This is a genomic window from Streptacidiphilus jeojiensis, from assembly GCF_042510965.1.
GTDB lineage: Bacteria > Actinomycetota > Actinomycetes > Streptomycetales > Streptomycetaceae > Streptacidiphilus > Streptacidiphilus jeojiensis.
In genome coordinates, this window is sequence record NZ_JBEUKS010000005.1 from 168,224 (window position 1) to 280,673 (window position 112,450).

105 protein-coding genes, 1 tRNA gene and 1 pseudogene (2 of these 107 cut by a window edge) are annotated in these 112,450 nt (G+C 70.2%); 66 read left to right on the plus strand and 41 right to left on the minus strand.

The features are described from left to right. Together ABUW04_RS15725 and ABUW04_RS15730 are read left to right on the plus strand one after the other, a co-directional pair. Positions 1-763: the 3' portion of an SWIM zinc finger family protein gene (locus ABUW04_RS15725; RefSeq protein WP_380565266.1), read on the plus strand. The gene continues 593 nt to the left of window position 1, outside the view; only the last 763 of its 1,356 coding nucleotides appear in the window; its start codon lies off the left edge, out of view; its stop codon occupies positions 761-763. A gap of 217 nt (positions 764-980) precedes the next feature. Next, positions 981-2,228, plus strand: coding sequence for an HNH endonuclease signature motif containing protein (locus tag ABUW04_RS15730; RefSeq protein ID WP_380565268.1), 1,248 nt, complete (start codon positions 981-983; stop codon positions 2,226-2,228). Between the two features lie 22 nt (positions 2,229-2,250). Here ABUW04_RS15730 and ABUW04_RS15735 read toward each other — a convergent pair whose 3' ends face one another. The 3 genes from ABUW04_RS15735 to ABUW04_RS15745 form a co-directional block, all read right to left on the minus strand. After that, positions 2,251-3,846 carry a glycosyl hydrolase family 28 protein gene (locus ABUW04_RS15735; protein ID WP_380565270.1) on the minus strand — a complete coding sequence of 532 codons (1,596 nt, stop codon included), beginning with the start codon at positions 3,844-3,846 and terminating at the stop codon, positions 2,251-2,253. 176 nt (positions 3,847-4,022) lie between these two features. Further along, positions 4,023-5,147: a HesA/MoeB/ThiF family protein gene (locus tag ABUW04_RS15740; protein ID WP_380565272.1), complete on the minus strand. Its 1,125-nt coding sequence runs from the start codon at positions 5,145-5,147 to the stop codon at positions 4,023-4,025. Positions 5,148-5,208: 61 nt separating this feature from the next. Beyond that, entirely contained in the window at positions 5,209-5,409 is a 201-nt protein-coding gene (locus tag ABUW04_RS15745) for a hypothetical protein (protein ID WP_380565274.1), read from the minus strand. A 201-nt stretch (positions 5,410-5,610) separates the two neighbouring features. On the opposite strand from ABUW04_RS15745, the gene ABUW04_RS15750 reads away from it, so the two are divergent. Continuing rightward, positions 5,611-6,198, plus strand: coding sequence for a DUF6879 family protein (locus tag ABUW04_RS15750; RefSeq protein ID WP_380565276.1), 588 nt, complete (start codon positions 5,611-5,613; stop codon positions 6,196-6,198). A gap of 48 nt (positions 6,199-6,246) precedes the next feature. On the opposite strand, the gene ABUW04_RS15755 is transcribed toward ABUW04_RS15750, so the two are convergent. Continuing rightward, positions 6,247-7,941, minus strand: a complete 1,695-nt coding sequence (locus ABUW04_RS15755) for a CehA/McbA family metallohydrolase (protein ID WP_380565278.1) — start codon at positions 7,939-7,941, stop codon at positions 6,247-6,249. A 184-nt stretch (positions 7,942-8,125) separates the two neighbouring features. On the opposite strand from ABUW04_RS15755, the gene ABUW04_RS15760 reads away from it, so the two are divergent. From ABUW04_RS15760 to ABUW04_RS15785, 6 genes are all read left to right on the plus strand, one after another. Next, complete coding sequence (locus tag ABUW04_RS15760) at positions 8,126-9,661, plus strand: potassium transporter Kup (protein ID WP_380565280.1); 1,536 nt, start codon at positions 8,126-8,128, stop codon at positions 9,659-9,661. Positions 9,662-9,664: 3 nt separating this feature from the next. Beyond that, positions 9,665-10,033 carry a KUP/HAK/KT family potassium transporter gene (locus ABUW04_RS15765; RefSeq protein WP_380565282.1) on the plus strand — a complete coding sequence of 123 codons (369 nt, stop codon included), beginning with the start codon at positions 9,665-9,667 and terminating at the stop codon, positions 10,031-10,033. A 68-nt stretch (positions 10,034-10,101) separates the two neighbouring features. After that, positions 10,102-10,785, plus strand: a complete 684-nt coding sequence (locus tag ABUW04_RS15770; RefSeq protein ID WP_380565284.1) for a TetR/AcrR family transcriptional regulator — start codon at positions 10,102-10,104, stop codon at positions 10,783-10,785. 244 nt (positions 10,786-11,029) lie between these two features. Then, positions 11,030-11,371: an ArsR/SmtB family transcription factor gene (locus tag ABUW04_RS15775; RefSeq protein ID WP_030259292.1), complete on the plus strand. Its 342-nt coding sequence runs from the start codon at positions 11,030-11,032 to the stop codon at positions 11,369-11,371. Between the two features lie 3 nt (positions 11,372-11,374). Then, complete coding sequence (locus ABUW04_RS15780) at positions 11,375-11,893, plus strand: SRPBCC family protein (RefSeq protein WP_030259290.1); 519 nt, start codon at positions 11,375-11,377, stop codon at positions 11,891-11,893. After that, positions 11,893-12,528: a dihydrofolate reductase family protein gene (locus ABUW04_RS15785; protein WP_380565286.1), complete on the plus strand. Its 636-nt coding sequence runs from the start codon at positions 11,893-11,895 to the stop codon at positions 12,526-12,528. The genes ABUW04_RS15780 and ABUW04_RS15785 overlap by 1 nt, the downstream gene beginning before the upstream one ends. Positions 12,529-12,847: 319 nt before the next feature. Here the strand turns inward: ABUW04_RS15785 and ABUW04_RS15790 are convergent, their stop codons facing one another. After that, the gene (locus ABUW04_RS15790) at positions 12,848-13,636 is read right to left on the minus strand and encodes a CBS domain-containing protein (protein WP_380565288.1); all 789 of its coding nucleotides are present in this window, start codon (positions 13,634-13,636) and stop codon (positions 12,848-12,850) included. 188 nt (positions 13,637-13,824) lie between these two features. On the opposite strand from ABUW04_RS15790, the gene ABUW04_RS15795 reads away from it, so the two are divergent. Beyond that, on the plus strand, positions 13,825-15,087 hold the full coding sequence (locus ABUW04_RS15795; protein ID WP_380565289.1) for an ISAs1 family transposase: 1,263 nt from the start codon (positions 13,825-13,827) through the stop codon (positions 15,085-15,087). 319 nt (positions 15,088-15,406) lie between these two features. Here ABUW04_RS15795 and ABUW04_RS15800 read toward each other — a convergent pair whose 3' ends face one another. Next, positions 15,407-15,589: a hypothetical protein gene (locus ABUW04_RS15800; RefSeq protein ID WP_380565291.1), complete on the minus strand. Its 183-nt coding sequence runs from the start codon at positions 15,587-15,589 to the stop codon at positions 15,407-15,409. A 106-nt stretch (positions 15,590-15,695) separates the two neighbouring features. On the opposite strand from ABUW04_RS15800, the gene ABUW04_RS15805 reads away from it, so the two are divergent. The 3 genes from ABUW04_RS15805 to ABUW04_RS15815 all read left to right on the plus strand — a co-directional run bounded on the left by ABUW04_RS15805 (position 15,696) and on the right by ABUW04_RS15815 (position 18,038). Beyond that, positions 15,696-16,547 (plus strand): formylglycine-generating enzyme family protein, encoded by an 852-nt coding sequence (locus ABUW04_RS15805; RefSeq protein WP_380565293.1) that lies wholly within the window; start codon positions 15,696-15,698, stop codon positions 16,545-16,547. A gap of 88 nt (positions 16,548-16,635) precedes the next feature. After that, a complete protein-coding gene (locus ABUW04_RS15810; RefSeq protein ID WP_380565295.1) occupies positions 16,636-17,085 on the plus strand; it encodes a pyridoxamine 5'-phosphate oxidase family protein in 450 nt (149 codons plus the stop codon). 14 nt (positions 17,086-17,099) lie between these two features. Next, positions 17,100-18,038 carry an L-histidine N(alpha)-methyltransferase gene (locus ABUW04_RS15815; RefSeq protein WP_380565297.1) on the plus strand — a complete coding sequence of 313 codons (939 nt, stop codon included), beginning with the start codon at positions 17,100-17,102 and terminating at the stop codon, positions 18,036-18,038. Between the two features lie 81 nt (positions 18,039-18,119). Here ABUW04_RS15815 and ABUW04_RS15820 read toward each other — a convergent pair whose 3' ends face one another. Genes ABUW04_RS15820 through ABUW04_RS15830 form a run of 3 tightly spaced genes read right to left on the minus strand, consistent with a single transcriptional unit; the run spans position 18,120 to position 23,747 of the window. Next, positions 18,120-19,478 carry a lipase/acyltransferase domain-containing protein gene (locus tag ABUW04_RS15820; RefSeq protein WP_380565299.1) on the minus strand — a complete coding sequence of 453 codons (1,359 nt, stop codon included), beginning with the start codon at positions 19,476-19,478 and terminating at the stop codon, positions 18,120-18,122. Positions 19,479-19,522: 44 nt separating this feature from the next. Further along, positions 19,523-21,742 carry a WD40 repeat domain-containing protein gene (locus ABUW04_RS15825; RefSeq protein WP_380565301.1) on the minus strand — a complete coding sequence of 740 codons (2,220 nt, stop codon included), beginning with the start codon at positions 21,740-21,742 and terminating at the stop codon, positions 19,523-19,525. Next, positions 21,726-23,747 (minus strand): hypothetical protein, encoded by a 2,022-nt coding sequence (locus ABUW04_RS15830; RefSeq protein ID WP_380565303.1) that lies wholly within the window; start codon positions 23,745-23,747, stop codon positions 21,726-21,728. Before ABUW04_RS15830 ends, ABUW04_RS15825 begins: the two co-directional genes overlap by 17 nt. Before the next feature lie 78 nt (positions 23,748-23,825). Between ABUW04_RS15830 and ABUW04_RS15835 the strand changes: the two genes are divergently transcribed. Further along, positions 23,826-24,074 carry an acyl carrier protein gene (locus tag ABUW04_RS15835; protein ID WP_380565305.1) on the plus strand — a complete coding sequence of 83 codons (249 nt, stop codon included), beginning with the start codon at positions 23,826-23,828 and terminating at the stop codon, positions 24,072-24,074. A gap of 202 nt (positions 24,075-24,276) precedes the next feature. After that, positions 24,277-25,161, plus strand: a complete 885-nt coding sequence (locus tag ABUW04_RS15840) for an ISAs1 family transposase (protein ID WP_380565307.1) — start codon at positions 24,277-24,279, stop codon at positions 25,159-25,161. 221 nt (positions 25,162-25,382) lie between these two features. On the opposite strand, the gene ABUW04_RS15845 is transcribed toward ABUW04_RS15840, so the two are convergent. From ABUW04_RS15845 to ABUW04_RS15855, 3 genes are all read right to left on the minus strand, one after another. Next, positions 25,383-25,922, minus strand: a complete 540-nt coding sequence (locus ABUW04_RS15845; protein ID WP_380565309.1) for a winged helix-turn-helix domain-containing protein — start codon at positions 25,920-25,922, stop codon at positions 25,383-25,385. 46 nt (positions 25,923-25,968) lie between these two features. Further along, positions 25,969-26,196, minus strand: a complete 228-nt coding sequence (locus tag ABUW04_RS15850; RefSeq protein WP_380565311.1) for a hypothetical protein — start codon at positions 26,194-26,196, stop codon at positions 25,969-25,971. A gap of 80 nt (positions 26,197-26,276) precedes the next feature. Then, positions 26,277-26,359, minus strand: a tRNA-Leu gene (locus ABUW04_RS15855). A 318-nt stretch (positions 26,360-26,677) separates the two neighbouring features. Between ABUW04_RS15855 and ABUW04_RS15860 the strand changes: the two genes are divergently transcribed. Continuing rightward, positions 26,678-27,211 carry an ATP-binding protein gene (locus ABUW04_RS15860; RefSeq protein ID WP_380565313.1) on the plus strand — a complete coding sequence of 178 codons (534 nt, stop codon included), beginning with the start codon at positions 26,678-26,680 and terminating at the stop codon, positions 27,209-27,211. A gap of 44 nt (positions 27,212-27,255) precedes the next feature. On the opposite strand, the gene ABUW04_RS15865 is transcribed toward ABUW04_RS15860, so the two are convergent. Beyond that, on the minus strand, positions 27,256-28,422 hold the full coding sequence (locus ABUW04_RS15865; protein WP_380565314.1) for an MBL fold metallo-hydrolase: 1,167 nt from the start codon (positions 28,420-28,422) through the stop codon (positions 27,256-27,258). Between the two features lie 143 nt (positions 28,423-28,565). After that, on the minus strand, positions 28,566-29,984 hold the full coding sequence (locus ABUW04_RS15870) for a M20/M25/M40 family metallo-hydrolase (RefSeq protein ID WP_380565316.1): 1,419 nt from the start codon (positions 29,982-29,984) through the stop codon (positions 28,566-28,568). A gap of 76 nt (positions 29,985-30,060) precedes the next feature. Here ABUW04_RS15870 and ABUW04_RS15875 point away from each other — a divergent pair, with 76 nt between their 5' ends. Next, positions 30,061-31,713, plus strand: coding sequence for an ABC-F family ATP-binding cassette domain-containing protein (locus tag ABUW04_RS15875; RefSeq protein ID WP_380565318.1), 1,653 nt, complete (start codon positions 30,061-30,063; stop codon positions 31,711-31,713). Between the two features lie 39 nt (positions 31,714-31,752). On the opposite strand, the gene ABUW04_RS15880 is transcribed toward ABUW04_RS15875, so the two are convergent. Continuing rightward, entirely contained in the window at positions 31,753-32,463 is a 711-nt protein-coding gene (locus ABUW04_RS15880) for a winged helix-turn-helix domain-containing protein (protein ID WP_380565319.1), read from the minus strand. A gap of 488 nt (positions 32,464-32,951) precedes the next feature. Between ABUW04_RS15880 and ABUW04_RS15885 the strand changes: the two genes are divergently transcribed. Beyond that, entirely contained in the window at positions 32,952-34,580 is a 1,629-nt protein-coding gene (locus ABUW04_RS15885; RefSeq protein ID WP_051726671.1) for an MFS transporter, read from the plus strand. Between the two features lie 27 nt (positions 34,581-34,607). On the opposite strand, the gene ABUW04_RS15890 is transcribed toward ABUW04_RS15885, so the two are convergent. From ABUW04_RS15890 to ABUW04_RS15905, 4 genes are all read right to left on the minus strand, one after another. Then, positions 34,608-34,883, minus strand: a complete 276-nt coding sequence (locus ABUW04_RS15890) for an isoamylase early set domain-containing protein (RefSeq protein ID WP_332262576.1) — start codon at positions 34,881-34,883, stop codon at positions 34,608-34,610. A 243-nt stretch (positions 34,884-35,126) separates the two neighbouring features. Then, the gene (locus ABUW04_RS15895) at positions 35,127-35,528 is read right to left on the minus strand and encodes a RidA family protein (RefSeq protein WP_380565321.1); all 402 of its coding nucleotides are present in this window, start codon (positions 35,526-35,528) and stop codon (positions 35,127-35,129) included. Continuing rightward, positions 35,525-36,319, minus strand: a complete 795-nt coding sequence (locus ABUW04_RS15900) for an SDR family NAD(P)-dependent oxidoreductase (RefSeq protein WP_380565323.1) — start codon at positions 36,317-36,319, stop codon at positions 35,525-35,527. The genes ABUW04_RS15895 and ABUW04_RS15900 overlap by 4 nt, the downstream gene beginning before the upstream one ends. Beyond that, positions 36,316-37,572: an acyl-CoA dehydrogenase family protein gene (locus ABUW04_RS15905; protein ID WP_380565324.1), complete on the minus strand. Its 1,257-nt coding sequence runs from the start codon at positions 37,570-37,572 to the stop codon at positions 36,316-36,318. The genes ABUW04_RS15900 and ABUW04_RS15905 overlap by 4 nt, the downstream gene beginning before the upstream one ends. A gap of 204 nt (positions 37,573-37,776) precedes the next feature. Here ABUW04_RS15905 and ABUW04_RS15910 point away from each other — a divergent pair, with 204 nt between their 5' ends. Both ABUW04_RS15910 and ABUW04_RS15915 read left to right on the plus strand, forming a co-directional pair. After that, positions 37,777-39,396, plus strand: coding sequence for an AMP-binding protein (locus tag ABUW04_RS15910; RefSeq protein WP_380565326.1), 1,620 nt, complete (start codon positions 37,777-37,779; stop codon positions 39,394-39,396). 4 nt (positions 39,397-39,400) lie between these two features. Then, positions 39,401-40,273, plus strand: coding sequence for a PaaX family transcriptional regulator (locus ABUW04_RS15915; protein ID WP_380565328.1), 873 nt, complete (start codon positions 39,401-39,403; stop codon positions 40,271-40,273). 87 nt (positions 40,274-40,360) lie between these two features. On the opposite strand, the gene ABUW04_RS15920 is transcribed toward ABUW04_RS15915, so the two are convergent. Continuing rightward, positions 40,361-42,682, minus strand: coding sequence for a bifunctional salicylyl-CoA 5-hydroxylase/oxidoreductase (locus ABUW04_RS15920; RefSeq protein WP_380565330.1), 2,322 nt, complete (start codon positions 42,680-42,682; stop codon positions 40,361-40,363). Positions 42,683-42,770: 88 nt separating this feature from the next. Beyond that, on the minus strand, positions 42,771-43,598 hold the full coding sequence (locus ABUW04_RS15925; protein WP_380565332.1) for an enoyl-CoA hydratase family protein: 828 nt from the start codon (positions 43,596-43,598) through the stop codon (positions 42,771-42,773). 108 nt (positions 43,599-43,706) lie between these two features. On the opposite strand from ABUW04_RS15925, the gene ABUW04_RS15930 reads away from it, so the two are divergent. The 5 genes from ABUW04_RS15930 to ABUW04_RS15950 all read left to right on the plus strand — a co-directional run bounded on the left by ABUW04_RS15930 (position 43,707) and on the right by ABUW04_RS15950 (position 47,982). Next, positions 43,707-44,516 (plus strand): thioesterase family protein, encoded by an 810-nt coding sequence (locus ABUW04_RS15930; RefSeq protein ID WP_380565334.1) that lies wholly within the window; start codon positions 43,707-43,709, stop codon positions 44,514-44,516. Between the two features lie 156 nt (positions 44,517-44,672). Further along, positions 44,673-45,524 (plus strand): LAETG motif-containing sortase-dependent surface protein, encoded by an 852-nt coding sequence (locus ABUW04_RS15935; RefSeq protein ID WP_380565336.1) that lies wholly within the window; start codon positions 44,673-44,675, stop codon positions 45,522-45,524. 33 nt (positions 45,525-45,557) lie between these two features. Further along, positions 45,558-46,064, plus strand: coding sequence for a GNAT family N-acetyltransferase (locus ABUW04_RS15940; protein ID WP_380565642.1), 507 nt, complete (start codon positions 45,558-45,560; stop codon positions 46,062-46,064). Further along, positions 46,061-47,182 (plus strand): aminoglycoside phosphotransferase, encoded by a 1,122-nt coding sequence (locus ABUW04_RS15945; protein WP_380565338.1) that lies wholly within the window; start codon positions 46,061-46,063, stop codon positions 47,180-47,182. The genes ABUW04_RS15940 and ABUW04_RS15945 overlap by 4 nt, the downstream gene beginning before the upstream one ends. Next, positions 47,179-47,982, plus strand: coding sequence for an exodeoxyribonuclease III (locus ABUW04_RS15950; RefSeq protein WP_380565340.1), 804 nt, complete (start codon positions 47,179-47,181; stop codon positions 47,980-47,982). The genes ABUW04_RS15945 and ABUW04_RS15950 overlap by 4 nt, the downstream gene beginning before the upstream one ends. 96 nt (positions 47,983-48,078) lie before the next feature. Here the strand turns inward: ABUW04_RS15950 and ABUW04_RS15955 are convergent. Beyond that, positions 48,079-48,414: pseudogene (locus tag ABUW04_RS15955) on the minus strand (IS256 family transposase); the annotation flags it as partial. A gap of 584 nt (positions 48,415-48,998) precedes the next feature. On the opposite strand from ABUW04_RS15955, the gene ABUW04_RS15960 reads away from it, so the two are divergent. The 3 genes from ABUW04_RS15960 to ABUW04_RS15970 are packed head-to-tail and all read left to right on the plus strand — an operon-like array spanning position 48,999 to position 56,400. Continuing rightward, a complete protein-coding gene (locus tag ABUW04_RS15960; RefSeq protein WP_380565342.1) occupies positions 48,999-54,260 on the plus strand; it encodes a type I polyketide synthase in 5,262 nt (1,753 codons plus the stop codon). Further along, entirely contained in the window at positions 54,257-55,087 is an 831-nt protein-coding gene (locus ABUW04_RS15965; RefSeq protein ID WP_380565344.1) for a hypothetical protein, read from the plus strand. The genes ABUW04_RS15960 and ABUW04_RS15965 overlap by 4 nt, the downstream gene beginning before the upstream one ends. Continuing rightward, positions 55,084-56,400, plus strand: a complete 1,317-nt coding sequence (locus ABUW04_RS15970; RefSeq protein WP_380565346.1) for an FAD-dependent oxidoreductase — start codon at positions 55,084-55,086, stop codon at positions 56,398-56,400. Before ABUW04_RS15965 ends, ABUW04_RS15970 begins: the two co-directional genes overlap by 4 nt. 344 nt (positions 56,401-56,744) lie before the next feature. Here the strand turns inward: ABUW04_RS15970 and ABUW04_RS15975 are convergent, their stop codons facing one another. Both ABUW04_RS15975 and ABUW04_RS15980 read right to left on the minus strand, forming a co-directional pair. After that, positions 56,745-58,250 carry a UbiD family decarboxylase gene (locus tag ABUW04_RS15975; protein WP_380565348.1) on the minus strand — a complete coding sequence of 502 codons (1,506 nt, stop codon included), beginning with the start codon at positions 58,248-58,250 and terminating at the stop codon, positions 56,745-56,747. 616 nt (positions 58,251-58,866) lie between these two features. Beyond that, complete coding sequence (locus ABUW04_RS15980; protein WP_380565350.1) at positions 58,867-59,373, minus strand: radical SAM protein; 507 nt, start codon at positions 59,371-59,373, stop codon at positions 58,867-58,869. A gap of 771 nt (positions 59,374-60,144) precedes the next feature. Here ABUW04_RS15980 and istA point away from each other — a divergent pair. From istA to ABUW04_RS16000, 4 genes are all read left to right on the plus strand, one after another. Next, the gene (istA, locus tag ABUW04_RS15985) at positions 60,145-61,395 is read left to right on the plus strand and encodes an IS21 family transposase (RefSeq protein WP_030266919.1); all 1,251 of its coding nucleotides are present in this window, start codon (positions 60,145-60,147) and stop codon (positions 61,393-61,395) included. Continuing rightward, on the plus strand, positions 61,395-62,189 hold the full coding sequence (gene istB / locus ABUW04_RS15990; protein ID WP_380565352.1) for an IS21-like element helper ATPase IstB: 795 nt from the start codon (positions 61,395-61,397) through the stop codon (positions 62,187-62,189). The genes istA and istB overlap by 1 nt, the downstream gene beginning before the upstream one ends. A gap of 151 nt (positions 62,190-62,340) precedes the next feature. Beyond that, positions 62,341-63,570, plus strand: a complete 1,230-nt coding sequence (locus ABUW04_RS15995) for a helix-turn-helix domain-containing protein (protein WP_380565354.1) — start codon at positions 62,341-62,343, stop codon at positions 63,568-63,570. A 10-nt stretch (positions 63,571-63,580) separates the two neighbouring features. Further along, the gene (locus ABUW04_RS16000; RefSeq protein WP_380565355.1) at positions 63,581-63,928 is read left to right on the plus strand and encodes a hypothetical protein; all 348 of its coding nucleotides are present in this window, start codon (positions 63,581-63,583) and stop codon (positions 63,926-63,928) included. A gap of 541 nt (positions 63,929-64,469) precedes the next feature. Here the strand turns inward: ABUW04_RS16000 and ABUW04_RS16005 are convergent. Next, a complete protein-coding gene (locus ABUW04_RS16005; RefSeq protein ID WP_380565643.1) occupies positions 64,470-64,961 on the minus strand; it encodes a YfbM family protein in 492 nt (163 codons plus the stop codon). 322 nt (positions 64,962-65,283) lie between these two features. On the opposite strand from ABUW04_RS16005, the gene ABUW04_RS16010 reads away from it, so the two are divergent. Both ABUW04_RS16010 and ABUW04_RS16015 read left to right on the plus strand, forming a co-directional pair. Beyond that, the gene (locus tag ABUW04_RS16010; RefSeq protein ID WP_380565357.1) at positions 65,284-66,159 is read left to right on the plus strand and encodes an SIMPL domain-containing protein; all 876 of its coding nucleotides are present in this window, start codon (positions 65,284-65,286) and stop codon (positions 66,157-66,159) included. 211 nt (positions 66,160-66,370) lie between these two features. Beyond that, positions 66,371-67,621 carry a DUF4041 domain-containing protein gene (locus ABUW04_RS16015; RefSeq protein WP_380565359.1) on the plus strand — a complete coding sequence of 417 codons (1,251 nt, stop codon included), beginning with the start codon at positions 66,371-66,373 and terminating at the stop codon, positions 67,619-67,621. A gap of 242 nt (positions 67,622-67,863) precedes the next feature. Here ABUW04_RS16015 and ABUW04_RS16020 read toward each other — a convergent pair whose 3' ends face one another. Next, a complete protein-coding gene (locus ABUW04_RS16020) occupies positions 67,864-68,313 on the minus strand; it encodes a hypothetical protein (protein WP_380565360.1) in 450 nt (149 codons plus the stop codon). A 211-nt stretch (positions 68,314-68,524) separates the two neighbouring features. Further along, positions 68,525-69,973, minus strand: a complete 1,449-nt coding sequence (locus tag ABUW04_RS16025; protein ID WP_380565362.1) for an ATP-binding SpoIIE family protein phosphatase — start codon at positions 69,971-69,973, stop codon at positions 68,525-68,527. Between the two features lie 210 nt (positions 69,974-70,183). Here ABUW04_RS16025 and ABUW04_RS16030 point away from each other — a divergent pair, with 210 nt between their 5' ends. Then, positions 70,184-71,941, plus strand: a complete 1,758-nt coding sequence (locus ABUW04_RS16030; protein ID WP_380565364.1) for an ATP-binding SpoIIE family protein phosphatase — start codon at positions 70,184-70,186, stop codon at positions 71,939-71,941. Between the two features lie 29 nt (positions 71,942-71,970). Here the strand turns inward: ABUW04_RS16030 and ABUW04_RS16035 are convergent, their stop codons facing one another. Further along, positions 71,971-72,858: an alpha/beta hydrolase family protein gene (locus tag ABUW04_RS16035; RefSeq protein WP_380565365.1), complete on the minus strand. Its 888-nt coding sequence runs from the start codon at positions 72,856-72,858 to the stop codon at positions 71,971-71,973. A gap of 90 nt (positions 72,859-72,948) precedes the next feature. Here ABUW04_RS16035 and ABUW04_RS16040 point away from each other — a divergent pair, with 90 nt between their 5' ends. Then, positions 72,949-73,605: a TetR/AcrR family transcriptional regulator gene (locus ABUW04_RS16040; protein WP_380565367.1), complete on the plus strand. Its 657-nt coding sequence runs from the start codon at positions 72,949-72,951 to the stop codon at positions 73,603-73,605. A 118-nt stretch (positions 73,606-73,723) separates the two neighbouring features. Beyond that, entirely contained in the window at positions 73,724-73,861 is a 138-nt protein-coding gene (locus tag ABUW04_RS16045; RefSeq protein ID WP_380565369.1) for a hypothetical protein, read from the plus strand. A 297-nt stretch (positions 73,862-74,158) separates the two neighbouring features. Here the strand turns inward: ABUW04_RS16045 and ABUW04_RS16050 are convergent, their stop codons facing one another. Beyond that, the gene (locus tag ABUW04_RS16050) at positions 74,159-74,716 is read right to left on the minus strand and encodes a GNAT family N-acetyltransferase (RefSeq protein ID WP_380565371.1); all 558 of its coding nucleotides are present in this window, start codon (positions 74,714-74,716) and stop codon (positions 74,159-74,161) included. 12 nt (positions 74,717-74,728) lie between these two features. Then, positions 74,729-75,502: a GntR family transcriptional regulator gene (locus ABUW04_RS16055; RefSeq protein WP_380565372.1), complete on the minus strand. Its 774-nt coding sequence runs from the start codon at positions 75,500-75,502 to the stop codon at positions 74,729-74,731. 616 nt (positions 75,503-76,118) lie between these two features. On the opposite strand from ABUW04_RS16055, the gene ABUW04_RS16060 reads away from it, so the two are divergent. Together ABUW04_RS16060 and ABUW04_RS16065 are read left to right on the plus strand one after the other, a co-directional pair. Next, positions 76,119-76,364 carry a DUF7848 domain-containing protein gene (locus tag ABUW04_RS16060; protein ID WP_380565374.1) on the plus strand — a complete coding sequence of 82 codons (246 nt, stop codon included), beginning with the start codon at positions 76,119-76,121 and terminating at the stop codon, positions 76,362-76,364. Between the two features lie 962 nt (positions 76,365-77,326). After that, positions 77,327-77,641, plus strand: a complete 315-nt coding sequence (locus ABUW04_RS16065; protein WP_380565376.1) for a hypothetical protein — start codon at positions 77,327-77,329, stop codon at positions 77,639-77,641. 356 nt (positions 77,642-77,997) lie between these two features. Here the strand turns inward: ABUW04_RS16065 and ABUW04_RS16070 are convergent, their stop codons facing one another. Then, positions 77,998-78,780, minus strand: a complete 783-nt coding sequence (locus ABUW04_RS16070) for a GntR family transcriptional regulator (protein ID WP_380565378.1) — start codon at positions 78,778-78,780, stop codon at positions 77,998-78,000. Between the two features lie 230 nt (positions 78,781-79,010). Here ABUW04_RS16070 and ABUW04_RS16075 point away from each other — a divergent pair, with 230 nt between their 5' ends. The 7 genes from ABUW04_RS16075 to ABUW04_RS16105 all read left to right on the plus strand — a co-directional run bounded on the left by ABUW04_RS16075 (position 79,011) and on the right by ABUW04_RS16105 (position 83,727). After that, a complete protein-coding gene (locus tag ABUW04_RS16075) occupies positions 79,011-79,403 on the plus strand; it encodes a hypothetical protein (RefSeq protein WP_380565380.1) in 393 nt (130 codons plus the stop codon). Next, complete coding sequence (locus ABUW04_RS16080) at positions 79,400-79,636, plus strand: hypothetical protein (RefSeq protein WP_380565381.1); 237 nt, start codon at positions 79,400-79,402, stop codon at positions 79,634-79,636. Before ABUW04_RS16075 ends, ABUW04_RS16080 begins: the two co-directional genes overlap by 4 nt. Beyond that, complete coding sequence (locus tag ABUW04_RS16085) at positions 79,633-80,181, plus strand: RDD family protein (RefSeq protein ID WP_380565383.1); 549 nt, start codon at positions 79,633-79,635, stop codon at positions 80,179-80,181. The genes ABUW04_RS16080 and ABUW04_RS16085 overlap by 4 nt, the downstream gene beginning before the upstream one ends. Beyond that, entirely contained in the window at positions 80,178-81,581 is a 1,404-nt protein-coding gene (locus tag ABUW04_RS16090; RefSeq protein WP_380565385.1) for an FtsK/SpoIIIE domain-containing protein, read from the plus strand. The genes ABUW04_RS16085 and ABUW04_RS16090 overlap by 4 nt, the downstream gene beginning before the upstream one ends. Beyond that, positions 81,578-81,757, plus strand: coding sequence for a hypothetical protein (locus ABUW04_RS16095; RefSeq protein WP_380565387.1), 180 nt, complete (start codon positions 81,578-81,580; stop codon positions 81,755-81,757). The genes ABUW04_RS16090 and ABUW04_RS16095 overlap by 4 nt, the downstream gene beginning before the upstream one ends. A 133-nt stretch (positions 81,758-81,890) precedes the next feature. Then, a complete protein-coding gene (locus ABUW04_RS16100; RefSeq protein ID WP_380565389.1) occupies positions 81,891-83,315 on the plus strand; it encodes a replication initiator in 1,425 nt (474 codons plus the stop codon). Beyond that, a complete protein-coding gene (locus tag ABUW04_RS16105) occupies positions 83,305-83,727 on the plus strand; it encodes a hypothetical protein (RefSeq protein WP_380565390.1) in 423 nt (140 codons plus the stop codon). Before ABUW04_RS16100 ends, ABUW04_RS16105 begins: the two co-directional genes overlap by 11 nt. Positions 83,728-83,795: 68 nt before the next feature. Here the strand turns inward: ABUW04_RS16105 and ABUW04_RS16110 are convergent, their stop codons facing one another. Further along, on the minus strand, positions 83,796-85,316 hold the full coding sequence (locus ABUW04_RS16110; RefSeq protein ID WP_380565392.1) for a recombinase family protein: 1,521 nt from the start codon (positions 85,314-85,316) through the stop codon (positions 83,796-83,798). Here ABUW04_RS16110 and ABUW04_RS16115 point away from each other — a divergent pair. Next, complete coding sequence (locus tag ABUW04_RS16115) at positions 85,315-86,094, plus strand: SAM-dependent methyltransferase (RefSeq protein ID WP_380565394.1); 780 nt, start codon at positions 85,315-85,317, stop codon at positions 86,092-86,094. The genes ABUW04_RS16110 and ABUW04_RS16115 overlap by 2 nt on opposite strands. Further along, entirely contained in the window at positions 86,091-86,219 is a 129-nt protein-coding gene (locus ABUW04_RS16120; RefSeq protein WP_380565396.1) for a hypothetical protein, read from the plus strand. Before ABUW04_RS16115 ends, ABUW04_RS16120 begins: the two co-directional genes overlap by 4 nt. A 4-nt stretch (positions 86,220-86,223) precedes the next feature. Here ABUW04_RS16120 and ABUW04_RS16125 read toward each other — a convergent pair whose 3' ends face one another. Continuing rightward, the gene (locus tag ABUW04_RS16125; RefSeq protein ID WP_380565397.1) at positions 86,224-86,862 is read right to left on the minus strand and encodes an HD domain-containing protein; all 639 of its coding nucleotides are present in this window, start codon (positions 86,860-86,862) and stop codon (positions 86,224-86,226) included. Between the two features lie 120 nt (positions 86,863-86,982). Between ABUW04_RS16125 and ABUW04_RS16130 the strand changes: the two genes are divergently transcribed. The 5 genes from ABUW04_RS16130 (at position 86,983) to ABUW04_RS16150 (ending at position 90,723) form a co-directional block, all read left to right on the plus strand. Next, the gene (locus ABUW04_RS16130; RefSeq protein ID WP_380565399.1) at positions 86,983-87,942 is read left to right on the plus strand and encodes a GlxA family transcriptional regulator; all 960 of its coding nucleotides are present in this window, start codon (positions 86,983-86,985) and stop codon (positions 87,940-87,942) included. A 141-nt stretch (positions 87,943-88,083) separates the two neighbouring features. Further along, positions 88,084-88,980: a S1 family peptidase gene (locus ABUW04_RS16135; protein ID WP_380565400.1), complete on the plus strand. Its 897-nt coding sequence runs from the start codon at positions 88,084-88,086 to the stop codon at positions 88,978-88,980. Positions 88,981-89,001: 21 nt separating this feature from the next. Then, positions 89,002-90,003 (plus strand): alpha/beta hydrolase, encoded by a 1,002-nt coding sequence (locus tag ABUW04_RS16140; protein WP_380565402.1) that lies wholly within the window; start codon positions 89,002-89,004, stop codon positions 90,001-90,003. 22 nt (positions 90,004-90,025) lie between these two features. After that, on the plus strand, positions 90,026-90,280 hold the full coding sequence (locus ABUW04_RS16145; protein WP_030249347.1) for a type II toxin-antitoxin system Phd/YefM family antitoxin: 255 nt from the start codon (positions 90,026-90,028) through the stop codon (positions 90,278-90,280). Beyond that, positions 90,277-90,723: a PIN domain-containing protein gene (locus tag ABUW04_RS16150; RefSeq protein WP_380565404.1), complete on the plus strand. Its 447-nt coding sequence runs from the start codon at positions 90,277-90,279 to the stop codon at positions 90,721-90,723. The genes ABUW04_RS16145 and ABUW04_RS16150 overlap by 4 nt, the downstream gene beginning before the upstream one ends. A 57-nt stretch (positions 90,724-90,780) precedes the next feature. On the opposite strand, the gene ABUW04_RS16155 is transcribed toward ABUW04_RS16150, so the two are convergent. The 4 genes from ABUW04_RS16155 to ABUW04_RS16170 all read right to left on the minus strand — a co-directional run bounded on the left by ABUW04_RS16155 (position 90,781) and on the right by ABUW04_RS16170 (position 95,640). Continuing rightward, a complete protein-coding gene (locus tag ABUW04_RS16155) occupies positions 90,781-92,367 on the minus strand; it encodes an MFS transporter (protein WP_380565405.1) in 1,587 nt (528 codons plus the stop codon). A 188-nt stretch (positions 92,368-92,555) separates the two neighbouring features. Beyond that, positions 92,556-93,953: an FAD-binding oxidoreductase gene (locus ABUW04_RS16160; protein WP_380565407.1), complete on the minus strand. Its 1,398-nt coding sequence runs from the start codon at positions 93,951-93,953 to the stop codon at positions 92,556-92,558. Between the two features lie 68 nt (positions 93,954-94,021). Beyond that, positions 94,022-94,558 (minus strand): DoxX family protein, encoded by a 537-nt coding sequence (locus tag ABUW04_RS16165; RefSeq protein ID WP_380565409.1) that lies wholly within the window; start codon positions 94,556-94,558, stop codon positions 94,022-94,024. Then, positions 94,558-95,640, minus strand: a complete 1,083-nt coding sequence (locus ABUW04_RS16170; RefSeq protein WP_380565410.1) for an LLM class flavin-dependent oxidoreductase — start codon at positions 95,638-95,640, stop codon at positions 94,558-94,560. Before ABUW04_RS16170 ends, ABUW04_RS16165 begins: the two co-directional genes overlap by 1 nt. A 229-nt stretch (positions 95,641-95,869) precedes the next feature. Between ABUW04_RS16170 and ABUW04_RS16175 the strand changes: the two genes are divergently transcribed. The 5 genes from ABUW04_RS16175 (at position 95,870) to ABUW04_RS16195 (ending at position 99,809) form a co-directional block, all read left to right on the plus strand. Further along, positions 95,870-96,199, plus strand: a complete 330-nt coding sequence (locus tag ABUW04_RS16175) for an antibiotic biosynthesis monooxygenase family protein (RefSeq protein WP_380565411.1) — start codon at positions 95,870-95,872, stop codon at positions 96,197-96,199. Next, on the plus strand, positions 96,192-96,965 hold the full coding sequence (locus ABUW04_RS16180) for a cupin domain-containing protein (protein WP_380565412.1): 774 nt from the start codon (positions 96,192-96,194) through the stop codon (positions 96,963-96,965). The genes ABUW04_RS16175 and ABUW04_RS16180 overlap by 8 nt, the downstream gene beginning before the upstream one ends. Before the next feature lie 73 nt (positions 96,966-97,038). Beyond that, positions 97,039-97,572 (plus strand): ester cyclase, encoded by a 534-nt coding sequence (locus ABUW04_RS16185; protein ID WP_380565413.1) that lies wholly within the window; start codon positions 97,039-97,041, stop codon positions 97,570-97,572. A 1-nt stretch (position 97,573) separates the two neighbouring features. Then, positions 97,574-98,737, plus strand: a complete 1,164-nt coding sequence (locus ABUW04_RS16190; protein WP_380565414.1) for an alkene reductase — start codon at positions 97,574-97,576, stop codon at positions 98,735-98,737. A 100-nt stretch (positions 98,738-98,837) separates the two neighbouring features. Beyond that, on the plus strand, positions 98,838-99,809 hold the full coding sequence (locus ABUW04_RS16195) for a LacI family DNA-binding transcriptional regulator (protein WP_380565415.1): 972 nt from the start codon (positions 98,838-98,840) through the stop codon (positions 99,807-99,809). Between the two features lie 22 nt (positions 99,810-99,831). On the opposite strand, the gene ABUW04_RS16200 is transcribed toward ABUW04_RS16195, so the two are convergent. Beyond that, positions 99,832-100,941 carry a LacI family DNA-binding transcriptional regulator gene (locus tag ABUW04_RS16200; protein WP_380565416.1) on the minus strand — a complete coding sequence of 370 codons (1,110 nt, stop codon included), beginning with the start codon at positions 100,939-100,941 and terminating at the stop codon, positions 99,832-99,834. 233 nt (positions 100,942-101,174) lie between these two features. On the opposite strand from ABUW04_RS16200, the gene ABUW04_RS16205 reads away from it, so the two are divergent. The 6 genes from ABUW04_RS16205 to ABUW04_RS16230 all read left to right on the plus strand — a co-directional run bounded on the left by ABUW04_RS16205 (position 101,175) and on the right by ABUW04_RS16230 (position 108,185). Next, entirely contained in the window at positions 101,175-102,125 is a 951-nt protein-coding gene (locus ABUW04_RS16205; protein WP_380565418.1) for an NAD(P)-dependent oxidoreductase, read from the plus strand. Continuing rightward, the gene (locus ABUW04_RS16210) at positions 102,122-103,384 is read left to right on the plus strand and encodes a M24 family metallopeptidase (protein WP_380565419.1); all 1,263 of its coding nucleotides are present in this window, start codon (positions 102,122-102,124) and stop codon (positions 103,382-103,384) included. Before ABUW04_RS16205 ends, ABUW04_RS16210 begins: the two co-directional genes overlap by 4 nt. 19 nt (positions 103,385-103,403) lie before the next feature. Beyond that, on the plus strand, positions 103,404-104,459 hold the full coding sequence (locus tag ABUW04_RS16215; protein WP_380565420.1) for a thiamine pyrophosphate-dependent dehydrogenase E1 component subunit alpha: 1,056 nt from the start codon (positions 103,404-103,406) through the stop codon (positions 104,457-104,459). Continuing rightward, positions 104,447-105,424 carry an alpha-ketoacid dehydrogenase subunit beta gene (locus tag ABUW04_RS16220; protein ID WP_030249301.1) on the plus strand — a complete coding sequence of 326 codons (978 nt, stop codon included), beginning with the start codon at positions 104,447-104,449 and terminating at the stop codon, positions 105,422-105,424. Before ABUW04_RS16215 ends, ABUW04_RS16220 begins: the two co-directional genes overlap by 13 nt. A gap of 62 nt (positions 105,425-105,486) precedes the next feature. Continuing rightward, positions 105,487-106,923, plus strand: a complete 1,437-nt coding sequence (locus ABUW04_RS16225) for an NAD-dependent succinate-semialdehyde dehydrogenase (RefSeq protein WP_380565644.1) — start codon at positions 105,487-105,489, stop codon at positions 106,921-106,923. A gap of 38 nt (positions 106,924-106,961) precedes the next feature. After that, positions 106,962-108,185, plus strand: coding sequence for a dihydrolipoamide acetyltransferase family protein (locus ABUW04_RS16230; RefSeq protein ID WP_380565422.1), 1,224 nt, complete (start codon positions 106,962-106,964; stop codon positions 108,183-108,185). On the opposite strand, the gene ABUW04_RS16235 is transcribed toward ABUW04_RS16230, so the two are convergent. Continuing rightward, a complete protein-coding gene (locus ABUW04_RS16235; RefSeq protein ID WP_380565424.1) occupies positions 108,116-108,640 on the minus strand; it encodes a DUF6069 family protein in 525 nt (174 codons plus the stop codon). The genes ABUW04_RS16230 and ABUW04_RS16235 overlap by 70 nt on opposite strands. A 315-nt stretch (positions 108,641-108,955) precedes the next feature. Here ABUW04_RS16235 and ABUW04_RS16240 point away from each other — a divergent pair, with 315 nt between their 5' ends. Both ABUW04_RS16240 and ABUW04_RS16245 read left to right on the plus strand, forming a co-directional pair. Next, positions 108,956-109,696, plus strand: a complete 741-nt coding sequence (locus tag ABUW04_RS16240) for an acetate uptake transporter (RefSeq protein ID WP_051724829.1) — start codon at positions 108,956-108,958, stop codon at positions 109,694-109,696. 79 nt (positions 109,697-109,775) lie between these two features. Continuing rightward, positions 109,776-111,566 (plus strand): CocE/NonD family hydrolase, encoded by a 1,791-nt coding sequence (locus tag ABUW04_RS16245; protein WP_380565426.1) that lies wholly within the window; start codon positions 109,776-109,778, stop codon positions 111,564-111,566. A gap of 43 nt (positions 111,567-111,609) precedes the next feature. On the opposite strand, the gene ABUW04_RS16250 is transcribed toward ABUW04_RS16245, so the two are convergent. Continuing rightward, positions 111,610-112,308 (minus strand): TetR/AcrR family transcriptional regulator, encoded by a 699-nt coding sequence (locus ABUW04_RS16250; protein WP_380565428.1) that lies wholly within the window; start codon positions 112,306-112,308, stop codon positions 111,610-111,612. A 67-nt stretch (positions 112,309-112,375) separates the two neighbouring features. Beyond that, positions 112,376-112,450: the 3' end of a hypothetical protein gene (locus tag ABUW04_RS16255; RefSeq protein WP_380565430.1), read on the minus strand. It continues 303 nt past the right edge of the window; the window shows 75 of its 378 coding nt (coding positions 304-378); its start codon lies off the right edge, out of view; its stop codon occupies positions 112,376-112,378.

The window sequence follows — 112,450 nt, forward strand, 5'->3', positions numbered from 1 at the left end:
ACGCGCGGCTGCCGAGGCCGTCGCCAACAGCAGCACCGGGGCCGCTGGGGCCACCCCGATCGCTCCACCGCCCCAGGCCGCCGACCTGGCCAAGGCCGCCTTCGCCGCCCGCGCCGGCCTGCCGGCCCTCCCCGCCCCGCAGGCCCCACCTGCACGGGCTGCCCGAGGGCCCGTCCTGGTCGGCTCCGCGGTTCCGGAACCCGGCGTGGACCCGGCCGCCCTGGAGCTCCTCGCCGCCGACGCCGCCCTGCGCGCCCACCAGTTGCTCATCGCAGCCCTCAGCGCACAGCACGCCGGGACGCCCCCGCCGACCCCGCTCACCCCCTGGCAGGACGCCGTCCGCCTCGCCGCCGCCCACCCCACCCTGAAGGTCTTCGCCCGGATCAGCTCCACCTGCGGACGTACCCCGACCGAACTCGCCGCCGCCATCCGCGCCTGGCGCCATGGCGGCCCGGTCTCCCTGGACGTACTCGAAACCCCGTGGACCCCACCACCCGGCCGCCTGGAACGCGACCGCCAGGCTCTGCTCGCCGACTGGGCCGACGGCACCCCGCCCCGGTTGCGCACCTGGCGCAACCGCTGGACCGTAGAGTCCGCGGGAACCGCAGCTGGCAGCAACGCCCAACTACGCCTCGGCCAGGACGGCCTGTGGTACCCCTACACCAGGGACCACAACACCTGGTGGCCCAGCGGCCCCCCGGACCCCGACCCGGCCGTCGTCCTTGCAACGCTTCTGCAGGGGACGGCGGACGGCGCGCCGTAGCGTGCATCCGCGACGGGCGGTTGGGACGCTGCGGCAACGGCGTGGCCGGGGACGGACTTGTCTCGGTTTTGGGGACAGGTCCGGGGCCGCCCACCGGGTGACCGATGGGGGCGCGCGACAGGCCGTGTGCAACTATTCGTGCAGGTCAGATGCCTATGTGGGCGATGTGACGGAGTAGAATCGAGGGTGTAGGGAGGACCTGGAGGGGGTGGTTTTCATGGGGTCGGACGTGCTGGCGGCGCAGGCTGCGCGGGTGGTGCCGGGGGCAGCGAGTGTGGCATTGGTCGCCGAGTTGGTTCCGGATGAGCTGTCGGCCGCTGGGCGGATCGACGCGCTGGTGGCGGTGCAGCGGGCGCGGTGCTGGCTGGAAGCCGTGCAGATCCGGATGCTGGCGGGACTGAAGGAGCAGCCGTTGGCCTGCATTCCCGGGCGGCCGGATGAGTTGGGCGACTTCCTGGAGACGCAGGAGCAGGTGGCGTGTGCCCTGCGGATCTCCCCGCCGTCGGCCGGAGGCCGACTGACTGAGGCTCAGGTGCTGTCCCGGCGCTTCCCCGCCGCGCTGGATCTGCTGGCTGCCGGTCAGGTGCAGATCATGCACCTCAAGGCGCTCCTGGAGCACACCACGGTGCTGGAGGACACGACCGCCGCACGGGTCGAGGAGGCCGTGCTGCCCAAGCTGCCCGAGCAGACCGTGGGTGCCGCCCGAAAGGCCATCGCCCGCGCGGTTCTCAAGTTCGACCCGGCCGGGGCCGAGGAACGCCACGCCCGCGCGGCCGAGGACCGGCGCACCACAGTGCAGGCACATCCTGACGGCATGGCCTGGTACGGCGCCCTGCTGACGGCCGGGAATGCCGCGCTGGTCGACGCCGCCGTCACCGCCCACGCCCTGCCCGAGGACGGGCGCACTCTGCCCCAACGTTGCGCGGACGCACTGGTGGAACTTGTCTCCGGAACGGGGACAAGTTCCACCAGCACCCCCACCGTGATCGTCACCGTCCCCTATGACACCCTGATCGGCGCCGACGACGCCCCCGCCGACCTGCACGGCCACGGCCCGATCACCCCCGCCCAGGCCCGCGCCCTGGCCTCACGTCCGGGCAGCATCTGGCGGCGGCTGCTCACCGATCCGTCCACCGGACGGGTCGTCAAGACCGATCCCACGTCGTATCGGCCGACCGCCGAAGTCACCCGGCATGTCGTGGCCCGTGACCCGCACTGCCGGTTCCCCGGCTGCGCCCGCTCCTCACGCCGTTGCGATCTTGACCACGTCCGGCCCTTCGATCACCGCAACCCGCCGGCCGGGGGTCCGACCGTGCCGGAGAACCTGATCCCGCTGTGCCGTCGGCACCACCTGACCAAGCACCGCGCGGGGTGGCAGATCCGCTACGACGACCGCAGTGGATGCGTCAACTGGACGGCGCCCACTGGACACACTTACACCGACGAGCCGGTCCCGGCGGTATAGCAGGGCGCATGGGACAGCGTGACTACGGCGTGACGGTGACGGGTCCGTTGTCCGAGACGTCGGTGAGATTCATCTGGTTGAGGGTGGTTGCCGCAGTGGTGCTGCCGGGCATCACGATGTTGCTCAGGGTGACCCCGGTGATGGGGGCGCCGGGCTGGCCGTTGATCCGGGCGGCGGTGGTACCGGCGTTGCGGACCTTCACATTGGAGACGGTGACCCCCGTGACGGGTCCGACACCGCTGGTGCCGGTCATCATGGCCAGCCAGGTGCGGTTGCCGTCATTGGTGTAGCTGAGCCGCTCGATGTCGATGTCGTCGAACCGGATGTCGGTCGCGCTCGCGGTTCCGTACTTGTGGTGGATGCCGATGCCGACCGCGGCGTCGTAGACGACGACGTGCTCGAAGGTCACGTGGTCCTGCGGCTGGTCGACGCCCTGGCCCACCTTCACGCCGTAGCAGTAGGTCCAGGAGACCAGGTCGTCGAAGGTGACGTTCCCGAGCGGGCGAGCATCGCCGGGGACGGTGTCGTCGATGTCGGTGGCGTCGTCCCAGGTCTTGGTGCTGAACGGATCGTCGAGGCCGATGCCGATCGCGTGGGTGACGGTGACGGCCGTGGACTCGGTGACGTCGATGCCGTCGTTCTCACCCATGTCGAACCTGTTGAAGATCTTGATGTTACGGAACGTCATCTCCGAGGAGCGCAGCGGGAAGACCGCCCAACTGCTGGATTCGCGGAAGGTGATGCCGTCGACCGAGAACCCGCTGGTGTAGACCGGGACCAGGAGGTTGACGCCGAGGTTCCCGGGCGCGAGCGCGGCCTGGCCGTTCCCGTCGATGATCCCCCGGCCGTAGACGGAGATGTTCGTCGACGAGTACCGGGTGGAGATGAACCAGGTGAGGTCCCGGGACTGTGAGTCCTTGTGTCCGTTCACCACGTAGTGGTCGCGTTCCCCGGTGTAGCGGAGCACCGCGCCCGGCGCCAGGTAGAACGCGAGGTTGCTGCGCAGGTAGAGATTGCCGAGGGTGTAGACGCCGGCCGGCACGTACACCGTGCCCTGCCTGCCGTTGGCGCTTCCCCATGCGGCGGCGTCGTTCAGGGCGGTCTGGAAGCCGGTGGTGGTGTAGGCGCCGGTGTTCGGCAGGGCCGAGTAGGGCGCGCTCTGGACGTTGAAGATCCCGGTTCCGGAGGACGCCGGACGATTGGTCTCGACCGGGTCGGCCGCGATGACCAGGTTGGGACGACCGTCGACCTTGACGATCAGATACCCGTTGTTCTGCACCGTGAAGGTCAGGGTCGGGCCGCTGACCGACCCGGCGATGTTCAGCTTCTCCGGACTGATGCTGTACGAGCCGATGTTCGTCTTGTTGACCTTGGTGACCGCCATGGTGGCGGTGCCCGTACCCAGGGCGAACTGCGCGATGTCATAGCCGGTGTACTTGGTGACGGGTACGGATGTCCCGTTCACGGTGAGCGTGTAGTCCGTCGAGGCCGGGTAGATCGACGCGACCGGATACACATCCACAGGTGCCGACACCGCCTGGGCGGGATGCGTCGCCCCCAGGAGCGCGGCGACGATCAGCAGCAGGCCGGTCAGCCCGAGCGCGAGAGGGCGCGGCATCCGTCGAACGGTTCCATGACGGGGTCTCAGACAGGCAGCTCGGGACATGAGGCATCGCCTTCCATGGGGCTGCGGCCGGGAGTCCGTGACACGCGGGTGCGTCGCACCTTCGGTGATACGCGTCCCAGGGTTGGCCTGCACCGGTCAAGAAGTCAATGGTCTAGACCGATCTTTCGTCAGTCCCGGCCGCACCGGACGCAGTCCGGACGGCGCCGGATCGTCCGTTCGCTGAACGAGACCGGGCCGTAGTTGAGTTCGACCCACCGGTCGCTCAGTGCTGTGCCCATTCCGATGACGAAGCGGATGGCCTCCCAGGCCATGAGGTTCCCGATCACCCCCGACTGCGCGCCGAGGACTCCGCCGTACCGGCTCTTGCGAAGGAACGGCTCGGTTCGATCGCGACCGTGGTCTGCGGCGACGGTCGCCAGCAGGCAGTGCCAACAGGCCGTCACGCCCGGGACGACCAGCAGGCCCAGGATCCCTACGTGGTAGGAGTAGCTGCCCCCGATGATGTGCGGGGTGTCCGGCCAGCAGGCCTCGGTCGTGATCTCGGCCATGACGGTCACACTGGGCTGATCGGCGCAGCCGATCACCAGGTCGGACCTCTTCACCAGGTCGGCGAGGTCGGATGCCTGCTCGATCCGGCGCCGCTCGGGCAGCAGGCGGGCCTGCGGATTGACGCCGGCCAGGCGTCCCGCCAGGACGTCCGCCTTGCTCTTCCCCAGGTCCTCTTGCGAGTACATCAACTGACGGTTGAGGTTGCTCTCCTCGATGACGTCGTCGTCGCAGAGGATGAGCGTGCCCACGCCCGCCGCGGCCAGCGACGAGGCCACGACGCTCCCCAGCCCGCCGACCCCGCAGACGAGTACGGTCGCTGCTGCGAGCCTTTCCTGCGCGGCCAATCCCTCGTCGTAGTCGACCAGTTCCGCATCGCAGAACTCCTGGAAGAGCCTTATCTGACGGTCGTAGCGGGCAATCTGAGCATCTGCCAGTTCGTGACTTCGCCTCTCCCCGCCGGGGACTGCCGTCTTGCTCAGCAGTCGCTCCTCGCGGAGCGTGAGCAGCGCGCCGCAGACCTCCCCGGCCAGTTCCACCGATTCGCCGCACAGGGATTCAACCAGGTTCGCCACCGTGTGTTCGCCGTCGAGCAGCGGAATCATGCGGAGCACGCTCTGGGTGGCCGCGAACCGTTTGACACGACGGTCGGATGTGGAGATGAACAGGAGTTCCGACCCCTCCCGCTCGACCACCAGGCCGGCTCGGAGCCGTGGCCGCCACTGGAGCAGATCCGTCTCATCCACTGCGAGAACTCCTGTCCCTCTCCCCGTTCTGCCGCATCCCCGGTCGGAGCCGGAGTCCTTCTCAGCTGTTGGAGTCCCCACTGCACGCTGCAGCGCCGGTGACCAGCGCCTCATCGCTGATCTTGACGAGCGATGCCTTGGCCATCCCGGACGGGCAGAACACGCGGGGCGAGGCCGTTGCGGCGGAGGCCGAGGTCGCTCCTGCCGACAGGATGGCCGCCGCCGCTGCCAACGCGCTTGCGGCCTTGACCGAACGTTCCATGTGCATTTCTCCCTCTGTCGTCAACGGCCAGGACCGTGCTCGCCCGACGGATGCTTCGTTCACACTATTGACCTGTCCTTGTCAATCATCGTCACCGTCGACACAATGTCAACTCCCCCACTAAAAAGGAAACAGACGAATCCTCACCGGAGGGCGGCCCTCGGTATGCGGGAAATGTTCGAGCAGAGCCAGGGGATGAAGTTGGACATTCCCACGTACTTTGCTGAATTCGACGAGGCATTCTGGCGCATCGGCAGTGCGGGGTTCTGGAAACTCGAATGCCGTCAGGTCTACCAGGAAACCGGATCCGCGAGCTGGGAGGCCTTCTGCCGGGGGGACTGGACCGCCGCCCTCCGTCTGCTCGATGAGCAGCAGCCGGAGTTGGAGGCGTACTTCGACCGGATCTCCGCGAGCGGCTTCCGTCATCACCGGGTCCGGGTCGTCGAGGAGCCGGTGACGCCGTACCTGCAGTGGGAGATGCACCTGCTCCAGGCCAAGGACCGGTACGGCGAAGGCGTGTCCGTGCTCACCACCGACCGACTCGCAGCCCTCGGTGTCACGCTGCCGCTGCCCGATGTGGTCGTGTTAGGAAGGGAGGTGGCGTACCAGGTCCACTACACGGACCAGGGGCAGCTCCACGGCGCCACCCGCCACACCGCCCGCGCGGCCGTGGACGGCGCCCGCGCCTTCATCCAGCGGCTGCACGGCAGTGGCGAACCCCTGGCGTCCTACTTCCCCCGAGCGATCGCCGGCCTCCGCCCCCCGAACCAGCCGCAGCCGGGTGCCTGAGCTCCCGTCTCCCGTCGTACGGGTGCGCCATCGCGGTGCGCCCCGCGCTCAGCCCAGGATGATCGGGTTGCTGAGGGCCGCCATCCGGCCGTCGGCGTACCGGACCTCGACGCGGACGAAGGCCGACTCCTCCTCGCTGGTCCGCCACTCGACGGTGCCCGCACCCGACTCGGCCAGCGACGCCTGGTGCGCTCGTCCCTTCTCGGTGTGGAAGCTGACGGCGCCGGAGGGCACCCCCTGGACCTCCGCACGCACCACGGCCGGCTCGTCGCCGGTGTCCAACCGGTCGCCGATGCCCGCGCTCCGACCGCCGGCCGATGCCGTGAACGAGAGCTCGACCGCGGCCGAGGCGGCGATCCAGCTCCGGCCCGCGCCGATGCCGGCCAGGACGGCTTCGCTGCTCAGTTCCTCCGCCAGCACGACGGTGTGCGGAATGCCGATCTGGCCCTCCAGATGGGTGTCGCTGTTGCCCACCGCCGGCCGCCACCGCCCCTGGTGGATGTCGGCGGCCAGGCTGCGGCCCCACTCGGCCAGGGCCGCCTCGTTGTCCGCCTGCCAGGGGACGTCCGACGTCCACGGCCCGTTCCACACCTCGACCGCGTCGAAGCCCTGGAACGGGTACATGAACGTGCCCGAGTCGTAGGGCGCGTGCGGGTGGGCCGCCACGCACAGTCCGCCGACGCGGTGCACCTCGTCCAGGTGCCGGTCGACCGCGTCGTCCCGGACTCCGTACCGCCAGTCGACCACGAGCCCCGGCGGGAGTCCCAGGGCGAGCCAGTGGCCGGTCCGGGTGGTGACCTCCTCCCCCAGGATCACCAGCGGGTCGGAGCCGGCGTGCTTCCCCCAGACAGCGTGCGCGTCGGCGGTGTTGTGCTCGGTGGTCGCGAGGAAGTCGAGACCTGCCGCCCGGGCTCCGGCGATCAGTTGATCAGGCGTCAGTTCACCGTCGGAGTGCACCGAGTGCACATGGCAGTCGCCCCGGTACCAGCTGCGGGCCGACTCCCCCACGGGGGCGAACTCGCCGAGCGGGTCGGTCACCGCCTGGCGCCAGCGGTCGCGATGGCCGGCGGCCTGCAGCCGGAAGTAGACCGTCTCGCGGCGCTCGTCCTCGGCCGCGCCGAAGTGGCCGCCGATGTTGTGCGCCAGCAGGTAGTGCGCGAGCAGCAGGCTGCCTGCCGGGGCGGTCACCTGGACCGGACGGCCGAGTTCGACCGGCGGGTAGGGGACGGCGCTGGACAGCGCGTCGGCGCCGTGTTCGCGGAGCCAGGCCCCGGTACGGAGATGGGTGCCGGGCCATACCCACAGGTTCCCGCGGTCCTGGTCCCGCTGGTCGGTGAGCAGCACCCCGGCCAGGACGGTGAAAGTGCCGGGGCGGCCGTCGGGTTCGGTGGGGGTCAGCCCGTCGATGTGCGGGCCGCCGGGGCTGTGCGGATGGGGCGGCAGGGTGAGCGCGATCTGCCCGAACGCGGGCCGCTTCGGCGTGAGCCCGGGCCGCAGCAACTCCCGGACCAGGTCAGGGACCCGGCTGGCGGCGTAGAGCTCGTGCAGCGGATGACCCGTCGACGGGAACCGCGGCCACAGGAAGTACGGGCCGCTGTGTCCTTCCGAGGGGGGATCCTCGCTGACGGCGGTGCGGACCACGGCGCGCCAGCGCGCCAGTTCCGGCTCTGACAGGACGCCGGGGATGACGGTGAAGCCGTCCTCGGCGAACGCCGCCGCCGCGGATTCCATGAGCGTCGTCATGCCCCCGAGTACAGCGACGGACCGCGGCATCGCGCAACTGCATTTGAGTACCGCCGGTTCGAACGACTCGAACGACTCGAACAGGTCGGCGTGCTGCTGCGGACCATCCCCCGGGATGATCGGTATCGTCCGCAGTACCTGGTCAGCCTGAGAACACCTGAGCACACCCCAACGGAGGAGCCCCATGACCGATCGCCGGCACGGAACGGCGGGTCTGGCGCTGATGATCGGCGCCCTCGGGGTGGTCTTCGGCGACATCGGGACCAGTCCTATCTACACCCTGCAGACCGTTTTCGATCCCAATGACCCGCACCCCGTGCCGGTCTCCGCCGAAAACGTCTACGGGGTGGTCTCGCTGGTGTTCTGGTCGGTGGTGATCATCGTCCTGGTCACCTACGTCCTGCTGGCGATGCGAGCCGACAACGACGGCGAGGGCGGGATCATGGCGCTGATCACGCTGCTGCGACGGTCCGCGTCCTCCCGGGGGCGGCGGACCACCGCCGTCCTCGCGGCGCTGGGCATCTTCGGCGCGTCGCTCTTCTTCGGCGACAGCATGATCACTCCGGCGATCTCGGTGCTGTCCGCGATGGAGGGGCTCAAGGTCGTCCAACCGTCACTGGAGGACGTCGTCGTGCCCGGCACCGCGGCCATCATCGTGGTGCTCTTCCTGGTGCAGCGGCGCGGCTCGGGGGCGGTGGGCCGGATGTTCGGGCCGGTGATGATCGCCTGGTTCACCGTCATCGGCGCCTGCGGCGTGAGCGGGATCGTCGACCACCCGCAGATCCTGCGGGCGCTGTGGCCCAGCTACGCCCTGGGTTTCCTGGTCGGCCACTTCGGCACCGCGTTCTTCGCGCTGGCCGCGGTCGTGCTCGCGGTCACCGGGGCCGAGGCGCTCTACGCCGACATGGGCCACTTCGGCCGCAGGTCCATCACCCGCGCCTGGCTCTTCCTGGTCTTCCCGGCCTGCGTGCTGAGCTACCTCGGCCAGGGCGCCCTGATCCTCGCCGACCCGCGCAACATCAGCAGTCCGTTCTTCCTGCTCGCCCCGGGCTGGGGCCGGCTGCCGCTGGTGATCCTCGCCACCGCGGCCACGGTGATCGCCTCCCAGGCGGTGATCACCGGCGCCTACTCGGTCGCCTCCCAGGCCGCCCAGCTCGGCTACCTCCCCAGGCTCCGCATCGACCACACCTCCGAGTCCACCGTGGGCCAGATCTACGTGCCCTGGATCAACTGGCTGCTGATGGTCTCCGTGCTCACCCTGGTCTTCGCCTTCCGCAGCTCCGCCGCGCTGGCCTTCGCCTTCGGCATGGCCGTCACCGGCACCATCACCATCACCACCCTGCTGTTCTTCTACATCGCCCGCTCCCGCTGGCACACCCCGGTCTGGCTGATCGCCGTCGGCGCGACCCTGCTGCTCACGGTGGACCTGCTGTTCGTGGCGGCCAACGTGACCAAGCTGGTGCACGGCGCATGGCTGCCGCTGCTCATCGGTTTCACCGCGTTCACCGTCATGACCACCTGGCAGCGCGGACGGCAGATCGTCACCGCGGAGCGGGAGCAGCACGAGGGCCCGCTGCGGCAGTTCGTCGACCAGCTGCACTTCCGGGAGATCCACGCGGCCCGGGTACCGGGCACCGCGGTGTTCCTGAACCGGGACACCCGGACCACGCCGCTGGCCATGCGGGCCAATGTCGAGCACAACCACGTGCGCCACGAGTAGGTGGTGATCCTCTCCATCGAGACCGAGACCGTGCCCCGCGTCCCGGACGGGCAGCGGGTCACCGTGGACAACCTCGGCTACGTCGAGGACGGCATCATCCATGTGACCGCCCGCTTCGGCTACATGGAGACCCCGGACGTGCCCGCGGCCCTGGCTCTGCTCGACCCCTCCGACACCGAAGGACGGCTGCAACTCGACGAGGCGTCCTACTTCCTGTCGAAGATCGAGCTCCAGCGCGGAAAGGCCCCCACCATGGCCCCGTGGCGCAAGCGCCTGTTCATCGCCACCTCCCACATCACCGCCGACGCCGCCGAGTACTTCGGCCTCCCCCGCGACCGCACCGTCATCATGGGCTCCCAGATCGAGGTGTGAAGGGAAGCGGGAGAACCCGGACCGAGCGGCAGCGCGGGCGCAACGAACATGTTCGCTATGATCTGGGTGTGACTCCTCGAACCCCTGCCCCCCGCAGCCGCCGTGAGCGGCCGGCCAAGCCCGCCCTGACCTACGAGGGCATCGTCGCCACCGCGGTGGCCCTGATGCGGACCGAGGGGCTCCAGCGCGTCACCATGCGGCGGCTGGCCCAGGAGCTCGACACCGGTCCCGCCTCGCTGTACGTGTACGTGGCCAACACCGCCGAACTGCACGCGGCGATCCTGGAGGAGTTGCTGGGCGCGGTGGAACTGGGCGCGGTGGGGGCGGACGGCGACTGGCGCGAGCGGCTCGCGGAAGTGCTGGGCTCCTACACCGCGGTCCTGTTCGAACACCCCAGCCTCGCCCATTCCGCCCTGGTCACGCGTCCCTCGGGCCCCAACTACCTGGCCCTGGTCGAGGCGATCCTGGCGCTCCTGCACGAGGGGCAGGTTCCCGACGGGCAGGCGGCCTGGGGCGTGGACGTGCTGCTGCAGGTGGCCACCGCCACCGCGGCCGAGCAGTCGGCCCGCCGCCAGGACGACTCCGCCCGCGACCAGGACGACGCGCTGGTGACCGCGCTGCGCGAAGCCACCGCACCGACCTATCCGCGCATCGCGGCGCTGGGCACGGACCTGGTCTCCGGCACCCCCGAGCAGCGCATCGCCTGGATCTTCCGCGCGGTCATCAACGGCGCGAAGGAGACGCCGCGGTAGCCACGCCGGGCCTCCGTGCCGGTCAGCGTCCTTCGACGCGCGCCATGGCGAACTTGTTCCTAACGAACACGTTCGTTACCCTTGAGGTGTCCCAGCCACCGAAAGGAGTCCGCCATGTCATCCGCCACCGCACCCGCGTGCAAGCCCCCTACCGCCAAGCAGGACACCCCGAAGGAGACCGCCCCCACCGCCTCCTGAGGGCCCGACAGCTTGACGCATACCGATAAGGGAATATGATGGTGCCATGGCACGAGCAGCGACGACGTCGGACGTCTTCAACGCGATCGCCGAGCCGCAGCGCCGGGAGATCCTGCTACTGCTGCGGGCCGGCGAGCGACCGGTGACCGAGCTGGCCCGGGAGCTGGGGATGACCCAGCCCGGGGCCTCCAAACACCTGCGGGTGCTCCGTGAGGTCGGGCTGGTGCGGGACCGCAGGGCGGGCAAGCAGCGCCTGTACGGCCTCGACGCCCGCGGGCTGCGACCGGTGCACGAGTGGACCGGCGGGTTCGAGCAGTTCTGGAACGAGAGCTTCGACCGGCTGGACGCGTACCTGCAGGGCCTCGATCGGACAGGACAGGAGGAGTAGCCGATGAGCGCGACGGAACCAGGAGCGCCGGCGCGATCCGGGACGACGGACGACCGCGAGATCGTGATCTCCCGGGTCATCAGCGCCCCGCAGGACTTGGTGTTCGAGGCGTTCACCGAGGTGCGGCACCTGTCGCGATGGTGGGGGCCGGAGGGGTTCAGCACCACCACGCGGGCGTTCGAGTTCCGCGTGGGCGGGGTGTGGGACTTCGTGATGCACGGACCGGACGGGACGGACTACCAGGAGTGGATCTCCTGGACCGAGATCACCCCGTCAGAACGGATCGCGCTGCGGCACGGTGAGTTCCGCGACGACCCGAACGCCTTCGAGTCGGTCCTCACCTTCGCGCCCGAGGGCGCGGCGACCGCGGCGACCCGGATCGAGATGCGCACCCTGTTCCCCACCCGGGAACTGCGCGACGAGGCGGTCGAGAAGTACCACGCGGTCGAGGGCGGCCGACAGACCCTGGACAACCTGGCTGCCTACGTCACCGAGATCGCACACAAGGGAGTTGAGGACTGATGGCCGGCAAGGTGTTCTTCAGCGTGTCGATGTCGCTGGACGGGTTCGTCGCGCCCGAGCAGCGCGAGGACGACCCGGATCTGCAGCGCTGGACGGCGCAGTGGATGGAACTGCAGCAGTGGCTCTTCGCGCTGCGGTTCTTCCGGGAGAACCTCAAGTTCGCTGAGGGCGGCGAGGAGGGGCGCGCCAACGACATCGCCCGGGAGACCTTCGAGCGCACCGGCGCGAGCGTGATGGGCAAGCGCATGTTCGACCTCGGCGAGGAGTCGTGGCCGCCGGAGGCGCCGTTCCACACGCCGGTCTTCGTGGTCACGCACGAGAAGCGCGACCCCTGGGAGCGGCCGGGCGGAACCACCTTCCACTTCGTCAACGACGGCATCGAGACCGCGCTCGACCTGGCCCGCGAGGCCGCCGGCGACCGGGACGTCCGCATCGCGGGCGGCGGCGCGACGATCCTGGAGTACCTCAACGCCGGCCTGGTCGACGAGTTCTCGGTCGCGCTCGCCCCCGTGCTGTTCGGCGCCGGAGTCCGCCTGTTCGAGGGCGTGGACGCGGACCGCGTGGCCCTGGAGCGGCTCAGCGCGGAACCGACGCAGCGGGTGACCCACCTGACCTACGCAGTACGGAAGCGGTAACCGCCACCACCTCGGCACACCGGCCCGCCCACGACGAGATGTGGCCCCCAGTCACGACCGGGGGCCACATCTCGTCAATGCTCAAGAAATTGTTTCTCTGTGGGTCGTTCACGAGATTCGCTTACCGGGAGCAATGAAGCCAGTTGATCAAGCGCTTCCCGTCCACCTCAAGATCACTCCCCGGATACATGCCCGTGCATGTATCCCAAGGGGAGGCCCGCACAGGGCGGCCAGAGCGCAGACTGGCGGCTCTAACCATGAAGACGCTACGCCGGGAGTTCTGGCAGTCCGGTCTGTGGCCGCACTGATCGGAGCCGTGTCACGCCTGAGGCTGCACCTTCTTCAGCATCTGTAGGGTGGTATTGATCTCCGCGACTGCGCTGGCGCGATCGTCGTCAAGCTCATGGAAGTGCATGGTGCTGTTCCGAATCAGCCTGACCCGATCCAGTCGGTTGGCGAAGGCATCCTGGGGGAATCGCCAGCCTGTCGCGTCCCACACGTCAGGGCGCCGCAGTAGTTGGACGTAGTCAGAGAAGTTCATGCCCTTGTTGCCAAACTTGCTGATCTTGGCCGGATCGCCAGGCAGCCCGAACTCCCCGTGTACCTCCTTGATCCGTCGTAGCGCAGTGGCCAGGGCTCGGCGCAGCCGGTGCTCCAGTTCCTGCAACAGGGCGTAGGGACGCAGCTCCTGTTTGAGGCGATGGGCCAGGTCATGCCCCGTGACGATGCCAGACAACGTTCCGTCGGGGTTGACCACGAATACGCAGCCGTGCCTGGCCACATCGGCAAGGCAGTCAATCAGTGGATCGTCGGTCTGGACGGACCGCACCTTCAGCACGGCTGCATCCTGTACCAGCGCATTCAGTGGGCGGTTCGTTGCACCGATCTCCTGCCAGCTCACCGAACCGCGGAGGTTGCCATCCTCGTCCAGGACAGGGAGGTGATCGAACGAATGCTCCGACATGATCTCGACGGCCAGGGTGATGGGGTCAGAGAGCCGTACGGATTTGAGGCTACTGCGGGCTGAGGGCAGTCGGCCGACGGTGATCGCTACTGGAGCCAGGCCCGACGCCTGTTCGTCCTGTTCGTCGCCCGCGGCGGCTTCCACTACTAGAATCTCGATGGCTTCCAGCCCCGGATCATCGGGGTCGACAGACTCCAGCTCCAGGGTCGCCGTCTCCTAGCCGAGTGTCTGCCGCTCCTCCTTAGGGGCCAGACCGATGGGGAGCACGCGGATCATGTGGTCGACTGTCGGTACCCAGTCTGGTCAAGCCGCTCACTCTGACGGGTGTCGCGGTGCTTCTGCTGGTGGACCGGTTGCGGGTGCTGCCTGATCCCCGGCGCCGGCGCGGTGTGCGTCACCCGTTCGCGGCGGTGCTGCTGGTCGCGGCCTCGGCGGTGGTGGCCGGGGCCCGGTCGTACGCGGCGATCGGTCAGTGGTCCACCAGTGCCCCGCAGCACACGCTGGCCCGGCTCGGAGCCCGGGCCGTCGGCGCGCTGAGCGTACGCGTCCCACCGAGCGCCGCCACCATCCGACGGATCCTGGGCCGCGTCTGCCCGGGCGGCCTGGCCGACCTAACCGGTGCCGATCCCGCAGGCACGCAGCCGGTGGCCGTGGACGACAAGGCCGCCCGCGGCTCGCGTCACGACCAGACCCCGGCCGCCCACCTCCTGGCCGCGATGACCGACCAGGGCCGCACCGTGACCCAGCTGCGGGTGGCCGACAAGACCAACGAGATCACCTGCTTCGCCGCCCTGCTGGAGCCCTACGACCTGACCGGGGTCACCGTCACCGCCGATGCCCTGCACACACAGCGCGCCCACGCGCGCTTCCTGGTCCAGGAGAAGAACGCGCACTATTTGCTGGTCGTCAAAGCCAACCAGCCCGGTCTGCACCGACAGGTGGGGTCACTGCCGTGGCAGGACGTCACCGCACGCCGCTACGACCGCGAGAGCGGCCACGGACGCAAGGAGACCCGCGCAACCAGGGTCCTCACAATCACCGACCTCGGACTCGACTTCCCCCACGCCGTCCAGGCCGTTCGGATCCTGCGCCACCGCACCGACCTCAAGACCGGCGCCTGCACCCGCCAGACCGTCTACGCGATCACCGACCTCACCTCGCAGCAGGCCCCGCCCCAGCGCCTGGGCCAGCTAGCCAGGTCGCCAGGTCGCCAGGTCGCAGTGGACCATCGAGAACCGGCTGCACTTCGTCCGCGACACCACCTTCCGCGAGGACGCCTCGAAGATCCGCACCGGCCACGGACCCGACAACATGGCCACCCTGCGGAACCTCGCGATCAACACCTTCCGCGACGCCGGACACAGCAACATCACCGCCGGCCTGCGGCACGCTTCCGACGAACCCTTCACACGCCCACTCGACCTCCTGGGCATCGCCTGACCAGCGACGCTCACAAGATCAAGAGACTTTGCAACGCCCCTGGACGGGAGGTTGGCCGAAAATGGGTACACACAACGGAAGAATCCACCCTATGCTGCTCTTCCGGCAAAGCTCATAGCACCGGACAAGGGGGAGCACGTGGTCACGGAAAATGACGAACAGACCGCCGAAGCTGAGCCGAAGAGCCCTCCGGATGATGATGGTCCAGATCCCTTCCTGAAAACCCGGGACCAGGAACAGCAGATCTGCAAGTGGTAGCACTTTGACTGAGAGGGCGATCAACTGGGCCGCAGGGCAGGAAGTCGTCCACTCTCTGCAGAAGTCGTTGGACGAATCTGACCCCGCTTGCATGAGAAGGCTCCTGCATGAAGCCCAGCATCATGCCGAGTGGCCTGTCCGAGCTGCTTGCATTCGAATGCTCGCAGATCACTTCCGCGCAGACGCCAATGCCGTCCGAGTGATCGTTGCCGGTACTCACGACCCTGTCGACTGGGTTGCATTCACAAGCATCGGCTTGATCGGCAGGTACAGAATCAGCCTGGGTGCCCGGGATTTGATCCGAATATCCGGATGGCCGAGCAATTTCACCAGGGCCGGATGCCTGCGGAAGCCGGTCGGATGCGGTGCCGCATTTACAAAGAGGGCACTGCTCGCCATTTTCGGATCAAATGACCCGGAAAGGCTCCGCCAGCTTGAGGATGAGTTCTTTGCACGCTCGTCCGGGCAAGTCCGGGCCAGGGAAGGAACCCGCAGGCACCAGGACGTGGTCCTGGTGCCTGCGGGTTCCTTCCGAGCAGGCTCCGTCGGCTCCAGCGACTGCTCCTTCGGGATGGACGACACCGACAATCCTCCCCGTGAACTTGAGACTTCTTCTTTTCTCATCGATCGGACCGCAGTAACGAACCAGCGGTACCAGGAATTTCTGGCCGAGGTGACGGGCACCACCGAATTCGATCACCCCGATGCCCCACCGGGTAGGGACCACCTTCCGGCACACCGCCACGACCCGCGGTTCAACAGTCCGGAGCTGCCTGTCGTGGGCGTCGACTGGTACGACGCCTGGGCGTTCACACGCTGGGCCGGTGGCGACCTGCCGAGCGAGGAGCAGTGGGAAAAAGCAGCGAGGGGAACGGACGGCCGCACCCACCCCTGGGGCAATGACTTCGGACCCGCACTCGCCCACTATGTGGAAAGCGCTTTTGGTCGAAAGGTGGAAAATCTGGCCGAGTTGGAGGACGTTCTGGTGACCGTTGAACCGGAGGCGTTCCAGCCGGGCAGGAGCCGGCGCTTCCCGCCCGTGCCTCTGATTCCCGCCGATGCCCTCCCGGCCGGAGCCAGCCCGTACGGCGCTCTCCAGATGTCGGGGAACGTCTGGGAGATGACCCGGACAAATTTCTTCAGCCGAGAGGACATGGACCCCTTCTTCAAGGGGCGCTCGCCAGTAGAGTTCATGAACAGAAAAGATGCCTTCTATGTCATCCGCGGCGGAGCATGGACGTCACCGCCGGTGTGCCTGTCTACCTTCTACCGCGGACGCGACCTTCTCACGGATCGGCACAACGAAGTCGGTTTCCGGTGTGTCTACCCGACGGGAGGAAGTCGCGCACCGGGCTAGGCAAATGACGGAAGGAGTCCCCGCCCATGAGCTAATGTGCGCTAGGGTTTCGGGGCACACAATACATGCAGCGAGAAGGAGAGCGACCGTGGTGGAACAGCCTCGCCCACTGGTGGAGCGCAAGAGGGATGCCCTGGAGCATCTTGCCTCGGACAAGGATCTCTGGATCGCCTCGGCGGACGGCGAGGGGGATCCTACGCTGGTACCGGTGTCATTCTGGTGGGACGGGGAGAGCATCTTCATCGCCACGGTCAGAACCAATCCGACAGGTCTCAATATCGCCCGGAATGGACGGGTTCGCGTCGCACTCGGCCACCCGCGTGATGTCGTCCTGATTGAAGCTGCCGCCACTCTCCTTGAGAGCAGCCAGCTCCCGCCAAATTATGGTGAAGCGTATGCAGAAAAGTGTGGATGGGATCCGCGCGAATCTCCGGGTTACCGATTCTTCCGAATCGACCCCGAGCGCATCGAATCCTGGCGGGAACTGAATGAGCATGCGGATCGCGAAATTTTCCGGGACGGCGGCTGGGTCGTCTAGGTGGGTCTCGAAGGGTGACGGCTGTGGATGCTTCGGGGTACGAACTGGACGCAGTGCGGCGCGAAGTCCTCATGCGGTTCGTCCGAGATCGATACATTCCGATGCGATTCCTGTACGCAGGACCGGCTGTCGACCGGCACCTCGAGTTCGCGGAAAGTTACTCTGAGGACTACCAGGACGGTCGGTCCGAGCAGGAGCTGTCCACCCTCCTGGAGGTTCTCGGGCACGATGGGGTACCCCAGCAACTGTGCGACATCGGCCCGAGCAATGGGGTGCACTCAGCCCAGTTCGTCACGGGTCTCAGTTGCCTGGGCCTGAGCTGTCGGCGCTATCTCGGGCTCGACTTCAGCAGCCGCATGCTCGACGCAGCCCGTATCCGACTGGCCCCCGACCTTCCGGAAGACAGCCGTTTCGCCCAGTGGGACTTCGAGGCCGCTCCTACGGGAGCGATCTCTTCCTGGCGTCGCCCCGATGGTGCCGTCATGCTGTGCCTGCTGGGCGGAACTCTGGGCAACACGGAAGACCCGGCCCGGACGCTGCGTCATCTCCGTGCCAGTTGCAGTCCCGGAGACGCTCTGGTCCTGGGGGTCTTCGCGCCGCCTCCCCCAGGAGAGGACGTTGTCGGGCCGTACGCTACGGCTGTCATGCGCGACACCATGACGATCCCGCTGCGCGCGGCGGGGTTGTTGGACCAACAACTCGAACTCCGTGTCGAGCTAATCGACAATGCGGTCATCGGCACGGCACGGATACGCAGCGACCTCTCCCTGGGGTCAGACTCAGACACCGGAGCGGTGCACTTCGCCGCGGGTGACGAGATCCGTTGCTTCCTCTCCCGCCGGTTCACGCCCCTTGATGTACAGGGGCTGCTGCGGGCTGCGGGGTGGCGCCCTCTGGGCAAGTCCGCCAAGCGCGCCGGCTCCTACATAGTCCAGCTTGCTCAGCGCATCTAGGCACAGCCGTCGAACTACTCAGTGCTGCGGTCCGCCGACCCTCCATGCCTGCCGCCGTCCAATCCGGCCCGCCCGATCGATTCAGTCCGCCGCTGCGCAGAGAACGATGTCCGACACCGGATCCACTGGCGTCGCCGCAGTGAGTGCTGTCCTCACGGTCCAGCGGAACAGTCCGGCAGGAAGATTGCGCACGACGGCCCTGTACACGCCCTGCCCGGTCGCTCGCAGCGCGACCTCGGTAACCGGTGGGGCTCCTGTGTCCTCCGGATCCCACACGGTCAAGGTCAGTACCAGGCTGTCGGAGCCTTCCACGGATGTGGCCTCTACCAGCCAGTCCGCGTGCACGTCGACATAGGCAGGGGCAGTCACGCTCACTGCGTCCACCGCTGCCTGCGGCCGCCGGGTCTGCGCGGAGAGGATTCCTCTCAACTGCACGATGGTTTCGCCCTGCTGCTGCAGAGCGGCGTGCTTCCCGGCAAGGTAGATGCCGTTGGCGTCATCGGCCCATTCGGGGGGGGTTGCGGAGCAGCGCGGGACTGTGCCGTCGCCACCGTGCTCGAACCCAGTGGACGACTGTGCCCGGACCTCTCCCCTGTCGTCGACCAACGCCCATAGGTCGGTCGCATGCCAATGGCTCAGCAGCGCATGGTAGGCAGGCCTGTCGTCCCCATTCGCGGCCACAGCTTCGCGCATCTTCCTGTGGAACTCCTGGCTCCGCTCAAGAGCGCTCCGTGGAAGGCCCGGCATGCTTGGGACGCCATCCTGTCCGGATAGGTTTTCCAAGTGGCTGACGGAAGCCCCGACGCAGTCGTAGGTGGGAAGCAGTTCAGCCACTGAGGGCAGCGAACGGGCCAGCTCACCCAGCGCGATTTTGACCGGTCCGATGCGGGTGAAGCCGTTCGCCAGCACAGTGAGTGCCTTCACCGATCCCTGGAAGGGCGTGCCGATAGTCACCAGTCGACGGGTGTCACGCCGCTCGTCCAAGCATTCCGCGAAGAAGCGTGCCACCAATCCGCCCATGGAGTGGCCGATAAGCACCACCTTGGCGTCTGGGACTACCGTGCGCCGTACGGCGAGGAGTGCCCAGACGAAATTCCGCAGCATGAGCGCCGAGTACTCGTTGGACTGCCTCCAGTCGTACGGGAATTCGTGGATGGCCCCGGGGTCGCCGGGGAAGCGGTCGCGCAACTGCTGTACCAGCCTGTCGTAGCCGTCCATCGCCACCAGGCCGGGAAGGATGCCCAACGTCTTGAGCGGCCCGTCGGTTCGAACCCCGTCGTCGTAGCCCGCAGCCGGGTCCTGGAAAACTGCGCCGGGAAGTGACAGGTCCTGGGTGAGACGGTCGCCCAGGTGGTGGACGCTCCTGAACACCTGCCGGTAGCCCCATACCTGCCGCTTGCCCCGGACCAGTGTGGTTCCGAGGATTCCGGGGACGATCACTGCGACGTCACCGTGGGCGATCCGGGCCCTGTGGGCTCCGGGGCTCACAGTTGGTACTCCGCCAGGTCCACTGCGCAGACCCCCAGGTGTGTCGCCGCCACCATGACCGTGCCTTGGATCGCCGTGTCGTAGCAGCCGGACAAGGGCACCTGGAGATGTCTTCCGGTGCTCAGATCCCAGATCCGCACCATGTCGTCCTCGCCGGCAGTGACCGCAATCGGACGATCCCCGATCCTTGCCGCAGAGACTGTTAGGATCGGGCAGACATGGCCCTTCAGCACCCCGCGTTCGGTGCCGGTTGCCAGGTCCCAGATCCGAAGGGTTCCGTCGTCAGCCGCGCTGACCACCGTCGACTCGCCCGGGACGACGGCGACCTCGCGAACCCAGCCGGTATGCCCCTCCAGCACCTGCACCTGGGTGCCGTCGGTCAGGTCCCAGATCCGCACGGTGCAGTCCGTGCCGCCGGACACCGCGATCGGCCGACCGCCGAGCTCAGTGCCCGCCACGGTGCGCAGACCTCCCACGTGTCCTCGCAGTACGTGCACCTGGCTGCCATCGGTCAGGTCCCAGACCCGGATGGTTGCATCGTTTCCCGCGGTCAGCGCCATGGGCAAGCCGTCCAGCACCACCGCATCGACGTCCAGCACGGAGCTCTCGTTGCCCCGCAGCCGTGCGGTCTGAGTATTCGTCGTCAAGTCCCAAACCCGAACGTCGCCGTAGGCCCCCGCGCTGACCACGACCGGTCGACCGGCCACTGTGGTGGTTTCCACACGGCCCACCCAGCCGGTGTGTCCCTTGAGTACGCCACGCGGGCGTCCTTCCTCAAGGTCCCACACCCGCACGGTCCGATCGGTCGCCCCCGAGACGGCGACCGGGCGCCCGTCCACGACAGCGGTGGTGACTGACAGCACACGATCGGTGTGCAGCGTGTCGTCCACCGTATGGTGGACGGCACCGGACAGGTCCCAGATCCGAACCGTGGCATCGCCGCCCGCGGTGACAGCCACCGACCATTCGTCCACCGTGGTGGCCTCAACACCGTAGAGCCCGGTGAGGTGACCATGCAGCACCTGCTGCTGAGATCCCTCAACGACATCCCAGACACGGGCCACGCGGTCGGCGCCGGCCGATACCGCCAGAACACCGCCCTGCACGAGGGAGATCGAACGGCCCCAGTTGTCGTGTTCTCCCAACACCTTGGCAGGAGTCCGGGCCTGAAGGTCCCACACGCGCACGCTGTGGTCGTCGCCAGTGCTCACGGCGACGGTTCCTTCGCCGACCGGTCCCGCCCTGACAGCCTGTACCCATCCGGTATGCCCTTCGAGGGTGCGGGTCAGGGATCCGGTCACGAGATCCCACACCCGCAGCACACGATCCGCGCCGCCGCTGACCGCAAGAGGTCGGCCTGCCACCTCGACCGTCGCAATCGCCCGGATACTGCCGGTATGACCACTCAGTACGCGTACTGGGGATCCGTCGGACAGGTCCCAGATCCGGACGGTACGGTCCGCGCCGCCGCTGACCACCAGTGCACGGCCCTCGGCCGAACCGACGGCGACCGAGCCCACCCATCTGTCGTGGCCCTCCAAGACCCGGAGCGATCGCCCGCTGGCCAGGTCCCAGATGCGTAAGGTGGCGTCGTCACTGGCGCTGACTGCGACAGGGCGTCCGTTCAGCACGGTGGTCGCCACTGACCGCACGGTTGCCGTATGGCCTTCCAGGACGCGCAAGGTGGCCCCCACAGTGAGGTCCCAGATCCGAATCGTATGGTCCTCGCCACCCGTGACAGCGACGGGCCCTGTCTCCAGAGCGGCCGTCGCCACGCATCGAACCGAACCCTCGTGGCCCTCCAGCACCCGGTGGTACGGGGTGGTCAGGAAGCGTGCCCACCTGGGCCACCAGCGCGCGTCTCCGGGTCTGCTGATGTCGACCGGCTCATTTTCCTGAGCAGCCGTCAGGGCCAGTACGGCGCCGCGGTCTTGCGGGGCGAGGCCCCGCATCAAGTGTGCACAGCGGAGGTACAGACGCGCCAGGTCGGGCAACTGGTGATCGAGACCTGTCCCCAGCGCGGCCGAGAGGATCTCCGGGTCTGCGGCCATGAGGTAGGCGGAGTCCCCGACCAGTGCCGCCAGTCCACCGGCGGCACTGGCATGCGCTGCCAGGTAGCGTGCGGTGTAGGGATTCACCCGGCCCCAGCCGTCCACCTCCGCCAAGGCGCGTAGCCGCTCAACGATCAGAGCTTCGATGTCAGGCTCTTCTGGCACGAGCCGCCTCCCGTCTTAGGAAATCGCCGATCGACTGGTGGTAGAGGCGGAAGACAGCCTGGCCGTCCTCTGTTCCCTCGATCAGGTAGGCACCCGCCTCCCGGATGACTCGTGAGACGTCAGCAGCGCTGTAGGCGCGGTCTGGTGCGCTACTTGCCAGCGCGCTGGCGAGCTCGGGCCAGATCTGTCTGCGCGGCAGGCCCTTGCCCCGTGCGAACGCCAACGGCCTGAGTACTTCGGTGACCAGCATGGTGTCGTTGAACCGTCGAAGATCATCGACAAAGATCTGGTGCAGCCCTGCCTCCCCCGCCGCTTCGGGCAGCCGGTGCTGCCATCCCGCCTCGTCCACGACCTCCTCATGAAGTCTCTCCAGAGCCCGCACCGCGAAACGGGCGTACAGGAAGACTCGGCCCGCTTGACGCGCCACCGTCCGCGCCGCCGCGCGCCTGCGTGTCCCGGTAGGCCACAGGGACGTGCCTCCGCTGGCCGTACCCGCCGCCAGCCGTGCCTCAACGTACCGCTCGATGTCGTCGGGCGCCCCTTCGTCGACGTCCAGGTCGATGATGTGAAAGGCACCCTGGCGCGGACGCAGGGACTCGATCAGAGGCCCGGGATCGGGGACACCGGTACCCGGCGCCTCGTCAGTTGCGGGTGCCCGGGTCCATCCGTCGCGGTCCCTCCTGGTGCCGATGACGACGCGACAGCCGGGGAGGCTGGCAATGGCCCGCAGGACGTCGCGGGCGATGAACACCTCCTCACCGTCTTCGGCCTCGTCCAGGGCGTCGGCCAGGACGGTGACCGCGCGTTCGCTGTCATGAAGAGCCATGACCAGGTCCCTCGGCGGACTGGAGGAGACCGTCAGATCCACACCCAGTTGATCGGCGATGCTGCGGGCGACGTCGCCGACGCGCAAGTTCTTGATATGCACCACCGCATCGAACGTGCTGACGGGGGGCAGTCTACCGCCGTCCCCGTCCAGCAGGCCCAGCACCCGGCAGGCGGCCTGCGAGCGGGTATCGCAGAGCACGGCCATCCGACCGAGAAGTGCTGACTTTCCGGTGCCCGGCGCGCCGGTCACGACGATGACACCCTGGTCGTGCTCGGCAAGCCACTGTGTGACGTCCAGCGACGGGGCCTCGCGGCCGGTGAAGAACCACCCGACGTCACCGGCGTCCGTGCTGGCCGCCTTGCGAAGAAAGTGCTCACGGTCGGCATCGGAGAGCCTGCTGAGCAGGGCGTCCATTTCGACGGCACGGTCAGCCGCGCCCGCCCGATACCGCGGATTCGGAACGATCTTGAGTCCGTCCCGCCCTGCCACGTAGGCGCACTGATCGTCGCCGAGGCGTAATCGCAGCTCCTCTCGTAGCTCGAACAAAGTCACGAATTCATCGCCGTCCTTCCAATGGCTGCCCGACGAGCCGCTACGCAGTGACTCCAGCATGGCCCCGACAAAAAGGCCGCTGTAGGACTTCTGATGGTGAAGGGAGGGGACCAGCACCGCCAGGTCCATTACCGGCCCACCTTGCGAAGCAGCAGCCCGATCCACCGCCGTCTGGATCTCATGCGCCGCGAAGCCCGAGTAACAGGTGTCCAGCAGGATCAGTCCGGCGGTCGCCCCACTCGCCATCACCGCCTGCACCAGTTCTTCGGCACCTATGGCCTTGCTGCCGAAGTATGGCCCCACCTCTGGACTGGTCGCCGTCAGCACGAAGTGCCTGCCGTTGTGGAGTCGCCCGTGTCCCGCCAAGTAGATGATCGTCCCCGCAGAAGCGCGCGACCGCCGAGCGGAATCCGCCCAGGCTTCCAGGGCCTCGACAATGTCACGCGCCGAACGCGACGACAGGTCCAGTCCACCGTCATAAGCAGTGAACCCCCAACTGGTGAAGAACTCCAGCATGCTGGCAGCATCACCCATCGATGCGGGAAGCAGGGGGTGGGGACTGCCCAGATAGTCGATCCCCACCGAAATGATCGAACCGCGCGCAAGTGTCGTCACGACAGCCAAGCATGGCACCATATGGCACTCGGGCGAGGTCAACCACCCGCACCCGACAGGAATCCAGGACGACGGAGGAACAACCGCATGGCCCTGAGCGAACGCGAGATCCTCGAAGGTCTGGCCGAGATCGTCAACGAGGAGACCGGCATTCCCACCCACGCGGTACGCCTCGGCCAGCGGTTCGCCGAAGACCTCGCGATCGACGGATCGCAAATGGCCGCGATCATCCAGCACATAGGCGACAAGTTCCGGGTCACCGTGCCCGCGGACGGTGCGGAGACCTTCAAGAAGATCGGCGACACCGTCGCCTACATCCAAGCGGCTCAAGGCTAGGTACGGCAGGCCGCGCCCTTCGCAAGCACCTGATCTCAACCCAGAAGCGGGCACGCCCCAGGAGCGTTTCAAAGTCCCGATGATCATGCGGGTCTGCAGGTCATAGTGCTGCAGGGTGTCGAGGGTGACCCGTCACGAAAGCAACGAAACTCCGGTTGAACGGGGTGACCTTCCCAAGTCGCTCTGCCCCGCCGGAGTTTTGATGTGTCGTCAGTCTGCCACCGTCTGTCTGGTCAAGCCGCTCACTCTGACGGGTGTCGCGGTGCTTCTGCTGGTGGACCGGTTGCGGGTGCTGCCTGATCCCCGGCGCCGGCGCGGTGTGCGTCACCCGTTCGCGGCGGTGCTGCTGGTCGCGGCCTCGGCGGTGGTGGCCGGGGCCCGGTCGTACGCGGCGATCGGTCAGTGGTCCACCAGTGCCCCGCAGCACACGCTGGCCCGGCTCGGAGCCCGGGCCGTCGGCGCGCTGAGCGTACGCGTCCCACCGAGCGCCGCCACCATCCGACGGATCCTGGGCCGCGTCTGCCCGGGCGGCCTGGCCGACCTAACCGGTGCCGATCCCGCAGGCACGCAGCCGGTGGCCGTGGACGACAAGGCCGCCCGCGGCTCGCGTCACGACCAGACCCCGGCCGCCCACCTCCTGGCCGCGATGACCGACCAGGGCCGCACCGTGACCCAGCTGCGGGTGGCCGACAAGACCAACGAGATCACCTGCTTCGCCGCCCTGCTGGAGCCCTACGACCTGACCGGGGTCACCGTCACCGCCGATGCCCTGCACACACAGCGCGCCCACGCGCGCTTCCTGGTCCAGGAGAAGAACGCGCACTATTTGCTGGTCGTCAAAGCCAACCAGCCCGGTCTGCACCGACAGGTGGGGTCACTGCCGTGGCAGGACGTCACCGCACGCCGCTACGACCGCGAGAGCGGCCACGGACGCAAGGAGACCCGCGCAACCAGGGTCCTCACAATCACCGACCTCGGACTCGACTTCCCCCACGCCGTCCAGGCCGTTCGGATCCTGCGCCACCGCACCGACCTCAAGACCGTGCAGGCCGACGTTGTCCCAGATCAGCACGATCGGTCCGCGTAATTGGGTATGGGCGGCGGAGAGCAGGTCGCGCAGGTCTTTGAAGGAGAAGCCCTTGCGGCCGTCGGCGCGTCGGTCACCGGTATGACGGTAGATCAGACGCGGTCGTTCACCTGGCTTGTAGCAGCACAGGGCGGCAGCGGACAGGTGGCGCCTGCTGCCGCCGTTGACCTGGACAACTGGGGTGACGCCGCGGCGCGACCAGGTACGGGCGGTGTGCGGCGTCATCGAGAACCCGGCCTCGTCGGCGAAGACGGTCCAGGCCCCGAGCGCCGCCGCGGTTGTTCCACGGCCGGCCACGTCTCCTTCACCCACGTGGCGACCGCCTCGTCGTCGCGCTGAGTCGCCCGCCGGGCCGGGACCTGCGGCGACCAGCCGTGGCGATGCAGCAGCAGGCATACCCCGGGCTCGGTGAAGGTCTTGTGGAACATCCGCCCGATCAGGGTCTGGATCCTCGCCAGGGTCCACCGCTCGTCCGTCCACCCGTGCGCCTTCGCTCCCAGCGACAGTGCCGCCTCCAGCTTCACGAACAGCTCGTCGCTGAGCTTGGGCAGCGAAGCCGGTCCCTTGGAAGCCAGTCCGGCATCACCCTGGTCGGCCCACTCGCGGCGCCAGCGCTGCACCGAACGCACGTGGACCCGCAGTTCTTTCGCCACCTCGGCGTTGTCGCGGCCCGCCGCGAACATCTCGCCCGCCTCCAGACGGATCTGCTCGCGAAACGCCCGACGCTCAGCGGTCAGCCCGCCACCCTGCGCATACCTCATGACCGTGGTGTACCGCGACGATCACGACCTGTCAGCACACCCGACATCACGCATTAAGACTCAGTAGGGCGGTGATGATTTCGGCGTGAGGCGGATCGGCCGGAGCGGTGTCTTGGAACTCCTCGCGGGTGAAGGTCACCGGATGCTGCCCGCTCAGGTGCAGGGTGACGAGGGTGGGGGCAGGTAGGGAGCCGAACGCGGCGGGGACCACGGTGAGCGTCCTGAAGTCCGAGCGGTCCGTGGGTGCGGCTGATGCGGTCGCAGTGATGGTCATGTGGCCGTTGTCGGCCGAGACGGTGATGTCACTGAGCCCGGCCAGTCCGGCTACCAGGGCGAGGGTCTGGTAGCTCTCTGTGTCCGAGGGGGGACTTGAACCCCCACGCCCCGAAGGGCACTAGCACCTCAAGCTAGCGCGTCTGCCATTCCGCCACCCGGACCGGATGGTCAGCGCGCCGTTGCCGTCGCGGTGACAGGGGAAACAATACCAAGAAAACAGGGTGCTTCTGACCGCCGTACTGCCCGGGCCGGGCGGCTCGGAGGCGGGGTGAGCGGCGGGTCGTGAGGCGGGCTCTGCGACGGGCAGCGGTGCGGCCGGTGGCGTCGGGATGTGACGTGAAGAGACAGCGATTCGGTCGGAGCCAATCATGCCAGGGCGATAAAACGACAGTTTCCCCATAGAGCCCGACGCGGTCCGCTCCCAGGCTGTCTCATATCGGATGAGCCGATCGGCCAGCGCAGAGGATGGCGGCACAGAGATGCATGTCCGAGGAGACGTCCCTCCCGACCCCGGAATCGGCGATCCCGGCCTGGCCGGTTTCGGCGGCTCCGGCTCCGGCCCCGGATCGGCGCCCGACATCCTCGGGGTGCAGGGTGTCTGGCGGTTCGCCGCCCCCGCCGTGGACGTCTCCGTTCCGCAGGCCAGGCACGCCGTCCGGGACCTGCTGACGGCGCAGGGGCTGGGGGACCCGCTGCACGACGAGCTGCTGCAGGGGATCCTGCTGATCATCTCCGAGCTGGTCACCAACGCCGTCAAGCACGCCGCGCTGCTCTCACCGCAGATCGTGGTGGAGGTCGTGATCGGCTCCGGATGGGTGCGGCTGTCGGTCGAGGACAGCCACCCCTACCGGCCCAAGGCGCTGCAGAACGACTTCGGCCGCACCGGCGGTCGCGGGCTGCTGCTGGTGAAGGCGATCACCACGGAGGCCGGCGGGGTCTGCGACGTGGAGCGGACCGCGGACGGGGGCAAGGTGGTCTGGGCCTCCCTGCCACTGCCCGCCGGCCGGCCCTAGCCGACTGCCGCCCCGTCCGACTGCGGCCCCGTCCGGCTGCCGCCCTAGGCCACCGTCCGCCACCAGTGGTCCAGCTTCGGCGGCCGGGCCACCTCGACCCGCTCGCCGGGCATCGGCACCGCCACCCGCACCCCCCGCTCGTCGGCATCCGCGCAGAGCCGCTCCACCGGCTCCGACCATGGGTGCAGTCCGAGTACGAAGGTGCACCAGTGCACCGGCACCAGCAGCCCTGACCCGGCGTCACCGCTGCCGCGGTTGACGTCCAGATGGGTGCTGACGCCCTCCTCCGGGGTCATGTGCACCGAGCGCCAGTGGTCGCTGTAGGCGCCGATCTGAACCAGCGATACATCGAACGGGCCGTACTTCTCACCGGTCTCGGCGAAGCCCTCGAAGTACCCGGTGTCGCCGCTGTAGAAGGCGCGCTGCTCGGCGCCGATGAAGGCCCAGGAGCTCCACAGCGTGCCGTCGTTGGAGAAACCGCGGCCGGAGAAGTGCTGGGCCGAGGTGGAGACCACCCGGACGCCGCCGAGGTCCACCTCCTCCTCCCAGTCCAGCTCGTCGAAGCGCTCGGGCCCGACGCCCCAGCGCTCCAGGTGCGCACCCACCCCGAGCGGCACCACGAAGCGCAGCTCGGGCAGGGTACGGGCGAGCTCGCGGACGCTGCGCATGTCCAGGTGGTCGTAGTGGTCGTGGGAGATCACCACCGCGTCCACCCGGGGCAGGTCGCCCAGTGCGACCGGCGGTTCGTGCATCCGGCGCGGTCCCACCGACGGAGAAGGGGAGCAGCGCTCGCTCCACACCGGGTCGAGCAGGATCCGCTTGCCCTCGATCTCCAGCAGTGCGGTGGAGTGCCCGAGCCAGCTGACGGCCAGCTGCCCGTCCGACTCCCCCCGCGGGATGTCGTCATGGACCAGCGGGATCGGACCGGACGGGCGCCTGGTGTCCCGCTCCTCGCCGAAGAACATCTCCTTGAAGATCTTCCGACCCTCGGCGGCGTCCGGGCCGCCGGACAGCTCCGCCTCGTGGACGTTGTGGAAGACCCCGTCCCGATAGCGCGGTGACAGGCGCATCCGGTCCCCGCGCGCGCCCTTGGTCGGATCACCGCCGAAGGCGGCCGGCATGTCGCGCGCGGCCCAGGCGAGCGCCCCGACCGCACCGAGTGCGACCGCTCCCAGCGCGGCACCCGCCGTTCGCTTCCGCGTCCGCCCCATGAATCTGCCGCCTCTCCTGCGTCCTGCGCGTGCTTCCTGCGCGGCGGCCGGCACCCGGCCCCGCTGTCGGGCAAACGGTCGCGCGGTAGCGAAGGTTCCGGCCTGCCGACCGGGCCGCTTCCGCCGCTCCCACCCCGCCCTACTCAGGAGGTAGTGCTCAGGAAGTCGTCCAGCACCGCTGCCCCGAAGACCAGGGCGTCGGCCGGCACCCGCTCGTCGACGCCGTGGAACAGTCCCTGGAAGTCGAAGCCCGGCGGCAGCCGCAGCGGCGAGAAGCCGTAGGCCTGCACACCCAGCTCGGAGAACTGCTTGGCGTCGGTGCCGCCGGTCATCGAGAAGGGGACGACGTCCGCGCCCGGGTCGTGGGCCCGCAGGGCAGCCGCCATGGCCGCGAAGACCGGGACGTCGACCGGCGCGGTGAGCGCGGGCGACTGCTGCCGGTAGCTCCACTCGACGTCGGGGCCGGTGAGCTCGTCCAGCGCGGCCTCGAACTCGGCGGCCAGGCCCGGTCCCGGCAGGGTGCGCCCGTCGACCTCGCCCTCGGCCAGGCCGGGGATGACATTGGTCTTGTAGCCGGCCCGCAGCACGGTGGGATTGGCGCTGTTGCGCAGCGTGCCGGCCACCAGCCGCGCCGCGGCGGGGTCGAGCCGGGCCACGTAGGCGTCCACGTCGAACCCCGGGTCGTCCAGCTCCCGCTCGGTCAGCGGTACGCCGGTGGCCGCGCCGAGGGCCAGCAGCGAGGCGCGCACGGTCGGGGTGATCCGGGCCGGCCAGCGGTACGAGCCGATCCGGGCCATGGCGGCGGAGAGCCTGGTCACGGCGTTGGCCGGGTTGGGCTTGGAGCCGTGCCCGGCGGTTCCGCGTGCGGTGAGCCGCAGCCAGCCGGTGCCACGCTCCCCCGCCGCGACCGGGTAGAACCGCTGCCCGGCCGCGGTGTGCACGGTGTAGCCGCCGGACTCGCCGATCGCCTCGGTGCAGCCCTCGAACAGGTCGGCATGCTGCTTGACCAGCCAGTCCGCGCCCGCCTCGGCGCTGTCCTCCTCGTCGGCGGTGAAGCAGAGCACCACGTCCCGGCGCGGGCCGCGTCCCTCGCGCCCCCAGGCGCGGGCGACCGCGAGCATCATCGCGTCCATCCCCTTCATGTCCAGGGCGCCGCGGCCCCAGACCACGCCGTCGCGGATCTCGCCGCTGAACGGGGGGACGGTCCAGTCGGCCGCCTCGGCCGGAACGACGTCCAGGTGGCCGTGGACCAGCAGCGCGGGCAGACCGGGCTCGCTGCCGCGGATCCGGGTGACCACGTTGGCCCGTCCCGGCGCGGACTCCAGCACCACCGGCGACAGCCCGGCCTCGGCCAGCCGCTCGGCGGCGTATTCGGCGGCCGGGCGCTCGCGGCAGTCGCCGCCGCCCCGGTTGGTGGTGTCGATGCGGATCAGCTCGGAGGTGAAGCGCACCGCCTCCTCGCCGCGCAGGACCGAGTTCGTCGAGGCCGAGGTCGCAGCGGCCGAGGCGCTGCCTGCGCCGGTGGACGCCGCGCCGGTTCCGGTGGATGTCGTCGTCTCCATGCCCAGATCATGCCGTACCCGGTCAGATTCGATCACAGTCGTTCAGCGCGCGTCGCCCCGATAGGATCTGCACCTGATGACTGCCACCCTCGTCGCCAAAGACCTCACCGCCGGACACGGTGACCGTGTCCTCTTCTCCGACCTCGACCTGGTCGTCGCCCCCGGCGACGTGATCGGCCTGGTCGGTGTGAACGGAGCCGGCAAGTCCACGCTGCTGCGGATGCTCGCCGGCCTGGACGCACCCGAGTCGGGCACGCTACGGCTCAGCCCGCCGACCGCGACCGTCGGCCACCTGCCGCAGGAGCCGGAGCGGCGCCCCGGCGAGTCGGTCCGCGACTTCCTGGGCCGCCGCACCGGCGTCACCGCCGCCCAGGCCGCCCTGGACGAGGCCACCCAGGGCCTGGTGGACGGGACCCCCGGCGCCGACGACGCCTACGCCACCGCGCTGGACCGCTGGCTCGGCCTCGGCGGCGCGGACCTGGACGAGCGCGCCGAGGAGGTCGCCGCCGACCTGGGCCTGACCGTCGGCCTGGACCTGGCGATGACCGCCCTGTCCGGCGGCCAGGCCGCCCGGGCCGGGCTGGCCTCGCTGCTGCTCAGCCGCTACGACGTGTTCCTGCTCGACGAGCCCACCAACGACCTGGACCTGGACGGCCTGGAGCGGCTGGAGTCCTTCGTGGCGGGCCTCCGCGCCGGCACCGTGCTGATCAGCCACGACCGCGAGTTCCTGACCCGTACCGTCACCCGGGTGCTGGAGCTGGACCTGGCCCAGCAGCAGGTCAACCACTTCGGCGGCGGCTACGCCGCCTACCTGGAGGAGCGCGAGCGGGCCCGGCGCCACGCCCGCGCCGAGTTCGAGGAGTACGCCGACACCGTCTCCTCGCTGGAGGCGCGCGCCCGTACCCAGCGCGCCTGGATGGAGAAGGGCGTCAAGAACGCCCGCCGCAAGTCGCCCGACAACGACAAGATCGGCAAGGCGTTCCGCACCGAGTCGACCGAGAAGCAGGCCGCCAAGGCCCGGCAGACGCAGCGGCTGATCGAGCGGCTGGACGTGGTCGACGAGCCGCGCAAGGAGTGGGAGCTGCGGATGGAGATCGCCGCGGCCCCCCGCTCGGGCGCCGTGGTGGCCACCCTGCGCCAGGCCCGGGTCCAGCGCGGCGAGTTCGTCCTCGGCCCGGTGGACCTGCAGATCGACTGGGCCGACCGGGTCGCCATCACCGGCGCCAACGGCTCGGGCAAGTCCACCCTGCTGGCCGCACTGCTGGGACGGCTGCCGCTGGACTCCGGCCAGGCCTCGCTCGGTCCCGGGGTGGTGGTCGGTGAGGTCGACCAGGCACGGGGGTTGATCTTTAAAGAGCACAGCCTCGGGGAGCAGCCGCTGCTGGAGGCCTTCGGGGCGGCCGTGCCCGATCTGCCGCCCGCCGAAGTCCGCACCCTGCTGGCCAAGTTCGGGCTGCGCGCCGCGCATGTGCTGCGCCCGGCGGCGACCCTCTCCCCCGGCGAGCGCACCCGGGCGGCGCTGGCACTGCTCCAGGGCCGCGGCGTGAACCTGCTGGTGCTGGACGAGCCGACGAACCACCTGGACCTGGCCGCCATCGAGCAGTTGGAGTCGGCGCTCGCCTCCTACACCGGCACCCTGCTGCTGGTGACGCACGACCGGCGGATGCTGGAGGCGGTCGAGACGACCCGGCGGATCGTGGTCGAGGCCGGGCGGGTCAGCGCGAGCTGACCCGCCCGGCTCCGGGCCCGAAGCCGGTCCGACGTACCGTCAGCCCTCCTTGGGCGGAAGGTACTTGTAGCCGACCCGACGGACCGTCACGATCCGCTGGCGGTAGCCGGCCCCCAACTTGCGGCGCAGCCTGGCGATGTGGACGTCCACGGTACGGCCGTCGCCGATGTGGCCGTAGCCCCAGACCACGGTGACCAGGTGGTCCCGGGTGTGCACCCGGTGCGGGTTGGCGGTGAGGTGGGTGAGCAGCTCGAACTCCAGGTAGGTGAGTTCCAGCGGCTCCCCGTCGATGTGGGCGATGCGCCGGTCCGCGTCCAGGTGCAGCCCCCGGGCCGGCACCGGCTGCGGTGCCGGCCCGGCCGGCTCCGGCGTCGGCGCCGACTGCTGGACCGGTGCGGACTGCTGGACCGGTGCGGACTGCTGGACGGGCACCGACTGCTGGGCCGCACGCAGCCGGGTCACCGGCGCGACCGGGGCGGCCGCCTCGACAGCAGCGGCCCGGACGGCGTCCGGCACGGACTCGGCCGGGACCAGGACCAGGTAGCCGACCATCGGGGTGTCGCCGCCGGTGAGCGCCTCGATCCCGGCCAGGGCCGGCAGCGCCGTCTGCGGCCATGGCGCGACGACGGCGCCCTCGGGAAGCCGGAACACCCCGGCTACCTGGGCGGTGGCGGGTACCGGGCCTGGGGCGGGGATCACCGAGGTGACCGTGCGGAGGTGCGGGGTGGCCAGCGGGGAGACGTTCGACATGGCAGGACTCGCTTTCGCGCAAGCAGGGAGGGACAGCGACATGGGCGGTCGTCTGCGCGCGATGGTTCGTCCGCTTACCGGAGGGTGGGGCCGACGGCCCCGGGGCACCGCCGGTGTCGGCAGTGCCAGTTGTGCCGGATCAGTCGTGCCTGATCAGCAACCCTCGGTCTCGATGCGGACCTGCGCGCCGGTCGAACGGCGACAGGTCTCGTCGAAGTGGAACGGCTGCCGGGACGGCCAGAACGGCTCGAGGTCGAGGGCATGACGCCTCGGCCCCCCGCTCCGGGCTGCGTCCTGTGCATACGGCTCCATGGGCACCATTCAACCAGACGCCGCGACCGGCTGGACAGCACCTCCCCCATACCCACGCCGCCCATTCGGCCTCCCTTCCCCGTTCCTTTGACTTCCCTTCTTTCTGACGGTCTGTTAGAAAATGCTGCGGATGACCGCGAGGGGCCCTCCGCGACCAGCCGCCGAGGAGCCGTACCGTGACCCAAGCCCAGGTCCCCGACACCGCCGCCCCAGACCCCGAGCCACCCGCAGCTCGCCTGGAAGGGGCCTCCCGCCTGCGCATCTTCGCCGTCATCGGCGTCGTCGTGCTCTTCGCCGAGATAGCCGCGCTGCAGTACACGATGGTCGCCTCGGCCGCGCGGGACATCGCCCCGACCTTCCCGGGGGTGGGGGCCAACATCAGCTGGATGGTGATCATCTTCGGCCTGGTCGGCGGAGCCACCACCCCGATCTTCGGCAAGATGTCCGACCTGTGGGGCAAGCGCCGGATGATGCTGATCTCCGGAGCCTCCTTCGCGGTGGGCACCCTGATCTGCGCCCTCACCGGCTCCTGGGCGCTGTTCCTGGTCGGCCGCGGCCTGGAGGCGGTGGCCATCAGCGCGCCCACCGTGGCCTACGGGCTGTTCCGCGACATCCTGCCGCGCCGCTACATCCCGGCCTCGATCGGCGTGATCGCCACCGGACTGGGGATGTCCGCACTGGTCGCGCCGCTGCTGGGCGGCTGGCTGCTGGACAACTACTCCTGGCGCTCGCTGTTCTGGTTCCTGCTGATCTTCGTCGCCGTGGTCGTCCCGCTGCTGGTGCTGGTCGTCCCGGAGACCCCGCTCCGCACCCACCAGCGACTCGACCTGGGCGGCGCGGTGCTGCTCGCGGTCGGCGTCGGACTGGTGCTGCTCTACCTCTCCAACGGCGCGACCTGGGGCTGGGGCCGTCCGACCGCCTGGGGCTGGCTGGCCGGCGGCATCGCGCTGCTGCTCGCCTTCGTGGCGGTGGAGAAGCGCAGCGCCCAGCCGATCATGGACCTGGAGCTGCTGTTCTCCCCGAAAGTCCTCATGGTGCTGCTGGCCGCCCTGCTCGGCAGCATGGTGATCGGCATCCAGGGCTACTCGATCCCCTACATGCTGCAGACCCCCGACAAGGCGCACCTCACCCAGATGGTCACCGCGCAGGTGGTCGCCGCCTCGCACGGCCAGCTCACCCCGGCCCTGGTGCCGATGGTCCACCTCAGCTTCAACGGGCTGATGGCCTACGGTCTCGGCGCGACCCTGCTCGGCTACGGACTGCACTCGGCAGTCTTCTCCGGCGGCACCGGGATGCTGGCCGGCGGCGGGGCCGGCGAATGGGCGCGCAAGGTCGGACCTCGCTACCCCTTGATCGTGGCCATGGCCACCTTCACCCTGTCCTGCCTGCTCTACGCCTTCTTCTCGCACTCGGCCTGGCAGTACGCGGTGATCGCGGTGGTCTTCGGCCTCGGTTTCGGCTCCTTCTACGCCGCCGCGCCCAACCTGATCGTCGAAGCCGTCCCGGCCCGGCAGCAGGGCATCAGCGCCGGGATGCTGGGCGTGGTCAACAGCCTGGCCACCTCGGTGGGCACGGCCGTACTGACCGCCTTCCTGGCCGCCAACCCGGCGAAGTTCAAGGTCACCATCCCCGGGGTGCCCGCCTCCCTGACCGGCGGGTACAACACCCTTCCCCAGCTCTACACCGACAACGGCTACCGCGACGGGCTGCTGTTCGCGGCGGGCGCCGGAGTGGTCGGCCTGGTGGTGGCCGTCCTCATGCGGCACGGACGCCGTCCCGCCACCGGCGGCGAGGCCAGCGGCTGACCCCGATCGGCCGTAGCACTACAGCGGTCAACCGACCTTGATCAGACTGCCCTGCGGGTCGATCCGGTCCGCACTGTCGTCGTCGAACCACAGCCCGCCGGTGGCGAGGTACCGGAACCGGTGCTCCCCCGGCGGGAAGGTCAGCGTGACCGTCCTGGTCCCGTTGCGGCGACGAACCAGCTCGGCCGCGCCGGGCTGCCATCCGTTGAAGTCTCCCACCACACTCACCGTCCCGTTCGGCTCCTCCGAGCCCAGCCGGAACGTCACCCTGGTCCGTCCACCGAACAGACGGGTACGTGTCAACAACGCCGCTCACTCCTTCCCTGATGCCGCCCATGCACCCCGGCAGTCCAACCCCGCCCGAGGCGTCAGACGACAGCATGGCCGAAAGCCCGGCCGGGACGGAAGAGCCGCCCGGCGCTCGGCGCGTGATTGACAGCTAATCAGCTCCACTTGGTCAAGTCCCGGCGCCGCTCGGGGCAGCGGCCAGGTCAGTCGGCCGGGGCACTCGAACAGAACAGTCGGGCAGGACAGTCGGGCAGGACCTCAGGGCAGCACCGCGATGCCCTCCAACTCGACCAGCGCCTCGGTGTCCCACAGTCGCACGACGCCGACCAGCGCCATCGCCGGGTAGTCCCGTCCGGCGCGGTCGCGCCAGACCCGGCCGATCTCGGCGGCCCGGGACCGGTAGTCCTCCGGGTCGGTCGCATAGACGGTCATCCTGGCCAGGTGCTCCGGGCCGCCGCCGGCCGCGGCCAGCGCGGCCAGCAGATTGGCCAGCGCCCGGTCGAACTGCGCGACCACGTCGCCGGCCGCGACCACCGCACCCCCGGCGTCCAGCGCGGTCTGGCCGGCCAGGAACACCAGGGTGCCGCCGGTCGCCGTGACCGCGTGGCTGAAGCCGGTCGGCGGGGCCAGCTCGGGCGGGTTGATCCGACGCAGCGTCACGACTGGACTCCTCCTCCGTCGACGGTGAGGCCCTGACCGTTCAAGGCCTCCTGCTCCACCAGCAGCCGGACCACCGCGGCCACCTCGTCCGGGCGGACCAGCCGCCCGATCGGCTGCATCCGGGCCAGCGCGTCCCGGGCCTGCTCCTCGGTCCGGCCGGTACGGGCGACGATCGCGGCCACGGTCGCGTCGGTCATCGGGGTGTCCACATATCCGGGACAGACCGCGTTGACGGTCACCCCGCTCCCCGCCAACTCGGCCGCGGCCGATCGCACCAGGCCCAGCACGCCGTGTTTGGCGGCGGTGTAGGCGGAGACGTAGGGCTGGCCGACCTTGGCCGCGACCGAGGCGATCACCACGATCCGACCCCACCCCGCCGCGCGCATCGGCGGCAGCGCGCGGCGCAGGCAGCGGAAGGGCGCCGTCAGGTTGACGGCGAGCTGCTCCTCCCAGATCGCGTCGGTGGTCCGCTCCAACGGAGCGGAGGCGCCCACACCGGCCGCGGCGACCAGGATCTCGGCCGGACCCCACTCCCGCTCGACCCGGGCGAAGAGCGCGTCCACCTGGTCCGGACGGGTCAGGTCGGCCGGGACGGCGAGGACCGGGCCGGGCAGCGCGACGGCCGCGGAGCGCAGCGCGGCGGGATCGCGGGCGGCCAGCACCACCCGGTGACCTGCCGCCGACAGGTCCGCCGCCACGGCGAAGCCGATGCCCCGACTGCCCCCGGTGACCACGCAGATCCGGCCCGCGCCGGGCACGGCGGCGGCGGTCACAGCGGCCGCGGCGCTCACTTGTACAGCTCCCGGGCGATGATGCTGAGCTGCACCTCCGAGGCGCCCTCGTAGATCCGCGGGGCGCGGACCTCGCGGTAGAGGTGTTCCAGCAGATGGCCCCGGCGCAGCGCACGGGCGCCGTGGATCTGCACCGCGGAGTCGACCACGTACTGGGCGGTCTCGGTGGCGAAGAGCTTGGCCATGGCGGCGCGGGCGGTGGGCCCGTGCAGCCCTGTCGCCGCGTCACCGGCCGCACCGGGTGCGCCGGTTGCACCAGTTGTGCCAGTCGCACCGGCCGCGTCGTAGGCCGCAGCGGCTGCGTGGACCAGCAGCCGGGCCGCCTCGATCCGGGTCGCCATCTCCGCCAGGCGGTGCCCGACCGACTGCAGTTCGCGCAGCGGGGCGCCGAAGGCGCGGCGCCCGGCCGCATGCTCGGTGGCGGCGTCCAGCGCGGCCTGGGCCATCCCCACGGCGAAGGCGCCGACGCTGGGGCGGAACAGGTCCAGGGTCTGCATCGCCACCCGGAAGCCCCGGTCCGGCTCGCCCAGGACGTCCTCGGTGCCCACCGGCACCCCCTCGAACGCCAGGCTGCCGATGGCGTGCGGGGACAGCATCTCCAGCGGCTCGCCCGACAGTCCCGGCCGGTCGGCGGGGACCAGGAACGCGGTCACGCCGCGGGCCCCCGCGTCGGGCGTGGTCCGGGCGAAGACCGTGTAGAAGTCCGCGTCGGGGGCGTTGGAGATCCAGGTCTTCTCGCCGACCAGCCGCCAACCGCCGTCCGGCTGCGGCTCGGCCGCCAGCTCCAGCGCCGCGGCGTCCGATCCGGCGTTCGGCTCGGACAGGGCGAACGCGGCCACCGCCCGGCCCGCCGCGACCTCCGGCAGCCAGGCCGCCGTCTGCGCCGCGGTGCCGCTCTGCAGCACCGGATACGCTCCCAGCCCCTGCAGGGCCAGCGCCGTCTCCGCCTCGGTGCAGACCTGCGCCAGCGACTCCCGCAGCAGGCACAGGTCCAGCGCCGCGGCCTGCCGGGCCCCGGGACCGCCGGAAGCGCCCGGCCTGCCGGGGTTCCCAGCACTCCCACTGCCGGGGTTCCCGGGGCTCCCCGGGAAGAGCCGCGCCAGCAGCCCCAGCCGTCCCAGCTCCGCCAGCAGCGGCCGGTTCACCCGCCCCTCCGGGGCCGCCGGCACCAGCGGCAGCAGGCGCGTCGAGGCGAGGGTCCTGACCTCGGCGCAGAACGCCTGCTGGTCCTCGTCGAGCATGAACGCCGTCATCGCGGCTCCTTTCGCCTCCCCCATTCATATCGCGGATGGTTGACTGCCGTCACCAACGCGCTAGCCTGAATCCGGATCCTTCCGGTTCGGCCACGCTGAGGGGGTACTCGGGTTCGCCGAGCGGGTTCGGTTCCGGTGACGCCCACCCCCTCTGCGGTTCGCAGGGGTACGGACGTCGCGCCCCGGAGAATTGGAGTACCCGCCATGCACCTGCTCCCCTCCGCCCACGTCGACGGCTTCACGCGCGACCGGCTGCCACCCGCCGACCAGTGGCCCGAACTCCGCTTCACGCTGCCCGAACTGCGCTACCCGGACCGGCTCAACTGCGGTGCCGAACTGCTGGACCGCACCATCGACGCCCTCGGCGCGGACCGCCCGTGCCTGCGCACCGAGGACGGCGGCGGCTGGAGCTACGGCGAACTGCGCGACCGGGTCGACCGGATCGCCCGAGCGCTGGTCGGGGACCTCGGCGTGCGCCCGGGCAACCGGGTGCTGCTGCGCGGCAGCACCACGCCCTGGCTGGTGGCCTGCTGGCTCGCGGTGATGAAGGCGGGCGCGGTGGCCGTGACCGTGCTGGCCGCACAGCGCCGCTCCGAACTGGCCGCCATGGTCGACATCGCCCAGGTGCAGCACGCGCTGTGCGACAACCGGGCACTGGACGAACTGCTGCAGGTCGACGCACCGCAGCTGCGGGTCACCGGCTTCGACGAGCTGCGCACCCTGGCCGCCAAGCAGACCGGCGCCGCCTTCCCCGCGGTGGCCACCTCCGCCGACGACGTGGCGCTGATCGCCTTCACCTCCGGCACCACCGGCCGTCCCAAGGGCTGCCTGCACTTCCACCGGGACGTGCTCGCCATCGCGGACACCTTCTCCCGCCACGTCCTGCGCCCCACCCCGGACGACGTCTTCGCCGGCACGCCGCCGCTGGGCTTCACCTTCGGCCTGGGCGGTCTGGTGGTCTTCCCGCTCCGGGCCGGCGCCTCCAGCCTGCTGCTGGAACAGCCCACCCCGGCCACCCTGCCGGCCGCCATCGAACGCCACCGGGTCAGCGTGCTGTTCACCGCACCCACCGCCTACCGGGTGCTGCTGGACCACCTCGACGGGAACGACCTGACCTCGCTGCGCCGCTGCGTCTCGGCGGGCGAGAACCTGCCGGCCGCCACCTGGCAGGCCTGGTACGACCGCACCGGCCTGCCGCTGATCAACGGCATCGGCGCCACCGAGATGCTGCACATCTTCATCTCCGCCGCCGACGCCGACGCCCGACCCGGCGTCACCGGCCTGCCGGTGCCGGGCTTCCGGGCCCGGGTGGTGGACGACCGGGGCGCCGAGGTCCCGGACGGCACACCCGGGCTGCTGGCCGTGCAGGGGCCCACCGGCTGCCGCTACCTGGACGACCCGCGCCAGCGCCAGTACGTCCGCGACGGCTGGAACCTCACCGGCGACACCTACGTCCGCGACCCCGACGGCCGGTTCCGCTACCAGGCCCGCGCCGACGACATGATCATCTCCTCCGGCTACAACATCGCCGGCCCCGAGGTCGAGGACGCGCTGATGCGCCACCCCGACGTCAGCGAGGCCGCGGTCATCGGCGTCGCCGACCCCCGGCGCGGACAGATCGTCAAGGCCTTCGTGGTGCTCGCCGACGGCGTGCCGGCGGACGAGAGCACCGCCAAGGCGCTGCAGGACTTCGTCAAGGCGACCATCAGCGCCTACAAGTACCCGCGCTCCGTCGAGTTCCGCAATTCGCTGCCGCGCACCCCCACGGGCAAGCTCCAGCGCTTCAAGCTGCGGACTCCGAACCCCCAACCAACCCTAGAGTGATCGTATGACCGAAGCCGCCACCGCCGCCCCGCCCGCCGCAGCCCCCGCCGCCGCGCCCGCCCTGGGCGGCGACACCCCCGGCTCGCTGCTGGTCACCTTCTTCGGCGCGCACGGGCGCGAGCTGGGCGGCTGGATCGCCGTCGGCGACCTGATCCGGCTGATGGGGACGGCAGGACTGGAGGAGCAGCCGGTGCGCTCCGCGGTCTCCCGGCTCAAGCGGCGCGGGTTCCTGCTGGCGACCCCGCTGGGCGGCGTCGCCGGATACGCGCTGTCGGAGTCGGCCCGGCAACTGCTCGCCGACGGCGACCGCCGGATCTACGCCCAGCGCACGCCGCGGCTGGCGGACGGCTGGGTGCTGGCGCTGTTCTCCGTCCCGGAGAGCGAACGGGCCAAGCGCCACCTGCTCCGCTCCCGGCTGGCCCGGCTCGGCTACGGCACCGCGTCGCCGGGGGTCTGGCTGGCGCCCGCGCACCTGTACGAGGAGACCCGGCACGTACTGGAACGGCTCGGACTGACCGGGTACACCGACCTGTTCCGGGCCGAGCACCTGGCCTTCCAGGCCACCCCGGAGGCGGTCCGGCGCTGGTGGGACCTGCCCGCGCTGGCCCGCTGCCACGAGGAGTTCCTGGACCTGCACGAGCCGGTGCTGACCCGGTGGAACCGGCGCCGGAACCTGCCCGCCGAGGAGGCCTTCGCGGACCACCTGCGGGCGCTGGACAGCTGGCGCCGGCTGCCCTACCTGGACCCGGGGCTGCCGCCGGAGCTGCTGCCCGCCGACTGGCCGGGGGTCCGCGCGGCGCGGGTCTTCCACGACCTGGACACCCGGCTGGGCGAACCCGCCGCGGCGTACGTCCGCGAGATCGTGCAGGGCCGTTAGCAGCCGACCGGCCGTCAGGGAGCGCCGGGCCGTCAGAGGTCGCCTGGCCGTCAGAGGTCGCCTGGCCGCCAGGGATCGCCGGGCCGGCTAGGGCGCCCAGCGGCCGTGGCGGGTGCCCGGCTCTCCCTCGCGCAGCAGTTGGAGCCGGGGACGGGGCGCGTCGGTGCGGCCCGTCTGCGGCGGCCGGCTGCCGGCCCGGTACTGGACCGGCCACTGCACGCCCGGCCCCTGCCACCCCTGCTCCGCCGCCGCGTGCAGGGTCCAGTTGGGGTCGTAGAGGTGCGGGCGGCCCACCGCGACCAGGTCGGCGCGGCCGGCCAGCAGCAGCGAGTTGACGTCGTCCCAGGAGGACACCGCGCCCACGGCGAGGACCGGCACGCCGACCCGGTTGCGGATCGCGTCGGCGAAGGGGGTCTGGTAGGAGCGGCCGTAGGCGGGTCGCTCCTCGGGGCTGACCTGGCCGGTGGAGACGTCGATGGCGTCGGCGCCGTGCTCGGCGAAGGCCCGGGCGATGGCCACCGCCTCCTCGACGCCGTTGCCGCCCTCGACCCAGTCGGTGGCGGAGATGCGCACCGTCATCGGACGGTCCTCCGGCCACACCGCGCGCACCGCGTCGAAGACCTCCAGCGGGTAGCGCAGCCGGGCGTCCAGCGGACCACCGTAGCCGTCGGTGCGGTGGTTGGTGAGCGGCGAGAGGAAGCCGGAGAGCAGGTAGCCGTGCGCGCAGTGCAGCTCCAGCAGGTCGAACCCGGCCGCGGCACCCATGGTGGCGGAGCGGACGAACTGCTCGCGGACGGCGTCCATCCCGGCCCGGTCCAGCGCGCGCGGCAGCTGGTTCACCCCCGGCCGGTAGGCCAGCGGCGAGGCTGCGACCACCGGCCAGGACTCGTGGTCCGGCAGCGGTTGGTCCATCCCCTCCCACATCAGCCGGGTGGCGCCCTTGCGTCCGGAGTGGCCCAGCTGCAGCCCGACGGCGGCGTCGCTGCCGGCGTGCACGAAGGAGGTGACACGGTGCCAGGCCGCCTGGTGCTCGGGCGAGTACATCCCGGTGCAGCCCGGGGTGATCCGGCCCTCGGGGCTGACGCAGACCATCTCGGTCATCACCAGCCCGGCGCCGCCGAGCGCCCTGGCCCCCAGGTGCACCAGGTGGAAGTCGCCCGGAGTGCCGTCGGTGGCGGAGTACATGTCCATCGGCGAGACGACGACCCGGTTGCGCAGCGTCAGCCCGCGCAGCCGGAACGGGGTGAACATCGGCGGCGGGGTGTCGACGGGCTGTCCGAAGAAACTCGCGTCGGCGGTAGCGACGTACTCGGGGTCGCGCAGCCGCAGATTGCCGTGAGTGACCCGGCGGCTGCGGGTGAGCAGGTTGAAGGCGAACTGCCAGGACGGCTGGTCCAGGTACTGGGCCAGGTTCTCGAACCAGTCCAGGCTGGCCCGGGCGGCGCGCTGGGTGGACTCCACTACCGGACGGCGCTCCTGCTCGTAGGCGGCCAGGGCGTCCTCGATCCGGCCGTCGCGCTGCTCGTGCAGGCAGGCCGCCAGGGCCAGCGCGTCCTCCATGGCCAGCTTGGTGCCCGAACCGATGGAGAAGTGGGCGGTGTGCGCGGCGTCGCCGAGCAGCACGGTGTTGCCGTCCCGCCAGGTGGCGTTGCGCACGGTGGTGAAGGCGATCCAGCGGGAGTCGTTGCCGCGCAGGGAGTGCCCGTCCAGCACGTCGGCGAAGAGCTTCTCGCACTGGGCGATGCTCTGCTGCTCGTCCAGCGCGTCGAAGCCGGCCCGGCGCCAGACCTCCTCGTGCATCTCCACGATGACCGTGCTGGCGTCGTCGGAGTAGGGGTAGCCGTGCAGCTGCATCGGCCCGTGCGGGGTCTGCAGGATCTGGAACCGGAAGGCGTCCAGCACCAGGTCGGTACCGAGCCAGATGTAGCGGCAGGCGTGCTGCTGCAGGTCAGGCCGGAACACCTCCGCCGCGTCGGTCCTGGTCCGGGAGCGGACGCCGTCGGCGGCCACCACCAGGTCGTGGTTGCGGGCCAGTTCGGCCGCGGGCGGGGCCTCGGTGCCGAAGCGCAGCTCCACGCCGAGCTCGCGGCAGCGGTCCTGGAGGATGCCGAGCAGCCGGCGCCGGCTGGTGGCGGCGAAGCCGTGGCCGCCGGAGGTGAACACCTGCCCGGCGACATGCACGTCGATGTCGTCCCAGCGGGCGAACCCGGCGGCGAGGGCCCGGTGCACGGCCGGGTCGGCGTGCTCGATCCCGCCGAGCGTCTCGTCGGAGAGGACCACGCCGAAGCCGAAGGCGTCACCGGGCGCGTTGCGCTCCCAGACCGTCACCTGGTGCGCCGGGTCGAGCTGTTTGATCAGCGCGGCGAAGTACAGCCCGCCGGGGCCACCGCCGATAGCCGCGATCCGCACCGCGCGCCTCCCTCCCGGCCCGCTCGGGGCCGTACCGCCAGTCTATAGCGTTGGTCTGACGACCGTCATGGACAAGCCATCATCCGGCTCAGCGTCCGCGCCACTCCGGGGCCCGCTTCTCCTTGAACGCCGCGTGGAACTCCGCGTAGTCGGCGCTCTTCATCAGCAGCGCCTGGGTCATCGCCTCCAACTCGACGGAGGAGGCCAGGCCCATGTCCAGCTCCTGGGTGAGCAGCGCCTTGGTCTGCGCCAGTGCGAAGGCCGGCCCGTCGGCCAGCCGCCGGGCCAGGGCGGCGACCGTCCCGTCCAGCTCCTCGTCCGGGACCAGCTCGCTGGCCAGGCCGTAGCGGTCGGCGGAGGCCGCGTCGATGGTGTCGCCGAGCATCAGCAGCTTGGTGGCGTTGCCCAACCCGACCAGGCGCGGCAGCAGATAGGCGGCGCCCATGTCGGCGCCTGCCAGTCCGACCTTGGTGAACAGGAAGGCGAACCGGGCCGACCGGGCCAGCACCCGGAAGTCGGCGGCCAGCGCGAGCACCGAGCCGGCCCCCGCCGCGATGCCGTGGACCGCGGCGACGATCGGAACCGGGCACTCCCGCATGGCCCGCACCACCTGCCCGGTCATCCGGGTGAAGTCGAGCAGCTCGTCGGGCCGCATCTCCAGGGTGGCGCCGATGATCTCGTCCACGTCCCCGCCGGAGCAGAACCCCCGGCCCTCCCCGCGCAGCACCAGCGCCCGGGTGTCGCCGCGGTGCGGCAGCTCGGTCAGCAGATCGCGCAGGTCGGCGTAGGAGGAGAAGGTGAGGGCGTTCAGCTTCTCCGGCCGGTCCAGCGTCACAGTGGCCACGCCGTCGGCGCGGGTGACCCGGAAGTGCTCCCAGTCCTCGGTGAACGGCACGGATCCGCGGAACGGGCTCACGGCGTCCCTCCCATCGCTGTTTCTCGACTGTCGTCACGATAACGATATGGGCTGGGGGCACACCTGGGAACCGTGGCGGCCGACCACGCCGCGTATTACCCTTCGGTAATGGCCACCGCTGAAGCCTTCTACCTCCCCGGCCCGGACGGACGGTTCACCGCCACCGCGCTGACCCGCGGCCCCTGGAGCCCCGACGCCCAGCACGCGGGCCCGCCCGCCGCCCTGCTGGGACGCGCCGCGGAACGGTTCACCGCCGAGCAGCGGCCCGGGGCGAGGGTGGTCCGGATGACCTTCGAGATCCTGCGCCCGGTCCCGCTCGCGGAGGTGGCGGTGGCCGTCCGCGCCGCCGAGGCGGGCCGCAACGTCGGCCGGGTCGAGGCCGAACTGCGCCTCGCGGACGGCCGGGTGGCCATGCGCGCCACCGCCCTGCTGATGCGCGCCGAGGACGGCTCGGCCCCGGGCGTCGATCAGCCACTGCCCTGCCCGGGACCGCACGAGGCCCCCGAGGGCAGCTTCCCGGTCCGCTGGGACGAGGGGTACCACACCGCCGTGGAGGTCCGCTTCGTCGCCGGCTCCTTCACCGAGCGCGGCCCCGCCACCTGCTGGTTCCGCCCCCGCTACCCGCTGGTCGCGGGCGAGCCCACCTCCGGCCTGTGCCGCACCCTGATCGCCGCCGACTCCGGCAACGGCATCTCCGGCGAGCTCGACATGAGCAGGTACCGCTACACCAACGCCGACCTGACGGTGCATCTGCGCCGCCCGCCGGTCGGCGACTGGATCGGCCTCAGCTCGCGCACCACCCTCGACCCGGCCGGGATCGGACTCGCCGACACCCTCCTCCTGGACGAGAAGTCCACCATCGGCCGAGCCGCCCAGACCCTCTTCGTCACCCCGGCCCCAGCCGCCCCGTCGAGCTGATCCGGCTACGCAAGAATTCCTTCTTACCTCCCTTCCCGGCAGCCCCGTCTTGCTAGCCTGCTCCTGTCACGAACCTTTGTGCGACCGTTGTGCAACCTTGGTGCGAACTTTGTGCGCCTCCGCTCCTGCCGACCACTCCGATGGGGTCTCCTCGCCATGCGTTCCAGCCAAATCGCCCTGACAGCCGCACTCACGGTGGGAGCGGCCTGCGTGCTCGGTTCCACGGCCTCGGTCGCGCAGGCTGCGGAGCCCGCAGCGGCGCCGCAGCTGACGGCAGCCGGGACCTGCTCCTTCAGCGCCTCGCTGACCGGACTGGCCGGGGTGAAACTGCTGGCGGGCGGCCCGGCCGTGACGGCCACGGTCACCTTCACCAACCGCTCGGCGACGGCGGTCCCGAAGGTCGACGAGGTGCTGGAGTTCTACTACGAGAGCGCGCACTCCTACACCTACCCCGACACCACCAACCTCGCGGTCGAGGTGCGGACCCCGTCGGGATGGACGCCGCTCAGCTACACGGACCGCCGCCTGCTGATCCGGTCCAACGTGACGCTGGCCGCCGGGCAGCAGGACACCGTCCAACTGCGGGTCCGCGCCACGCAGTTCAACGCCACCTGGAGCGAGATCGCCTCGGCTCTGGTGGGAACCGGCCTGCCCGTACCCAGCGCCTCGGGTGAGCCCACCGCCCCGCCGTCCACCGGCACCGTCTGCGGCGGCGCCGACCAGGCCGACTACGCCGTCTCCGACCAGACCTTCTTCATCCCGGGCTCCGCCTCCACCAAGCCGTCCGCCTCCGCGTCCGCCTCCCCGTCGAAGTCAGCCTCCGCGAGCCCGAGCCCGAGCAGCGCCAGCAGCTCACCGGCACCGAGCGCCTCCCCGACCGGCCCCGCCCTGGCCAACACCGGAGGCGGCTCCAACACCGGCACAATCGCCGGCGCCGCCGGCGCCCTGGTCGTGGCCGGCGCCACAGCAGTCGTCGCCACCCGCCGCCGCAAGGCCGCCCACAACTGACGCTCGCCGGGGTGGTGGTGCAGAGTGGACCACATGCCCACGTACGAACCGATGCTGTCCCAACTCGGCACCGAGCGGCTGGCACTGCAGCCGTGGACCGAGTCGGATGCCGATGAACTGTGCGCCCTCCACTCCGAACGCGGCGATGGGACAGCCGCGACGGTCGAGAGGGCCCGAGCAGTCATCGCGAAGCAGCTCGCGGCAACGCCGACGACGGGAATCGCCCTGCTGCCGATCCGGCGCCGGGACGAAGGCGACCTCATCGGCTACTGCGGGCTGATCATCGGCCGCTCCACCATCGACGAACCGGAGATCGCCTACGAGTTGTTCCAACGCGTCCACGGTCGTGGCTACGCCACCGAGGCGGCGCGTGCAGTACTCGAAGCCGCAACAGCGACCGGCCGGAATCGGCTCTGGTCGACCGTCCGCACCTGGAACACGCCGTCGTTCCGCGTCCTCGAGAAGCTCGGCTTCGAGCGGCACCACGTCTCTGTCGACGACCGCGGCGAGTTGGTCTGGCTCACCCGCACGCTGCCGTGACACTGCGAGTGCCGCCTGCGGTGGCCGCTGTCATCGGTCCGGGCCCGTATACCGCCGTCCCGCTGACCCACAATCAGAACAATCGCGCCACGGCCGGTATCGACCGGATCCAAGGCCCCGACGGCAGCGCCGTCCGCAAGCGCCTCACACCCTCGGGCAGCGGCTCAGCTCGTTGGTCCACCAGCGACGACCCGCGGCACTGGAACCACTGGCGCCGCGAATACCTCGCCTACAGCACCGGTTTCGCCGCCACCGTCTACGCCGATGCCGGCCTGGGTGCCCCGACCCTGCTGGGCGTCGAGGAAGACCCCGACGGCGGCCTCACCCTCTGGCTGGAGGACGTCGAGGGCAGGCCGGGACCGCAGTGGAGCGTCGCCGACCTGGCGGACCTCGCGCACCGCCTCGGCACCGCCCAGGCCGCCTGCGCGGCCCGCCCACCCGAACGGCCCTGGCTGTCCCACCGCTGGCTGCGCCACTACCTGACCGCCGTCCCGGACCCCGGCACCGCACCGGACTGGTCGCACCCGGAGGCCGTCGCCGCCTGGTCCGAGCCGCTGCGCGCCGACCTGGCCGCCCTCGCCGCCGACCCCGGACCACTGCTGGCCGTCGCCGAATCCGCTCCGCAGACGCTCTGCCACCTCGACCTGTGGCCGATGAACCTGATCGCGACGGACGACCGGACCGTCCTGCTGGACTGGTCGTTCACCGGTACCGGTGCGATCGGGGAGGACATCTCCAATCTGATCGTGGACTCGGTCGCCGACGGTCTGATGGACCCGTCCCTGCTGCCCGAAATCGCCGCCGTACTCCCCGAGGCCTACCTGCGCGGGCTTCGCGCCGGTGGCTGGCAGGGCTCCGACGCCGCCGTCCGCACCGCCATCGCAGCCTCCGGTGCAGCCAAGTACAGCTGGCTCGCCCCGGCGATGCTGCGCCGCCTCGACCAGGACGTGACCACCCGCGCCTACGACCGCCGCTCCCCCGCCGAGACGCTGCGCCGGCGCCTGGGCCTGCTGGCCCTGGTCGCCGACTGGGCGCGCGCCGCGCTCGGCCGGCCGGGCCGTCATGGACAATGGACCGGTCCTCCGCCTCCGAGCCAGCAGGGAACCCCGGCACCATGAGCACGCTCACCGTCACCACGGCCAATGTCAACGGCCTGCGCGCCGCCACCGGCAAGGGCTACGTCGAGTGGCTGGCCGCGACCAAGGCCGACGTGGTCTGCCTGCAGGAGGTCCGGGCCGAACCCGCACAGCTCGCCGAACATGTCCGCGAGCCCGAGGGCTGGCACGTTCTGTGGGCGCCCTCCGTGGCCAAGGGTCGGGCCGGCGTCGCGGTCCTCTCCCGGACCGAGCCGCAGGACCAGCGCATCGGCTTCGGCTCCACCGAGTTCGACGCGACCGGCCGCTACGCCGAGATCGACCTCCCCGGACTGACCGTGGCCAGCCTGTACCTGCCCTCCGGCGAGGTGGGCACCCCGCGCCAGGAGGAGAAGGAGCGCTTCCAGGTCGAGTTCCTGGACCACCTCAAGGCCCTCCGCGAGCGCGCCGCAGCGGGCGGCCGCGAGGTCCTGGTCTGCGGCGACTGGAACATCGCGCACCACGAGGCCGACCTCAAGAACTGGAAGAGCAACAAGAAGAACTCCGGCTTCCTGCCGGAGGAACGCGCCTGGATGACCCGCGTCATCGACGAGGCCGGCTACGTCGACACGGTCCGCCGCCTCCACCCGGACGTCGACGGCCCCTACTCCTGGTGGTCCTACCGCGGCCGCGCCTTCGACAACGACTCCGGCTGGCGCATCGACTACCAGATGGCCACCCCCGCCCTCGCCGAAAAGGCCACCTCAGCGGTGGTGGAACGAGCTGCCACCCACCCTGAGCGCTGGTCCGACCATGCCCCGGTGACCGTGATGTTCGAGCTGTGACGGCCCCGGAAGCCAGGAGGGCCCCGGGTAGAGGTCGCCTGCCCAGCGGTCCAGGTGCCGTAGGACGGCGGACTGGGCCATCGTCGGGTCCCACGATCCGGCGGCCGAGCAGAGGAACTGCTCCAACGCGGGCACGAAGTCCCCGGACGACAACCCGTGCAGGTAGAGCAGCGGTATCACCTCGCTGACCTTGGGCGGCTTCCGGCACCAGGGCGGCAGGATCTTCGAGGAGAGCCGTTTGCGTCCGCCGGTGCACTCGTCGACGCGGCGGTCGTTCACCCGGGTCGCGGTGACCTCGATGGCCGCCCCGGCGGCCGTGGCCACGGTCCAGGGCCGGTGGCGGCCGTTGGGGACCACCAGGCGACATCCCCGCTCGTCGGTCACGGACTGGGTGGAGCCGTCGTCGATGACTACGCTGAGTACTGGGCGCACCTTCCCGACCCGCGTTGACCGGCGGTGAACTCGGCCTTGTTGGTCCACTTCAGGTCCTTGTGCCGCCCGCCGCTCAACTGCCTCCTCTCCCCTTGCGTACCGGGGACCTGGCCGCCGTTCACGGCAGCAGGGGCGGCGCAAGGTCTCAGCAGCGGCGCACGGTGGCGTCCCGACCGCCCTGCCGCGTTCTGCCTGATGGCGAGCGCCGTGTTCCGGCTTCTGTGCGCCATTGGATGAATGCGGATGTACGCACAGGCTTTGAGCCTGGAGCAGCGGACGCATCACCTTGGCGCGCGCCGCATCCGTGTGTGTCGACAGCAGAGGTCTCGTCCATGCGCGACATCGCCGAAGCAAGCCGCACCGCGCCCGTTCCGCCCTGTCGCCCCGTATGCGGGCTCTGCGCCCCGGACCGACAAGATCAGCGTCGTCCTCCACGGACGGCACCACCGTTTCCTGTCCGCCGGCGAGACGGGGCTGGGCGGAAGCGCGAAGGTGCCGATTTCCCGGCTCCTGCAGCACGGCCCTCGCCGAGTTGCTGCTCCAATCCCTCGTCAGCACCATGACTCTGTACAGGAGTTCATGTCATGTCTGCATCGCAAGCAACACCGATAGCGATCATCGGTATCGGTTGCCGCCTGCCCGGCGGCGTGGTCAGCCCCGGTGGCCTGTGGCAGCTGGCCGCCGAAGGCCGCGGCACCACCGGCCCTGTTCCCGCCGACCGGTGGGACGCAGCCCGCCTGGCCGCCCTGCAGGATCCCGAACTGGAGGAACGCGCCGCCGTCGGCTGTTTCCTCGACGGCGACATATGGGCCTGGGAGCCCGAGGCGCTGTCGGTGGCCCCGGCCGAGCGGGAGTGGGTGGACCCGCAGTCGCGAGTGATGATGGAGGTCGCCTGGGAGGCGGTGGAGCACGCCGGCATCCCGCTGGACCGCATCCGCGCCTCGCGCACCGGCGTGTACATCGGCACCTACGCCCCGGACAACCTGTTCCGCGAGGCCCGCCCGGTGGAGGACGCGCCCAACAGCCCCTACCTGTTCGGCAACTACACCGCCGGGACGGCGGGGCGGGTGGCGTTCGCGCTGGACCTGCGTGGGCCGGTGATGGTGGTGAGCACCCACTGCTCGTCCAGCATGGTGGCGCTGGACACCGCCTGCGGTGCGCTGTCGCTCGGGGAGTGCGACCAGGCCCTGGCTGGGGGCGTGCTGCTGATGGTCGCGCCGCAGACGCACTACTTCGAGGCCCCGCTGCTGCTCTCGCGGCACGGAGCCTGCCACGCCTTCGACGCCCGTGCCGACGGCTACGTACGTGGCGAGGGGGCTGGTGCGCTGCTCCTCAAGCGGCTGGAGGACGCCCGGCGAGACGGCGACCGGGTGCTGGCCGTGATCCGCGGCAGTGCCGTCAACAACGACGGCCAGGCTACCCGGATGACTGCGCCCTCGGCCGAGATGCAGCGCCGGCTGTTCCGGCAGGCGGTGGACCTGGCCGGGATCGACCCGGGCGACGCCGGGTTGGTGGAGGCACACGGCCCGGGGACCTCCGTGGGCGACCCCATCGAGTACTCCTCCATCCATGCCGTTTACGGCCGCACCGGTCGCGGCGGGTGCGCACTGGGCTCACTGAAGACCAACATCGGCCACACCGAGCCGGTCTCCGGCGTCGCCGGAGTGATCAAGGCGGTGGAGTCGCTGCGCCGCGGCCTGGTCCCGCCGAACCGGAACTTCACGGGCTGGAACCCCGGCATCGACCGGGACGAGCCCTCGCGGCTGTTCGTGCCCACCGAGCTGACGCCCTGGCCGGTTCCGGGCAAGTCGCGCATCGCCGCCGTCTGCTCGTACGGGGTGAGCGGAACCAATGGGCACCTGGTACTGGAGGCCGCGCCCGCGCCGCGCCGCATCAAGGCGAAGGCGCCGAAGCAGAGCCCCGGCAGCAAGCGGCTGTTCCTCCTGTCGGCCACCTCGGAGGCCTCGCTCTCCGCCTCCGCGCGCGGTCTGGCCGGCTGGGCCGAGGGCGAGGGCGCGAGGACGCCGGTCGCGGACGTGGTGCACACCCTGGCCCTGCGTCGCCGCCACGCCGAGCAACGGCTGGGCATCGTCGCCGACTCGCTGCCCCGACTCGCCGAGCTGGCTGAGCAGTTCGCGAAGGGACAGGCTGCCGACGGCATCGCCGCCGGGGCGCCGGTGCTGCCGCCGGGACATCCGGGTCCAGTGTTCGTCTTCACCGGACAGGGCTCTCAGTACGCGGGGATGTGCCAGGGGCTGCTCCGCTCCGAGCCGGTGTTCGCCGCCGCGATCGACGCGATCGAGCCGCTGGTCCAGGCCGAGTCCGGGTTCTCGCTGCGCGCGATGATCGAGCGCCCGGAGCAGTTGGTGGGCGTGGACCTGATCCAGCCGGTGCTGTTCGGTGTGCAGGTGGCGCTGGCCGAGGTGTGGCGATCCTGGGGCGTGCAGCCGGCGGCCGTGATCGGGCAGTCGCTGGGCGAGGTGGCCGCCGCCGTGGTCGCCGGAGTCCTCAGCCTGGAGGACGGCGTCAAGGTGATCTGCCGCCGGGCCACGCTGCTTGCCCGCATCGCCCACGGTGCGATGGCATCGGTGATGCTCAGCGCCGACGAGACCCGGGCCGCCATCGAGGCGGCCGGGGCCGACGGCGTGGCCCTGGGCGTGCTCACCGCACCGCGCACCACCGTCGTCTCCGGCGATGCCCAGCAGGTGCGGGCGCTGGTCGAGGCATGGACGGCAGCCGGCACAGTGGCGCGGATGGTGGACGTGGACGTGGCCTCCCACTCGCCCCAGGTCGACCCGGTGGTGGCGGAACTGCACCAGGTGCTGTCCGGGCTGCCCGACAACAGGCCCTGGAAGATCGCGTTCTACTCCACCGTCAGCGCGGAGCCGCGCGACCCCGGCCCGCTGAACGCCGCCTACTGGGTGCACAACCAGCGCGACACCGTGCGCTTCCAGCGCGCGGTGGAGGCCGCCCTGGCCGACGGGCACCGGCTGTTCGTCGAGTGCACCGCCCACCCACTGGCATCACGGCCGATCACCGAGACCGCCGCACAGGCGGGCATCGAGGACGTGGTGGCGGTGGGCTCACTGCGCCGCGGCGCGGACGACGCCGAGTCGTTCCTGACCCACCTGGCCACAGCGCACTGTGCGGGCTTCGACGGCATCGACCTGTCCTCCCGCTACGGCGCCGGGCAGCTGGCCGACGTCCCGGTCACCAGCTGGAACCGCACCCGCCACGGCGGCACCGCCGAGCCCTACACCCTGGTCGCACCGCACCTGCCGGCAGCCCGCCAGCACCCGCTGCTCGGAGGGCACGTGCAGGACCCGGACGATCCCGGACGCCACCTGTGGCAGACGCCGATCAGCCCGGCCCGGCTGCCGTGGCTGACCGACCACCGGGTGGCCGGCGTCCCGGTCCTGCCCGGCACCGGCTTCGCCGAGATGCTGCTGGCCGCCGGAGCCCAGGCCCTGGGCACGGACACGGTGACGCTGGAGGGCATGCGCGCGCAGTCCCCGCTGGTGCTGGAGCCCGAGCCGGTGGTCCACACCCGGCTGCAACTGCAGGAGGACGGCTCCCTGCACGGAGAAGTACTCACCCGCACCGAAGACGGCCAGGTCATCCACGCACACGGCACACTGCGGACCCTGACGGACCGTGAGCCGCCGCCCGTCCTCGACGGCCCGACCGGGGAGTGGACCGACTCCGCGCCCGCCGACCTGCACCGGCACTTCCGCGAGCGGCACAACGTCCTCCACGGCCCGTCCTTCACCGCCATCGACCGCATCCGGCTCAGCCCCGACCGCACCCGCGCCGTCGCCACGGTGCGCACCGCGGACTCCGCCCGGGTGTCAGCCGCAGCGCTGCGGCTGCACCCGGCGCTGGCGGACGAGTTCGTGCAGACGGCGGTGGCCGCCTGGCTCGGCTACTGCGCCACCAGCCCCGGCCCGGTGGTGGTCGCCGGCTTCGACGAGGTCACACTGTTCGGCCCGACCTCCCACACCCGCTACGCGGACGTGACCCTGCACACCGCCGACGACCTGACCTGCACCGCGTCCGGGCTGCTGACCACCGCAGAGGGCACAGTGGTGGCCGAAATCCGCGGTCTGCGCCTGTCCAACATCACCCCACCCGAACAGCGCTACACCGACCGCCTCGCCCACCTGGCCTGGCACCCCGAGCCAGCACCCGACGTCCTGCAGGCGGTGGGCCAGCAGTGGCTGGTCATCGCCCCCGAGCACACCCGCTGGGGCGAACGGCTCTCAGCTCTCCTGCGCAAACGCACCGCCGGAAGTCGCCTGCTGTCGTACCCGCAGAGCCTGTCCCCGGACCGCGCGCCGTTCTCCGACGCGCTGACCAAGGCACTGGAGGACGCCACCAGCCCCGCCGTCACCCACATCCTGCTGGTGCTCAACCGCAGCGGCACCGACCCCGACCCCGCCAGCGCGCAGGCCGCCGTCCGCCGCACCCTGGCCGTGCTGCAGACCCTGGCCGGACGCGGCGCCTCGCCGCGGCTGTGGACGGCCTGGCGCGGCGACCACCCGCTGACCGCCGCCGGGATCCGCGGCCTGCTGCGCGTGGCCGCCTTCGAACTGCCCGAACTGCGGCCCAGCGCCCTGACCCTGTCCAGCGACACACCGCTGGGCGACGTCCTGCCCGACCTGCTGGCGGACGGACCGATCACCGAGATCGCCTGGCACCACCGCGCCCGCTCCAGCGCCCGGGTCCGCACCGGCCCCGCCGACAGGCCGACCGACGAGCCGTCGGCACGCATCCGGCCGGACGGCGGCTACCTGGTCACCGGCGGCCTCGGCGGGCTGGGCCTGCTCACCGCCCGACGCCTGGCCGAACGCGGCGCACGCCACCTGGTCCTGGTCGGCCGCACCGAGCCCGGCCCCGACGCCGCGCGCCAACTGGAGGAGCTGCGCAGCACCGGCACCGCCGTCCAGGTCGTCACCGGCGACATCGCCGACCCCGCGACAGTGCGCCACGCCCTCGACACCGGCCACCCGCTGCACGGCATCGTCCACGCCGCCGGTGTCGTCGAGGACGCCACCCTGACCCGACTCGACACCGAGCTGCTGGAACGCGTCTGGCGCGGCAAGGCCGAAGGCGCCTGGCAGCTGCACCAGGCCACCCTGGAACTGGACCTGGACTTCTTCGCGGTCTACTCCTCGGTCGCCTCCCTGCTCGGCTCCCCCGGCCAGGGCGCGTACGCGGCGGCCAACGCCTACCTGGACGCCCTGGTCGCCCACCGCCTCGCCGAAGGCCTGCCGGCCACCGGCATCCACTGGGGCGCCTGGTCCAAGGCCGGACGCGGACAGCACCTCGCCGCACGCGGCTTCGTGATGATCAGCCCGCAGGACGGCATTGACGCCTTCGAACGCATCCTGGCCGAAGGTCACCAGCAGACCGCCTACTCACCCATCGACGCCGCCCAGTGGACCGCCCCCTACCCGGCGATGCGCGGCTCCACCCTGTTCACCGAGCTGCTCACCGGCGTCACCGCCGGCACTGTCGACGACACGTCACCCGTGCTGGAGGACCTGCAGACCGCAGCGCCCGGCAACGATCGACATCGCATCCTGACCGCCTTCGTCATCGACCAGGTCCGCGAGCTGCTGGGCGGAACCACCCGCCACATCGGCCCCCACACCAGCCTGATCGTCCTGGGCCTGGACTCCCTCGGCGCGGTCCAGCTCCAGCAGCGCCTCGCAGCAGCCCTGCGCACCGACATCGCCCCCGGCACCATCTGGGTCAAACCCAGCCCCGCCGCCCTCGCCGAAGCCCTGCTCGAACAGACCGGGCTGGCCGCCACCGACCGGACGTCCGCACAGGAGGCGAAGTGAACACCCTGCTCCTGGCCACCGCGACGCAGACCGAGCGCACCTGGGCCGGCGGCGTCACCATCGCCGCAGGCTCCCTCGCCACCGCGGCCCTGCTCGGATGGGCCTGGTACGAGTGGCGCAGCAAGGGACGCCAGCTGCTTCTGGTCCTGCTGCTCGGCTCCGCGGTGAGCTTCTTCGTCGACCCCGCCTTCCAGCGCACCGCGGGCATCGTCCTGGGGGCGCCCACCTCCGCCTCACCCGGCGTCTACCACCTGCTGGGCGTCTACGAAGCGCTCTGGTGCCTGTTCGTGTACCCCATGTGGATCTCCTTCATCACCTACCTCGGCTACCTGGCCCTGGAGGAAGGCTGGCACCGCCGCCGATTCTGGACCGTGTTCGCCGCGATGAGCCTGGCCGACGTGGTCGCTGAAGTCCCCTCCGTCCGCTTCGGCCTGTACACCTACACCGGCCAGCAGCCCTTCCGCCTGTGGGGCTTCCCCCTGATCTGGGCCCCCAACTACATGGCCATGGGTCTGCTCCTCGGCGCGGCACTGCACTTCCTGACCCGGGCCGCGCCCGGATGGCGCAGTTGGCTCGCCCTGCCCATGGTGGCCAGCGGCTACCTGGGCCTGTGCTTCGTCACCGGCTGGCCCATCGTGCTGGCCGCGCACCACACCTTCGGCGAACCCCTGGTCAGCCTCTTCGGCCTGGCGGCTCTCGCCGCCCAACTCGCCACGCTGCAGCTGATCGCCTCCCAACTCCCCTCCGACGGTGCCGTCCCCGCATCGACGCACCCAGCCGGAGTTGCCCGACGTGCGGGGGAGTTCACCTCGGACCAGGCATCATGACCACGCGAGCCGTGGTCCTGGGCGGCGGCATCGCAGGACTCCTCGCCACCTCCGCCCTGACCGGCCACTTCGACCGGATCACCCTGGTCGAGCGCGACACCCTGCCGACCGGCCCGCACACCAGACGAGGCACCCCGCAAGCCGCCCACGTGCACGGACTGGTCAGCCGAGGACAATGCGAGATCGACCGACTCCTCCCCGGATTCACCGCGGGACTGGCGGCCGCCGGCGTCCCGGTCATCGACTTCGCCGCCGACACCCTGATTCGCAACCCCCACGGCTGGGCGGTCCGCTTCCCTTCCACGCTCCGGGCCTACGGCGTCAGCCGGACCTTCCTGGAGTGGCGCATCCGCGAACGCGTGCTGGCGCTGCCCGGCGCGGAACTGCGGCAGGGCCGGGCCGTCGGCATCACGCCCGAGGGCCCCAGGGTCGCGGCTGTCACCCTCGCCGACGGCGACGCGTTGACGGCGGACCTGGTCGTGGACGCCACCGGCCGCGGCTCCCGTGCCGACCAGTGGCTGCACGAGGCAGGCTGGCCCGCCGCCCGCGAGACCGTGGTGGACTGCCGCCTCGGCTACGCCACCCGCCAGTACCGCATCCCCGACGACCACCACGCCGACTGGGCCGCCTGCTACGTCCAACCCGGCGCACCGCACCAGCCGCGCGGAGCCATGCTGATGCCCGTCGAGGACGGCCGATGGTTCGTCACCCTGATCGGCGTCGGCGACGACCGCCCGGGCCGCGACGAGCAAGGTTTCACCGCCTTCGCCGAAAGCCTGTGCACCCCCCTGATCGCCCAGGCCATCGCCCACGCAGAACCACTCACCCCGGTCGCGGTCAGCGGCTCCACCGCCAACCGCCGCCGCCACGTCGAAGAACTCCGGCAGCAGCCAGGCAACTTCATCCGCCTCGGCGACTCCGTCTGCGCCTTCGACCCCGTCTACGCACAAGGCATGAGCACCGCCGCCTGGGCCGCATCACTCCTCGCGCACCTTCTGTCCCGGATCCCCGTGGACGACCGTTTCCCCCCTCTGTTCCACCGCGCACTCGCCCGCCAGAACGACTGGGCCTGGCGCTTGGCCACAGCAAGCGACTCCCGCTGGTCGCCCGCGCCACCACCCGACGCCGTCCAACGGATAACCACCCGCTACACCGACCGTGTGATGGCGACCGCCTGCCACAGCAAACGCACCCAACAGGCCCTGCTGGACGTGCTCCACCTACGCAGACCGCCATCCGCGCTGCTCTCTCCCGCCGTGGTCGCCCGATGCCTCCTGCCCGTGCCCGGCGGAGGCCGCCGAACACGGAACTGAAGCGCAGCCGCAAGTGGATGCCTCTGCGACGACCGAGCAAGGTTCGCTGGGGCTGGGTGAGCTTCGAGATCGTCGACCGCAAGAAGTTGGACGGGGCCCTCCCGAAATGACGTCAGCGCACGGGAGGGCCTGACGCACCTGAGGGCGGCAGGCTGTCGACGGCCTCGCAGAGGCAGGAGGTGACGTCGGGTCAGGAGCCGGACCACGCCCCGGTTACCGTGGCCTTCGACGTGTGACGGCGCCGGAAGGCGCGGGCGGGCGCACCTGCCTGGACGGCTCAGCCGCCGCGGCACTTGGCTGCGGCGGCTGGGCCCTGCTGTGGCCAGGGGTCGTGAGCGGGCCGACTACCGCTGCGCGTCGGCGTCCGGGTAGCCGTAGGACTGCCAGCTGGTCAGGACCCGCTCGCGGACCTCGGCGGGCCAGCCGTTCTCGAAGCTGCCCTTGACCGGGCGCGGCTTTCCTTCGAAGCGGTCGGCGAGCAGGCAGCCGTAGATCACCTTGCCGGCCCGGTAGGTGTGCTGCTCCTCGGCCTCCAGGTAGACCGAGAGCCCGACGGTGAGACGGTCGGGGAAGTGCACTTCGCCGTGTTCGGGGTGGGTGCGGGTGGCGAACGCCCAGACCACTTCGTTGACGTCGGTGATGTCGATGTCGTCCTCGACCAGCAGGATCTTCGGGACGCCGAAGCCCGCCTTACCGGCGAAGACGATGTCGCCGATCCGCTGCGCCAGCTCACCGGCGTGGATGCCGAGGGTCTCGTGCCAGTCCTGGCTGACGGAGATGATCAGCCAGTGCAGCGCGGACTCGTAGGAGAACCAGGTGGAGGCGATCGGCAGGCCGGCCTGCCGCAGCTGGTAGAGGATCTCGGCGGCGTGCATGGTCCCGGTGCCGGTGTGGTCCTCCTCGACCGGCGGGCCTGCAGCGACCACGGGCAGGATGGCACCGTCGCGGTAGGTGACCGCGCTGACCTTGAACAGCGGCTTGGGCGAGGCGTCGAAGGCGTTGTAGCCCGGGTACTCGTTCATGGGGCCCTCCATCACCTCCTCCTCGAAGGCGATGTGGCCCTCGATGACGATCTCGGCGCTGGCCGGGACGAGCAGGTCCACGGTCTCGGCCGGGACCACCTCGATGCCCTCGCCGAAGAGCGCGCCGAGGAAGTGGCTCTCGTCGGCGCCTTCGGGCAGCGGCATGGCGCCGACGTAGGGCAGCCCCGGTTCCACACCCAGCGCCAGCGCGATGGGCATCGGCTTGCCGAGCTTCGCCCACTGGGCCCGGATGATGCCCAGGTGTTGGGGGCCGGGGATCAGGCAGGCCAGCTGGTCCTTGCCGGCGACCATCATCCGGTTGATGGACCAGTTGGTCCAGGAGCCGTCGGGGGTCCTGGCGATGTTCATGCCGTAGGTCTGGATGTAGCGGCCGCCGTCGTTGCCGTGAATGAGCGGGGTCGGGAAGGCGAAGAGGTCGATGTCGTCGCCGAGTCGGATGTTCTGCTTGCAGGGTGCGTCTTCCGCGGGGACCGGCACCGGGGCGATTCCCGGCTTGGCGCGGGCCGCGACGATCGCCTCCATGATCTCTTGTCCGGATGCCTCGGCGGGCAGTCCGAGCGCGAGGGCGATGCGGGCGAGCCTGTGCCGCGGGCCGCTCAGCCCTCCGGGTGCACCGAGTACACGGAAGCCGGATCCGGTGTACCCGGTGATGGTGTTGAACAGCGGTGCCGGTGCCCTGAGATCGTAGGAGCGGCGGATGATCGCGCCGATCTCCAGGTTCCAGTGCACTTCCTGGTCGATCGGCTGCACCTCGCCGATCGACTCCAGTTCGGCGATGAACTCACGCAGGCTGCGGAGATGTGTCACGGGGTTCCTCCCCATCGGTGGGCGGTGCCACGCCGGGGCGGCTGTTCACCCCGGCACGGCGGGTCGGGTAAGTCGACGCCCATCAGGTCCGGTGTGCGCTCCGCGGGACGGCGGACGATGCCGTCCCGACTGGAGGAGCACGGGTAGCAGGCAGGGACGGGCAGCACCGGGTTGTCGCTGTTGCCACAGCTGGTCATCGACACCGGACCGGCTCCAACACCAACAGGGCCACCCCGTAAGCGATCCCGGCGATCCTGGGAATCCCGACCGCACCGCTGGCAGCTGCAACAAGCCTGTTCTCTCCCGTCACAGGATTGATCGTAGACCGACGACCTGCGACAGTCGAAGTGATCGGAACTTTGCCCCATAAAATGCCTAATCCCATGATAAATAACAGGAGTTGACACACCCCGAGGGCCGCTCGGAAGGCCGCGCCGATGGCGGTCGAGCGGACGGGCCCGGCATGGTTCAAACCGTCCACCGGTCGACCGCCGCCCACAGCTGCTGGGGTGAGGTCGGCCGCTCCCCGGTGGTGACGCAGCTCGCGGCAGCGGCCAACTGCCCACCGCGCGTCAATCCGTCCTCGGGCATCAACGGCCGGGAACGGTCGAGCGGATCACGCGCCGGGGCGGCGGCCGGTCCGGCGGGTGGTGGGCGGCGACTGGTACGACGTGATCGACTTCTCGATGTTGGCCTTCGTCTTCAGGTAGGCCCCTCGATGCTGCGTGATCTTCTCGTGTTCGTCGGCTCGGTCGCTGTAGTACGACGTCGCCAGGCTCACACCACGCTGCCGCAGCACCGGCCACAACACGTCGCGGACGTCGATCAGGTTGCTGAAGACTTCCACCCCCGTGCCGAGTTCCAGCGCGTAGTTGATCAGGTCCGCGAGGTCGGGGTGGAGGGTCACCTCTCCGCCGATGAACTGCACTCGTGTGACGCCCATCCGGCTGGCGTGCCCGAGCACGTTGAGCCAGTCCTCGCGGGCGATGTCGCCGTGCGTGCCGGACGGTCCCGACTGGTTGTAGCCGTGGGCGCACTTGGCCTGGCACTTGCGGGTGAGGTCGAGCGCCAAGAACCTGGTCGTCGTGCTCGCGGCCTGCTGCGGCTCGATGGTCGTGGTCATGGTCACGTCCTTCTGCTCGATGGTGCTGCTCCCTCGTCAGAGCGTTTCTCTGACAAGGTCGTGCGGCGCTCGCGTAAGGCTGCGGAGTGCGCGCGGAACGCCTCGAACGCCATCCGTATCTGTTCGGCGCGATGCCATCGCGGGTCAACCGGCGTGCTCACCAGCCCGGCCTTAGTCCCCAGATGAGACTCCCGGCGTTCGCCTCGGCCACGCGAGCGGAGAGTGCCTCGCTGTCAGTAGCCGGGCGCACGTGGGCGGGCATGGCCTGCCACTCGACGCCACCATTTGGCGACCTGAGGTGTAGGCGGCCGTCGACCACAGCTTTCACGAAGCCCGTACGGTCGTCGCGGGTGTCGATGACCCATTCGCCCACTGCGGGCACCGGAGGTCGCTCCCCGGGCGTCATCGTGCAACCACCACCGGAGTTTGCTCTCGCCGCTCCAGGGGAAGTCGGCTCCACCAGGCGTATCGGTTCATCTCCCGGTCGTAGGCGTCCGCCTCGCAGTTGGAGCAACGCCGCGTTCGGGCATGGAGGATAGCCAGCCCTCCACATCCACAGCACGTCTCCTCTCGTGCTGTACTCAACCAAGTGAACATGGCTTCCTCCGCGACGCTGAGCTGCGACTTGTCAGTACTCCAAGGAAATCGCGGCGAGTCGATATCAGCCACGGCATACGTGTGTCGGCGACGGGTGAAAAGTGGACCAGTAGCGACGCTTGAAATGTGACCCCCTTCGAGGGCCTGGATCGTTGAACCAGGCCGGGAGGAAGGGTGATCAGTGTGGAGGACTGGGCGGAGATCCGGCGTCTTCACCGGGCCGAGCAGATGCCGATCCGTGCGATCGCACGGCAGTTGGGGATCTCGCGGAACACGGTGCGGCGGGCGGTGGCGGACAACGAGCCGCCGAAGTACCGGCGCGCGGCAAAGGGCTCAATCGTGGATGCGGTCGAGCCGCAGATCAGGGCCCTGCTCGAGCAATGGCCAGAGATGCCGGCGACGGTGATCGCCGAGCGGATCGGGTGGGAGCGCTCGCTGACGGTCCTCAAGGAGCGGGTGCGGGACCTGCGGCCGGTCTACCGGCCCACGGACCCGGCCTCGCGCACCACCTACGAACCCGGTGAGCTGGCGCAGTGCGACTTGTGGTTCCCGCCGGCCGAGATCCCGCTGGGCTTCGGGCAGAGTGCCAGTCCGCCGGTGCTGGTGATGGTCTGCGGCTACTCGCGGTGGCTGTCGGCGCGAATGGTTCCCACCCGCAGTGGTCCGGACCTGATCGCCGGGCACTGGCGGCTGCTGACCCAACTCGGGGCGGTGCCACGGGCCCTGGTCTGGGACAACGAGGGAGCGGTGGGCTCCTGGCAGGGTGGGCGCCCCAAGTTGACCGGCGACTTCGCGGCCTTCGCGGGCCTGCTGGGCGTCAAGGTCGTCCAGTGCCGACCGGGTGATCCGGAGGCCAAAGGCCTGGTCGAGCGGGCGAACGGCTACCTGGAGACCTCGTTCCTGCCCGGGCGGGTCTTCGCTTCGCCGACCGACTTCAACATCCAGCTCGCGGACTGGCTCACCCGGGCCAACCGGCGCGTCCACCGCACGCTGCAGGCCCGTCCCGCCGACCGCCTGGAGGCCGACCGGGCCCGGATGCTGCCCTTGCCCCCGATCTCCCCGCCGGGCTGGTGGAAGGCCTCGCTCCGGCTGCCGCGGGACCACTACGTGCGCGTGGACACCGTCGACTACTCGGTGCACCCGCTCGCGGTCGGCCGCCGCGTCGAGGTCGCCGCCGACCTCGACCAGGTCATCGTGACCTGCGAGAACACCGAGGTCGCCCGCCATGCCCGGTGCTGGGCCAGGCACCAGAGCATCACCGACCCGGCCCATGCCGAAGCCGCCAGGACCGCCCGGGCCCAGGCCCACCGGCCGCGCTCCACCGGGTCCCAGGGCATCGACCTGGACGTCGAAGAGCGTTCGCTGGGCGACTACGACCGGGCCTTCGGTGTGATCGAGGGCGGCCGCGGGCAGGGTGTCGCCTGATGGCCGCAACCGCCAAGCCCAGCCGCGACACCGCCTCCGAGATCGCGTTTCTGACCCGTGCGCTGAAGGCCCCGGCCCTGCGCGACTGCGTGGAACGCCTGGCCCAGCGCGCCCGCGCCGAGGACTGGAGCCACGAGGAGTTCCTGGCCGCCTGCCTGCAACGCGAGGTCGCCGCCCGCGACGCGCACGGCGCCGAGGGCCGCATCCGCGCCGCCCGCTTCCCCGCCCGCAAAGCCCTCGAGGAGTTCGACTACGACCACCAGCGCTCCCTCAAACGCGAGGCCATCGCCCACCTGGGCACCCTGGACTTCGTCACGGGCAAGGAGAACGTGATCTTCCTGGGACCGCCCGGCACCGGCAAGACCCACCTGGCCACCGGACTGGCGATCCGCGCCTGCCAGGCCGGTCACCGCGTCGCGTTCGCCACCGCCGCCGAATGGGTCACCCGCCTGGCGGATGCCCACCACGCCGGACGCCTGGCCGACGAACTCACCCGCCTCGGGCGCATCCCGCTGATCGTGGTCGACGAAGTCGGCTACATCCCCTTCGAACCCGAAGCCGCCAACCTGTTCTTCCAACTCATCTCCGGACGCTACGAACGCGCCTCGGTGATCGTCACCTCCAACAAACCCTTCGGCCGCTGGGGCGAGGTCTTCGGCGACGACACCGTCGCCGCCGCCATGATCGACCGCCTGGTCCACCACGCCGAAGTCATCAGCCTCAAAGGCGACAGCTACCGACTACGCAACCGCGACCTCGGCCGCGTCCCCACAGCCAACAACACACAGGACTGACCAACATCAACTGACGCAGTGGGGGTCAACCTTCACCCGCCGATACTGGGTCACGATTCACCCGTCGCCGACATACGTGGGGCACTCTTGGTGCAGTCCTGTTCACGGCCTGCCACGGCCGGGCAGACTCAAAGGGAGTGGAAGGGCACAGATGTCTAGGCGAACCGAACTGGTGAAGAGGCGGAAGGCGCTGGGCCTCAGCCAAGAGGCGTTCGCCAGTGCAGCCGAAACCGACCACGCCACGGTAGGGCGTTGGGAACGAGGCGAGGCCACACCGCAGCCCGCGTATCGGCCAAAGTTGATGCGCCTTCTGAAAGTTGACGCAGATGGGCTGGATCGGCTGTTATCAGCCGACCAGACAGCGGGGGTCTCGTCCCTCGCTGTAGCCGCGGATTCGGGTGATCCTGACGACATGATCCGTCGTGACTTCCTACGCCTCCTAGCCCTGACCGGCTCCATGGCGATGCTGCCCGTCGGAGCGCAGATGCCCGAAGAATGCTTCGAGGACTTCGAAGCCATGAACGGGCACCTGTGGCAGGTCTACCAACTTGCTCGCACCAAGAGTGCAGTCCTCCCTCTGGTTCGAGATCAGCTGAGCGTGCTCTCCGGCGCCTGTGCCTCGGGTCTTGGATCCAAGCGGCTGTGTGTACTCTCCGCAGACCTGTTCCAGTTGGCCGGCGAAGTCTTCTTCGACGGGGACCGGTACACAGATGCCGCCCAGTGCTACATGCTCGCGATGTCCGCCAGCCGGGAAGCCGGCGCCTACGACTTGTGGGCTTGTGCACTGACCAGGCACGCCTACGTGGGGCTGTACGAGCGCCAACACGGTGAGGCCTCTGAGATGCTGACCGTTGCTGAGCGCGTTGCCCTGCATGGGGACAGCAGTCTCTCCACTCGCCATTGGGTCGCATCTGTTCAGGCACAAGCGTTCGCCGGCCTGGGGGCCCTGGACGACTGTGAGCGTGCCTTGGAGCGTGCGGAGCATGTGGTAGAGCTTCCTGCCTCTTCCAATGCTGGATGGCTCCGCTTCGACGGCTCCCGCCTGGCGGAGGAGCGCGGCGCGCGATACGTGGAACTCGGGCGCCTGGACTTGGCAGAGAAGGCGCTTACAACCGCCCTCAGACAGTCCCCGCTCGCCAAGGGACAGTCATACCGCAGGCGTGGAGCAGTGCTCACGGACCTGGCCATCATCGGGGCCAAGCGCAAGGACGTCGAAGAGACGTTGACGCACGCACATGAGGCGGTAGACCTGGCCAGGCGTTCGGGGTCTGGGTACATCGCCCGTAGACTCCAGTCGCTGAGAACTGAGTTGGCACCAGTTGTCGGTGATGCTCGGATCGCCGACCTTGACGCTGAGATCGTCGCCTTGAACGTGAGCTGAGGAGCTGCATATGAGCGGACAGGTGTTTCGGAAAGCTTGGATCGCTGGCGTGCTGAAGCATTTCCCCGGGGAACCCAAGGCAGGCTACATCTCCCCGTGGGAAGAGATGCCAGCTTGGGAGCAGGAGGCAGCAGCCACCGTCTACGAGCAGGTGCGGGGGTTGCTCGACGTCAGCTCAGGTAGCGCGACGAAGCTGAACCGTGAGCAGAAGGGGCGCTTCGTTTCCCTGTGCTGGATTGCTCAGATCTACAAGCACTTCGGGGACCCGAAGCCGAGCTACGTTGCCGACTGGGCCGATCAGCCGGAATGGCAGCGGGAGACCAACTCCGACATCTTCGAAGCCATCGAATCCCTGTAGCCCTTCAGTCTCAGCCCAGCACCTCCGCAACCTTCTGCCTCCACGAGCCGGTCAGCCGGGTCCCCTGGACATTCAACGACTCGTCCTGGCAGGCGTTGCAGCGTCAGCCGACGTCAACGGGGATCCCGCAGCCGTCGCAGTTGTGCCGGCGCAGATCCGGAGGAGCGACAGGCTTCTCCTGGGAGCTTCCCCGTCAGCCGCGAGCGATGAGCGCTGCAGCGGAGTGCACCGTATCCGGCAGGCCGGTCGTCAGGGCGCTGCGGAGGGCACGTTCGGTCGCTCCACGACGGAGCCACTCCGCGGCGACCGACAGTTCCATGACGCGGTCGCCGACGGCAGTACGTGAGCGCCGGCGGTGGCGATCCGTCCGTCCAAGCAGGGCTGTCTGTGGCAGGAACTTTGGGGACCAGGGCGGTAGAGATTTTGGGGACCAGTGAGGGGATGCTGGGGCGCTCAGAGAGGTGACGCGCGCTCTTTCGCCAGGTTCTTTTGGCTCCACCCCGGTCGAGTGGTTTCCCTCGCGGTGGGGTGGGTGACGGACTCAGTCGAGCCAGACCAGCACCGTCTCGCCCGCCTGGGCCGCTGCCCCGAAGAACGGAGCCAGCGGGTCGAACCACCCGCGCACCCATTCGAGAGCACCGGCCTCGTCCCAGTGCTGCGGATAGATCTGCGCGGACGTCAGCTGGGCGGGATCAACGTCGCGCACCAGGTCGTCGAAGGGCAGCCGGGCCAGAGCCTGGGCTGCGAGCTTGACCTGGTCAGTGTCCAGGTACTTTGCCGGCCCGTAGCCCCAGTCCTCGTCGGTGAATGCCTGCTCGCCATGAACGATGTCCACGGGGAACCCGGCCCGTTCGAGGAGGAAGGCGACGGCGTGCCAGGCCTTGTGGGTCGTCAGCTGTCGGGCGTCCGCAGGGGCGACGTCGTTGACACCATCGCTCTCCATGACCTCCTCGAGGTGCTCGAACGCCCGTTCCGGATCCTCGATCGCCCGTTCCAGCTCGGCGACGGTCAGGCGCAGGTACTCACCATTCATGCTCACCAGCGCAGAGTACGAGGGACTACTGACACCGCCGTCCGGGAGCCCCGCCCAGCAACTGGAGCCAGATCAACTTGCTACAACCCGGAGCCCGAATTACCTGCTACAGCGCTCCCCAAAGAACCTGCTAGAGACACAGGGCAAAGGCGCTGACTAATACCTGGACGAGTGCAGGCTCTCGTCTGACCTCGGTCTCCCACCCGGCCCTCGCCTTCGGCTGCCGCCCTCGGCCCATTCCCCGCGCCGGCCCTTGAGCAGCCACGCCTGTTGGAAGAAAACGCCGTACCCACCTGCTCATTGAGCTGGTTGGATGAGCCGCATGAACGGTACCCAGTACATAGACGCCCCCTGGGGCGTGTCCGTGTTCGGCGCGTCGAGCGTGGACTCCACGCCAGACCTGGCCCGCCTCCGGGTGACCATCAGGCAGACCAGGGAGAAGCCTGGTGAGGCGTTCGAGGTCACCCGCGGCGGCGTCAACCGGATCCGGGAGGTCCTGCGCGGTCACGGAATCCCTGACGGTGCTGTGTCCACCTCCCGTCTGAACCTGAAGTCCTCCTGGAACAACTACGGCAACGAGCGCAAGTTCCTCGGCTACGAGTGCACCGCCTCGTTCGTCATCGAGCTGCGCGAACTCGACACCCTGGAGACCGTGCTGGTCGATGTCGTCGAGGCCGGCGCGAACCAGGTCGACGGCGTCGAGTTCGATGTGAGCACGAAGAAGGAACTCCGTGCCCAGGCGCGTACCGCAGCCGTCGCCACCGCCCGCGAAAAGGCAATCCTGTACACCGAAGCCGCCGGCGTCCGACTCGGCCCAGTCGTCCACATCCAGGACGTCGACTCCGACCAGTTGCAGAACAGCTACCGCAGCCACGGCCAGACAATCCACAATCCTCATGGACGAAGGCAGGGCCGCCTTCTTCGCAGGAATTCGCCGCACCGGGCAAGTGGCAGCGCGGGCAGGAACGACCCACCGCAGCGAAAAGCCTACGGTCGTCTGCGCTCCTCGCTGCACAATCTGCTGCGCAGCCGTCACCGGGTGCAGTACGTTCACAATCCTGTCGGGGGCTGCGCTGAGCGTTCTCCGTCTGCCCCGTCGTGTCCAAGGAGCCGCTGTGGCGAGCCTACGCTTCAATCCGCCTCCGAACTGGCCGCCGGCTCCAGCCGGTTGGACTCCCCCGCCCGGCTGGCAACCTGACCCCTCCTGGCCTGCACTGCCAGACGGGTGGCAGCTCTGGCTCCCGGAGGAAGCCGGTTAAGCAGCACCTGTTCAGCCTGCCCAACCTCCCGACGTCGAAGAGCGGGGCAGGCGCTCCAAGCTCTTCTCCCGTCGGCGCGGGCAGGAGGAGGAACTGGCCCAGCTGCGCGAGTGGGTTGTCCGGACGCAGGGTCCGACTGCGCTGGAGGCAGTGCAGGCCGTGGCCTTGGCGCATGCCGACGCCGAGCGCATTCGGGCCGAGGCCGAAGAGGACGCGCGGGAACTCCGCCTGGAGGCCCGCACTGCTGTTCGTCAGGAGACCGCCGAAATGCGGGCAGTCGGACAGGAGGCCGGCAAGACTCGCAAGGACCTGGAAAAGGCGCAGCGTGAACTCTTCGAGGCACAGGGTCGGCTGGCGCAGGCGCAGTCACAGATCGTGGTGACCGAGGAGGCCGCGATGCTGCAGCAGGTGGGGGTGTACAACTACCAGCACCCGCTGCAGGACTCCATCGCCTATCGCACGCGTCTGGATTCCCTGCAGGCGGAGATCAAGCAACTGATCCGGGTCGGGCAGGCCGTCCAGTCCATCTCGCAGTGGACCGTCAACGGGTCCCAGCGCGAGGGCAAGAAGATGGTGCAGGATTTCTCCAAACTGATGCTGCGCGCCTACAACGCAGAGGCCGACCAGGCCGTGCGCACCATGCGCCCGCACCGTGTCGGCCCGCTGGTCGACCGCCTCTACAAGACGCGTGAGACCATCGCCAAGCTCGGTGCGACCATGCAGATCCGGATCGCGGACAGCTACCACGATGCCCGGGTACGCGAACTGTGGCTAACCGCGGACTACCTGCAGAAGAAGGACGAGGAGAAGGAGGCACAACGCGAAGCGCGTGCTCGCCAGCGCGAGGAGGAACGCGCGCAACGCGAGTTCGACCGCGAGCGCGAGAAGCTGGACAAGGAGCGCAACCACGTCCAGGCCGCCCTGCAGCGACTGCGCGAACGTGGTGACACGGAGGGCATCCTGGACCTGGAGAGCAAACTGGCCGACATCGAATCGGCGTTGCGCAGCGTGGAAGCCAGAGCGGCGAACATCCGCACCGGGTACGTCTACGTCATCTCCAACGTCGGCGCCTTCGGCGACCGCATGGTCAAGATCGGCCTGACCCGCCGACTTGAACCCCTTGACCGCATCTATGAACTCAGTGGGGCATCCGTGCCGTTCCGCTTCGACGTCCACGCCCTCATCTTCAGCGACGACGCCGTCGGCCTCGAGACCCAACTTCACCAGCACTTCGCCGACCGACGCGTCAACCAGGTCAACACGCGACGCGAGTTCTTCTACGTCAGCCCCTCCGAGGTCCGTGACGCCTTGCAGACCTATGCCGGGCAACATTTGATCGAATTCACTGACGAGCCCGAGGCTCTGGAATGGCGGGCCAGCAGCACGAGTGGACGTCCGTAGTACTCAGCTGTCCCAGGTCGCTGGTCTGACGCCACCTCACGTACTGGATGCCGGACTGCTCGACGGGTCCGGCCCCACCTCTTCGTGCAGGACTCCGGGCTCCGCGGCGTGGTTCGCCATAAGCAGGTCGTAGCCGCGTCACCGTAACCGATCGTGCGTCGGCCGCGCTGCGAAAAAGGCCCGGCTGCGCCGTGCTCCCCCCCGGTGAGCACGGTGCGGCCGGGCCGCTCGGGTGTGCGTGGTCAGTCGCAGCCGAGGGTGCGGTCGGTGTTGAACACCCAGTTGCCGTTGCTGTCCTGCATGCCGAAGTGGAAGTCCTTGCAGATGGCCCCGTAGACGTCCGACAGCTGGATCGGCCCGGCGTAGTACCGGTAGTAGTTGTTGTCCCAGATGGAGCCGGTCCCGTAGTCGGGGACGGCGGTGATGCCGTCGGACATCCACTTGTACATGCCGTAGTAGCGGCCCTGGGCGGTCAGCGTCGTGCAGACCCGGCTCGGGTAGTCGTAGACGTTGCCGATCGCGGCGAGGCTGCCCGATCCGTCGTAGAAGTCGTAGGCCTGGCTGGTGTTGTAGCCGGACGGGCAGCCGGAGGCGGCCGAGGCGGGGGCGGCGGCGCCGACGCCTGCGACGAGAGTGCCGGCGAGGACAGCGGTCGCGGCCACTGCGGAACGGAGCTTTCGTCCAACGGTCATGTGCGGGCGCTTCCTGGTTCGGCTTCGGTGCGGGATGAGGGATGAGGAATGGCGAGGGCGGCGGAGGCGGAGCCGGATCGGGATGACCCGAGGAGCCGTTCGTCCACGCTGACCTGGGATCATCCTGGTCGAACCGGATCTGCCACACCATGGCGTTGATCTGGCGTTCGCATGGTGTTGCGGCCGAGAGCCCGCCGACCAACGCAGCGGGTTACGGAAGGGCCTGTTCGGTCCAGACCGTCTTGCCGGCGCCGCTGGAGCGGGTGCCCCAGCGGTCGGTGAGCTGGGTGACCAGGTCGAGTCCGCGTCCGCCCTCGTCCAGGGCTGCGGCGCGGCGCGGGCGCGGGGTGGAGTCGCCGGTGTCGGTGACCTCGCAGACCAGGGTGCGGTCCCTGATCAGGCGGACGGTGATCGGGCCGCCGCCGTGGGTCACGGCGTTGGTGACCAGCTCGCTGACGGCCAGTTCGGTGGAGGGCAGCAACTCGGGCAGGCCCCAGGCGCTCAACTGCCCGCTGACGGCGGCCCTGGCCAGCGGGACGGAGCGGGCGGTGGCGGGGTACCGCCAGGTGGCCACGGCCGAGGGCGGCAGCATGCGGGTGCGGGCCAGCAGCAGGGCGATGTCGTCGTCGCTGGTGTTGTGGGGGCTGGCGCAGACGTGGTCGGCGATCCCGTCCAGGGTCGGGCCCGCGGAGCCCAGGCTGCGGGCCAGGTGGTCCAGGGCGGTGTCGCTGTGGTGCCGGCGCAGGTCCAGCAAGCCGTCGGTGTAGAGGGTGATGACCGTCCCCACGGGCAGGGCGAGGTCGAGCGCGGTGAAACGGGTGCCGCCCACCCCCAGCGGGGGCTGCGGGCAGAGCGGGGCGAACTCGACCCGGCCGTCCGGGTGGAGCAGTGCGGGCGGCGGCTGGCCCGCGCCGGACATGCTGCAGTGTCCGCTGACGGGGTCGTAGACCAGGTAGAGGCAGGTGGCCGCGAGCTCGGGCCGCTGCTCGTTCTGGCCGGTGCGGGCGACCAGGTCGTCCAGGCGGGCCAGCAGTTCGTCGGGGGGCAGGTCGAGGTCGGCCAGGGTCTGGACCGCGGTGCGCAGGCGTCCCATCATGGCGGCGGCGTGGATGCCGTGACCGGCCACGTCGCCGATGACCAGGGCGACCCTGGCGCTGGACAGCGGGATCACGTCGTACCAGTCGCCGCCGACCCCGGCATCGGTGTCGGCCGGCACATAGCGGTGGCAGACCTGCACCGCGCTGGTGGCGGGCAGGTGCTGCGGCAGCAGCCCCTCCTGCAGGGCCAGGGCGAGCTCCCGGGTGTGGGTCAGTGTCCGTTCGCGCACCCGTCCCTGGGCCATCACCGTGGCCAGGACCGCGGCGCCGGCCACGAACGCCAGCTTGATCAGCCACACCCCCGTCCCGCCCTCCAGGAGCTGGTGGCGCAGCACCACGTACGCGGCCACGGTGAGTGTCCCGACCACCGCGGTGCCCGCGACACCGTGCACGGCGGCCGCGACGAAGGGCACGACCGCCAGCACCAGTCCGTAGTGCCCGTCCGGGCGGGCGATCAGCAGCGCGGCCGCCGTCAGGATCAGGACTCCGCCCGGGAGCAGCTGCTGGACGCCGACCTTGGGGAGGCGCCCGGCCAGGGCCGCTGTCCGTGTCCCTGCCGACATGCTCAGACCAGCCCTTCCTTGCCACCGGGCCCGGGCTCGATGTCTTTCGCACCTTTTATCAGCATACGTTCCGCTCCGCTCTCGCCCCGAGGACGGCGTACACCGTGCTGCACGGATCGCCGTCCCGACGGAGCATGGAACGGAGCATGGAACGGACGGCGGGCGGACGGGCGGGCCGGGGACGAGGCGACACGAGGAGAAGGGCCGTGGATGCACGATCATGACGACGGCCCCCCGGCCGAAGCTGAACGGGACACGGCCGCCCCCGCCGCCCCGCCCCGGCACCGCGACGTGACGCTGATCGGAGTGGGCGTCGCGCTGGCCGAGGCGACCTCCGTGGACGAGGTCTTCAAGGCGGTGGGGTCGCTCGACTCGCCGGAGTTCCCGCTGGACGGCATGGCGATCTTCGACGTCACCGAGAAGTGGCTGAGCCTGTTGGGCCGGTACGGGTACCGGACCGGCCACGGCCGGACCGTCCGCATGCCGATCTCCACCGACCACCCGTCGACGGAGGTGCTGCGCACCGGCCGCGCGGTGTACGTGCCGACCGTGGAGGAGTACCGCGAGCGCTTCCCGACGACATGGATGCTGGCGGCCCGCAAGGGCAGTCTGTCCTGGGCGTTCCTGCCGCTGGTCAGCACCGGCCGGATCACCGGGGTGTGGCTGGTGGCCTTCGTGGACCATGTCGAGTTCGACAGCGGTATGCGCGCCACCCTGGCCACCCTGGCCGAGCTGATCTCCCGGGCACTGGACCGGGCGCGCACCGGGGAGGCGGAGCTGGCGCTGTCGCGCGCTCTGCGGAGCAGCATGGGGCGCGGCGCGTCGGAGTACCACGGGATGACCGTGGCCTCCCGCTATGTGCCGACCGGTGGCGGGCTGGTGGTGGGCGGCGACTGGTACGACGTGATCGACCTGCCGTCCGACCGGCTGGCGCTGGTCATCGGCGACGTCCAGGGCCACGACCTGCACGCTGCGAGCCTGATGGCGCAGCTGCGTACCGCGGTGCACGCCTACGCGGCCGAGGGGCACGGGCCGGACGCCGTGCTGTCGCGGACCTCGCGCTTCCTGACCTCCCTGGACGAGGACAGGTTCGCCACCTGCATCTACATCGAGGCCGACCCGGCGTCGGGCACGCTGCACATGGCGCGGGCCGGGCACCCGGACCCGGTGCTGCGCATGCCCGACGGCACCTGCATGATCAAGCACCTCAGGGGCGGACTGCCGCTGGGCCTGATGCCCGAGGAGGACGACTACCCGGTCAACGTCATGGAGCTGCAGGCCGGCGAGATCCTGATGCTGTGCACCGACGGGCTGATCGAGACCGGGGGGCTCGACATGCAGACCGGTTGGATCCGGGTGCGGGACGCGATGTCCCCCGGCCCGACCGGCGATCTGGAGGGGATGGCCGACCGGCTGATCCACAGTGTGGTCGGCCCGGTGACCGAGCACGGCGAGGAGCGTCCGACCCCGCGCAACGAGGACGACATCGCACTGCTCCTGCTGCGCCGCGACACCGGCGCCCAGCAGCCGGTGCGGCCGGTGCGGCGGGTGCTGATCACCATCGAGCAGGACCAGGCGGAGGGCCTGGCGGAGGCGCGGACGGAGCTGCGGGCGCTGCTGCACGACTGGGGGCGGCCGGACCTGGTGGACACCGCCGTGCTGCTGGCGTCCGAGCTGCTGGGCAATGTGCTGGTGCACACCGACCAGGCCGCGGTGCTCATCGCCGCGGTGTCGGGCGAGCCGGGCCACCGCACGCTGCGGGTGGAGGTCTCCGACAGTGGCGACGAACTGCCGCACCAGCGCACCCCCGGCGAGCTGGCGTCCTCGGGGCGCGGGCTGGTGCTGCTCGACATCCTGTCCGACCAGTGGAGCGTACGGCCGGAGTCGGAGGGCAAGACGGTGTGGTTCGAGCTGGCCGAGGAGCCGGACGGGGGCCCGGACTCCGATGCCGATGCCGATGCCGGTTAGCCGGCTGTCGGAGACGGATCCGCGCCCGCTCAGCCGCGCAGGTTGCGGTCCAGGAAGTCGCGCACCAGCGTCATGACCTGCAGCGAGGTCCACTGCCGCGACTGCTCCCCGCTCAGCGCCAGGTGCCCGTGGCCGGCGCCGGTGAGCAGGTAGCGGGTGCTGTCGACCCCGGCCGCCCGGAGGGCCAGGTGCAGTTCCAGCGTCTGCACGGGCGGGATCACCCGGTCGTCGTCGCCGTGCAGCAGCAGGAAGGCCGGGGCCCCGGGGCGGGCCAGGTCGGCCGGGTTGGCCTCGGCCGCGCCGTAGCGGTTGACGGCGTTGTCCGGGTCGCCGAGGAAGGTGTGCATGCGCTGGTCGAAGCCCTCGGCCAGCCGGGCGATGTCGACGGCGCCGAACTTGTCCACGACCGCCCCGATCCGCTCGTCCTCCAGCCCGACCAGGGAGGCCATGTACCCGCCGGCGGACTCCCCCCACACGCCGATGCGTCCGGGGTCGATCCCGAAGTCCTCGGCGCGCCCGGTCAGGTAGCCGATCGCCGCCTGCGCGTCGGCCAGCCCCTGACGGTACGTCGCCTTCTGGCGCGTGGTGCGGTACTGCACGGACGCGACGGCGTAGCCGGAGGCGGCGATGAAGGCCCGCTCCCGGCGCGCCATCGCGCGCGGGGCGACGGCGAAACCGCCGCCGGGCAGGTAGACCACCAGCGGGTGGCGCCCCGGCGTGCTCGGGGTGTGCAGGTCGAGCCGGAGTCCCTCGTGGTAGCGCAGCCCGCGGCGCAGCGTGACGCCGTCCGGCTTGCGCGGGACCTGCTCCGCGGTGTCCACGGTGATCCGTACGACGCCCTCGTGGTCGTCGGGCTCGGGAGCCGGGGTCGTGGAGTACTCCATGCCCGGGAGCATGCGCATGTACTTGAGGTTCATGGGGGTCGGTCTCCCTGCTGTCGGAATAGCTATTCCGCCACCCAGGCTACATCGGAACAGCTATTCCGCAAGCGAGGTAGCATCGGCTCCATGGCGACGAAGGCGACCGACGTGTCCGAACGCATCCTGGCCGCCGCCACCGCGGTCTTCGCCGAGCAGGGCCTCGACGCGACGTTGGCCGATGTCGCCGAGCGCGCCGGCGTCGGGGTGGCCAGCGTGTACCGGCGCTTCGGCAACAAGGACGACCTCATCCTGGAGCTGTTCGCCGGCCGCTTCCGGGCCTGGGAGGCGCAGGCCCGGGACGCCGCCCGGGCCGCGGATCCGTGGGAGGGGTTCGTGCGCTACTTCGAGGAGTCCAGCGCGGAGCTGGCCGCCGACCGCGGTTTTCGCGAGCTGGTCCTCGGCGCCTACACCGCCACCGCGGGCTGGGCCCGCGGGAGCGCGCCGGAACGGCTCAACGAACTGTTCGCCGCGACCGAGGCCTCGCTGCGGGTGCACCACACCCGGCTGGTGCGGCGGGCCCAGGCCGCGGGACAGCTGCGCGCGGACATCGAGCCCACCGACATGCTGATGCTGACGATGTCCGTGCACGCGACGCTGTCGCTGCGGGCCGCCGCGGTACGCCCCGACCTGTACCGGCGGGTCCTGGGCGTGGTCCTGGACGGGCTCCGCCCCGCCCGCACCGAGCCCTCACCGCTGCCCGTCGGCCCGCTCACCGACGCCGACCTCGGAACCCCTGGACACTGACCGCAGATCGGCATCAACATGACTTCCGCTCAAGCGAGTTGACGATTGTCCGGACACGTCCGACCCGCTGCCCCTAGCCTGGCTGACGACCGATCACCGCGGTGCTGAGGAGCCCAGGATGACCACGGCGGAACCGAGCGACTGGATGGCCGGCGCCGCCGAGGACTACCGGCCGCCCACCGAGCTGAACACCGGGGTCGCCCACCCGGCCCGGGTGTACGACTTCCTCCTCGGCGGGTACTCCCTCTATAAGTAGTCTGCCCAAACCTCGCCGTGCCAACCTGATCCGAGCATGATCCTTGGGTCAAATCCGGTGCCTGACCTGCGCTTTGATGGGTGAACAGGTCCGCCGGATTGCGGTCACCGAGCCTCGGCCGGAGGGGTTGGGCAAGGTTTTGAGCTGAAGGTGTCCGCGTAGGGGCGGAGCATGAGCAGGGGCCATTACGCTGGCCAAATGGAGAGGGCTGGGGCCCTCACCTTGCGAAGCAGGCACTCGGCCCCTGCTCTTGCTCCGCGAGGGCCCTGCGCGGATGGCTTCTGCTTAAAACCTTGATCAGCCCCGGTCCACGCTGGTTTGCGGGTCGGGCGATACGTAACAGATTGCCTCGGTCTGCTGGTCGTCGCCGAAGGCATGAATCGCGGTCCCAAGCCTTATCCAGCCAAGCCGCTCGTACAGGCGGATCGCCGATGAATCCTTAACCATCACGTCAAGGACAAGGCGGATTCCATCGCTTCGGGCGTAGTCCATGACCGCAAGTACAAGGCTTTCCCCTACGGCCCTCCTACGTGCTTCGCGAACCACGAAGAGGCGCGCTAGCACGCCAACCTTATCTTCGCTTTCATGGCTGAGGTCGAGCCACATCGAAACGGCGTCCTCGCCGGTGGGGCTGCTGACTGCAACATGCCCGACTATGGAACCGGATATTTCGGCAACCCATGCATTGAGCATGCCGGGTGGAGTGAGCCAAGCCTCTGGCTGACTTACTCCCTCCACTGGGTATCCATCTGTGGAATGTACTTTGACTAGGCCGGCTGCCGCCTGGGGAATATCACTTTCCCCCCGCGGCCGGACGACGACATTTCCGCCAGTGAATGCTTCGATGTCCGTCACGATTCCCCAATCCTATTCAACGGGCGCATTGTAATGGAGACCGTTCATGTCCGCGCGCATGACGAAGCGCGTGACCTCGTATGGCTCGCCGTCCTGGTCAAGGCTTGTGTGAAGCACTTCGATCACTGGCACTCCAGGCGGGAGCTTCAGATAGTCCGTCTCCTCCGGAGTTGGCATCCTGGCCGAGATGTCATCGTTGATACGGGACATCACGTGTCCCTTGTCCTCGAAGATGCCATGAATCCCGAAGGGGTGCGGCACGTTCTCTTCTAGAAGCCCTGTTCCCTGAGCAATACTCCAAGGGATCCATGTCGTAACGCGATACACGGGATCGCTGTCCGCATAGAATACGTTCTCGCGACGCAGAACCGATTTACTCTTGACGGAGACTTTGAGTTGTTCTGCGAGTTCGGGATTCGGCCTCACTCGTTCGATGCTGAGGACTTCAAAGCGTCCACTCTTCCCCTGCTTTGCGCATTCCAGCAGGAATGGCGAGAGTCCCATCTCACGATACTTGGGCGAGTATCTGTCGCTCCCTAGGCGGATTAGCACCTTTTTCTCGCGAACAAATACTCCGCGTCCCCATTCCGACGTGATGAGTCCTTGTCGGCTCAGGGTCTTCAGCGCCTCATCGACCGTGTTCCGCGCAACGCTGTATTGCAGGGCCAATTCACGCTGGGATGGCAGTCGGCTGCCCGGAGGATGGGTACCGTCTTCGATGGCTTCGCGTAGCTCTGCGGCAATCTGCTGACTACGGGGTCTTTTGTCCCCGGACCCATCCGGCATGATCTTCCTCCTGGCTGGCTCTGATCATTCTATTGCCTGGTCTGAGCCAGTTGGCGAACCCCGGTTGACACTACTGGCCTGAGCCAGTCTACTGGTATGAGCCAGTTGAGCTACTGGCTCACGACAGATGGAGAGTTCCCGAAGGCAGGGAGACGCAGGCGTGACTACTTACGGATACGCGGAGACGGCCTGGGATCGGGTGTCTGCTGTCTGGCGGGTTGAGGTGGATTCCGTGCCCGTCCTAGACGATGAGGGGGAACCTCGGGTGTTCTGGTCGTTCACTGACGCCAGTGACCATGCGCGTGTACTCAACCGCGCCGCCTGGCGGGAGCAGCAGGAGCGTGGGATCCCCGTGAAAGGGGATGGCCAGTGACGCCCCGAGCGGCCGACCCTGCTGTCGGTGACCTGGTCCGCGACACGAAGCAGGACCGTGTCGGGGTCGTGATGGCGAGACAGTTCGGGCGTTACTACTTACGACCGAAGGGCGGCGGGTGCGAGTGGGAAGCGCTCGTCGACGAGATTCGCCCCGCTGACCGCGCGGACGAACTGCGGGCGCGTGTGGCCGAGGCCAACGAAACGTCAAGCTGGGGCCGGTTTTGAGCGGGGGAGCGATCTAGTGGGCGACACGAAGATATACCGGTTCCGCAAGTTCACGATCAAACCTGACCCTATGGGCCTGCCGACCTACGAGGCTACGTGCGTGTCGGGCGATGAGGTTGAGTGCGGGGAGCAGTCGGGCGAGACCGGCAGCGCTGCCGACCGAGACATCTGGATCCAGGCTCATTTCAAGAGCACGGGGCACAGGCGGTTTCACCACACCGCCGCCGACTACCGCATCGTTGAGCCTGGGGAGTGGCAGTGAGCATGACGGATCTCGTCATCCCTGGCCTTGCCAGCCTGGCACGCGCTGAGCGCCCGGACGTGCCGACCGCCGACGACGGCAACAGCTGGATTGACGGCATGTGTTGGCTCTACTGCCAGCAGTGGGGGCGGGTGACCTGGATCGGTCCTGCAAGCGTCGGCGGAGCGGTGGCGGCGATGTTCGCGTGCGCCCCATGCATTCGCACTCTCAATGACCACGTCTGGGAATCCATCCTTCTCGCTGACGCACCCAGTCGTTCCAGGCCAGAGCCTATGGAACTGTCAGCCGATCCCGGGCCCGCTGGGCGGCACCGTGGCCGGTCTCGGTGGTGGGGGCGATGATGGCGAAGACGTCGTTGGGGAGACTCGGTGAGGGGTGAGGGGCATGCCGATATTCGGGCGAGGCAGTAGGGATCAGGAGCGGTTCCGGTGCGGCTACTGCCACGGAGTCGTGCGGGTAGCTGCTGCCCGTGTCGCAACGGTCCGGGGTGAGACCCGGTACGTGCACAGATGGCACCCGGTGCGTCCGGGTGAGGGTCGCAAGATCCGCTAGTGACTCCCGCGCGGGGCGAAATCACGCCTTGCCTCGCGCGGGCCGGGCCCCCGGTCTTGGTCCCCTGTCCGGGGCCGGGGGCCTGTACGTCGATCAACAACCGAATGAGGTGCCGGACCACCCCCGATCTTGGACGAGGGAGGGTGGTCCGGTGGGCGTTAACCCGGTGCCGATGGTACCCGGGTGCTTCGGCATGTCCGTAGCGGCGCCTCGCTATGAGGTAGCTGTGACGACGTGTCAACTATGCATCCAGACATATCCGGTGGTGCTGTCGGTGCCGTGTGCCAAGCTAGTGGATCGGATGCGTACGACTTCGGATATGACTGCGGCATAGTCGTATCGGGGCCGAAGGGGGGCGTCCGTTCGTAGTAGTCCTGGGGGCGTGTTTTTCGGACAGAGGGACGGGCAACGTGCACAGCTACGCGGGAGACAACGAAGACGATGAGCGGCGCGAGTCGGGAACAGAGCCTGAGTTCGTCGGCGGGCCGCTGGTGCCCGGGGTGGACTACGAGGGGGCGTGGCTGTCGGCTCGGGCAGCTGCCGAAGCGCTGAACTGCGCCATGCTCAAAGCTGGGCTGACTCGCGCGCTGATGCGGGCTCAGGCGGGCTGGGCGGAGGACGGGACCGGCGTGGTCTACATCTCTGGCACCCCGCTGGGAGCGCGCAAGCTGGGGGAGGTTCTGGAGCGCATGGCGGCGCGTCGGCGCGGAGCGGCAAGGCCGTGAGCTGCACGCTCGTGCCACTGGTGCACGCGGCCGGCGGGCCAGTGATCTTGGGCTGACGGTGCTGGAGCTTCCCTCTGCGCGGAGCGGCCCAAGGTCTCTGGGCCGCCTGCCGCCCCCGACCACAGCGCACCAGCCCCGTGCATGCCGGTGGCCGCCCTGGTCGTACTGCCCTGGAGGTTGCGCGTTGACGGGCGGACCGTGCCGCCGCCGCGAACGGCCGCAAGGCCGCATGCGCAAGGCGAGCGGCTAAGGGCCGCCCGGCGGCGCGCCAGCGCCGCCGTCTTGAGTAAGTAGAGACCAATTGCGCGCGCTGCGAACCGCGTCCTCCGCCCGGGGCTGTTGTCGCGTGGCCTCGGTCAGCGATGCGGCTTGGTCTTGGTGGCTCGGGGCCTGGCGGTGGCATGGAGGGTGTAGGCGAACTGGGCTTGTCCGGCTCCGAGGCTGGTGGTCTCCAGGATCAGCGGGCAGCGTTCGGCCTGGGTGAGTGTCACGCGCTGGGAGATCAGCAATGGGACGGCTTCGGGCAGGTGCAGGGTGGCTCGCTCGTCGGGCTGGGGCATGCGCGCGCTGACGGTCTCGCACCACTCAAGCTCTCCGTGAGCGGTGGCGAGGATCGCATAGATCTTGGCGACCGAGACAAGGACGTTCTTCGCGAGCGGGGTGCCGGTGATGCGCTCCATGGGAAGGATCGTGCGGTGCAGTGCCCGAGTGCCGCTGGCCTCATGGATCAACGGGCACTCGGCCGCGAATGCGGCTTCACCCTCGGGGAGGTCCAGCAGTTCCGCTGATGCTTCGTCAAGGCGGATGTGGACGGCGGCCGGTTCCCCGTCCTGGGCCCATTGGTCGAACCCGGTCCCGTATCGGGCTCCGGTGCGGGTGATGTCCTGCTCCATGAGCACGCTGGCGTTGGCCCGTCGGTTGCGCACGAAGCTGCCCCTACCCTGTTGCACATCAAGCAGGCCCTCGGTCCGCAAAGCGGCGACGGCTTGGCGGACGGTGGGGCGGGACACGGCGTAGAGGGCGCTGAGCTGTTCTTCAGGCGGGATCTTGCTGCCCGGCTCCCACTCGCCGTTCATGATCTGGGCTCTCATCTCGTTGGCGACCTGCTTGTACAGCGCCTCTGTCTTGATGATCGCCATGGCCTCTGCGCCCCTTGGTGGCGGTGTGTCCGCCTTCGTCGTCACGTTATCGAACAGTTATTCGAGATCGTCTTGGCTGCTCAGTCTAGGTAGGACTGCCCTAGGGCGTCAGTTGTAAGGATGAATCTCCTTGCCCCCGTGGGTCAAGGGGCGCACTCTTGGGCCAACAACATTCGTCCTTACAACTGACCACATGGGTTTGTTGTACGGCGCTACTGGAGGCATGAGAGATGTCGTTGAAGAACCTCCCGCTGGAGGTAAGCAAGCTCGGGGCCGCGCTGTGCGTCTCCGTCGAGATCAAGAAGGACCCGGACACGGGCGCGGTGCGCGCGGACCGGGAAGGGGTGCCGATCTGGGTGGTCGGCGTCGCGGTGCGTCCTGAGGGGCGCAAGGGTGCGCTGATCGAGGTGTCGGTGTCCGGCGAGCCGAAGGGCCTGATGGTCGGCGGGCACGTGGAACTGCACAACCTGGAGGCGTTCTGGTGGGAAGTGGGCGGTCGCTCGGGCCTGAGCTTCCGTGCTGACCGGATCACTCCCGCCCTCGCACCGCTACCCCCGGAACCCATTGCGGCTCCGGCTGCGGCCGGTGAGTCCGCACGTGCGGGTCGGGCCGGTGCCAAGTGAGCGAGTCGCGCGACTGGCGGCACCTGCGGGAGCGGTTGATGGACCTGGCCGATCTGGGCGAGGAACTGTCTCCGGGCATGCAGGTGGGCAATGCCCGGTTCCTGTACGCGGTCATCGCACCCATGGCGGAGGACGCGGCCCGGCTGGCGCGGGACCTGGAGACCGAGATCGCCAACGACGCCGCTGAGAACGGCGTGGTCCTGCCCCCGCTGGATACCGGGGACGCGCCGTGAATTCCGGCAACTGGTGGGAGCCGGGAGCGATTCCGGCAAGGGGTGACCGGCGTCCGCGCATTCCCATTCCGGGACTTGCGGATTGGAATGCACGGGCCTCGGCGTCGCTGATTGAAATCAGCATCGCCGGCGGTGTGATTACGGCTTATACCTGGTCGTTGTTCCTGGCCCGGCCGGTGTTCGCCTTGGTGGAAGCGGTCGCCCTGTTGGTGGGTGTCCACCTGCAACCGGTGTTCGCGTTCCTGTCCTGGGGGCTGGCCGTGGCCTTCCTGGTCTGGCAGTCCGCGCTGCGTGGCAGCACTGGTCAGTCCCTGGGCCAGCGGTTGATGCGCATCGTGACGGTGGATGAGGACACCGGGGCTCCTGTGGGCCCGGCCCGGTCCTTGGTCCGCAGTGTGCTGCATGTGCTGGATATCGCCCCGGTGTTCTTCGGATATGTCCGGCCGGTTTTCCAGTATCGGCGGCAGACCTGGGCCGATCAAATCTGTCACACCGTCGTGGTGAAAACCGAAACCATCAACGCAATTGCGGAGGAGAAGAAGTGAGGGAGGAATCACCGAACTGCAATGGCCTGGTCGGCGTGGGCCGCTCCATCTGTGAGCATCCGGCCAGCACCACCCCGGTCCACCAGAGCGTCCATATCCCGTACGGGTTCTGGGTCCTGGTCGTCCTGGCGGCGGTGATCATGGTCCTGACGGCGCTGTCCCCGCTGCTGCGGCGGAGGGCTCCGCGCGTGTGGTGGACGCTGTGCGGCTACCCGGCTGCGGCGGTGCGGATCCGCTGGACCTGGCGCAGGCTGACCGACGTTCAGTACCTGTCTGTCTCCAAGCGTCCGGCCCTGGGGATCGTGGGTGACATGGTCGTGCGCGGCCGTGCGCTGAAGCAGATCCCGCCAAGGATGGGGCTGCCCCGCTGGCGGCGCGGCGGCCTGCTGGTCCGGGTGCGGCTGCACTCTGGACAGACTCCGGAGCAGTACCAGTTGGCTGCTGAGGCGATGTCGCACGCCTGGCGGATGTACTCGGTGCGGGTGACCTCCGACGCTCGGGGGTTCGTTGAGATCCGGGCTGCCGCCTGGGATCCCCTGGCAACACCTTCAGTGCCTCGAAGCCTGGTCGTTGAGCTGCTGTCGGCGGTGGTGGGCCAGTGGGAGGACAGCACCGAGTGGACGGTGAACCTGCGTCGGGTGCCGCACTGGCTGATCGTGGGGGCGACTCGTTCGGGCAAGTCCACGCTGCTGGCGTCGCTGGTCTCGGCGTGGGCCCGGCAACGGGTGGCGCTGGTCGGCATCGACCTCAAGGGCGGGATGGAACTGTCCTTGTTCCAGGCACGGTTGACGGCTCTGGCCACCACTCGCGCCGGGGCAGCGGACCTGTTGTCCACGCTGGTGACCATGGCCAACGATCGAATGGAGCTGTGCCGCTCAGTGGGGGCACGGTCCATCTGGGAACTGCCGGACAAGCTCCGCCCGATGCCGGTCATCGTTCTGGTGGACGAGTTGGCGGAGCTGTACCTGATGGCTACCACGGCCGAGAAGGCCGAAGTGGCACAGGTCTCCACGGCGCTGCTGCGGCTGGCGCAGCTCGGCGCGGCCCTGGGGCTGCACCTGGTGGTGTCCGGTCAGCGTGTCGGCTCGGACATGGGCGTCGGCGTTACCGCGCTGCGAGCTCAGCTGGGCGGCCGAGTCTGCCACCGCGTGAACGATGTGGGCACAGCGGAAATGGCACTCGGAGACCTCGACAAGGACGCTTTGGCCGTCGCGCAGCAGATCACTGCGGAGCAGCAAGGGGTTGCCGTGGCCTTCGGCGATGACGGCGGGTGGATGCGGGCCCGCTCGATCCTGACCACCCCGGAACAAGCCCGCCGGATCGCTGAGCGGTACGCCCATCTCGCCCCCTCCATGGGCCAGTTGGGCACCTACCAGCGCCAGGCAGGAGGTACGCCGTGACGCTGATCCTCTTCCTGGCCGTGGTGGTCTTCATGCTCGTGCGCACCGGAGACCTGCGCGTGTGGCAAGTGGTCGTGGTGGGTCTCCTCGGGATCGAGTTGGGGCGCAGCCACCTGGCCGACTCGATCACAAACTTCCTGGTCCAGATCTTCGGGATCCTGACTAACAGCCATTAATTCGAACTGGAGTTCCCATGAGACCGAGACCGCTCCTCCCCGTCCCGCTCATTCCCTCCGCCGCAGCCTCCGCCCGGCCCGGTTCACGCCTGGTCTGGCTGGGGCTGCGGCCCCTCCCCTGGAGCCACCCGAGATGACCGGTAATCCCTTTGAGAACCCGGACGCGCGCCGTGCCCACCTGGAGTACCTGGACCGGCTGGCGCGTCTGGACAGCATTGATCGAGACCTGGTGCGGCTTGGCCAAACGCCGAACCTGGAACGGTGGTTGGAGCAGATCACCGCAACCGGCGGATGCGCGCACCCGATCTACCTGTCCGGCCACAACACCCACGTCGACCCGGGGACCGGCGAGATCCTGCGTCACTACAGCACCCGTGACGAACCCGGTGAGCGACTGGTCATGCGGTGCCGCAACCGGCGCGCCTCCTACTGCCCGTCCTGCTCCTGGCAGTACCAGGGCGACACCTTCCAACTGGTTCGCGCTGGCCTGGTCGGCGGCAAGGGCGTCCCTGCGTCAGTAACCTCCCACCCCCGGGTGTTCGCCACCCTGACGGCCCCCTCGTTCGGGAAGGTGCACCGGGCGGGCGACTGCCACGGGATTCGCGCCAACCGATGCCAGCACGGGACACCTGGCGGTTGCGGACAGAGCCACGATGAGTCAGACCCTCTGGTGGGACAGGCCCTGTGTTCGCACTGCTACGACTATGTCGGCCACGTGCTGTGGAACGCTCATGCCGGGAGGCTGTGGAAGGGGTTTCGAGACACCCTCTACGGGCAGTTGGGCACACGTTCCGGGGTCGGCTGGTCGGCAGTCCGGAAGTCCTTGCGTGTGTCGGTGGCGAAGGTGGCGGAGTACCAGCGGCGCGGGTCAATCCACTTCCACGCTGTGATCCGATTGGATGGGCCGACAGGTCCTGAGTACCCGCCCCCGGCCTGGGCGACGGCGGATCTGGTGCTCGACACACTCATGACGGCGGCTGCTGCGGTAGCGGTATCGGCCCCGGTGTCATCCGCCTACGGGGACCGTTGGTTGGTCTTCGGTGAGCAGATCGAGGCGCACCCGCTGAGCGGTGGCGACGACCAGAGCATCGGCGATGAGCAGGTTGCCGCCTACGTGGCGAAGTACACCAGCAAGAGCGTTGACGACTCGGGGGCGTTGGACCGGCGGATCATGTCGCATGCCGACGTGCAGACGCTGCGGGCCACAGCACACGTCCGGGCACTGGTGGGGACGTGCTGGCGGCTGGGGAGCCTGCCGGAACTGGAACACCTGCGACTGCGGGCTTGCGCGCACAACCTTGGGTACCGAGGCCAGTGCCTCTCCAAGACCCGGGTCTACTCCACCACCTTCCGGGCCCTGCGCGCGGAACGGAGCGAATACCGCGCTGGACGGCCTGCGACGGCAGAGATCGGGACAGCGGTGGAGTCGAACTGGCGCTACGTCGGCCGTGGCTATACCCCCGGCGAAGCACTGCTAGCAGCAGGCATCGCCGAAGACCTGGCCCGCTCCCGCGAACCGGCACGGGAGGACGCGCGGGAGGGTGAACATGGCCGCTGACCAGCAAACCGCCGGCGCATTCCACGTCCAGGATCATGATCAATGGCGGGTCACCTCGCCATCACTGGAGACTGCTACGACGGTGGGCGCCGCTCTTGACGGGACTGCGCCCCGCAGGGGCTCCGATGGCGGCTGGGAGGTCACATGTCGCGCTGTACCGCTGCCGGTCATGGTCGGCTGCATTGAGCAGCAAGCGTTGATGTTTCAGCTTGCTGAGCGGGCCGAACTGGGTTGGTTCCGTCTCGACTTCGCCCCCTGGGCGGCTACCGATGTACTCGGTGCTGCGGTAGTCGCCGACCTCGGGCGGGTGGGCGGGCCCTCGGCGGCTGTGCTCGACCTGCGGCCGCTGTTCTACCAGACGCGAAACTCCATGCTGATCCGCTTCACGGCGGCGTCGCTGACGCCGATCTGAGCACAAGGGCAAGACGCACCAACGATCCCCAAGGGCTAGCTCCCTCGGGGATCGTCGGTTGCCTGGGGTCAGGCGCTCTGGCTGAGGGCGAACACGGTGCCTGTGATCGTAAAGCGCTGCGGCGCAGTCTCGGGGAACAGCGTCACGCGCACGCCGTACTCATCGAGCATCTCGCGGCGCTCGGCATCGTCATGAGCGGCAGCCCACTTCTGGCTGATCGTTATGCCGGTGGACACGGTGCGCATGCCTGCGGGGCGCTCCGGGAGCTTCCTCAGCTCCTCGATCTCCTGATTCAGGCGGGCATAGTTGGTCTTGAACCAGACGTCCTCTTCCGGGTCGTCGTACAGCCCTGCGAGACGGTCACTGCGCAACCTGGCCTTGTCGGCCTGTAGAGCCGCAATGCGCTCCGCGTATCCGGTGCCCGGGTCGTAGATCCGCTCCATGACCTCATGGGTGCCGTACGTTCCCAGGAACCATGTCTCCACTTCTCCGTCCAAGATTGAGATCTTGATGGACGGTGCGGGCTTGCACGCCTGCGAGGTGATGATTCCTCGTACTCGGGCCGTGCAGCCGTAGGCCATCTCCGGACCGCTGCGGCCTGCGATGTACAGGCGCGCTTGGCAGTTGCCGCAGAAGCTGAGGCCCGAGCAACGGTTGACGCCCTTCGGGGCTCGGCTTCCCGCGCGCTTGGGAGTGGTCGCCTCGATCAGCGCGTCACGTGTGGCCTGGTCCCACAACGGGGGTGCGATCCGGACTGGACGGCCGTCCTTGTCGAGTACCGGGCGGCCCTGGTGCATGAGGTAGCCCAACGCTGCTTCACTGGTAAGGATCACGCCTACAGTCTTGGCAGTCCACGGCGACCCCTTCATGGGGCGGCCGTAGAGCTGCGCACGCCGATCGTCGGGAGAGGGCACCCCTTCCCGAGTCAACCGGGCTGCCTCCGTAGCCTTTGTGATTTTGCCCGTGCGGTCCGCCAGGATGCGCCGCTTGACGTTCCAAATGATCTCGCTGGCAATCGGATCGTACGCCACATGATCGATGGGGCCGTTCGGAAACAGCCGCACGTACATGTAGCCGTAGCTGGGCTTCTGCTTGGGCTGGCCTGCTGCGCGGGCCCGTGCGGTCTCGTCGCGGTTGCGCTTCTGGATGTTCCGCAGCTCCATTTGTGAGCCCCACGCTTTGATCATCCACTCGTTCTCCTGCGCGGGGTCGGTGAAGTCCCACACCCCGCTGTGGTCGGCTGTGACGATGACGAGGTCCTGCTTGGTCAGCATGTCCTGGGTATTGAGGGTGTCCCGGACATTGCGCCCTACGCGGTCCACGCTGGCGGCCACGACTCCGTCATAGGGGCCCATCTCCCCGCGCAGCCAAGGGCCAAGACCCTTGCGGGTGAGTGGGTCCGTCGCCCCGGAGACCTCCAGGTCGTCCGACCACGCGATGATGTGTCCGCCGCAGTCCGCCGCTGCACCAAGAATCTGACCACGCTGCCGCTCGGGGCTGTGAGTTGTGTCAGTCTTGCGGGACAGCCTCACACTCCCGACCCAGCACTTGCCGCAGCCGTCGTAGTCCGAGGTGAACATGTCGACCATGATGCGCGCTCCCATCACACGGGTGTGCGATTTACGGGAGTTCCCGGGCGGCAAGGACCACTTCGCCGCCGACCGCGAGGCCGGCGAGGCGATGCTGCTGCTGGGCGAGGAGGCCAGGACGGCCGCGCGGGCCAACCGCGCGGCGCTGCAGCGCGCCGTGCGGACCCTGGCCGAGCAGGGCATCGACCAGTTCCTCGACATCGGCACCGGCCTCCCCACCGCCGGCAACACCCACCAGATCGCGCAGCAGGTCAACCCGCGGGCTCGGGTGGTGTACGTGGACAACGACCCGATCGTGCTGGCCCACGCCCGTGCGCTGATGGCCGGCACCGGCCAGGGCGAGACCGCGGTGCTGCAGGCCGACCTGCGCGACGTCGAGGAGATCCTGGCCGCGCCCGGGGTGCGGAAACTGATCGACTTCGACCGGCCGGTCGCACTCCTCCTGGTCGCCGTACTGCACTTCGTCCCCGACTCGGACCAGCCCCACGCCATCGTCGCCCGGCTGCTGGCCGCGCTCCCGTCCGGCAGCCACCTGGTGCTGACCCACGGCACCAACGACGTGCTGACGGCCGAGGAGGAGGCCGGTGTGGACTCGGCCTACAGCCGGGTGTCCGCGATGCTGGAGCTGCGCTCCGGCGCCGAGATCCGCCGGTTCTTCGACGGCCTGGAGCTGCTGGAGCCGGGCCTGGTGCTGGCCCCGTTCTGGCGCCCGGACAGCGAGCCCGCCGAGGGCAGCGAGCGGATCGGCATCTACGCCGGGGTCGCCCGCAAGCCGTGACCCCGGGCCGCGACCGGCTGTCCGGCGACGTCAGTTACGCCCCGGACCCGCTGGAGCCCCCGCCCGACGGCGAGGTGCTCATCTGCTGTGCTCGGCCCGGTACCGACATCGTCCTGGACATGTGAGCTGTCACTCCGGCCAGGCGGAGTCCTTGATGACCTCGACGAAGTCGCCGCGTACGAAACCGGGCGCGAAGTGTGCCAACACGTCCGCCTTGACGTTGCCGAAGGTGGTGCCGGGACGGTGCTCGATGCCCCGGGTGAACGCGGCGAGGATCCCGTTCTTGAAGTCCGGGCGGGGGTGCGCCGCCACCACGGCGGCACGCTGCTCGTCCGGGACCAGGTCATAGCCGATGCCGAGGACGTCCAGTTCCACACCGCGGGTGACCAGGGCGATCTCGGGCGCCATGTGCAGCGGGATCTCCGGCGTGGTGTGCAGGGCGATTCCCGTCCAGACCCGGTCGGCGGCATCGCCGGTGATGCCGTGGGCGTGCAGGAACCGGCGGGCCTCGTCGGCGCCGTCGAGCTCGAAGCGCTGCTGCGAGCCGCGGAAGCGCTCGGTGAGGCCGAGGTCGTGGAACATCGCTCCGACGTAGAGCAGCTCGGCGTCGAAGTCGGTCCCCTGCTCCCGCCCGCGCAGCGCACCCCACAGGAAGACCCGCCTGGAGTGGTCGAACAGCAGCGGCGACGCGGCCTCGCGCACGAGCTCGGTCGCCTCTCGGGCCAGAGCACTGTCCGGGATGGCCACGCCTGCGATCCATTGGTTCATGACTGCCTCCGTCATCGTCATGTCGGTGTGTCGGTTCATCTGTCCTTGTGCTGTCCACCTTCTGTCGGGGACGTAGGCTGGGGCCATGTCCCTTCAGCCAGGAAAACCACAGATCCGGACATGAAGCACCGGGTCGGCTTTGTGATCTTCGACGACGTGACCATGCTCGACGTCAGCGGCCCCTCCGAGGTGCTGCACCAGGCAGGACGGCACGCCCCGCCCTACCAGCCGGTCCTGGTCTCGCCGCGCGGCGGCCCGGTGACCACCTCGACCGGGCTGACCCTGGCCGGCGCCGTGACCGCGGCCGACGCCGGGCCACTGCACACGGTCGTGGTCGCCGGAGGCGACCGGCTGGCGCAGCAACCCGTGGAGCAGGAACTCCTCGACACGGTCAGCACCCTCACCGAGCGGGCGGAACGGGTCGCATCGGTGTGCACCGGCGCCTTCGTCCTCGCCGAACTCGGCCTGCTCGACGGACGCCGCGCGACGACGCACTGGCAGCACGCCGGGGAACTCGCCCGCCGCTACCCCCGGGTGCGCCTCGAACCCGACGCCATTCACGTCCGTGACGGACGCTACGTCACGTCGGCGGGCATCAGCGCCGGGATCGATCTGGCCCTGGCCCTGGTGGAGGACGACCACGGAGCCGACGTGGCAAGGGCCGTAGCCCGCGAGCTGGTGGTGTTCATGCGACGGCCCGGCGGCCAGTCGCAGTTCTCCACGGCCGTCACCACCCCGCCGGCGCGGGGCGACCTGCTGCGCTCACTCGTCGCCGCCGTGCTCGCGGACCCGGCCGCCGACCACAGCCTGACCGCCATGGCCGCGCGCATGGCCGTGAGTCCCCGTCACCTGACCCGGATCTTCCACGCCGAACTCGGCACCACACCCGCCCGCTGGCTCGAACGGGTCCGCCTGGACCGTGCCCAGCAGCTCCTCCTCGACGGAGACAGCGTCACCTCGGCCGCCTACGGCAGCGGGTTGGGCAGCGACGAGACCCTGCGCCGCGCCTTCGCCCGCCACCTGGGCACCACCCCGACGGAGTACCGCTCCCGCTTCGGCACGACCGGGCCGACGCCGTGACCGGCGTCATGACCGGCGCCGGCGCTGGTACACAGCCCTGAGTCCGCCGGCTGACCCCGCGGTCTTGTCCGGGGCAGCCCCTCTCGCGATGATGTACATGACAATCCAACCGAATGCTCGGTCGTGAGAGGACTCCCACCCATGAAGCACCCGCTCCGCGCCACCCTGGCCGCGCTCGTGGCCGCCGCAGGCGCGCTGCTGGGCCTGGCGGGCCCCGCGGTCGCCGCACCGTCGCAAGCGCCGGCACCGTCGTACGCGCCGGCATCGGCGTACGCACGCGCATCGGCGCCCGCGCCGGCGGCCGTCACGGTGACCTACGCCGGCACGGTCGCGCTCGACGACTGTTCGGGCTCCCTCATCGCGATGCCCTCGTCCGTGTCCAGCGACCCGGCGCTGGTGATGACCAACGGGCACTGCCTGGAGACCGGGTTCCTCGACCCCGGCCAGGTGGTCGTGGACCAGGCCTCCACCCGCAGCTTCAGCCTGCTGAGCTCCACCGGACGCAAGCTCGCCACGCTCCGCGCCGTCAAGGTGGCGTACGCGACCATGACGGACACCGACATCACCATCTACCAACTGGGCAAGACCTACGCGCAGATCCAGTCCTCCTACGGCATCGCGCCGCTGCGACTGTCCGCGACGCACCCGACCGCGGGCGCGGCCATCAAGGTCGTCTCCGGTTACTGGAAGACCACCTACTCGTGCTCGATCGACGGTTTCGTGTACCGGCTGAACGAGAGCAACTGGGTCTGGAAGGACTCGGTCCGCTACACCTCGACCTGCAACACCATCGGCGGGACCTCCGGCTCGCCGGTCATCGACACCTCCACCGGCCTGGTGGTCGCCGTCAACAACACCGGCAACGAGGACGGCGCCCGCTGCACCCTGGACAACCCCTGCGAGGTCGACCAGAACGGCAATGTGACGGTGCACCAGGGCACCAACTACGCCGAGGAGACCTACGAGATCCCCGCCTGCGTTGCCTCCGGGAACCGCTTCGACCTCACCCTCCCGGGCTGCACCCTGCCCAAGCCGTGACCCTGTGATTGGCTACCCCGCATGGGCCACAGCGGAACACCGGGGGCGGCGCCCCCCTACGACCCCGAACTGAACGTCGCACTGGCGGACTTGGGCGTGGAGTCGAGGGAGCCGGTCACCCCGGGCAATCTGCGGGCCCGGCAGCAGCAGGACGCCACGGCCCGGCCCAGGCCCACCGCGGAGGAGCTTCGCGCCGACGGCCGTTTCGCGGTCGCGGAACTCCGGGTACCGGGAGCGCCGGACGGCCCCGAGGTCACGCTCGTGAGCGCGCGGCCGTCCGGACTGGTGGGACCGCTGCCGCTGCTGTACTACATGCACGGAGGCGCGATGGTCATGGGCAACGCATGGTCCGTGCTTCCGCGGATCCTTCGCGAGTGGGCCCTCCCCCTGGGGCTGACCGTCCTCTCCGTCGAGTACCGGCTGGCGCCCCGGGCCCAGTACCCGGAGCCGCTGGAGGACTGCTACGCCGGACTCGTCTGGGCGGCCGGGCACGCCGCCGAACTGGGCATCGACGCGGACCGCATCGTCATCGGCGGGAAGAGCGCAGGTGGCGGGCTCGCCGCGGCCCTGGCCCTGCTGGCCCGCGACCGCGGCGGCCCCAGGGCGCTGGGGCAACTGCTGCTGTGTCCCATGCTCGACGACCGCGGCACCACCTTCTCCAGTCATCAGCTGGCAGACGACGGCGTATGGGGTCTCACCTCCAACACCACAGCGTGGAAGGCCCTGTTGGGCGACCGCCACGGCGCTGCGAACCTACCGCCGTACGCGGCCCCATCGCGCGCCACCGACCTCTCCGGACTCCCCCCGGCCTATGTCGAGGTCGGGTCGGCGGAGATCTACCGGGACGAGGACGTGGCCTACGCGAACGCGATCTGGCAGGCCGGAGGCCAGGCGGAACTGCACGTATGGCCCGGTGCCTACCACGGCTTCGACGGCCTGGCACCGCGCGCGGCACTCAGCCAGGACGCACGCAACGCCCGCACCCGCTGGCTCCAGCGCCTCCTCGCGCAGGCGGCCATGTAGTACCCCGTAGTACACTTCCCCCATGGAGACCACCATGCGGGAGCTGAACCAACAGACGGCCAGGGTGATAGGGGCGGTCGAGCGGGGGGAGATCGTGACGGTCACCAAGGACGGTCGCCATGTGGCCACCCTCGTTCCGCCCTCCCTGGCTCCGGCTCACTACCCCTTCCGCACCGACCCCATGGGCGACGAGCTCGACGACGCACCGGTTCTCCCCGGTGGCGGAGGGCGACTCGTCGCTGACCGGGACGAGCTGATGCGGGGGTTCGGGCGGTGAGTAGCGAGGTCGCCGTCGTCGGCGACACCGGGGCACTGCTCGCCTACTACTTCGGCGACGAACCGGATCACGAAGCCTGTCGGCTCGCGCTCAAGACGGTGGGCCATCTGGTCATCTCGCCCTTGGTCCTGGCCGAGTTGGACTATCTGGCGTCCACGGGCGTGAGCCCCGAAGCTGCGATGTCCGTGCTCGATGACATCATCGACCGTCAGGCCGTGGGGCGGTTCGAGATCCCAGAGGTCGGTCCGCATCTCCCCGCCGCACGTGTCGTGCTCAAGCGGTACAGGGATCTCAACATCGGCCTCACCGACGCGGTCAACGTCGCCCTCGCTGCGGAGTTCCGCACCAATGCGATCTTCACCGTCGACCGACGCCACTTCCGGGCCGTCCGCCCCCTCACGGATCACCCTGCCTTCCGTCTGCTGCCGGACGACCTGGAGTAGCTACCGGCCAGGCGCAAGGCCGCGGACCCGGGCCTCGGTGGTCCGCGGCCGGTGCGGTCAGGCGATCGCTGGAGCGGCTAGCGTGTCGATGTCCGGTTCGGGCGCGGTGACGCGGCCGTGGCTGCCGTGCAGGACCAGTCCGGCGAGCAGGCAGGACAGCAGTGCGGCGGCGCCGCAGACCAGGAATCCGGTCGAGTAGCCGTCGCCGAGGGCGTGCAGGGCCAGCGGCGCCGCGGCGCCGGGCGGTGACTGGGGTGGCAGCGAGTTGACCGCCAGCGGCCCGCCGGCCGTGGCGATCTGCCCGACCGCCGCCTTGACGCCGATCGGCAGCGGAGAGCCGGCGAGGGCGGAGTTGAACCCGGTGGCGGCCCGGCTCAGGGCGACCGCCCCGATCAGGGCCGGGCCGAGGGTGGCGCCGAAGTCGCGCAGCTGGCTGGTGACACCGCTGGCCATGCCGGCCAGGCTGATCGGCACGGTGTTGACCGCCGTCGCGGTGATGGAGGAGACCGCGAGGGTGAAGCCGAGACCGATCAGGATCAGCGGCGCGATCAGCGAGGGCAGCCCCAGGTCGGTGACCGGGAGCCGGGCCAGCAGCAGGTCGCCTGCGGCGATCAGCAGGAAACCGCCACTGAGCAGCCAGCGCGCGGAGACCCGGTGCAGAAGTCTGGCCGTCACCGGGGCCAGCACCAGCGTGGGTCCGTTGGTGAACAGGAAGGCCACCGCGATGCGCAGCGGACTCTGGTGCTGGATCGGGCCGAGCCGGATGCTGAGGGCGTAACAGGTGCCGATGAAGCTGAAGATCCCGGTCACCGCGACGGCGGCGGCCACGCTGAAGGCCCGGTTCCTGAACAGGTCCAGCTGCAGCAGCGGGGCCGCGGACCGCAGTTCGGCGACAACGAACAGCGCCAGGAACACCGCCGCGATCAGGAAGGCGGTGACCACGGGGGCCGCTCCCCAGCCGTCGGTGGGCCCCTGGATCACGGCGTAGAGCAGGGCGAACAGGCCGATGCCGATGGTGAGTTGGCCCGGCAGGTCGAGCGATCGGCCCTGCGGCGCCCTGGAGTCGCGGGCGATCAGGCCCACGGCCGCGCTGACCACCCCCAGCATCGCCAGGACGATGAACGACCAGCGCCAGGAGCCGTAGTTGCCGGTGATGCCGCCGAGCATCGGGGCGACGAAGCCACCGGCGGCAAGGCAGGCGGACCAGGCCGCGATGGCGGTGGCACGGTGCTTGGCGGTACGGGTCCCGACCGCGACCATCGCCAGCGAGCTGGGGAGGATCCCGGCGGCACCGACCCCGGCCAGCGCCTGGCCGGCCCACAGGTAGTGCACGCCGCCCGCGCCGGCCGACAGCGCCTCGCCGACGGCCAGCAGCAGCGCGCCGCCGACGAGCAGGCGCTTGCGCCCGAACAGGTCGCCCAGGACGCCGAAGGTGAGTTCGAGCACGGCGACGGGCAGCAGGGTGGCGTCGGAGATCCAGGTCAGCTGGGATCCGGTGGTGTGCAGGGAGGACTGGAGCAGACCGTTGAGGGTGGCGGGGATCGCCAGCGCGGTCTGGGCGATGCAGATCGCCAGGCAGCAGGCGATCAGCGTGCGGAGCGGCAGGCTTCTGCCGGACTCGGGCGGGGTTGGGTTCTGGGACATGCCGCATCCAATGGTGGTGGTGGGGTGGAGGGCTGGGACTGGGGTACTCCTGCGGTGTTCTCGTGCGGGCGTGCGGGCGTGCGGGCGTGCGGGCGTGCGGGCGTGCGGGCGTGCGGGCGTGCGGGCTTGCGGGCTTGCGGGCTTGCGGGCTTGCGGGCTTGCGGGCTTGCGTGGCAAGGGATTTGGACCTAGGGCGCCGGTTCGATGGGGACGTTGCCGCGGAAGACCCGGTCGGGGTCCAGGCGGCGCTTGATCGCCTGCAGTCGCCGGTAGGTCCGCGGCGGGTAGACACTGCGGACCCGGTCCGGTTCGGTGTCCAGGAAGTTGATGTAGCCGGCGTCGGAGCCGACGCAGTCCAGCGCCGCATTGGTGTCGCGGGCCCAGCCGATCTGGGTCGCGGCCTGGTCCGGCTCGGTCCAGGCCGCGACGACATTGAGGATGTACGCGGCCCCGCGGTGGGCGAAGGCGGTCGCGTCCACCGGGACCCGGCTCGCGGCCCCGCCCAGGCGCAGCACCTCGATCTGGGCGTGCGGCCCCGGCAGCCGGCCGCCGGCCTCCAGCAGGGCCTTGATCGCGGTGTCGTCGACCCGGTCCAGGTAGCGGGACTTGTTGTAGTTGGAGCGCCCGTGCGGATGCAGGTCGTCCTGCATCGACTGCACCGCCACATAGGGCATCCGGGCCCGGAAGCTCATCACCGACGGTCCCCGGGTGAGCAGTTGCTCCATCGGCCCGGCGCCGGACTCCAGGTCGCCGGACCACACCGCGTTGACCAGCACCACCGGGCGGCCCACCAACTCCGTTGGCATGCCGGGCATCGGCGGGGCCAGACAGGTGATGCAGATGGCGCTCAGCGCGTCGGGCGCCGCCTCCATGGTCGCCACGTAGTGCGCCACCGCCACGGGCAGGTCCTCCAGCAGGAAGGCCGCCTGCCCGAACAGGACGTCGCTGACCGCGTGGGTGCGCAGGGTGAACTCGGTGACGACGCCGAAGTTGCCGCCACCGCCGCGCAGCGCCCACAGCAGGTCCGCGTCCTCGCCGTCCGACTCACCGGCCCGGACGATGCTTCCGTCCGCGGTGACGACCTCGGCGCCGGTGATATTGTCGCAGGTCAGACCGAAGTTACGGAAGGTCCAGCCGAACCCGCCGCCCAGCGCGAGACCGCCCAGGCCGGTGTGGGAGACCACACCGGCGGGCACGATCCGGCCCCGCTCGGCGGCGGTGCGGTCGACGTCCGCCAGCAGGCATCCACCGCCGGCCCGCACGCTGGTCCCGTCCTCGGCGAAGCCGATCGAGCGCATCCGGGAGAGGTCCACCACGACGCCCTGGTCGCACACCGACAGGCCGGCCACCTGGTGGCCGCCGCCGCGTACGGACAGCGGGAGGTCGGCGGCGCGTGCGGCGCGGACCACCGCGGCGACGTCGGCGGTGGAGCGGCAGTAGGCGATCACGGCGGGGCGCCGGTCCACCGTGGCGTTCCAGACGCGGCGCGCCTGGTCGTAGCCGGGATCCGTGGGCAGCACCGTCTCGCCCTCGAAGGTGCCTTCGAGCGAGGCGAGGACGCTGCTGACGGGCAGGAAGTTCTCCATGTGCGGCGTACGCTCCTGTTCCTCTGATGCGGGGGGTGTGGAGGGGGTATGGCGTAGCTGACGCTTGGTCAGGGTCGGTGGCTGGGAACCTTCGCGGGGGCTGCCGCCGGGCGCTCGCCCGCCGGGGTGCGGGTGGCCACGACGACCAGGCCGGCGAGCACACCGGCGGCCACCGCCAGCGGCCCCCAGGGCGCACCGTGCGGCAGGGCGAGCAGGTGGTCCAGGCTCAGGGCGCCGGGTCCGCAGAACCCGATCGCCGCCACCGCCGCCAGCAGGGCGAGTTCGAGCTCGAAGCCGTGCTTCCGGCTGTCGAGTCCGTTGCGCAGGTGGATCGCGGCGACGTTGGCGAGGACCCCGGTGAGCATGGCCACCGCCAGGACGCTGCCCGCGCCGGCGCCGACGAGCAGCGCGCCGGTGGTCTCGGTGGCACCGGCGATCAGGGCCATCAGCCGCGGCGGCCGGAAGCCCTGGGAGGAGAAGAACCTCTCGGCGCGGTCCAGCCCGCCCCCGTCCCACCAGCCGAAGAGCTTCTGGGTGCCGTGGAAGCCCATGACCGCGAACAGGGTGATCCTGAGGATCAGCAGGCCGTAGTCGGCGGAGGCCATCAGTTGCCCGAAGTGCGTTCCACCGCACCGAACTTCGGCAGCACCTCGTCCAGGAAGAGGTCCAGTGAACGGTTGGACTCGGCCTCGGTCATGAAGCCGAAGTTGAACAGCAGCGACATGTGCCGTACTCCGGCCTCGGCGAAGGCCTCGATCTGCTCGGTCACCGTGGCGGGGCTGCCGACGATCATCGCGCGCTGCAGGAACTCGTCCGGGTTCTGCGGGGAGACCCCGACCACGCTCTTGAGGTGGGCGCTGTCCTTGATGTCGCCGGTCATGGCGAAGTTCTTCTTCTGGTGCGCGCCCATCTCCTCCATCCGGGCCCGCGCGAACGCCACTGCCTCGGCGTCGGTCTCACGGATGATCACCTGCTTCTGGACCAGGCTCCAGTCCAGGCGCTCCTCGATGAAGGCCGCGTCGTGCCCGGCCTCGGTCAGGGCCTCGGTGTAGAGCTTGAGGCGCGGGCCGATCACGTCGACGGTCTCGCGGGCGGTGAACAGGTACCAGCCCTTGCGGCCGGTCCACACCACGCCCTCGTCGTTCTGGGTCGCCCGTGCGAACTTCGGACGCGAGGCGTGGTAGGCGGCCGGCATGATCCTGGTGCGCAGCGAGCCGTGCTCGAAGGCGGTGGACCACTCGTAGTCCGGGTCCTCCGGCTTCTTGTCCAGCGCCCGCTCCATCACCTCCAGGTTGTGCAGCATCTGCTCGTGCCGCACCGAGGGGTCCCGGCCCAGGCCCGCGTACTCCACCGGGGACCCGCCGGCGGCGAAGCCGACGATGAGGTTGCCGCGGGTGATGACGTCCAGCAGGTTGCAGCTCTGTGCCAGCCGCATCGGGTTGTGCAGCGTGGGCACCGCGACGGCCATCAGGAACATCGTGCCGTCGGGCACCTGGGAGCCGAGGTGGGCGGCCAGCATGAAGTTGTTGCCGTAGGTGTTGTAGCCGGAGAAGTGGTGTTCGGTCAGCGCGACGCCGTGCACCCCGGCCCGGGTCGCGCGGACGGCCTGGGCGACGGTGTGCTCGATGATCGGCACGTCTTCCTCGGGTCCGCGGGTCTGCGGGTTCAGGTAGATCGAGAACCGCATGTCAGCTGCTCCTTTGAGGCTGCGTCAGGATGCTTGTTAAAACGGTTGCACAGAGATTTACCACGCACCCCCAGGGGGGTCAATGCTTCTGACAAGCCTTGGAACTGCGACCCCTCAAGCGCAGACGCGGCAGACTTCTTGACACCGCCGGACCGGCTGCCCATCATCGTTAAATCGGTTGCATTCACCCTGCGCCGCACCGGCAGCACAAGACCAAGGAGCCCTGCAGATGGCAGACGTCGTCTTCATCAACTGTTTCGAGGTGCCGCCAGGGCGTGAGGCGGCGTTCCTGGCGCTGTGGACGCAGATCGACGACTTCATGTGCGCCCAGCCGGGGTTCCGGTGGCGCAGGCTGCACCTCTCGCTGGACCCCGACGCACGGCTGCGCTACGTCAACGTCGCCGGCTGGGAGTCAGCCGAGCAGTTCGACGCCGCGCACGGCGAGGAGTTCCGTCGGCTGCAGGGACAGCCCGAGTGGCTGGAGTTCCCGGCGCTGCCCTCGCTCTACACCGTGGAGCAGGAGACCCGGGCACCCTCACTGGTCGACGTCGATGTCTGAACTGCCCGGCCCGACCGGGCTGTTAATCGCCACCCGGGACATCCGGCCGGCGGCCGTGCCGGGCCACTCGTTCCGGGTGGTCGCCGACGGATCGGTCACCGCGGGCGCCTTCAGCCTCACCGAGTCGGAGAGCCCGAAGGGCGCCGCCGTCCCGCCGCACGCCCACGACCGTTCGGTGGAGTGCTTCTACGTCCTGGACGGGGCCTACCGGCTCACCGTCAGCGGCGCCTCGCACGAGGTGGGGCCGGGCGGGTTCCTGCTGGTCCCCCGGGGTGCTCCGCACCAGTTCGAGGTGGTGGAGGGCGAGGCCCGGGCCCTGGTCCTGTTCACCCCGGCCGGCTTCGAGGAGGTCTTCCGGCAGATGCCGGCCATCTTCGGCACCCCCGGGGAGCCCGGCCCGGCCTGGGTCCGGGCGAACGCGCAGGCCGCCACCCGGCTGCTGGACGGCACCGGACCGGGACCCGCCGCCCTGGTCCGGGGCCCGGACGGCGGACGGTCCGATCCGGTCACGCTCGCGGACGGCGGCGCCACCGGCACCGGCCTGCGGATCAGCCTGCACGACGGGGACCCGCTCGGGGCCCGATGGGCACCCGGCCCCTCGGCGACCGCGGTCTACGTGCTCGCAGGCCGCTACCGGTTCGACCTTCCGGGGGCGAGCACGGTGGTCGCGGCGGACGAGTACCTGTCGCTGCCGCAGGCGTCCGCAGCGCAGGCGTTGGCGCTGAGCGCTGGCGGCCGCGCCCTGGTACTCCACTCGGGCGAGTGACCCAACAGTCGTCTTCAGCAAGTCATCTGACTATCCATCAGCGATGGTCGCAGTCACCACCGGAGGAGCCGCCATGACGGTCCACCAACCACCCCAACCGCAGGCGGGGCCGAGCGCCACTGAAAGGGCCCTGAACGACCCGGAGTTGACGCCGCAGGAGCGCGCCAACATCGAACTGGTGCTGAAGTTCCGCGCGCTGCCGTTCTCGGAGCGCGCCAAGTACACCGTCCCCGACTTCCGGCCCGGACGCATGGGCATGGCCAACCTCGCCGAGGTCAGGACCGGCGACGGACCCAGCTACGACGCGCGCTCGATCCCGGACCGCCAGGACGAGATCCTCGACATCATCGCCCACGGCGACCGGGTCTGGGCGACCTGGCTGATCCGCGGCACCCACCGCGGCGAGCTCTACGGAATCGCGGCCACCGGCCGCAGCGTCGAGGTCCTCGAACTGGGGCAGTGGCGCATCCGCGACGGCCTGATCTGCGAGGCCTGGTTCTTCGTCGACGAGCTGGCACTGGTGCGCCAACTGGGCCTGTGGCCGCAGCCGGACGGCAACCCCGGGGGCCGTCCGGGCCACCCGGACCACGACACCGAGGAGCACTGACATGGCAACCGCGTTCGACCCCATCGACCTGGGCCGGCACCGCCTGCGCAACAGGATCGTGATGGCCCCGATGAGCCGCAGCCGCGCCTACGGGCCCGCCGCCCTCCCGGGTCCGTCCACGGCCACCTACTACCGCCAGCGCGCCTCGGCCGGACTGATCGTCTCCGAGGGGATCCAACCCTCGCCGGTGGCCCGCGGCTACCCCGCCACCCCGGGCCTCTACTCCCCCGCGCAGGTGGACGCCTGGCGCACCGTCACCGACGCGGTCCATGCCGCGGGCGGGACCATCTTCGCCCAACTGATGCACGCGGGCCGGATCGGCCACCCCAGCCTGCTCCCGGACGGCCTGATACCGGTGGGCCCCTCCCCGATCACAGCGGACGCGCAGGTCTTCACCCCGCAGGGTCCCCGGCCCTGCGTCGAACCGAGAGAGCTCACCGAGGCGGACATCGCCGCCACGATCCAGGACTTCACCACCGCGGCCTGCAACGCGGTGGCGGCCGGCTTCGACGGGGTCGAGCTGCACGGCGCCAACGGCTTCCTGCTGCACCAGTTCCTGTCCGCGCAGTCCAACACCCGCACCGACGCCTGGGGCGGTTCGGTCGCCAACCGGATCCGCTTCCCGATCGAGGTGGCCACGGCCGTGGCCGGGGCGATCGGAGCCGACCGCGTCGGCATCCAGCTCTCCCCCGGCAACCCCTACAACGGCATGGTGGAGCAGGACTGCCCGCAGACCTACGGCGCCCTGGCGACCGCACTGGACGGCATCGGGCTGGCCTACCTCGGTCTGGCCGAGGGGCCGGACCGGGCGCTGACCCGGAAGCTGCGCGGGATCTGGTCCGGCGTCTTCCTGCTCAACCCCCACACCGCGCCCCGCCCGACCGGGCTGCCGGAACTGGACCTGGTCGCGGACGGCACAACGGACCTGCTGTCCTTCGGCTCGCTGTTCCTGGCCAACCCGGACCTGCCGCACCGCCTCGCCCTGGGCGGCCCCTTCAACCCCGCCGACCCCTCCACCTACTACGGCGGTGACGACCACGGCTACACCGACTGCCCGACCCTGGACCAGACCCAGACCCAGACCCAGACCCAGGACCGGGACGGGGACGGGGACCGGGAGCAGGCCGCCGAGCCGGCTCCGCTCCGGGCCCGGACCGGCCCGTAGTACGTCGCGGACCTGCGGACGGCATAGGCTCGGCTCAGCTCATCGCAATCGCACGCCAGAGGTGTTGGAGAGAATGGTCAACCAGTCCACCATCCGGGACGTGGCGCGCGTTGCCGGGGTCTCGGTCTCGACCGTGTCCCGGGTCTTCACCGCCCCCCAGCGCTTCCGCGACGAGACCAGGCAGAAGGTCTACGCCGCCGCCGAGCAGCTGAACTACGCGCCGAACCGGATGGCCGCTGCGCTCACCACCGGGCGGACCGGGAACATCGGGCTGATCGTCCCCAACCTCGCCAACCCGCTCTTCCCGGAGATGGTCAAGGCGGCCCAGCACCAGTCCCGGCGGCAGAACCTGGCCGCGCTGCTGGGCGACAGCGACGACGACGCGGACGACGAGGAGAAGCTGATCCGCGCCCTGTCCAAGGACGTGGACGGGTTCCTGCTGTTCTCCTCGCTGCTGCGCGAGGAGCAGATCGCCGAGGTCGGCGTGCTGCGCCCGACCGTCTTCGTGAACCGGCGCGTGGACGGCTACCCGTGCGTGCTGGTCGACGCGCTGCAGGGGATGCGGCAGCTGACCCAGTACCTCAGCAATCTGGGCCACACCGGCCTGCTCTACCTGGCCGGGCCGGCCAACTCCTGGGCCGCCAACGACCGCCTGGAGGCGCTGCTGCAGGCCGGGGCCGAGACCGGACTGCAGGTCGACGTGTCCGCGCCGAACCGGCCCGGCTTCGAGTCGGGGAACCTGGCGGCGGAGCAGCTGGTGCGCGCACCGCTGCCGTCGGCGGTGGTGTGCTTCAACGACGTGATGGCGCTGGGCGTGACCGCCCGGCTGCTGCAGTCCGGGGTCCGGGTCCCGGAGCAGGTCAGCGTCGTGGGCTGGGGCGGCACCCAGCTGGCCGGCTACACCACCCCGGCGGTGACCACCCTCGCCGTCCCGCTGGGCGAGCTGGGCAGCCGGGCGGTGGACCAGCTGCTGCTGGACCACGCCTGCCCAACCCAGCAGGATCCGGGACCGGTCAGCCTGGGCGTCACCCTGGTGCCGCGGGCCACCACCGGTCGTGCCCGGGTGAGCTGACCTCACATCAGCTGATCCATCATCAGCCGGCTTCGCTCCCGGCCCGCGGCGCGGCCGTGGAGTCGCGCACCACCAGGCGCACCGGCAGCAGCACGGTCTTGGCCACCGCCACCGCCACCGCCGCCGGCCCGGCACCGGCCCGGCCGAGGCCCTGACCCGCGCCCCGACCCGCGCCCTGGCCGTCCGACCGTTCCAGCTGCTCCAGCAGCAACCGGGCCGCCTCCGCGCCCAGTTCCAGGTGGGGCACGTGCACGGTGGTCAGCGGTGGCTGGAACTCGTCCGCGAACTGCATGTCGTTGTAGCCGACCAGCGAGACGTCCTGCGGGCAGCGCAGCCCGCGTTCGCGCAGTACGTGCAGCGCGCCCAGCGCGATCAGGTCGTTGCCGGCCACGATCGCGGTGCTGCCGGGGTGGCGGTCCAGCAGCTCCCGGGCGGCCTGTTCCCCGGCCCGCACCGAGTACGCCTCGCTGACCAGGACCGGCGCCCGGTCAGCGGCCACCCCGGCCGCCCGAACGGCCTGCTGGAACGCCCTGGTGCGGATCGCGCCGGTGGACAGCGTCTGCGGGCCGGCCAGATGTGCGATCGAGCGGTGCCCCAGCTCCAGCAGGTGGCGGACCGCCAGCTCCATCCCGGTTGCGTCGTCCGCCGCCACCAGCGGGAACATCGGCAGGTCGGTGCCCCGGCTCAGCAGGACCACCGGCACGCCCTGGGCGTGGGCCTGCGCCAGCAGGGCGTGCTCGCGCTGCGCGGTGGCGACGATGAACCCGTCGACCTGGCGACCGCGCAGCGCCTCGAACCGGGTGCGCTCCTTGGCCTGGTCGTTGTCGGTGTTGGCCAGCAGCGCGGTGTAGCCGCGGCGGGTCAGCACCTCCTCGATCCCGCGTGCCATCGGCGGGAACAGCGGGTTGGTCAGGTCCGGGATCAGCACGCCGACCGTGGAGGAGCGGTTGGTGCGCAGACTGCGGGCTGCGGTGTTCGGGGTGAACCCCAGCTCCTGCGCCGCCGTCCGCACCCGGCGCGCCGTGGCCGCGCTCACCCGGGCGTCGGCTTCGGGGTTCAGGGCTCGGGAGGCCGTGGCCTTGTGGACCCCCGCCAGACGGGCCACGTCGGCGATGGTCGGGCGCTTGCTCATCCGGCGAGTGTAGGGATCTTCACAGGCCGCCACAATCGCCGGGCGGGTGGTCCGGATCCGTTCCGCACCACCTCTTGACAGCCCTGCGGGAGCGGCGCGAGCATGACTGCAATCGGTTGCAGAGAGCAGGTGCTGATTCTCGCACTGCTTCCACGCACAGCAGCCGGCAATCGGATGCGCAACTTCAACCCCATCCGAGTGCCGCTCCCCCTCCCACAGCGAGGAACGAACAGATGACCGACGACACCCCTGCCCAGCGGCCGCGGATCGGCTGGATCGGCACCGGACGGATGGGCTTCCAACTGGCCACCCGACTGCTGGAGGCCGGCTACGACGTCGCCGTGCAGAACCGCACCCGTGCCAAGGCCGAGCCGCTCGCCGAGCTCGGCGCGACGGTCGTGGACCGCCCCGAGGAGCTGGCCGACCGCGACATCGTCTTCGTGATGGTGTCCGCCTCCGCCGACCTGGAGGCCGTCACCACCGGCCCCGGCGGCGTGCTCACCGCCCCCGGCGCCGCCCCCGCCGTCCTGGTCGACAGCTCCACGGTGTCCGCCGAGGTCTCCGCCCTGGTACGGGCCGCCGCCGCCAAGCGCGGCACCGAACTGCTGGCCGCCCCGGTCAGCGGGAACCCGAAGGTCATCGCCGCCGGCCTGCTGACGGTCGCGGTCTCCGGGCCGCGCGAGGTCTTCGACCGGGTCGAACCGCTGCTGCGGGTGCTGGGCCGCGGCGTCACCTACGTCGGCGAGGACGAGGTGGCCCGGCTGGTCAAGATCGCCCACAATGTCTTCCTCGGCGTGGTCACCCAGTCGCTCGCGGAGATCACCCTGCTGGCCGAGAAGGGCGGCGTCAGCCGAGCCGCGTTCCTGGCCTTCCTCAACGACTCGGTGATGGGCTCGGTCTTCACCCGCTACAAGTCCCCCGCGCTGGTGAACCTGGACTTCAAGCCCACCTTCACCATGCCGCTGCTGCGCAAGGACTTCGACCTGGGCCTGGCCGCCGCGCGCACCCTGGAGGTGCCGATGCCGCTGGCCTCGGCCACCGCCCAGCTGGTGTCCGCCGCCATCGGCGCGGGCCACACCGAACAGGACTTCGCCACCCTGATCCTGGAGCAGGCCCGCTCGGCCGGGATGGAGCTGCGGCCCGAGAACGTCGTCGTCGACGACGGCCTGACGGTGCCTCAGTGAACGGCGCGACGGGCGCGACGGCGCCCCGTCCGATCCCGGCCTACGGCCACAGCGCGGTCGACTACGAGCAGCGGGTGGACCACGACCGGCTGCGGGAGTACCGGATCCGGCGGGCCCGGGCCGCGCTGGAGGCCGGCGAGTGCGGGGCGTTCCTGCTCTTCGACTTCTACAACATCCGCTACACCACCCAGACCTGGATCGGCGGGGCGCTCGGCGACAAGATGAGCCGCTACGCCCTGCTGACCCGCGGCGGCGAGCCGGTGCTGTGGGACTTCGGCTCGGCGGCCCGGCACCACCAGCTGTACGCGCCGTGGCTGCGCCCGGAGAACTCCCGCGCCGGCATGCTGGGGCTGCGCGGCGCGATCGCCCCCGGGGCCGGCCTGATGGCCTCGGCGGTCCGCGAGATCAAGGGCATGCTGCAGGACGCGGGCCTGGCCGGGCTGCCGGTCGGAGTGGACATCGTCGAGCCGCCGTTCCTGATCGAGATGCAGCGCCAGGGCCTGACGGTGGTCGACGCCCAGCAGTCGATGCTGGACGCGCGGCAGATCAAGTCGCCGGACGAGATCGCCCTGCTGTCGATGGCGGCCGCCATGGTCGACGGCGTCTACCAGGACATCACCGAGGCCCTCAAGCCCGGCGTGCGGGAGAACGAGATCGTCGCACTGGCCAACAAGCGCCTGTACGAGATGGGTTCGGACCAGGTGGAGGCGATCAACGCGGTCTCCGGCGAGCGCTGCAACCCGCATCCGCACAACTTCTCCGACCGCATCATCCGCCCGGGCGACCAGGCGTTCTTCGACATCATCCAGTCCTACAACGGCTACCGGACCTGCTACTACCGCACCTTCGGCGTGGGCAGCGCCACCGCCTCGCAACGGGACGCCTACACCCGGGCCCGGGAGTGGATGGACGCGGCGATCGGTGTGGTGAAGCCGGGGGTCGGCACCGACCAGGTCGCCCGGGTCTGGCCGGCCGCCGAGGAGTTCGGCTTCGCGAGCGAGATGGCCGCCTTCGGCCTGCAGTTCGGCCACGGCCTGGGCCTCGGCCTGCACGAGCGGCCGATCATCAGCCGGCTCAACAGCCTGGAGCACCCGGTCGAGATCCAGGAGGGAATGGTCTTCGCCCTGGAGACCTACTGCCCGGCCTCCGACGGGTTCTCCGCCGCCCGCATCGAGGAGGAGGTCGTGGTCACCGCGGCCGGACCGCAGATCCTCACCAGGTTCCCGGCCCAGGAACTGTTCGTCGCCAACGCCTACTGACCTTCGACCGAGGAGCGACATGGCAAGAGCAACCAGCACCGGCACGGCCGCCGTCCGTCCCGCCGAGGACGCCCCCACGCCGCCGGCGCCGCCCCCGCCCGACCGCGCCACCGCCCTGGCGCTGTACCGGATGCAGGTGGAGCTGCGCCAGTTCGAGCAGCGCGCCTACGACCTGTTCCTGCAGAGCCTGGTCAAGGGCACCAGCCACCTCTCGCTGGGCCAGGAGGCCATCGCCGCCGGCTTCGGCCTGGCGATGCGCGCGGACGACTACACCTTCGCCACCTACCGCGGCCATGCGCACACCCTGGCCAGGGGTGTGCCGATGGGTCCGGTGCTCGCCGAACTCCTGGGCCGGGAGAACGGTCTGATGGCGGGTAAGGGCGGCTCGATGCACCTCACCAGCGTGGAGCACGGGGTGATGGGCTCCTACGCGATCATCGGCGCGCACCTGCCGATCGCCTGCGGCGCCGCCTGGAGCGCCCAGTACCGCCAGAGCGGGCAGGTCTCGGTCGCCTTCTTCGGCGACGGCACCACCAACATCGGCGCCTTCCACGAGGCCCTGAACCTCGCGGTGATCTGGAAGCTGCCGGTGGTGTTCGTCTGCGAGAACAACCTCTACATGGAGTACACCCGCACCAGCACCATCACCGCCGTGCCGCGTCCGGCCGCCGACCGCGCCGGCGCCTACGGGCTGGACCCGGTCGTGGTCGACGGCAACGACGCGGACGCGGTCCACCAGGTGGCGCTCACCGCACTGGATTTGGCCCGGACCGGCGGCGGACCGTCCCTGATCGAAGCGCTGACCTACCGTCACGGCGGCCACTCCCGGGCCGATCCGGCCAAGTACCGGCCGCAGCAGGAGGTCGACGAGTGGCTCGCCCGGGACCCGCTGCCGCGGTACCGCGCCCGCCTGCTGGACGCCGGGGTCACCGACGCGGAGCTGCAGGCCATCGAGGAGGAGACCCGGTCGGCCGTCGACCGGGCCACCGAGGAAGCCAAGGCCGGAGCCACGCCCGGCCACGAACTGCTCATGAAGGACGTGTGGGCGGACGGAGGATCGTCATGGCGGAACTGACCTACCGCGAAGCGGTGGCCCGCGGCATCGCCCAGGAGATGCGGCGCGACCACGGTGTGCTCTTCATCGGCGAGGACGTGGCCGAGGCGGGCGGGGTGTTCAAGGCCACCGTCGGGCTGCTGGACGAGTTCGGCCCGGTGCGGGTGCGCGACACCCCCATCAGCGAACAGGCCATCCTGGGCGCCGCGATGGGCGCGGCGATGACCGGGCTGCGCCCGATCGCCGAGATCATGTTCAGCGACTTCTTCGCGGTGTGCTGGGACATCGTGGTCAACGAGATCGCCAAGAGCCGCTACATGACGAACGGTCAGGTCTCCTTCCCGCTGGTGATCCGCGCCGGGAACGGCGGCGGCCTGCGGTTCGGCGCCCAGCACTCGCAGTCCGTGGAGAACTGGGCGATGGCCGTGCCCGGGCTGAAGGTCGTGGTCCCCTCCAGCCCGGTCGACGTGATCGGGCTGCTGTCCGCCGCCGTCCGCGACCCCGACCCGGTCGTCTTCCTGGAGCAGAAGGCCCTCTACCCCACCCGCGGCGAGGTCCCGGACGGGGAGATCACCGACACCCTGGGCACCGCCAAGGTGCTGCGCCAGGGCGGGGACGCCACCCTGGTGGCGCTGGGCACCATGGTGCCGCGCAGCCTGGAGGCCGCCGAGCGGCTGGCCGCGGTCGGCATCGACTGCACCGTGGTCGACGTCCGCTCCCTGGTGCCGCTGGACACCCGGACGATCCTGGAGTCCGTCGGGGCCACCGGACGGCTGTTCACGGTCGAGGAGAACCCCCGACTGTGCGGCTGGGGAGCCGAGTTGGTCTCCATCGTCGCCGAGGAGCAGTTCTTCGACCTCGACGCACCACCGGTGCGGATCACCACCCCGCACATCCCGCTGCCGTCCGCCGACGCGCTGGAGGACCTGGCGATCCCCTCGGTGGACCGCATCACCGCTACCGTCCAGAAGGCGATGGACCAGTGACCACGAACCCGCCCCAGTCGCCCCGCTCGCCCCGGTCGCCCCGGTCACCGAAGCGACTGCAGATCGACAAGGTACCCACCGAGCTGTTCGTCGGCGGCCGTTGGCGCCCCTCCGGCGACGGGTCGCGGATCGAGGTGCTCGACCCGTCCACCGGCGAGCGGATCGCCGACACCGCTGACGCCACCGTCCAGGACGGCCTCGACGCGGTCGGGGCGGCAGCGGCGGCCCTGCCCGGATGGGCCGCCACCGCCCCGCGCCGGCGCGCCGAACTGCTCACCCGCGTCTTCGAGTTGATGACCGACCGGGCCGAGGAGCTCGCCGAGCTCATCGTGCTGGAGAACGGCAAGACGCTCACCGACGCCCGCGCCGAGGTCTCCTACGCCGCCGAGTTCTTCCGCTGGTACGCCGAGGAGGCCGTCCGCGGCCTGGGCAGCGTGCAGACCGCGCCCTCCGGCGCCAACCGGATCCTGGTGCTGCGTCAGCCGGTGGGGGTGTCCGTCCTGGTCACCCCGTGGAACTTCCCCGCCGCGATGGCCACCCGCAAGATCGGGCCCGCGCTGGCGGCCGGCTGCACCGTCATCCTCAAGCCCGCCAGCGACACCCCGCTGACCGCGCTGGCCGTCGCCGCCCTCTTCGAGGAGGCCGGCGCGCCGGACGGGGTGGTGAACGTGCTGCCTTCGCGCCGCTCCGGGGCGGTGGTCTCGGCGATGCTGGACGACCCCCGGGTCCGCAAGCTGTCCTTCACCGGCTCGACCGAGGTCGGCCGGACCCTGCTGGCCGCCGCCTCCCGCACCGTGGTCAACTGCTCGATGGAGCTGGGCGGCAACGCCCCCTTCCTGGTCTTCGCCGACGCCGACCTGGACCAGGCCGTGGCCGGCGCCATGGTCGCCAAGATGCGCAACGGCGGCGAGGCCTGCACCGCGGCCAACCGCTTCTACGTCGAGCAGCCGGTGGCCGCCGAGTTCACCCGCCGCCTGGCGCAGGCCATGGACGCGCTCACCGTCGGACCGGGTCTGGAGCCAGGGGTGGGCCTGGGCCCACTGGTCAACGCGGCGAGCCGGGACAAGGTCGCCCAGTTGGTCGCCGACACCGTGGCGGCCGGCGCCCGGGTGGTGACGGGCGGCGAGGCACTGGACCGCCCGGGGTTCTACTACCCGCCGACCGTGCTGGCGGAGGTGCCGCCGGACGCGCCGGTGCTGCGGGAGGAGGTCTTCGGGCCGGTGGCCCCGGTCGTCGCCTTCGACACCGAGGACGAGGCGGTACGCCTGGCGAACGCCACCGAGTACGGCCTGGTCTCCTACGTCTACACCGGCGACCTGGCCCGCGGCCTCCGGGTGTCCGAGCAACTCGACTCCGGCATGGTCGGGTTGAACCGGGGTGTGGTCTCCGACCCGGCCGCGCCCTTCGGCGGCACCAAGCAGAGCGGCATCGGCCGCGAGGGCGGCCACGAGGGGCTGCTGGAGTTCACCGAGTCCAAGTACATCGCCGTCTCCTGGTGACCGGCCGACGACCGCAACCGAACGGAGCACACCACCCCATGGACGTGACCATGCCCCAGCTCGGCGAGACCGTCGCCGAGGCCACCCTCACCCGCTGGCTGCACAAGGCCGGTGATCCGGTGACCGAGGGAGAGCCGCTCTTCGAGGTGTCCACCGACAAGGTCGACACCGAGATACCGGCCACGATGACCGGCATCCTGACCGAGATCCTGGTCGCAGCGGACCACACCGTCCCGGTCGGCACCCGCCTCGCGGTCATCGGCACCGGCGCGGTCGCCGATACCGATGCCGGAGCCGGGGCCGGGGCCGATACCGGTGCCGGGGCCGGGGCCCGCCACGGGACGCTCTCGCCGCTGGTGCGGCGGCTGCTCGCCGAGCACGAGCTGACGGCCGATCAGGTGACCGGCACCGGACCGGGCGGCCGGATCACCCGCGCCGACGTGCTGACCGCCGCGGCCGAGGCACCGGTGGCGCCCGGGGCCGTGGCCCAAGCCGCACCGCCCGCCCCCGAGGCCGCCGCCGCAGCAGTCACCGCCCCCGCGAACCCAGCTCAGACGCTGACCGTCCCCTTCAGCACCCGGCGCCGCCTGACGGCCGAGCACATGGTGCGCTCCAAGGCGACCTCGCCGCACACCCTGATGGCCATCGAGGTCGATTTCCACAACCTGGACCGGGTCCGCCGCGCCGCGGCGCAGTCCTGGCGCGAGTCGGAGGGCTTCAGTCTGACCTATCTGCCGTTCGTGGCCAGGGCGGTGGTCGACGCACTCACGGCCTTCCCGCACCTGAACGCCTCCGTGGGCGACAACGCCCTGCTGGTCCACCGCCGGATCAATCTCGGGATCGCCGTCGACCTGGACGCCGACGGCCTCGTCGTCCCGGTGGTGCAGAACGCCGCCGACAAGCGGCTGCGGGCCACCGCCCGCGAGATCTCCGCGCTGGCCGCCGGAGCCAGGGCGAACCGCCTCGGCCCGGACGCCTACGCCGAGGGCACCTTCACCATCAGCAACCCCGGCCCTTACGGCACCCTGCTGACGGCGCCGATCATCAACCAGCCGCAGGTGGCGATCCTGGCCACCGACGCGGTACGGCCCCGCCCGGTGGCCGTCCCCCTCCCGGACGGCAGCCACGCCGTGGTGGTCCATCCGGTCGGCAACCTCGCCCTCACCTTCGACCACCGGGCCGTCGACGGCGGCTACGCCGCCCGGTTCCTGTCCTTCCTCAAGGAGGCCGTCGAGACCAGGGACTGGTCCACCGAGCTCTGATCCGGCGTCCGCCGCTGCGAGGTCGCCGCCAGCGGCAACGCCCAGAGATAGCTCGCTATCGCGCAGGCCGCGACCACGATGTGCATGGCGAGCAGGGCGATCACGGCTGCGGCGTCGGCCTGGGCGGAGACGGCGAGCAGCAGCAGGTCGGGGATGAAGGACAGCGCGAGTACCAGTGGTGCGAGCCGGACGAGCAGCGCCCTGGGATCGCGGGCGCGCCTGCGCACGATCGCCCAGCCGGCCGCGCCGATCAGGACGCCGAAGGCGGTGAAGCTGGAGTAGGACCCGGCTTCCAGCGGCTTGAACTGCCGGGAGGCACCGGCCGAGTGGGCGATGGCGGCGATGGCGGTGTCGAGCAGGCCGCCCACCACGATCACCGCCAGCAGCGCGGCGGCGGTCGCCACCGCCCGGCGGGCGGCGGGAGGGGCGAGCTCGGACGGAGTGGGCTGGGACATGAGTGGTCCTGTCGGTCGTCGAGGGTGCGGCACACGGCAGGCCGAACCGCTATACGGATGCATAGCATCCGCTTGGTCGAGCGAAAGCGGATACACTTCATCCAAATGGTCCGCAAGGCCCGAATTTCCGCCGCACCGCCGCGACGGCTCCGTCAATCACCCCGCTGACCTGCGGCGATATCGGACGAGGCACCCTCCGCAGAAGCGGATATCTCATATCCCGGACGGCCCTTGACAGTGCTGCACTGACGCGCGAACACTACCGACCGTTCGGTTGGTCGCACGTCCTGCAACATCCAACGAAGGGTGCTTGTCATGACAGCCACGTCCGTCTCCCCCGCGGGTCCGTCCCCCGCTTCAGCCGCGCCACCCCGCATCGGACACGCGATTGCCGTCGGTGCCGCCGGCTTCGCCTGGTGCTCGCTCGCACTCGGCCTGTCCACCACCGGCGCGATGAACGCGGCGGGCAGCTCGGTGATCCTGACCGGGACGTTCTTCTACGGCGGCATCGTGCAGATGGTCGCCGGGTTCTTCGCCCTGGCCGCCGGCACCACCTTCGTCGCCGCGTTCCTCACCGCCTACGGCGCCTTCTGGCTGGGCTACACGGCGATCGAGTTCTACGTGGCCCCGCACATCGCCGCCGAGGTGGTCGCCGCGGGCGCCGGCACCGGGGCCACGCCGCAGGCCCTCGCGGGCCAGGCCCACCACGCCGTGGTCCAGGCACTCGGGGTGTTCCTGCTCGCCTGGCTGGTGGTCACCGTCGTCTTCACCATCGCCAGCCTGGGCACCAACGCCGTCACCCTCACCGCCTTCTGCCTGCTGGACCTCACCATCGTGCTGCTGGCCATCGCCTACCTCGGCGCGACCAGCTCCGGCGTGCCGGTCGACTCCGCACTGCACGCGGCGGGTTGGGCCGAGATCGTGCTGGCCGCGGTCGCCTTCTACGTCGTGCTGGCCGAGTTGGCCAACGACACCCTGCGCCGCACGGTCTTCCCGCTCTTCCCGCTGACCCGCTTCAGCGGTCCGGCCGCAGCCGCACCCGCCCTCGGCGCCTGAGACAACCCCCACCCGGCCCGGCCGCCCAACGCCACCCACGCGCGGCCCGGTACCTGCACCACAGTCAATGGAGACCTGCATGAGCACACGAACGCCGCTCGCCCTCCTCCGCCGGCATCCGAACGCGTCCACCCTCGCCACCGGACTCGCCGCGGCCACCCTGGTCAGCACCGCCCTCGCCCCCGCCGCCGGCGCAGCGTCGCACCCGGCCTGGACGCCCGAAGCGGCCGCCTACGGGGTGAGCGCCCCGGTGAACGTCTCGGTGAAGATGGACGACGGGGTGACCATCTCCGCCGAGGTGGTCTACCCCACCGACCCCGCCACCGGGGCCCGGGCCACCGGTACCTTCCCGGTGCTGCTCACTCAGAACCCCTACGGCAGCGCGCAGTCGGACCCGACCACCCCCGGGACCTACTTCGTCCAGCGTGGATACATCTACGTCGCCTCCGCGGTGCGCGGCACCGGCGCCTCGGGCGGCCAGCTCTCCTGGTTCGGGCAGCGCCAGGGCCAGGACGGCGCGGAACTGGTGGACTGGGCGGCCCGCAGCCTGGCCGGCTCGGACGGGCGCGTCGGCCTGGACGGCTGCTCCTACCTGGGTGTGGACCAGTGGTTCACCGCCGCGGCGGTCGGCACCGACTCCGCGCTCAAGGCGATCACCCCGTTCTGCACCGACTCCGACTTCTACAACGACCTGACCGCCAACGGCGGGATCCCCACCCCGTTCGTCGCCGGCATCGGCCGGGCCGAACCGCGCGGCCCGGAGGACGACCCCGCCACCGACCCGCAGTCGGTCGTGGTCGCCCAGCAGGCCACCGGTGGCTCCGACGCCTACGACAACGCCTACTGGCAGCAGCTCGACGTGCAGAAGCTGATGCCCACCATCGTGGCCAACGGCATCCCGGCGCTGACCGAGGCGGGCTGGAACGACCTGTTCCCGGGTGGGAACCTGGGCGACTACGTCGCGGCGCAGAACGCCTACTACCACCGTCCGCTGACCGCCCCGATCACCGCCGGCGAGCCGGTCACCGGCCGCTACCAGGCGATCGTCGGTCCCTGGACGCACGGGGAGAACGTCAACGCCACCACCCTGCAGAACCAGCGGCTGGAGTGGTTCGACACCTGGCTCAAGGGCGAGAAGACCGGGATGGCCGACACCTCCACGCCGCTGCACCTGTTCGAGAACGGCGCGAACCGGTGGACCGACACCGCGGCGTGGCCGCCGTCCGGCGACGCCAGCAGCTACTACCTCGGCAAGGGCACGCTCAGCCGGACCCCGGCCGGCGGCGGTGCCGACGACACCCTGGCCTGGGCCCCGGCCAGTTCCACCAACTCGCTGACCTACACCAGCAGCCCGCTGGCCTCGGCGGCGGTTCTTGACGGTCCGTCGGACGTGACCGTCTACGCCTCCTCGACCGCCACCGACACCGAGTTGAGCGCCACGCTCAACATCGTCGCCCCCGACGGCACGGTGACCAAGCAGGCCGACGGCGTACTGCTCGGCAGCCAGCGGGCGCTGTCCCCGCTGACCAGCTGGTACGGCCAGGGCGGCACCCTGCTCAAGCCCAGCCACCCGTTCACCCAGGCGAGTTCGCAGCCGGTCACCCCCGGCCGCACCACCCGCTACGACATCTCGCTGCTGTCCAACCTCACCGACATCCCCGCAGGGGACCGGATCCAACTGGTGCTCACCAGCCAGACCCCGTCCACCTTCCACTTCCCCGTCGCGCCCACACCGCAGGAACTGGCGAACCTGGCCGGCGGCGTCTACACGGTCGGCTACGGCGGGCCCGCGGCCTCCGTGCTCAACCTCCCGCTCACCTCACCCGACCGGTTCACCACCAGCCCGACCGACTGGGGCCCCGCGTCCTGACCGTCCCGCACCGGGCCTCGCCGGAGGCCCGGTGCGGACACCGCTACGTGGTCTTCTTCCGGCGGGTCCCGGCCCGACGGGTTCGCGCCTGCTCGGTACTGCTGTCGACCAGCGCGTCGTGCATCTGCTCGTCGGTGACCTCGAACGCGGGCAGCGGCGTCGGCCGGCCCGGCTGCGCACGCAGGCCGTCGATCAGGATCGTCAGATAGCGGCGCCACAGCTCGGGTTGGCCGATGTGATCGGTGACGGCGCCGACCATCAGCTGCAGGATGGGGAAGTCCGGCGGCACCAGGTCGCGCCGCAACGTGCCCTGCTCCTGGGCCCTGGCGACCAGTGCGTCGACGGACGGGGCGACCCGGTCGCGCATCTGCTTCTGCCGCGCCGGTCCGCGACCGGTACCGAGCATCACCTCGCGCAGCCCCCGGTCGAAGGACTGGACCTCGCACACCCGCTCCAACGCCCAGGTCAGCCCGACCCAGGCGTCCGGCTCGGTCAGCGCCTGGCGCAGGTACCCGTCCACGGTCTCGACCATGTCGTCGAACAGGGCGTCGACCAGCGCCTCCTTGTCGGAGAACTTCCGGTAGACGGTGCCCACCCCGACCCCGGCGTGGTGCGCGATGTCATTGAGCGTCGCTCCGACGCCCCGGTCCCGGAACACCTCCCGCGCCGCGGTCAGGATGCGCGCCAGATTGCGCTCCGCGTCCTTGCGCAGCCGCGGCGCCTGCTCGGGTTCCCCAGCCATCGGACAATCCTCGTCGCTCGAAATGGCGCCAGCATATCCGCCATTGATCACCGGCACGCCCGGCCGGCTACCAGGACCGGTCGGCGCGGTGGAACAGCACCGTCTCCACTGCCCGGAGCTGGCGCCCCAGCACGGTCAGGCG

Excerpts from the sequence above, each read along its gene's own strand:
- ABUW04_RS15730 (WP_380565268.1), top strand. The coding sequence starts at position 981 with ATGGGGTCGGACGTGCTGGCGGCGCAGGCTGCGCGGGTGGTGCCGGGG.
- ABUW04_RS15735 (WP_380565270.1), bottom strand. The coding sequence starts at position 3,846 with ATGCCGCGCCCTCTCGCGCTCGGGCTGACCGGCCTGCTGCTGATCGTC.
- ABUW04_RS15745 (WP_380565274.1), bottom strand. The coding sequence starts at position 5,409 with ATGGAACGTTCGGTCAAGGCCGCAAGCGCGTTGGCAGCGGCGGCGGCC.
- ABUW04_RS15755 (WP_380565278.1), bottom strand. The coding sequence starts at position 7,941 with ATGACGACGCTCATGGAATCCGCGGCGGCGGCGTTCGCCGAGGACGGC.
- ABUW04_RS15760 (WP_380565280.1), top strand. The coding sequence starts at position 8,126 with ATGACCGATCGCCGGCACGGAACGGCGGGTCTGGCGCTGATGATCGGC.
- ABUW04_RS15775 (WP_030259292.1), top strand. The coding sequence starts at position 11,030 with ATGGCACGAGCAGCGACGACGTCGGACGTCTTCAACGCGATCGCCGAG.
- ABUW04_RS15780 (WP_030259290.1), top strand. The coding sequence starts at position 11,375 with ATGAGCGCGACGGAACCAGGAGCGCCGGCGCGATCCGGGACGACGGAC.
- ABUW04_RS15785 (WP_380565286.1), top strand. The coding sequence starts at position 11,893 with ATGGCCGGCAAGGTGTTCTTCAGCGTGTCGATGTCGCTGGACGGGTTC.
- ABUW04_RS15800 (WP_380565291.1), bottom strand. The coding sequence starts at position 15,589 with ATGGCGAGCAGTGCCCTCTTTGTAAATGCGGCACCGCATCCGACCGGC.
- ABUW04_RS15835 (WP_380565305.1), top strand. The coding sequence starts at position 23,826 with ATGGCCCTGAGCGAACGCGAGATCCTCGAAGGTCTGGCCGAGATCGTC.
- ABUW04_RS15840 (WP_380565307.1), top strand. The coding sequence starts at position 24,277 with ATGTGTCGTCAGTCTGCCACCGTCTGTCTGGTCAAGCCGCTCACTCTG.
- ABUW04_RS15845 (WP_380565309.1), bottom strand. The coding sequence starts at position 25,922 with ATGAGGTATGCGCAGGGTGGCGGGCTGACCGCTGAGCGTCGGGCGTTT.
- ABUW04_RS15850 (WP_380565311.1), bottom strand. The coding sequence starts at position 26,196 with ATGACCATCACTGCGACCGCATCAGCCGCACCCACGGACCGCTCGGAC.
- ABUW04_RS15860 (WP_380565313.1), top strand. The coding sequence starts at position 26,678 with ATGCATGTCCGAGGAGACGTCCCTCCCGACCCCGGAATCGGCGATCCC.
- ABUW04_RS15865 (WP_380565314.1), bottom strand. The coding sequence starts at position 28,422 with ATGGGGCGGACGCGGAAGCGAACGGCGGGTGCCGCGCTGGGAGCGGTC.
- ABUW04_RS15870 (WP_380565316.1), bottom strand. The coding sequence starts at position 29,984 with ATGGAGACGACGACATCCACCGGAACCGGCGCGGCGTCCACCGGCGCA.
- ABUW04_RS15875 (WP_380565318.1), top strand. The coding sequence starts at position 30,061 with ATGACTGCCACCCTCGTCGCCAAAGACCTCACCGCCGGACACGGTGAC.
- ABUW04_RS15880 (WP_380565319.1), bottom strand. The coding sequence starts at position 32,463 with ATGTCGAACGTCTCCCCGCTGGCCACCCCGCACCTCCGCACGGTCACC.
- ABUW04_RS15905 (WP_380565324.1), bottom strand. The coding sequence starts at position 37,572 with ATGACGGCGTTCATGCTCGACGAGGACCAGCAGGCGTTCTGCGCCGAG.
- ABUW04_RS15910 (WP_380565326.1), top strand. The coding sequence starts at position 37,777 with ATGCACCTGCTCCCCTCCGCCCACGTCGACGGCTTCACGCGCGACCGG.
- ABUW04_RS15915 (WP_380565328.1), top strand. The coding sequence starts at position 39,401 with ATGACCGAAGCCGCCACCGCCGCCCCGCCCGCCGCAGCCCCCGCCGCC.
- ABUW04_RS15930 (WP_380565334.1), top strand. The coding sequence starts at position 43,707 with ATGGCCACCGCTGAAGCCTTCTACCTCCCCGGCCCGGACGGACGGTTC.
- ABUW04_RS15935 (WP_380565336.1), top strand. The coding sequence starts at position 44,673 with ATGCGTTCCAGCCAAATCGCCCTGACAGCCGCACTCACGGTGGGAGCG.
- ABUW04_RS15940 (WP_380565642.1), top strand. The coding sequence starts at position 45,558 with ATGCCCACGTACGAACCGATGCTGTCCCAACTCGGCACCGAGCGGCTG.
- ABUW04_RS15950 (WP_380565340.1), top strand. The coding sequence starts at position 47,179 with ATGAGCACGCTCACCGTCACCACGGCCAATGTCAACGGCCTGCGCGCC.
- ABUW04_RS15960 (WP_380565342.1), top strand. The coding sequence starts at position 48,999 with ATGTCTGCATCGCAAGCAACACCGATAGCGATCATCGGTATCGGTTGC.
- ABUW04_RS15970 (WP_380565346.1), top strand. The coding sequence starts at position 55,084 with ATGACCACGCGAGCCGTGGTCCTGGGCGGCGGCATCGCAGGACTCCTC.
- ABUW04_RS15980 (WP_380565350.1), bottom strand. The coding sequence starts at position 59,373 with ATGACCACGACCATCGAGCCGCAGCAGGCCGCGAGCACGACGACCAGG.
- istB (WP_380565352.1), top strand. The coding sequence starts at position 61,395 with ATGGCCGCAACCGCCAAGCCCAGCCGCGACACCGCCTCCGAGATCGCG.
- ABUW04_RS15995 (WP_380565354.1), top strand. The coding sequence starts at position 62,341 with ATGTCTAGGCGAACCGAACTGGTGAAGAGGCGGAAGGCGCTGGGCCTC.
- ABUW04_RS16000 (WP_380565355.1), top strand. The coding sequence starts at position 63,581 with ATGAGCGGACAGGTGTTTCGGAAAGCTTGGATCGCTGGCGTGCTGAAG.
- ABUW04_RS16005 (WP_380565643.1), bottom strand. The coding sequence starts at position 64,961 with ATGAATGGTGAGTACCTGCGCCTGACCGTCGCCGAGCTGGAACGGGCG.
- ABUW04_RS16010 (WP_380565357.1), top strand. The coding sequence starts at position 65,284 with ATGAACGGTACCCAGTACATAGACGCCCCCTGGGGCGTGTCCGTGTTC.
- ABUW04_RS16020 (WP_380565360.1), bottom strand. The coding sequence starts at position 68,313 with ATGACCGTTGGACGAAAGCTCCGTTCCGCAGTGGCCGCGACCGCTGTC.
- ABUW04_RS16025 (WP_380565362.1), bottom strand. The coding sequence starts at position 69,973 with ATGTCGGCAGGGACACGGACAGCGGCCCTGGCCGGGCGCCTCCCCAAG.
- ABUW04_RS16030 (WP_380565364.1), top strand. The coding sequence starts at position 70,184 with ATGCACGATCATGACGACGGCCCCCCGGCCGAAGCTGAACGGGACACG.
- ABUW04_RS16035 (WP_380565365.1), bottom strand. The coding sequence starts at position 72,858 with ATGAACCTCAAGTACATGCGCATGCTCCCGGGCATGGAGTACTCCACG.
- ABUW04_RS16040 (WP_380565367.1), top strand. The coding sequence starts at position 72,949 with ATGGCGACGAAGGCGACCGACGTGTCCGAACGCATCCTGGCCGCCGCC.
- ABUW04_RS16045 (WP_380565369.1), top strand. The coding sequence starts at position 73,724 with ATGACCACGGCGGAACCGAGCGACTGGATGGCCGGCGCCGCCGAGGAC.
- ABUW04_RS16055 (WP_380565372.1), bottom strand. The coding sequence starts at position 75,502 with ATGCCGGATGGGTCCGGGGACAAAAGACCCCGTAGTCAGCAGATTGCC.
- ABUW04_RS16070 (WP_380565378.1), bottom strand. The coding sequence starts at position 78,780 with ATGGCGATCATCAAGACAGAGGCGCTGTACAAGCAGGTCGCCAACGAG.
- ABUW04_RS16075 (WP_380565380.1), top strand. The coding sequence starts at position 79,011 with ATGTCGTTGAAGAACCTCCCGCTGGAGGTAAGCAAGCTCGGGGCCGCG.
- ABUW04_RS16100 (WP_380565389.1), top strand. The coding sequence starts at position 81,891 with ATGACCGGTAATCCCTTTGAGAACCCGGACGCGCGCCGTGCCCACCTG.
- ABUW04_RS16105 (WP_380565390.1), top strand. The coding sequence starts at position 83,305 with ATGGCCGCTGACCAGCAAACCGCCGGCGCATTCCACGTCCAGGATCAT.
- ABUW04_RS16115 (WP_380565394.1), top strand. The coding sequence starts at position 85,315 with ATGATGCGCGCTCCCATCACACGGGTGTGCGATTTACGGGAGTTCCCG.
- ABUW04_RS16110 (WP_380565392.1), bottom strand. The coding sequence starts at position 85,316 with ATGGTCGACATGTTCACCTCGGACTACGACGGCTGCGGCAAGTGCTGG.
- ABUW04_RS16125 (WP_380565397.1), bottom strand. The coding sequence starts at position 86,862 with ATGAACCAATGGATCGCAGGCGTGGCCATCCCGGACAGTGCTCTGGCC.
- ABUW04_RS16130 (WP_380565399.1), top strand. The coding sequence starts at position 86,983 with ATGAAGCACCGGGTCGGCTTTGTGATCTTCGACGACGTGACCATGCTC.
- ABUW04_RS16135 (WP_380565400.1), top strand. The coding sequence starts at position 88,084 with ATGAAGCACCCGCTCCGCGCCACCCTGGCCGCGCTCGTGGCCGCCGCA.
- ABUW04_RS16140 (WP_380565402.1), top strand. The coding sequence starts at position 89,002 with ATGGGCCACAGCGGAACACCGGGGGCGGCGCCCCCCTACGACCCCGAA.
- ABUW04_RS16145 (WP_030249347.1), top strand. The coding sequence starts at position 90,026 with ATGGAGACCACCATGCGGGAGCTGAACCAACAGACGGCCAGGGTGATA.
- ABUW04_RS16155 (WP_380565405.1), bottom strand. The coding sequence starts at position 92,367 with ATGTCCCAGAACCCAACCCCGCCCGAGTCCGGCAGAAGCCTGCCGCTC.
- ABUW04_RS16160 (WP_380565407.1), bottom strand. The coding sequence starts at position 93,953 with ATGGAGAACTTCCTGCCCGTCAGCAGCGTCCTCGCCTCGCTCGAAGGC.
- ABUW04_RS16165 (WP_380565409.1), bottom strand. The coding sequence starts at position 94,558 with ATGGCCTCCGCCGACTACGGCCTGCTGATCCTCAGGATCACCCTGTTC.
- ABUW04_RS16170 (WP_380565410.1), bottom strand. The coding sequence starts at position 95,640 with ATGCGGTTCTCGATCTACCTGAACCCGCAGACCCGCGGACCCGAGGAA.
- ABUW04_RS16175 (WP_380565411.1), top strand. The coding sequence starts at position 95,870 with ATGGCAGACGTCGTCTTCATCAACTGTTTCGAGGTGCCGCCAGGGCGT.
- ABUW04_RS16180 (WP_380565412.1), top strand. The coding sequence starts at position 96,192 with ATGTCTGAACTGCCCGGCCCGACCGGGCTGTTAATCGCCACCCGGGAC.
- ABUW04_RS16185 (WP_380565413.1), top strand. The coding sequence starts at position 97,039 with ATGACGGTCCACCAACCACCCCAACCGCAGGCGGGGCCGAGCGCCACT.
- ABUW04_RS16190 (WP_380565414.1), top strand. The coding sequence starts at position 97,574 with ATGGCAACCGCGTTCGACCCCATCGACCTGGGCCGGCACCGCCTGCGC.
- ABUW04_RS16200 (WP_380565416.1), bottom strand. The coding sequence starts at position 100,941 with ATGAGCAAGCGCCCGACCATCGCCGACGTGGCCCGTCTGGCGGGGGTC.
- ABUW04_RS16205 (WP_380565418.1), top strand. The coding sequence starts at position 101,175 with ATGACCGACGACACCCCTGCCCAGCGGCCGCGGATCGGCTGGATCGGC.
- ABUW04_RS16215 (WP_380565420.1), top strand. The coding sequence starts at position 103,404 with ATGGCAAGAGCAACCAGCACCGGCACGGCCGCCGTCCGTCCCGCCGAG.
- ABUW04_RS16220 (WP_030249301.1), top strand. The coding sequence starts at position 104,447 with ATGGCGGAACTGACCTACCGCGAAGCGGTGGCCCGCGGCATCGCCCAG.
- ABUW04_RS16230 (WP_380565422.1), top strand. The coding sequence starts at position 106,962 with ATGGACGTGACCATGCCCCAGCTCGGCGAGACCGTCGCCGAGGCCACC.
- ABUW04_RS16235 (WP_380565424.1), bottom strand. The coding sequence starts at position 108,640 with ATGTCCCAGCCCACTCCGTCCGAGCTCGCCCCTCCCGCCGCCCGCCGG.
- ABUW04_RS16240 (WP_051724829.1), top strand. The coding sequence starts at position 108,956 with ATGACAGCCACGTCCGTCTCCCCCGCGGGTCCGTCCCCCGCTTCAGCC.
- ABUW04_RS16245 (WP_380565426.1), top strand. The coding sequence starts at position 109,776 with ATGAGCACACGAACGCCGCTCGCCCTCCTCCGCCGGCATCCGAACGCG.
- ABUW04_RS16250 (WP_380565428.1), bottom strand. The coding sequence starts at position 112,308 with ATGGCTGGGGAACCCGAGCAGGCGCCGCGGCTGCGCAAGGACGCGGAG.